The 115,343-nt window shown below is 44.6% G+C and carries 48 protein-coding genes and 1 tRNA gene (1 of these 49 cut by a window edge); 18 read left to right on the top strand and 31 right to left on the bottom strand.

The features are described 5' to 3' along the window. From ICN28_RS01135 to ICN28_RS01105, 7 genes are all read left to right on the top strand, one after another. Positions 1-10,508, top strand: the 3' portion of a protein-coding gene (locus tag ICN28_RS01135) for an S-layer family protein (protein ID WP_216285584.1). The gene continues 505 nt to the left of window position 1, outside the view; only the last 10,508 of its 11,013 coding nucleotides appear in the window; its start codon lies off the left edge, out of view; the stop codon is at positions 10,506-10,508. 146 nt (positions 10,509-10,654) lie between these two features. Beyond that, on the top strand, positions 10,655-12,556 hold the full coding sequence (locus tag ICN28_RS01130; protein WP_216285583.1) for a radical SAM protein: 1,902 nt from the start codon (positions 10,655-10,657) through the stop codon (positions 12,554-12,556). Between the two features lie 28 nt (positions 12,557-12,584). Beyond that, positions 12,585-13,238: a 7-carboxy-7-deazaguanine synthase gene (gene queE, locus ICN28_RS01125; RefSeq protein WP_216285581.1), complete on the top strand. Its 654-nt coding sequence runs from the start codon at positions 12,585-12,587 to the stop codon at positions 13,236-13,238. A gap of 5 nt (positions 13,239-13,243) precedes the next feature. Then, positions 13,244-13,696: a 6-carboxytetrahydropterin synthase QueD gene (gene queD, locus ICN28_RS01120; protein ID WP_216285579.1), complete on the top strand. Its 453-nt coding sequence runs from the start codon at positions 13,244-13,246 to the stop codon at positions 13,694-13,696. Continuing rightward, positions 13,689-14,165 (top strand): tRNA adenosine(34) deaminase TadA, encoded by a 477-nt coding sequence (tadA, locus tag ICN28_RS01115; RefSeq protein ID WP_216285577.1) that lies wholly within the window; start codon positions 13,689-13,691, stop codon positions 14,163-14,165. The genes queD and tadA overlap by 8 nt, the downstream gene beginning before the upstream one ends. Then, positions 14,162-15,079 (top strand): LD-carboxypeptidase, encoded by a 918-nt coding sequence (locus ICN28_RS01110; protein ID WP_216285575.1) that lies wholly within the window; start codon positions 14,162-14,164, stop codon positions 15,077-15,079. Before tadA ends, ICN28_RS01110 begins: the two co-directional genes overlap by 4 nt. Before the next feature lie 83 nt (positions 15,080-15,162). Next, positions 15,163-16,770 carry an ABC-F family ATPase gene (locus ICN28_RS01105; RefSeq protein WP_216285572.1) on the top strand — a complete coding sequence of 536 codons (1,608 nt, stop codon included), beginning with the start codon at positions 15,163-15,165 and terminating at the stop codon, positions 16,768-16,770. Here ICN28_RS01105 and ICN28_RS01100 read toward each other — a convergent pair. Next, positions 16,767-16,964: a DUF1289 domain-containing protein gene (locus tag ICN28_RS01100; protein WP_216286815.1), complete on the bottom strand. Its 198-nt coding sequence runs from the start codon at positions 16,962-16,964 to the stop codon at positions 16,767-16,769. The two genes, ICN28_RS01105 and ICN28_RS01100, sit on opposite strands and share 4 nt — an antisense overlap. Positions 16,965-17,312: 348 nt before the next feature. Here ICN28_RS01100 and ICN28_RS01095 point away from each other — a divergent pair, with 348 nt between their 5' ends. Further along, a complete protein-coding gene (locus tag ICN28_RS01095; RefSeq protein WP_216285570.1) occupies positions 17,313-17,975 on the top strand; it encodes a SprT-like domain-containing protein in 663 nt (220 codons plus the stop codon). 25 nt (positions 17,976-18,000) lie between these two features. Here ICN28_RS01095 and gloA read toward each other — a convergent pair whose 3' ends face one another. The 7 genes from gloA to mltG are packed head-to-tail and all read right to left on the bottom strand — an operon-like array spanning position 18,001 to position 23,238. Next, complete coding sequence (gene gloA, locus ICN28_RS01090; RefSeq protein WP_216285568.1) at positions 18,001-18,387, bottom strand: lactoylglutathione lyase; 387 nt, start codon at positions 18,385-18,387, stop codon at positions 18,001-18,003. Between the two features lie 10 nt (positions 18,388-18,397). After that, on the bottom strand, positions 18,398-18,817 hold the full coding sequence (locus ICN28_RS01085) for a DUF3293 domain-containing protein (protein ID WP_216285566.1): 420 nt from the start codon (positions 18,815-18,817) through the stop codon (positions 18,398-18,400). A gap of 18 nt (positions 18,818-18,835) precedes the next feature. Further along, complete coding sequence (locus ICN28_RS01080) at positions 18,836-19,549, bottom strand: ankyrin repeat domain-containing protein (RefSeq protein ID WP_216285564.1); 714 nt, start codon at positions 19,547-19,549, stop codon at positions 18,836-18,838. Between the two features lie 14 nt (positions 19,550-19,563). Continuing rightward, complete coding sequence (locus ICN28_RS01075) at positions 19,564-20,343, bottom strand: TatD family hydrolase (RefSeq protein WP_216285562.1); 780 nt, start codon at positions 20,341-20,343, stop codon at positions 19,564-19,566. Positions 20,344-20,361: 18 nt separating this feature from the next. Then, positions 20,362-21,480: a DNA polymerase III subunit delta' gene (holB, locus tag ICN28_RS01070; protein ID WP_216285560.1), complete on the bottom strand. Its 1,119-nt coding sequence runs from the start codon at positions 21,478-21,480 to the stop codon at positions 20,362-20,364. A 52-nt stretch (positions 21,481-21,532) separates the two neighbouring features. Beyond that, a complete protein-coding gene (gene tmk, locus ICN28_RS01065) occupies positions 21,533-22,204 on the bottom strand; it encodes a dTMP kinase (protein WP_216285558.1) in 672 nt (223 codons plus the stop codon). 11 nt (positions 22,205-22,215) lie between these two features. Then, a complete protein-coding gene (gene mltG, locus ICN28_RS01060) occupies positions 22,216-23,238 on the bottom strand; it encodes an endolytic transglycosylase MltG (protein WP_255536073.1) in 1,023 nt (340 codons plus the stop codon). 50 nt (positions 23,239-23,288) lie between these two features. Here mltG and ICN28_RS01055 point away from each other — a divergent pair, with 50 nt between their 5' ends. Both ICN28_RS01055 and ICN28_RS01050 read left to right on the top strand, forming a co-directional pair. Next, the gene (locus tag ICN28_RS01055) at positions 23,289-24,296 is read left to right on the top strand and encodes a folate-binding protein YgfZ (protein ID WP_216285556.1); all 1,008 of its coding nucleotides are present in this window, start codon (positions 23,289-23,291) and stop codon (positions 24,294-24,296) included. A 17-nt stretch (positions 24,297-24,313) separates the two neighbouring features. After that, complete coding sequence (locus ICN28_RS01050; RefSeq protein WP_216285554.1) at positions 24,314-25,162, top strand: NRDE family protein; 849 nt, start codon at positions 24,314-24,316, stop codon at positions 25,160-25,162. On the opposite strand, the gene ICN28_RS01045 is transcribed toward ICN28_RS01050, so the two are convergent. Further along, entirely contained in the window at positions 25,159-25,587 is a 429-nt protein-coding gene (locus ICN28_RS01045; protein WP_216285552.1) for a PaaI family thioesterase, read from the bottom strand. The two genes, ICN28_RS01050 and ICN28_RS01045, sit on opposite strands and share 4 nt — an antisense overlap. A gap of 89 nt (positions 25,588-25,676) precedes the next feature. Between ICN28_RS01045 and ICN28_RS01040 the strand changes: the two genes are divergently transcribed. The 5 genes from ICN28_RS01040 to ICN28_RS01020 are packed head-to-tail and all read left to right on the top strand — an operon-like array spanning position 25,677 to position 29,190. Further along, positions 25,677-27,122 carry a YdiU family protein gene (locus ICN28_RS01040; protein ID WP_255536071.1) on the top strand — a complete coding sequence of 482 codons (1,446 nt, stop codon included), beginning with the start codon at positions 25,677-25,679 and terminating at the stop codon, positions 27,120-27,122. Positions 27,123-27,142: 20 nt separating this feature from the next. After that, positions 27,143-27,532, top strand: a complete 390-nt coding sequence (msrB, locus tag ICN28_RS01035) for a peptide-methionine (R)-S-oxide reductase MsrB (RefSeq protein ID WP_216286811.1) — start codon at positions 27,143-27,145, stop codon at positions 27,530-27,532. A 45-nt stretch (positions 27,533-27,577) separates the two neighbouring features. Further along, positions 27,578-28,126: a septation protein A gene (locus tag ICN28_RS01030; RefSeq protein ID WP_216285551.1), complete on the top strand. Its 549-nt coding sequence runs from the start codon at positions 27,578-27,580 to the stop codon at positions 28,124-28,126. Beyond that, positions 28,126-28,392 (top strand): BolA family transcriptional regulator, encoded by a 267-nt coding sequence (locus ICN28_RS01025; protein WP_216285550.1) that lies wholly within the window; start codon positions 28,126-28,128, stop codon positions 28,390-28,392. Before ICN28_RS01030 ends, ICN28_RS01025 begins: the two co-directional genes overlap by 1 nt. A 9-nt stretch (positions 28,393-28,401) precedes the next feature. Continuing rightward, positions 28,402-29,190, top strand: a complete 789-nt coding sequence (locus ICN28_RS01020) for a peptidylprolyl isomerase (protein WP_216285549.1) — start codon at positions 28,402-28,404, stop codon at positions 29,188-29,190. Positions 29,191-29,294: 104 nt separating this feature from the next. On the opposite strand, the gene ICN28_RS01015 is transcribed toward ICN28_RS01020, so the two are convergent. The 15 genes from ICN28_RS01015 to ICN28_RS00945 form a co-directional block, all read right to left on the bottom strand. Further along, a complete protein-coding gene (locus tag ICN28_RS01015) occupies positions 29,295-29,720 on the bottom strand; it encodes a polymer-forming cytoskeletal protein (RefSeq protein ID WP_216285548.1) in 426 nt (141 codons plus the stop codon). Between the two features lie 13 nt (positions 29,721-29,733). Beyond that, complete coding sequence (locus ICN28_RS01010) at positions 29,734-30,084, bottom strand: polymer-forming cytoskeletal protein (RefSeq protein WP_216285547.1); 351 nt, start codon at positions 30,082-30,084, stop codon at positions 29,734-29,736. A gap of 30 nt (positions 30,085-30,114) precedes the next feature. After that, the gene (locus ICN28_RS01005) at positions 30,115-30,477 is read right to left on the bottom strand and encodes a polymer-forming cytoskeletal protein (protein ID WP_216285546.1); all 363 of its coding nucleotides are present in this window, start codon (positions 30,475-30,477) and stop codon (positions 30,115-30,117) included. Positions 30,478-30,660: 183 nt separating this feature from the next. Continuing rightward, on the bottom strand, positions 30,661-31,071 hold the full coding sequence (locus ICN28_RS01000) for a polymer-forming cytoskeletal protein (RefSeq protein ID WP_216285545.1): 411 nt from the start codon (positions 31,069-31,071) through the stop codon (positions 30,661-30,663). Between the two features lie 122 nt (positions 31,072-31,193). Next, complete coding sequence (locus ICN28_RS00995; protein ID WP_216285543.1) at positions 31,194-31,610, bottom strand: biopolymer transporter ExbD; 417 nt, start codon at positions 31,608-31,610, stop codon at positions 31,194-31,196. 10 nt (positions 31,611-31,620) lie between these two features. Beyond that, a complete protein-coding gene (locus ICN28_RS00990) occupies positions 31,621-32,259 on the bottom strand; it encodes a MotA/TolQ/ExbB proton channel family protein (protein WP_216285541.1) in 639 nt (212 codons plus the stop codon). A 1-nt stretch (position 32,260) separates the two neighbouring features. Then, positions 32,261-32,881 (bottom strand): energy transducer TonB, encoded by a 621-nt coding sequence (locus ICN28_RS00985; RefSeq protein WP_216285540.1) that lies wholly within the window; start codon positions 32,879-32,881, stop codon positions 32,261-32,263. An 11-nt stretch (positions 32,882-32,892) separates the two neighbouring features. After that, a complete protein-coding gene (locus ICN28_RS00980) occupies positions 32,893-69,093 on the bottom strand; it encodes an autotransporter-associated beta strand repeat-containing protein (protein WP_216285539.1) in 36,201 nt (12,066 codons plus the stop codon). A gap of 32 nt (positions 69,094-69,125) precedes the next feature. Continuing rightward, positions 69,126-70,859, bottom strand: a complete 1,734-nt coding sequence (locus ICN28_RS00975; RefSeq protein WP_216285538.1) for a ShlB/FhaC/HecB family hemolysin secretion/activation protein — start codon at positions 70,857-70,859, stop codon at positions 69,126-69,128. A gap of 270 nt (positions 70,860-71,129) precedes the next feature. After that, positions 71,130-72,278 carry a LuxR family transcriptional regulator gene (locus ICN28_RS00970; protein ID WP_216285537.1) on the bottom strand — a complete coding sequence of 383 codons (1,149 nt, stop codon included), beginning with the start codon at positions 72,276-72,278 and terminating at the stop codon, positions 71,130-71,132. A gap of 670 nt (positions 72,279-72,948) precedes the next feature. Beyond that, positions 72,949-98,181 carry a YDG domain-containing protein gene (locus ICN28_RS00965; RefSeq protein ID WP_216285536.1) on the bottom strand — a complete coding sequence of 8,411 codons (25,233 nt, stop codon included), beginning with the start codon at positions 98,179-98,181 and terminating at the stop codon, positions 72,949-72,951. 493 nt (positions 98,182-98,674) lie between these two features. Then, positions 98,675-99,577: a spermidine synthase gene (locus ICN28_RS00960; RefSeq protein WP_216285535.1), complete on the bottom strand. Its 903-nt coding sequence runs from the start codon at positions 99,575-99,577 to the stop codon at positions 98,675-98,677. 64 nt (positions 99,578-99,641) lie between these two features. Further along, complete coding sequence (locus ICN28_RS09635; protein WP_216285534.1) at positions 99,642-99,818, bottom strand: CopG family antitoxin; 177 nt, start codon at positions 99,816-99,818, stop codon at positions 99,642-99,644. A 111-nt stretch (positions 99,819-99,929) separates the two neighbouring features. Then, complete coding sequence (purL, locus tag ICN28_RS00950; protein ID WP_216285532.1) at positions 99,930-103,964, bottom strand: phosphoribosylformylglycinamidine synthase; 4,035 nt, start codon at positions 103,962-103,964, stop codon at positions 99,930-99,932. An 88-nt stretch (positions 103,965-104,052) separates the two neighbouring features. Continuing rightward, positions 104,053-104,745, bottom strand: a complete 693-nt coding sequence (locus tag ICN28_RS00945) for an ABC transporter ATP-binding protein (protein ID WP_216285530.1) — start codon at positions 104,743-104,745, stop codon at positions 104,053-104,055. A 70-nt stretch (positions 104,746-104,815) separates the two neighbouring features. Between ICN28_RS00945 and ICN28_RS00940 the strand changes: the two genes are divergently transcribed. Further along, positions 104,816-105,442, top strand: coding sequence for an arylesterase (locus tag ICN28_RS00940; protein ID WP_255536135.1), 627 nt, complete (start codon positions 104,816-104,818; stop codon positions 105,440-105,442). Here the strand turns inward: ICN28_RS00940 and ICN28_RS09615 are convergent. From ICN28_RS09615 to lon, 4 genes are all read right to left on the bottom strand, one after another. After that, on the bottom strand, positions 105,432-106,823 hold the full coding sequence (locus ICN28_RS09615; protein ID WP_216285529.1) for a HAMP domain-containing sensor histidine kinase: 1,392 nt from the start codon (positions 106,821-106,823) through the stop codon (positions 105,432-105,434). The two genes, ICN28_RS00940 and ICN28_RS09615, sit on opposite strands and share 11 nt — an antisense overlap. Positions 106,824-106,967: 144 nt before the next feature. Next, complete coding sequence (locus ICN28_RS00930; protein ID WP_216285528.1) at positions 106,968-108,419, bottom strand: SurA N-terminal domain-containing protein; 1,452 nt, start codon at positions 108,417-108,419, stop codon at positions 106,968-106,970. 41 nt (positions 108,420-108,460) lie between these two features. After that, positions 108,461-108,536 (bottom strand) — tRNA-Val (locus tag ICN28_RS00925). A gap of 122 nt (positions 108,537-108,658) precedes the next feature. Then, positions 108,659-111,085, bottom strand: a complete 2,427-nt coding sequence (gene lon / locus ICN28_RS00920; protein WP_216285527.1) for an endopeptidase La — start codon at positions 111,083-111,085, stop codon at positions 108,659-108,661. A gap of 250 nt (positions 111,086-111,335) precedes the next feature. Between lon and ICN28_RS00915 the strand changes: the two genes are divergently transcribed. Then, complete coding sequence (locus ICN28_RS00915) at positions 111,336-111,626, top strand: type II toxin-antitoxin system RelE/ParE family toxin (RefSeq protein ID WP_216285526.1); 291 nt, start codon at positions 111,336-111,338, stop codon at positions 111,624-111,626. 9 nt (positions 111,627-111,635) lie between these two features. Further along, positions 111,636-111,929: an addiction module antidote protein gene (locus ICN28_RS00910; protein ID WP_216285525.1), complete on the top strand. Its 294-nt coding sequence runs from the start codon at positions 111,636-111,638 to the stop codon at positions 111,927-111,929. A gap of 5 nt (positions 111,930-111,934) precedes the next feature. On the opposite strand, the gene clpX is transcribed toward ICN28_RS00910, so the two are convergent. Genes clpX through tig form a run of 3 tightly spaced genes read right to left on the bottom strand, consistent with a single transcriptional unit; the run spans position 111,935 to position 115,278 of the window. Then, on the bottom strand, positions 111,935-113,224 hold the full coding sequence (clpX, locus tag ICN28_RS00905) for an ATP-dependent Clp protease ATP-binding subunit ClpX (protein WP_216285524.1): 1,290 nt from the start codon (positions 113,222-113,224) through the stop codon (positions 111,935-111,937). A gap of 57 nt (positions 113,225-113,281) precedes the next feature. Then, positions 113,282-113,902 (bottom strand): ATP-dependent Clp endopeptidase proteolytic subunit ClpP, encoded by a 621-nt coding sequence (gene clpP / locus ICN28_RS00900; RefSeq protein ID WP_216285521.1) that lies wholly within the window; start codon positions 113,900-113,902, stop codon positions 113,282-113,284. Positions 113,903-113,943: 41 nt separating this feature from the next. Continuing rightward, a complete protein-coding gene (gene tig, locus ICN28_RS00895; protein WP_216285519.1) occupies positions 113,944-115,278 on the bottom strand; it encodes a trigger factor in 1,335 nt (444 codons plus the stop codon). Positions 115,279-115,343: the final 65 nt, after the last annotated feature.

The raw sequence follows: 115,343 nt of genomic DNA, 5'->3' as shown, positions 1-115,343 counted from the left end.
ATGACGGTAAGATTATTAATAAAGGTAATATTACCGGTAATAATATTAATAGTTATATTGCCTTAATGGCCCCTCAAGTTAAAAACTCAGGTGTTATTACAGCAACAATGAGTGGAAACAATGCTATTGCATTAGTTTCTGGTCAAAAAGTCTCTTTAAAATTCTCCGGAAGCCAATTAGTTAATGTTTCAGTAGATGCATCAGTCATTAATTCCTTGATTTCGAATAAATTACTGATTAATGCCGGTAGCGGGCAAGTGATTATTGCAGCAAATGCCGCTCAAGACCTCATGGGTTCCATTGTAAGGAACACTGGCGTTGTTTCTGCCTCGGATATTAGTACCGCAGGCGGTAAAGTGACTCTGATAGCAGACACAATTGATCAAAAGGGGGTAATTGAAGCCAATTCTGTACAAAATACAGGTGGTAAGGTTAGCCTAAAGGGTAATAACATTGCTCTACGAAGTGGTTCTAAAACAACGGCAACAGGTGCAACAGGTGGTGGCGATATTGAGGTTGGAGTCAACAGCTTCAATCAAGAATCTTTAGAAAATTCAATAAAAAACAATAATTTAGCAAGTTTTGTTACAGTTGAATCTAATGCAATAATTGATACCTCAGCTATACAAAGTGGTAACGGTGGCAGGATCAATATCTGGTCATTAGCCAAAACATCTGTAGCAGGCAATCTCTATGCAAGAGGTGGTGCACAGGGTGGTAACGGTGGCTTCATCGAGACAAGCTCAATTGGTAATGTAGATATAAATCAAGGGCTTAAAGTAGATACTTCATCCCCTAATGGAAGGTCAGGTAGGTGGGTAATAGACCCCACAACCCTCATTATTGACAGCACAGCTGCAGCAGCAATTAGTAATGCTCTCAATACAACAAGCGTAACGCTAGATGCCACTGGAAGTTCCTGCAGCGCATTTGGTGCAAGTTGCACCCAAAGTCAAACCGCTTTAATCAGAATTATGGCTGGAGCAGATATCTACTCCAGCAACTCAGCAACATCCCTTAGCTTAGTCGCTACAGGTGGCCAGATTGATATTGATAGCCATATCACTGCGGGCGCGGTCTATGCTGTTGCCCAGAATATTAATGTAAATGGCTCTATTAATACGAATGGTGGGTCAAGCTCTAATATCTATTTAGCGGGCGCTATTATTAATATTTTAGGTAATATTAATTCAAATGGAAATAGTAGTAATAATTCAAATAACTCAAGCAATACGAATTCAGGCACATTAAATACAGTTAATACCACCACTGCCAATAACCGCAGAAATGGAAATAGCAATAATCAAAATAACTTAAATACTGATGGAAATACTTACACCACTAATGGTGGTTTAATTAATATCATTGCAACAGGCGATATTAATATCGGCAGTACAAATATAGATTCATCAACAAACCCAAATGCCTATATCTCCGCAAACGGAGTTAATGGCGGAACAATTACGATTGTCTCTACAGCCGGTAAAGTAAACATCAATGCAGTAATTGATACTCTGGGTAAATCCGCCAATGCGGGCAAGATTGATATTGCAGGTAAAGCTGAAACCAACTTAACCAACGCATTGATCAGTACAGAAGGATTAAGCCAGGGTGGTTTACTTAACCTTGGCCAGATCAATAACTTGGGTAACGGAACCATCTTGGCGCCACCAGCAACTGCACCTCCTGCACCACAAGCACTCTTAACTTTCGTACAAGATTCAGTATCAGCAACGACACTTAACAGTAACAACAGTATCACCAGCAACAGCGTCATCATCGATAGCCAAACCGGCATCAACGCACCAAACGGCAACATCGTCGTTTTCGGTGACCAAATCCAAGTTAACAATTCCAGCATTACCGCAGCGAATGGCACTATCGCAATCGGACGTGAAGGGTATTCGTCTGGTGCGCTTTCAAGCTACGCCAGCGTAACCAATACCAGCCTAGCGGCAAATAAAGTAGAGACCTCTGGAAAAACCCTGGAAGTGGATTCCAACACCATCCTGGCATCCGAGTGGTTGCTTGATCCAACAAACGTCACTATTGGCGGAACATCAGGTACCTCAACTGGATCCGCTCCACTCATCACTTATACAAACCAAGCCAACGTAAACGCAGCTGACATTGTGGCCGCCATTAATGCGGGTACCAGCGTAACTATCATTGCGGATGGGTCTATTACGTTATCAAGCGCGCTGACTTTTGCCAATGCCTCTGGTGCGGCCGCCACCTTGATTTTGGATAACACCAGCGGCTCAAAACAATCTATTACATTTTCAGCTGGAATTACAGCAACTGGAGCAAATCCAGTAAACGTTATAGCCAAATCCGCAGGCGGACAAATTATTGTCGGCAGCTTAAACAGTGTTAACGGCACAATCAATGTTAACGGCGTTGTTACATTAGACGATACCTATAACGTTGGAGGCACAACAAGCGGATTTATTACTGCATATAACGCCTCAACCTATGCAAATAATGGCAGTGGAACTCAGTCCGCAATTAAAATTAACTCGCCAATTACTGCCACTGAAATCAATATCAAAGGAGCGGTTTATAGTGGCCCCAGTGTTCAGGCTATTTGGGTTGCCGCTGCATTAACTGCATCAGGTGACATTAATGTTCACGGTGCAAACCAGTCCAACGGCGCAGCCCCAAATGGGTCGCAGAGTGGTATTTACACTATTGCAAATACTGCCAAATTTATTAGCACCGGGGGTACGGTGTATCTGAGTGGGGTGGGGCATAGTGCCGCTACTGGAGGGCAAACGATTGGCGTGTTTTTGGCTACGCCAACTACTGCAACAACAGTAACGGTGCAGGCTAATCGAATTATCCTGGATGGCTACTCAGATCAAGTTAACTACACCGGTACCACTGTCAAGCAATATGCTCGTGGCGTTTCATTGGACAGCGCAACACTCACGATTAACTCCACGGCCAATTACGACGCTGGTGGTGTAGCAATTCTCATTAATGGCACCACATCTGAGGCAGTAAAAACAACGAACGGCGTTTATATCAATGGCGGATTCATTAAGAATAATGCCAATGGTGGAGATATCCTCATTACTTCAAACCGAAGTATCTTAAGTAATGCGCCATTTAATATTGCTGCAAACACAACAGCGAACGCTAGTCGAGTGCTCTTTGACTCCACAAGAAGTACAGTCATAACAACACTCATATCTAATAACCCTAGCTATGTAGAATTTGATCCAACAACAAGCGGAACAAGCTTAAGCACCATCACCAACAGTGGAGCAATTACGGTTGCGGCTGGCTCCTCTAAAGCAGTAAATCTGATTCAGAAGTCAAATGGTGCAACTATCTCCGATGGCGCTGGAGCAATCAATGTTTCTGGTTACATCGATATCAACAATAACGCCGTTAGTGGACCATCTGCAACCGCTACAACCCTAAACTCTCTTGGCGCAACTATTACCGGCCCAATGACTGCTGGTGTCCTTGCTGGAAATATTGGCGTAAGAATTAATGCCATTTCTACGGGTACCGGTCTTGGTATTAACGGCACATCAACAATTACCTCACTGGCTGGCCCAGTTACTCTGACCGGCCAGTCTCAAACTGCCAATGCTATTAAGTTGACTGGTGCCGTTTCATCAGCCGCTGGATTTACGGCAGTTGGCACATCAACCACTGCGCCAACTGTAGTTGCTGTTGCCGCCATTACCAATACCGCTGGAAATATTTCAATTACAGGTAATGATGCTGCTGCGGGCGCTAATACAGGTATCAGCGCCACTGGTGCAATCATTCAAAACCAGATTGGCGGCAACGTCACCTTCATTTCTAATAACAAGATTAGCCAAACCGGCACCGTTACGCTTGTTGCCAATACTGGTGGAACAGCAGCTACTGTGTTGTATGACACTAGAACCGGTAACAGTGGCTCCACTATTCAGAATGGCTTACTCTCGATTGGTGCCGGACCAAGTACTTCTGCCATTAATTTCTCGGAACTTACTAATGGCGCCTTGATTTTCAATGGCGGCGTCACGGTGCCTGGTTATATCTTGATCGATAACACCAATGGTTCAAGTTCAACTGCGACTCTCGCAAACGTGAACGGTACAACTATTACTGGCGCATTAAATGCTGGCACATTAGCTGGTACAACCGGCGTGAGGATTAATACTGTTTCATCTGGAACAGGTGTTGCCATTCAAGATGTAGCTGCCATTACGGCGCTGGCCGGACCAGTTACGCTGACCGGTATTGGTGGTACTGCCAATGCGATTAATTTAACCGCTACTAGTTCGATTAGCTCTACGGCTGGCGTAAGCATTATTGGTACATCCTCTCAACCGTATGCCACTGCTGATACAGCTGGTGCATATGGAGCGGTTTCTGCATTAGGTGCAATTAGCAATACGGGTGTCGGTGGGGTGCTAGTTCAATCTACCGCCAATACAGCTACTGGCGCAATTACAGATTCAGGGGTGGGTGGCATTTCTATTACCGGTGGTTACGGCATTGCTGCTGGCACAGTCACTGGTGGAACAATTACAGCGGTTGGTACATTAACTAATACTGGTAGCGGTGTAATTTCCCTATCCATGGCGCAACCGACATCATCAACCGGTGGTGCGATCGAAACAGCTATTGGCATTACAACAGCAAATGCAACAGTTTCTAGCAACGTTTCCTATGGCAATGTTGGTGGGGTAATGGGTTCTGTTGATGCAGCAACTGTTAACACCGTTAACTATCGTTCTATTGGTGGTGGTAATGCCTCGATCAATCTCGCTGTTGACAACTACACTCAAGTGTATGGCACCGCATATAACAGTTCGATTGCTAATGCTTGGTTGGCAGACCCTACCAATACGCACATCAGCTCCATCTCTGGCACAGGCGGATTTGGATCTAGTGTGCCCACACCAGGTGAGGCCTTGGCGTCTTTACGCTTTGCTGGCAATCTTGGTCTTGCAGGAAATTCCAATCTTGTCCAAACTGGCACCGATATATCTATAACTGGTGCAATTGTTTCAGCTTACGGCACTGTCATCGTTACACCCGTTTCTGGCATGAATACCTACACCATTACGCCAAAGGTATTAACCGTAACTGGATCAAATTCCAGCACTGTTTATAACGGCACTTCAAGCTATAACGCCTTAGCGACTTTGGGGACCTCGGTTTCTGGACTGGTTACTAGTATTGGTGGCGTTGCTACTGGGGATGCTGTTACTGGGGCAACGCACGTCATTAGTTCTGGTGGCAGTTCGCTCACAGGCACGAGCATTGCCCAAGTGGGATCTTATGGCGATGCTGTTTCTGCGGCAACGGGCACAGGGTTGTCTAACTATTCAATTAACTATGTGCCAGGCACATTTACAGTAACGCCAGCAACCCTCACTATTGCTGGCGGAAACAGGACGACTACCTATAACGGCACCTCACAAGCTAATGTTACTTATGCCGTTTCTGGTTTACTGGGAACAGTTGATGCTGTGACTAGCGTACAAGGTATTGCAAGTGGTACAAATGCAAGTACATATAACGATGCACTAACTGGTGCATTAGGTACGGGTCTATCTAACTACAACATCAATTACGTCAATGGCGCTTTGATTATTGGCCGGGCTAATTTAACAATTACCTCTGCTGCTACAAACGCAACATACATCGGTAGCGCCCAAACAGGCAGTTTTACAACAAGTGGATTGTTTATCGGTGATTCAGTGTCAAGTGTTGCTGGCGCGGTTACAGGAACAAATGTTGGTACATATACAAGCTCTTTAAGCGGTGCGCTTGGAACAGGCTTATCCAACTACAACATTAGCTATGTCAATGGTGGCATGACGATTACTAAGGCAAATGCAACGCTTGTTGGAGCTCCAAATACGCTAACGTATAACGCCAATACTCAGACCAATTCTGGGGCAGTCTTTACTGGCTTATTGGGTAATGATGTCAATACTGTTAGTGCAACGGGTTACGCAGTTGCAACCCATGTTGCACAAGGAACCATTGCTGACAATTTGAGCGCTACGGGAACAAATTCATCCAACTATAACTTCACTATCACTAATGGAAGTTTGCGAATCACACCGGCGACATTGACTGTTGTTGGGGCTCAAGCTACCTATACGTATGACGCCACAAGCAAAACTAATACCTATACGCCAACAGGCTTGCTGGGTACAGATACGATCTCGGTTTCAGGGAAGGCTACGGCCATTAATGCAGGCACCATCAATGACAACTTGTCAGTTACATTCACGAGCGGTGCCGCGAGTAATTACACAACTGCTGTAACCAATGGTTTCTTAAAAATTACTCCAGCCATCATTACCATTAGCGGCATTACTGCTGATAATAAGCAGTACGACGGCACAACAGCAGCCGCCTTGAATGCTAGCGGCGTTTCTTATACTGGAATCTATTCGATCGACTCTGCGGTTACCGTAAATACAGGGGCGTTAACTGGAGTTTTCTCCGATAAGAATGTGGCAGATGGGAAAACTGTGCTTATTTCAGGTATTAGTATTTCTGGGCCGGGAGCAGGGAACTACCAGTTGTCTGGCGGATCAACAGCGACTACTACGGCCAATATCACTCCAGCGCCATTAACTGTTACTGGTGTATCACTCAATACAACCTATAACGGTGCTGCCCAAGCTTTAGCAGCTCCTACAACATCCGGATTGATTACTGGTGACAATGTGGTGGTTGCAGGAACGCCGAGTGGAACCAATGCTGCAACATATACAGCGAGTTATTCGATCACTGGCGCTGATGCAGTCAATTACACCTTATCGAAGAATGCTCCAGCCCTCAACATTGCCAAGGCAGCTCTTGTTGTAACAGCCGATAACAACGGAAAAATTGCCACACAAAATGATCCTGCTTTAACGGCGCAATTAACTGGTTTGCAGGGTTCAGATACTGCTAGCAGTCTTGGTTTAACTTACTCCGTAACCCGCGCTGCTGGTGAAACGGTTGCCGGCGGGCCTTATGCCATCACTCCAACACAAACAACTTTTACTAATTCAGCCAACTACACAATTAGCTATGTTCCTGGTGTCTTCACCATTACTCCCGCTGGCACGGTTCTAATTAAGATGAACCCAACAACCTCTACTTACGGTACGGTTGTTCAGGGCACTGTTGCATCGGTTGAATATGTGAGTGCCTCAGGTGGTGCTACGTTGTACACACTGGCACCAGTATCTGCAGGTTCGAATATCTATACCGATGGCGTTGGTGGCTCTATTACTATTGACCCAACGACTACAGTAACCAGCACAACAAACGTAGGCACTTACGTTGGTGCGATTAGCAATACCAACAACGGCACGACAACATCGAGCGGTAACTTTAGTGCAGTAAACACGATTGTCAATACTGCGGTTGTAAATCAAGCAAATCTCACGATCACAATTAACCCTGTCACGAAGACATATGACGCTGCCGCATTTACGGCCGCCGGTGCTACAGCAACACCTAATGGGTTAATGAATGGTCAAACCTTGGCAGGTCTCGGCGGAATTACTTATTCCGGAACAGCTATTGGTGCTATCAATGCTAGCGGTAGCGCTTACACTTTATCGGGGTCAGCTGGAACTGGCTTCTCCAACTACAGCGTTACTGTTGTGCCAAGCACTCTAACCGTTAATCAAAAATCTTTGACTATTACTGGCGGTACAGCAACCTATACATTTGACAACACCACACGCACAAATACTTATTCTGTTGTGGGATTGCAGGGCAGTGACAGCGTGACTGGTGTAAGCGGTTTGGGGTCAGGATGGCACGCAAATACATACAACGATGCTTTGGCAAGCCCGACAGGTTCTGGCTTGTTGAACTACAGCATCAGCTATGTAAACGGCGGAATTATTATTAATCCAGCCCAGTTGACCGCTATTGCCACACCAACAAGCGCGCCTGTATATACCGGTGGCACGGCTGTAGCAAATACTACGGTTCTATCCGGAGTGATTGGTGGAACCGTCGTGAATGGAGCAACTAGCTTAGCCCTCTCTGGTGCGGGTGTTGGTAGTGAAACCATTATTAATAACGGAACAACCTTATCTGGACCAAATGCTGGTGACTACATTGTGGTCAGCTCCAATCTAGCAAATACCGCAACAAATCAAGTAACTCCTAATATTGTTAGCAGTGGCAATGGTGGAGGCACTGTTGTGATCACTCCAGCTCCGCTAACAATTACTGGCGGTAATGGTAGCTTTGTATTTGATAACACCACACGCACCAATACCTACTCGGTAATCGGATTATTGGGTGGAGATAGTGTTAGCGGCGTAACAGGATTGGCATCGCAATTACATGCTGGAACTTATGCAGATACGCTCTCAGCGGCTGCTGGGGTTGGTTTGGGTAACTATACGATCGCGTATGTGAATGGTGGAATCGTTATTGCTAAGGCTCCATTAACCGCACTAGCTACGCCGAATGCAATGACTTACACGGGCCTCACAGATGTTCCAAATACAACAGTGCTCAGTGGGGCAATTTCTGGTACATCAGTATCGGGTGCGACAACTCTCACATTGGTTTCGCCTAATGCTGGTACCCAGACTATTACCAATAACGGTACAACACTACTAGGTGATAACGGCGGAGATTATTATGTCGTCAGTTCCAATTTAGTGGGCACAGGCACAGTTCTCTCCGGTGGGAATGGCGTTACCCCAACGCTTGTTACAACTGGCAATGGTGGCGGCACAATCCCGGTGGCAAAGGCGCCATTAAGTATCGTTGGCGCAACAACATCGTCTCCGTATAACGGCAGCACCCAAACCAACACTTACACAGTCAGTGGCGCAGTAAATAATCAATCCATTACAGCAACGGGTAGTGGTCAGGCAACCCATGTATCTGATGGTACAGTTGCGGATTCGCTTGTTGCAGTTGCTGGTTCTGGCGCCAACTTAAGCAATTACACTGTCACGATTACAAACGGCTCTATTGCTGTAACCCCATTAGCGATTACGGGTGAAGCGCAAGTGACAGGAAAAACTTATGACGGTACGACTGCGACTACAGGTTCTATCACGTTAAGTGGTGTTCTTGCTGGGGATCAAGGTTCAACCGCGGCTACTGGTGCATTCACATTTACAGGTGCTAATGCCGGCACCCAAACGGCGACTGTTTCTAATTTATCAATTAATAACAGTGATTACACTCTGACGGTTCCGAATTTAAATAGCTCCGCAACAATTGCAAAAGCGCCGTTAACCGTTACTGGAGATACCACCACTGGAGTGACCTTTACAAATACGTCATATACAAATGGGTATACAAGTACTGGTACTTTGTATGGCTCAGATACACTGACTGGAGTCATTGGATCCGCCACGAGCACCCATGCTGGAACCTCTACCGACAACTTAACTGGGGCAATAGGCTCGGGAATCTCGAACTACGATATTACATTTGTAAACGGCTCGATCACAATTGATAAGGCCTTATTGACCGCATTGGCTACTCCTAGTGCTATGACCTATAACGGCCAAACTGCGGTGCCAAATACCACCGCTTTAAGCGGTCTCATTAACGGCACAACAGTTGCCGGCACAACCAGCCTTACTTTGGGATCTCCGGATGCTGGATTACAAAACATTACTAATAATGGTACGACCTTGTCTGGCCCGAATGCCGGTGACTACTTAGTCGTCAGTTCCAATTTAGTGGGCACAGGCACAGTTCTCTCCGGTGGGAATGGCGTTACCCCAACGCTTGTTACAACTGGCAATGGTGGCGGCACAATCCCGGTGGCAAAGGCATTGGCTACAGTAACAGCCATTGGAGCCGCCGTTCCTGCAACTGGCTTAACTCAAACACAGCAATACACTCAAACAGGCGTTGTCACTGGGGATAATCTTGCTCTGTCAGGTTTAGGTAGCGGGGTAGCGCAGGGCACTTATTGGTCTAATTTGGCCGCCAATAATCCAAATTACATCGTTTCATTTGTGAATGCACCATTTGTTATTGCTGAAGGATTTGCAGCTCCTGCAGTTGCACCGCAGGAAATTAATAACATGGCCGTGATTGCACATCATGATGCAACTCAGACCGTAGTGCAGAGTGCAGCAGTTCCTGAGCAGCCTGTTCGACTCATCAAAGGTGAAATGCTGTTTGTTCGTGAGATGAATGATCCAAAAAGGTATATTCAAGCAGTTCCAGTACCATCAAGTGGAGCACTTAAATTTGCTGTACCAGATCGCGTAATTCAAGATTTAATCGATCTTTCTGGTGAAAATAGCCCTAAAAAGAACGCTAAGGCTCCATCAACATCCTACAATTTGTTGCGCTTACCAAGAGGAACTAAAGTATTTGCAACTTTAAGTGATGGCAAAGAGTTGCCAGAAGGTATTAAATTTAACTCCGAAACTCAGGATTTTGATATTGCCAAGTTAGGTGATGTTAATTTACCAATTTCAGTAAAACTAACACTTAAGCGTGGCAAGAAAGCATTGAGTGAAAAAGTCATGATTGTGACGAAGTAAGTTAACTTATAAATTCCTTTCATATGCGGCATTACTTGCCGCATTTTTCTTTTAGGGCACTCAAATTATCTGCGTACAATGAGGTTTCATTAACTGAACCTTATTATGGACATGTGCCTTTCTTTGACTAAAGTGCTTGATTGATCATGAGGATTCTCAGTCTCATCGCGCCGATGACACAGTTAAATACGCCGTATCCATCAACGGCTTACTTAACAGGCTTTCTTCGTTCTAGAGGCTTTGACGCTGTTCAAGATGACTTAGCCTTATCTCTAGTTCTAAGTTTTTTTACGCCCGAAGGTCTCTCTGAAATTCATGCCAAAGTATTAGAAGTTCCAGAGGAGTATCGAAGCGCTACGCTTAATTACTTCTTAGATTACTTTGAAGATTACAGGGCAACAATTGCGCCCACTATTCGTTACTTGCAGGGCAAAGATAAAACACTGAGTCATCGCATCAATAGCCGTAGTTTTTTACCTGAAGGGCCTCGCTTTTACGTTCTTCATACTTACGAAGATGACGAGGCAGAAGATCCTCTTGCATGGGCTTTTGGTGCGCTGGGTTCTGACGACAAGGCGCGTCACCTAGCAACGCTTTATTTGAATGACCTTTCTGATGTCTTACGTGATGCGGTGGATGATCGTTTTGAGTTTGTTCGATATGCTGAATCTCTCGCAGGTAGCCAAGCATCCTTCGATCCTTTGGCAGATGCTTTGGCTGCAGCGCCAACTTTGATGGATGAACATCTTCGTGTGCTGACATTGGCAACTGTTGCACAACATCAACCCAACTTGGTTCTTTTATCAGTGCCATTTCCTGGAGCTGTTTACGCTGCATTAAGAATTGCTCAGACGATCAAATCATCTAATCCTTCCATCAAGATTGGTTTGGGTGGTGGTTTTGTTAATACAGAACTTCGTGAGCTCAGCGATCCAAGGGTCTTTGATTTTGTTGACTATGTCACATTGGATTCGGGTGAGGCTCCATTATTGGCACTATTGGATCACTTAAATGGCAAGAGATCCTCGAGTCGATTGATTAGAACATTTATTAGAAATACCGATGGTCATGTTGACTACATCAATTGGCCTGAGCCAGATGTACCATTTGAAGAGGTGGGTACAGCGACATGGGATGGTTTGCCACTCGATTCTTATCTATCCTTGTTGGACATGTTGAACCCCATGCATCGCTTATGGAGTGATGGTCGTTGGAATAAGTTAACGGTAGCGCACGGATGCTATTGGAAGAAATGCAGTTTTTGCGATGTGAGCTTAGACTATATTTCTCGTTACGAAACAGCGTCCGCTAGTTTGCTGGTTGATCGGATTGAGCAAATCATCGCTGAAACAGGTCAAACAGGGTTTCATTTTGTTGATGAAGCAGCTCCTCCCAAAATACTAAAAGCTTTAGCTGAAGAATTGATTCGTCGACAGGTCACTATTTCGTGGTGGGGGAACATTCGTTTTGAAAAAACTTTTACACCAGAATTGGCTGAGTTATTAGCACAAAGCGGTTGCATTGCTATGTCTGGTGGCTTGGAGGTTGCATCGGATCGCTTGCTCAATCTGATGCAAAAGGGGGTATCGGTTGAGCAGGTCGCGCATGTCACTAAGAGCTTCTCCGATGTGGGCATTTTGGTTCATGCTTATCTGATGTATGGTTTCCCAACTCAAACGGTTCAAGAAACGGTGGATTCCTTGGAGTATGTGCGACAGTTATTTGAGAATGGTTGTATACAAAGTGGTTTTTTTCATCGGTTTACTTGCACGGTTCACTCACCAGTGGGCAAAGATCCCCAAACTTATGGTATTGAATTGGTGCCATTGCCTCCAGTGACGTTCGCTAAAAATGACATTGCTTTCATCGACCCAACCGGTACAGATCATGACAGCCTAGGGCGTGGCCTTAAAAAAGCCATTTATAACTATATGCACGGCATTGCCTTAGAGCAAGATGTGAAAACTTGGTTCGATCTACCAGGTCAAGTGGTGCCTAGAAGCACGATCTCTCGCCAAGCTATTGCTAAAGCACTGAAGTTACAATAACGGTTATCTCAGAAGATCACGGAATCACATGACTTATAGCGTTAAAGAACTCTTTCTAACCCTTCAGGGTGAGGGTGCGCATGCAGGTCGTGCAGCCGTGTTCTGTCGTTTTTCTGGTTGTAACTTATGGTCTGGTCGTGAAGAAGATCGTGCAACGGCTGTTTGCCAGTTTTGCGATACCGATTTTGTTGGTACAGACGGTGATGGTGGCGGTAAGTTTGAAACCTCTGAATCATTAGCTCAGGCGATTAATTCGGAATGGGGGCAGGGTGATCCGCATCATAAATATGTAGTTTTTACTGGTGGAGAGCCTTTACTCCAACTGGATGAGGCCTTGATCAAAGCACTGAAAGCGCAAGGTTTTGAAATCGGAATTGAAACCAATGGCACGATCAGAGCGCCTCAGGGTATTGATTGGATTTGCGTGAGTCCTAAATTCGGCTCAGAATTGGTTCAAGTTCAAGGTGACGAGATTAAATTGGTCATTCCACAAGCAGGACATCAAGATAACTTGCAACAACTACTGATTCGTTTTGAGAAAATGTCTTTCAAGCACCACTATTTACAAGCTTTAGATGGCCCAGATTTAGAGGTTAATCGAGCTTTAGCGATTAAAATTTGTCAGAAGCGCCCCTTGTGGCGTTTAAGTACGCAAACCCATAAGTTGTTGGGGATTAGATAGGCTTTATGAATAAAAAAACTGAAATTACCCGCCGCTTAGAGTTTGATGCAGGTCACCGTATTCCGCATCATGGGGGGCACTGTCGCCATATTCATGGCCATCGCTATGTCATTGAAGTGACTGTCCTAGGTGATGTTTTAAGCCACCAAGGTCATGGTGATGACGGTATGGTTCTTGACTTTGGTGATATCAAAAAGATCGCAAACGAATTGATTGTTGAGCAATGGGATCATGCTTTTTTAGTGGCTAAAGAAGATGAGATGTTGGTCAATTTCTTGGCTAGCATCCCAGGTCATAAGACAGTGGTGTTGGATTGCATTCCAACCGTTGAGAATCTAGCTCAAACAGCCTTTAAGATTTTAGATCCTGTTTTTAAAGAGCGCTTTAATGGTCGTTTGAATTTGAGTCGTTTACGTATTTACGAAACTCCTAACTGCTGGGCTGATATTCATGCCTAATGTGGGCCATCCACGGGATGCAGAGTTCATGCAATTGGCATTGGCTCAAGCAGAATTGGCTCGTATGGCAGGTGAGGTTCCAGTAGGTGCAGTTTTGGTCATGAATGACGAGGTGATTGCTTCTGGCCATAATCAGCCTATTGGTCAAAATGATCCCAGTAGTCACGCCGAGATGGTGGCTCTCCGCTTAGCAGGGCAGAAGTTAAATAACTACCGCTTGCCTGATACAACCCTTTATGTGACCTTGGAGCCTTGCATGATGTGTTCCGGCGCCATCATGCATGCACGTGTTTCACGTTTGGTTTATGGGGCGAAAGATCCAAAAACAGGCTGCGTGCACAGTGTCTTAAAGCTATTTGACCATCAACAATTAAATCACCATACAATGGTTGAAGGTGGCGTATTAGAAGAGTCCTGCGCCCAGGTATTAAAAGATTTCTTTAAAGAACGACGCACTCAAAATCAATGAACATACACCTCATAGCACCATCAGGATGTTTACCCGATCCAACCGTTGTGGATCAGGGGGTGGTTTGGTTCAATGGTAAGGGTGCAAACGTTCAAAATATGTCATGTAGTCAGCGTCAGTTTCAACGGTTTGCAGGAACAGATCTTGAGCGATTAGACGATATTAATGCCATTGCTCACCTATCTAATACGGTGGTGATGTCGCTACGCGGTGGTTATGGCTTGAGTCGCTTGATGAGTGATATCCAGTGGCAAGCCATTGGGAAGCAAGTGCATAAAGGTCTGCAGATTGTGGGCCATAGCGATTTCACAGCATTCAATCTCGGCTTATTCGCCCAAACGGGCGCACCAAGTTTTGCTGGCCCCATGTTTAGTTATGATTTTTGTGGGCAAGTATCACCATTTACTTGGAAGCATTTTCACCAAGCCATTGAAAAAAGCCGTCTAGAGATAGAGGTTCTATCGCCCCAAAAGATTGAAAAGCCACTTAGTATTGATTTGAATGACCAAGCAGTTTTATGGGGCGGCAATCTCACCATGTTGACAAGTCTTTTAGGCACGGCTTATATGCCGACTCACGAACAAGTGAAGGGCGGCATGTTGTTTATCGAGGATGTGAACGAGCATCCTTATCGAGTCGAGCGCATGCTTCATCAACTAATCGATGCAGGGTATTTGACAGAGCAACGAGCCATTCTTATGGGAGACTTTTCTGCCTATAAATTGAGCGACACAGATCGTGGCTATGATTTGGATCAAGCTCTGACATCGATCCGGCATCGATTGAATGGGCAAGTTCCGATTTTGACAGATCTGCCTTTTGGGCATTGCGCAGACAAGCTAACCCTGCCTATAGGCCGCTTTGCCAGCCTTTCTGCCAGTCAAACGGGCTACATCCTACAATCCAACTGGTAATTTTTAAGCTTTCTGGGTATTAACTAGTTGGTTTGGTTAAAATAGAGAGCTTTGGTTGTCTCACTCTTTTACAGGCAAATAACGTGCTTTCAGCTGCAAATATCACCATGCAATTCGGGGCGAAGCCCTTATTCGAAAATATTTCCGTTAAATTCGGTGGCGGTAACCGCTATGGTTTGATTGGCGCCAACGGTTGCGGCAAATCAACTTTCATGAAAATCTTGGGTTCTGATTTAGAGCCAACCGCTGGTAACGTTTCATTAGAGCCCAACATTCGTTTGGGTAAGTTACGTCAAGATCAGTTTGCTTATGAAGATAAGCGTGTTCTAGATGTGGTGATGATGGGCCATGAAGATATGTGGAATGCAGCTGCTGAACGCGATGCACTCTATGCTAATCCTGAAGCAACGGATGAAGATTACATGCGTGCAGCCGAATTGGAAACAAAGTTTGCTGAATACGGTGGTTATACGGCAGAAGCTAGAGCAGGTGAGTTGTTGTTAGGTATTGGTATTCCAACTGAACAGCATAATGGTTTGATGAGTGAAGTGGCGCCTGGTTGGAAGTTGCGTGTTTTATTGGCTCAAGCACTTTTCTCCGATCCAGATGTTCTATTACTTGATGAGCCAACCAACAACTTGGACATTCACTCCATTCATTGGCTTGAAGATATTCTGAATGCTCGCAATAGCACGATGATTATTATTTCCCATGACCGTCACTTCTTAAATGCTGTTTGCTCACACATGGCCGACATGGACTTTGGAACATTGACGGTTTACCCAGGTAATTATGACTCGTACATGTTGGCTTCTATGCAAGCTCGTACGCAGCAGTTAGCTAACAATACCAAAGCTAAAGAAAAGATTGAAGAGCTTCAAGCTTTCGTGAGACGATTCTCAGCGAATGCGTCAAAGGCACGACAAGCGACTTCTAGACAGCGCCAATTAGAAAAAATTGAAGTGGTTGAAATCAAACCTTCATCACGTCAAAACCCATTCATTCGTTTTGAGTACGATAAGAAGCTCCACAATATTGTGGTGGAGTGCGATGCTCTAACTAAAACATATGATCGCGATATTTTTAAGAACTTTAAGTTGATGATTCGTCCTGGCGAAAAAGTAGCCATCATTGGTGAGAACGGTGCTGGTAAGACCACCTTGCTGAAATCAATTTTGAGTGAAAAGTTTGGCGGTATTGCGGCCGATTCTGGAACAGTAAAATGGTCTGAGAACGCCGATGTGGGTTACATGCCTCAAGATACCAGTGAGTGTTTCCCCGTCGATACAACTTTGTTAGAGTGGATGGGGCAGTGGGGTAAACCGGGCGATGACGATCAGATCATTCGTGGCACCTTGGGACGTCTTCTTTTCTCAGGTAACGATATCGGTAAATCAGTTCGTGTGATCTCTGGTGGTGAAAAAGGCCGCATGATCTGGGGTAAATTGATGCTTCAAAAGCACAACATCCTAGCGATGGATGAGCCAACTAACCACATGGATATGGAGTCAATTGAAAGTTTACAGACCTCATTAGAGAAGTACGATGGCACTGTGATTTTTGTTTCGCATGACCGTGAATTTATTACAGGTTTAGCAACAAGAATTCTAGAAGTACGTAATGACGGTACGGTGACAGACTTTGAAGGCAGTTACGAAGAATATTTAGCTAGCCAATCGCTAGCTGGTTAATTCTTTCGAGTAAAACGCATGGCTGTGGCCTCTTGAGTAATGCGCGTCCAAATGGCGTGTTTTTCCTCAGGGGTCATGAAAACCCAATTACAAACTTCTAAGGCTGTTCTGCCGCAACCTTGGCAGATATCATCAAATAATGTGGAGCAAATTCCGATACATGGTGAATCGGCATTCTCTTCGTTGACGGCCATGTCTGGATTTGATGTTGCGTTAGGCTTACTAGAGTTTGTCATAGGGATACGCAACTTAGAGTTTGGGGACCTTTGGTCCAAATACCGGTTTTAGATGAGAAAGTAATAGCAGAGTTATCTGCTTTACCAGAGCAGTTTAAGTCGAAATAGCTTTGAGGGCCTAAACTACCGCAAAACTTGTAGATGTGTTGATCGATGCTCATGGTGGAGCCCTCTAAAATCATCCGTAGAGGTTTTTCATCATGATTGCTTGGGTCAACTTTACAATGCCAGGTCACGTAATCATTCCTGTCACAGCCCGAAAGGGCCAATGGCAAAAGCATCAATAAAGGTAATTTTTTTAAAAACATGTCCACGAATATAGCTCAATCTCATACAACACGTGAATCTTGGTTGCAGGCAGCCGTTCATTCATTAGAGCCTACCTTTTCCAAGGCCGGATTTGCCATTCCTCCAGTCAAGGTCTCCTGTGGTTGGCCTGCATCCAGTGCGCCTAGAACAACACTTGGTCAATGCTGGCCGCGTGAGCGTTCTGGAGACATGGTCAATGAGATCTTTGTATCTCCTAAATTAGAGGATCCTGTTGAGGTTCTCGATACCTTGGTTCATGAGTTGTGCCATGCGATTGATGATTGCCATAGTGGACACGGCGAAGACTTTAAGGAAATCGCTCAGTGCGTTGGCCTGGAAGGTCCTGCCCGAAGCGCCCATGCGACTGAAGAGCTAAAGGTGCGTTTGATGATGATTGCTGAGAGGTTAGGGCAGTATCCGCATAAAGCGATTATTTTCCCACCTCCAAGAGCTAATAATACGCAGCGCGCCAAAGCCAAATGTGGTCAATGCGGCTATGAAGTTAGTCTATTGAAGAAATGGGCAACGATGGGTGCGCCGATTTGCCCTAAAGACAATATTCGTATGGAGGAGGTTGTCACAGATCTTCTTCAAGAAACGGCTGAAGAGGAAAAAGCTCGCAAGGATAAAGAGAAGGAAATTAAGAGGGCAGTTTGCTAGTTTCTTAATTTCAGCGGATATCTGCTTATTTTTGGATGAGCTCGATCTTGTAACCGTCAGGATCTTGCACAAAAGCGATGAGGGTGTTGCCACCTTTAACCGGGCCAGCTTCTCGGGTAATTTTTCCGCCTGCGATACGAATATCTTCACAGACTTTGTAGATGTCTTTGACGCCAATAGCAATGTGGCCATAAGCTGTTCCCATATCGTATGAAGCCACACCGTGGTTATAGGTGAGTTCTATTTCTGCTTGGCCTGAAATATTGCCTTGTTCGTACCCAACAAACGCTAGTGAATAGTCTTGACCAGGGCGTTCCGTTGTTCTCAATAGGTTCATGCCCATGATTTCGGTATAGAACTTGATGGATTGTTCTAAATTGCCGACTCGAAGCATCGTATGAAGCATTTGCATGGTTTTATCCTTAAATTAGCCAGATCAGCTCTGGTGCTTGCTCTTTAACAATCCAAATAATGGCATTTTGCTCATATTGGCGCCCTAATTGACTAGCATCTTGCTTATCAATACCAATGATCAAGAAGCTTTCTTCTCTCCAAGTACCCTCACTATTACTGCCAAAACCATGGAGATAGGGTAGCTTGGTTTTAATAAGGTCTTTTTCTAACTCAGTCATCTTTTCATGATTGAAGCCCTCAGCTTGAACTTTACCCCAAGGATTGCAAGCAGTAATGAAACAAGCTTTTGATTGCTGGTATTTGGTTAGTAACTGGTCTAAAGGGATTGAGCGTTTCCCGATACTAAGTTCAATAGAAGGTGAGCTCAAAACAACATATTGGGCATTTTGATAGATATCCTTAAACTCAAAATATATCTTATTTAACATAATAATGATTATGCGAATTTAAGGCTTGCTTGGGTATGGCTTGTTATAGAGCTTCAACCACCTTGATCTCAGGCCCTTAGCAATTTCAGATTGGTTATTGTCTTCAGCAAAATCAATGGCTGTTAAGCTCATTTGGTTATGGATAGACAAATCAGCACCACGATCGAGTAATAACTTCACAATTGATATATGACCGCCACGTGCAGCCATCATCAAGGCAGTTGTTCCGTTGGGACTTTCGGGATCTACAAAGGCCCCTTTATCCAGTAGAAACTTAACAATTGATTCATGCCCATTGGTCGTTGCGTAATGTAAGGCAGACCATCCCGGCTGATTAATTTCAACAGATCTAGTGTTGACCAAATAAGAAACCAGTCCCATAGAGCCGGTATATGCTGCCACCATTAATGGTGTTTCACCTTGTAAATTGGGTTTTTCAAGGTTAATAGACGGTGCAAGCAGTAATACTTTGACAACATCTGTTGATTTTTCAGTGATACCAATTAACAAGGCTGGGTTACCTTTGTTGTCTACTGTATTAGGGCTAATGCCAGCTGCTAAAGCTTTTTTAACAGCTTTGACATCATTGAATTTAACGTCTCTGATGAAGTCGTCAATCTTGTATTGCTCAGCTGTGCTTATTTGTGCATGAGTAATCCCTGGAAGTATTGAAAGACTTGTAAATGATAAAAATAGTATTAAAAAACAAGTTTTTAAATGATTTAGTTGCATTGATTTCTAGGTTATTAAATAGGGGCTTTAAACAATGTTTTAAAGTTGTTGGTCGTGTGTTTAGCCACTTCATCAACTGATACGCCTCTTAGATCTGCAATAAATTGAGCGACATGAGCAACCCATGAAGGTTCATTGGTTTTGCCGCGATTCGGAATTGGCGCTAAATAAGGAGAATCGGTTTCAATAAGCATTCTTTCAAGAGGAATGTGTTTGCAGGTTTCTTGAAGGTCTTTGGCGCTTTTAAAGGTCACAATCCCTGAAAAAGATATATAAAACCCTTGCGCCATGGCTGCTTTAGCCACTTCGAGACTTTCTGTAAAGCAATGCATAACCCCTGCTACTTCGCTAGCACCCTCTTCTTTCATGATTCGAATGGTGTCTTCTGAGGCAGACCGGGTATGGATAATCAAGGGTTTTTTAACTCGGATAGCTGCCCGGATATGGGTTCTAAACCGATTCCTTTGCCATGCCATGTCCTCATAGGTTTTTTCACCCATTCGGTAGTAATCCAACCCAGTTTCACCAATAGCTAAAATCTTAGGGTGCTGAGCCAGTTCTACCAACTGATCTTCGGTAGGTTCAGGGGTATCTTCGTAATCGGGATGTGTGCCAACTGTGGCAAATAGATTGGGATGTGCCTCTGCCAAGGCTAATACATTTGGAAAATCAGGCATATCAACTGAGATGCACATGGCGTGGTTAACCTTGGCCTCTTTCATGCGAGCCAAGATCTCTGGGATATGTCCCGCATACTCGGGGAAATCTAAATGACAGTGTGAATCAACGAACATGTATGTGTTTCCTAAGGATTAATCTTTGTAGATGTCTTGGTAACGAATGAGTAAAGATTCAATTTGAACGCGTTGAGCTAAAGCATGCAGTTCAACACGGCGCGCGTCCAGAAGAACCCTCCAGAAGTCCGCCAATTTATTGGGTCGCGCAGATTTGGCGCAACGTTCCAGTTCATTCTTTCTGGCAGGATAGAAGCGTATTTGCCCTGTTTGTTGGATGCTCAATAAATCAGCTATCCAGCGCTCAAAAGTCACCAATAGATCGGGCATGGGGATCTTAAAGGTCGATTCTGCTGCGCCTAGCCAGTTAATTTTCTGACCATCCGCTAATGATTGGAGAAGTAAATCCAAGGCTGGGCCAGTGCCCTCTTCGCTGCCACTTAATAACTCATCTCTTGCATCAAGAACCGCACCTCCCGATTGACTGAGCTTTTGCTCTATGGTCTGTGAGTCCAGTTTGACGCTAGCTATTACGAGCTCTTGCTTTAACCAACTCAAAGCCTCATTTGTTGGGGGTCTTGGTAAGGCTAATAAGCGACAGCGCGAACGAATGGTTGGTAAAACACGATCCAATCGATCAGTCACCAAGATAAATAAGGTGCTTTCTGGGGGTTCTTCAAGTGTTTTCAGTAAGGTGTTAGCTGAAACTGCCTGAAGCGTTTCGATCGGGCTCAGTAGAACAACCCTTTGCCGACCACGATGAGGTGCGGTATTGATACCCTCCAGCGCATCCCTAACTTGGTCTACTTTGATGAAAGAGCTGAGCTTTTTATCGGCTTTTTCAGTGTCATCATCGACCTTTTTCTTACTTTTCCTTGGTTTTTCATCGGAGCCATCGGTGCCCTCCATTGCTAAATGGGGTAACAAAGCAACTTGGTCCTCCGGAACAATACCCAGAAAGTCTGGATGATTACCCGTATCAAACCAATGGCAAGCTTCACATTGGCAGCATGGTTTTGGGGTCTCGTGATTTTTTTCTGGACTTTCACATAAGAGCGCTTTGGCTAATTGGAGAGCAAAGTCGAACTTACCGATGCCGGTTTGACCATGGATGATGGTGGCATGCGGCATATTATTCAGCTGAATCTCAGACCAAGCTTGCTGGAACCAGGGGTACACTCTTTGATCGATAGTCATTAGTTATCTTGGTCGTTATAGTTAAAATTAATGACAAAAATATCAATTTGAATCATATGGATATGATAGTTTCTTCAAGTCTTTTCCAGATAGACTCTTTGCTTTCATTGGCATCAATGACTTTAAATCGAGCTGGATCATCGGTAGCGCGGCGCAAGTACTCTTTGCGAACGTTCTCAAAAAAATCAGTAGTTAAGACTTCAAACTTATCAGGATCTCTCGCAGCACTTCGTCTCGCCTCAGCAGTAGCACTAGGCAAATCAAATAGGAAAGTTAGATCGGGTTGAAGTAGGTAGCGCTGCTCTACCCCATTTGATTTAAAACGCATTTGAACCCAAACCTCAAGTTCGTAGAGCTTGGCCAGGTCCAATCCACGCCCACCACCTTGGTAAGCAAAGCTGGCATCGGTAAATCGATCCGATATAACAATCTTCCCAGCTTGAAGAGCGGGCTCAATGACTGTAGCTAAATGCTCTCGACGCGCTGCAAACATGAGTAAAGCTTCTGTCTCTAAATGCATGGGTTGATGCAGAAGAATCTCCCGGAGCTTTTCACCCAATGCAGTACCACCTGGCTCTCTTGTCAATACAACTGATTTATTAGGAAAGCGTTGAGCTAAGGCATCAGCAAATGCCTGAATGTGGGTACTTTTACCGGCTCCATCAATCCCCTCGAAGGTGATGAAATAGCCAGGTTGATTAGCAGATTGAGTTGATAAAGACATAGGAGTCGTAGTTACTTTCTTAATTGGTACTGGCGAACAGCACGATTATGCTCTACCAAGGTCTCTGAAAAGATACTTCGTCCATCTCCTTTGGCAACAAAGTAAACAGCGCTAGACTGTGCTGGTTGTATCGCCGCTGCCAATGACTCTTTACCTGGCATAGCAATGGGTGTTGGAGGCAAACCGTAGCGGGTATAGGTGTTGTAAGGACCGTCTTTTAGAAGGTCTCTCTTGCGAAGATCTCCATCAAAACGATCGCCTAAGCCATAAATTACTGTTGGATCGGTCTGGAGCTTCATACCTATTTTAAGGCGGTTGTTGAATACGGCTGAAACCAAGGCCCGGTCTTCGTGGTGCCCTGTTTCTTTTTCGATAATGGAAGCTAGCTTTAAAAGATCGTAAGGTGATTTAACAGGGGAATCAGATGAACGCTTAGCCCAGTGCTCCACTAGCTTTTTGTTCATGGCTTGATAGGCTCTTTGATAAATAACCAGATCTGTGTCGCCAGGCTCATATAAGTAGGTGTCTGGGAAAAATAATCCTTCTGGATGACTTTCTTTAGCCTGAATGGCTACCAATATTTGTTTATCCGACCATTTTTGAGCTTCTTTTTTAAGCTCGGGCTGAGCGTCTATCGCGGACTTGAATTGTTTGAAAGTGGCGCCTTCAACTAGGGTAATACTTAAGCGAACACTCTCACCTCGCCCCATTTTTAAAAGAATGGAGCCTAGGCTAGCACCAGGAGCAAGGTCATAGACCCCTGCCTTTAGCTTGCTGCCCTGTAATAAAGCTCGAGCAACCAACTGAACTTTAAGTGTGTTGGTGTCCACGCCTTGGGCCATTAGCTGCCTAGCAACGCTATTGACGTTTGAACCGGGTTTTATTTTGATACGGTATTGACCTTCAGAGGTGACAGGGGTTGCTCCAGAAGGAATGGCGCTGACACCAAAAGACCAATAAGCAAGAGTCAGAGCGGTTAGAAAAACCAGTAAGGTAAAGACCTTAAAAAAATGTCGGGGCAAAATACGCTTCATAGCACTATGATAAAAGCTTATTAGAGAATTGACTGAAAAACTGATACCCCATGCTTCCAACAACGATTAAGCAATTAGAGCAATTACCACAGTGGTCTATGATTACTGTGACAGGTATTGATGCGACTGAGTTTCTTCAAAACCAGCTGACAAATAGTGTGAAATCTTTAAAGGTGCACCCCTCAGGTTCGGTTGTTTTAGAGGAAAGTCATCGTTTTGCAGGTTATTGCTCTGCCAAAGGTCGTTTGATGGGGTCTTTCTGGATTCACCGCACAGAAGTCTTGGCTGAGACAGGTGAGTTGACACCCCAGTACCAATTATTCATTTCCAAAGATATTGCCGGACTGATCGCTAAGCGACTCAGCATGTTTGTTCTGAGGTCCAAGGTCAAAGTTGTTGATCAATCTGATCAGGTTCTGATCTATGGTTTAACTCAGGATCTAGGTTCACCAGCAAAAACCAGCTTGCCCAATGACATTTCGCAAATTGCTGGCTCTAGAGTTATTGAGATTCCTCCGGTTCTGATTGAGTCAAGATCTGTTCAGCGCTTTATAGTGGCGATACCGTTAGATCAAGAAACTCACCTACAAGCCTTGGCAAAAGAACATGAGTTACTGGGTTCTATCCCAATTTGGAGCTGGCTTGAGGTGATAAGCGCTATCCCACGAGTGACACTAAATACCAGTGAGCAGTTCGTACCGCAAATGATCAATATGGAGTCTCTTAGGGGAATCGACTTCCAAAAAGGTTGTTACCCTGGTCAAGAAGTGGTGGCTCGAAGTCAGTACCGTGGGACAATCAAACGTCGCCTTCAGCTAGCCGCTGTTCAAGCTCTAGAATTGCCAGAGCCTGGAACTGAGATATTCCATGATGCTGACCCAGAGCAACCCTGTGGGATGGTGGTTCTTGCTGCGCTAAACCCCTTCGTTTCAGGTCAGTACGATTTACAGGTGGAGTGCAAATTAGAAGCCTTATTAAATGGCACAATTAATTTAGGATCAACCAGTGGATCTAAATTAAGTTTCATGCCGCTTCCCTACCCTTTAATTGAGATTTAAATCGCTTTCTTCGATCCATGTGTTTGATACTAACCTCTTGGCAATCTCACCCTCACTATCCTTTGGTGGTTTTGGCGAATAGAGATGAGTTTTATGAAAGACCGACAGACCCTATGCATTGGTGGGAAGAGCACCCTCATATATTGGCAGGTAGAGATCGTGCCGATGTGAATGGAAGCTCAGGAACCTGGATGGGCATCACCAAGAGTGGCAGATTTGCTGCTCTGACGAATGTTCGTGCACCCACTGAGAAGAATTCAGACTCAAGAACTCGGGGTGAAATTGCTGCCGATTTTCTTAAAGGGCGCCAATCTCCAGAAGACTTTATTAATGACTCTGAAAGAAAATTTCAGCGCTACAACGGGTTTAACTTTCTGAGCGTTGATCTGTCTTTAGAAAATCCTGGCCTGCATTGGTTATCTAATCGTGTACTGATGGGCGATAAGCTCCGTCCCCGAAAGGTCATGAATCCACAATGCCTAACTCCCGGTGTTTACGGCTTATCGAATGCGATGTTGGATACTCCATGGCCTAAAGTTCAACATCGCGTAGGAGCTTTTGCTCAGATGCTAGCGATGGATACTGGGGACTTTAAAAAGTCAGAGCAGTACATGCGAATCATGCAGGATCAAACTCCGGCGCCGGATGAGTATTTGCCTCAAACAGGGCTGTCATACGAATGGGAGAAAGCGCTATCTTCGGCATTCATTAAAACAGAGCACTATGGCACCCGCTCAATCGCATTAATCCGAGTCAGGCACGATGGTCAATTTGAAGTCATTGAAAAGCGCTTCGATGCTGAAAAAGAGTTGGATACCCAAACCTTTGATGGGCAACTAGAAAATTTCCAATCAACTCAACGTTAAGTTGTTCCTTTTTTAGCCGGTAACTCTTTAAAGTACTTAAATGTAGCGCTACCCATACAGCAAACCGCATCTCGCTCGTCATACAATTTGGCCTCAACAAAAGCCAAGGTAGCGGTCACATGAACAGTCTTTGCCGCAACCCGAATAATGCCCTTAGCAGCCTGCATAAAGTTGGTTTTGAGTTCAATCGTCACAACTCCACGCCCGCCAGTATCAGCTGCTCGGGCAGCAATAGCCATGCCGACATCCATCAGAGTTAAAAGAACGCCGCCGTGAGCAACTTCCCAACTATTATTGTGCTCGGGCTTGAGTGAAAGTACCACCTCCCCCTCGCCTAGATCTGCACGTAAACAACGCACGCCCAATAACTTGAGGAATGGTACATCTAGCTCAACGCCTAACTCTTTTAATTGTTTTTTATCCATAACCCTATCTTAATCGCAGTTATTGGGAATATTAAGACTTTTCTGCAAACATTGATGAACGCCCCTAGAATTGAACATTACTAAAAAATATGCCATTTCACTTACCTAAAATCTCCAATCAGTCACATGCGCAATGTGTGCTTCCGCACCCTGTGCCCAATCCTTATTGGGTGGGTTACTCAACAAAGGTGGGTGATCTTTTAGGTATTGAGCAAGATATGAATCGCCCCATTCATTCAGACCATCTTCAATTATTAGCTGGCAACAAAGTGCAAATTGCTGATAAATCTTTTGCCCCCTTTGCAACAGCCTATAGCGGCCATCAATTTGGTCAATGGGCGGGTCAATTAGGTGATGGCAGAGCTATTTACTTGGGTGATATAAACGGTTACGAAATTCAACTTAAAGGTGCAGGTCCTACCGCATACTCCAGGCGTGGCGATGGACGTGCAGTATTGCGCTCTTCCATTAGAGAATTCTTGGCCAGCGAAGCCATGAATGCCCTTGGCATCCCCAGCTCACGAGCTCTGTCTGTTGTTGGCTCTGATCTACAAGTGATCAGAGAGAGTGTGGAAACTGCTGCAATCTGCGCGAGGGTAGCACCTAGCTTTTTAAGGATTGGGCACTTAGAACACTATGGTCATAATGAAATGGATCAAGAGTTAGAGCAAACACTGGATTTCCTCATTGAGCATCACTACCAAGAGTGCCAAAATTCACCGACCCCCTACTTGGAACTTCTAAAATCTATTGCCACTCGAATTGCGCACACTACAGCCCAATGGCAATCTGTGGGATTTTGCCATGGTGTTTTGAATACCGACAATATTAGTTTGCTAGGATTAACATTGGACTATGGTCCATTTGGTTTTTTAGACGTGTTTGATAACACCCATATCTGCAATCACTCGGATCACTCCGGTCGGTATGCTTACCATCGTCAAAGTGAGATCATGCATTGGAATCTTTACTGCATGGCGAGTGCGATGCTCCGACCTTTGCAAAAAGAGTTGGCTCGAGAGCTTAACTTAAGTGAAGAGGATGCCATTCACAAAATTAAAGAAATATTGAATATCTACACTCAAGAGTATGCGAAAAAGTGGCAAAGTATTTTCCGCCAAAAAATTGGCTTAAATAAACAAATGCCAGAAGACATTCAATTACTTGAGAACCTGTTGCAATCCCTGCATCAGCAAAAAATAGACTTCACTCTATTTTTTAGAGGTCTTTCTGAGGGGCATGTCTGTCCAGCAGCAATGAGTGATTGGGATAAACAATATCAAAGTCGCTTGGCGCTGGAGGTAACATCAAATGATCAGAGGCTTGCAGCCATGCAAAACATCAATCCCAAATATATTTTGCGTAATCACCTAGCTCAAAGGGCCATTGAGAAAGCTCAGAAAAAAGACTTTTCTGAGGTTGCAACATTGCTAAAGGTATTAGAAAGACCTTACGAGTCACAAACTGTCTCTGAAGACTATGCCAGTCCACCACCTCCAGAAATGGACCACATCGCTATTAGCTGCTCCTCGTAAAACCAATCAGATTTTAAAAAATTCCCATGAAAAAAACCGATCAAGAGTACCAACAAGAACTGAGTGATATCTCCTACCGCGTTACACGTCAGGCGGCAACAGAACGCCCCTTTACGGGAGAGTATTGGGACTACTGGCAAGTAGGTCAATATAACTGCATTTGCTGCAACACCCCCCTATTCCAATCAGACACAAAATTTGATGCTGGTTGCGGTTGGCCAAGCTACTACCAACCCTTAGATTCTAAGAATATTGATGAGCACCGAGATGTAACCCATGGAATGATCCGTACAGAAGTTCGGTGCTCTAAATGTGATGCTCATTTAGGTCATGTCTTCGAAGACGGTCCTGCACCTACCGGTTTACGGTATTGCATCAATTCTGCTTCTTTAAAATTTAACTCGGACTAAAATTGACTTAATGCACCGCTTATTTGCCTCTTTAAAAAGACCCTTATGAAATTTCTATTTGATTTACTTCCTGTCATTCTCTTCTTTGTCGCTTTCAAGATGGCCGATATCTATGTAGCCACCGCTGTGGCAATTGCTTCTACCATTGCTCAAATTATTTACGTAGCGATTAAATATAAAAAAGTTGAAGCCATGCAATGGGCTAGCCTGGGTTTAATTGTTGTTTTTGGTGGCCTAACAATTGGTCTACAAGATAAAACCTTTATTCAATGGAAGCCCACTATTCTTTACTGGTTATTTGCAGTTGGCTTATTGGCTAGCGCACTTATCTGGAAAAAGAATCTCATTCAGACAGCTATGGGCAAGCAAATCAAGCTTAAGCCGGGGATTGGGAACAAACTATGGACTAAATTGAACTTTGCTTGGGTTATATTTTTTATCAGTATGGGCTTTCTGAATCTCTATGTAGCCTACAAATTTGATGAGGCCACATGGGTTAATTTCAAATTGTTTGGTGGTATGGGTATCTTGTTTACCTTCATCATTGCCCAAGGATTTTGGTTGAATCAGTACATGGAACAAGAGCAAGCCTAATGAATTCGATCAACTCAACTCGAATTTCTAAATTTGAAGAAGCCTTGAATCAAGCCTTACCGATTGATACTCTTCATATTGAAGATGAAAGTCATCTTCATGCAGGCCATGCTGGTGCCGAAGGTGGTGCGGGTCATTTTCGAATACACATTCAGTCCCCTGCTTTTAAAGGATTAAACAGAGTCCAGCAACACCGCCTAGTGTATGATGCTTTATCCGCATGGATACCATATGAGATCCATGCTTTAGCGATTATTACTAACTAAACTACTATTATGAAACTATCCAAAATTGCTCTCTCAATTGCTCTCTCAATGGCCATATCTGGTCCAGTGTTCGCTCAAAATGCTGCAGTGGTGAACGGCAAATCAATTCCCAAAGCCAAGCTCGATAAAATGCTTGAAAGCTCCGGCCAAGCTAATAATCCCGAGCTTAGAGAGCGTGCTCGCGATATGTTGATTACGCGCGAGTTGATCAATCAAGAGGCTATTAAAACAGGCGTTATTGCCAACCCAGTTGTGCAAGAACAATTAGAAGAAGCCCGCTTAAATGTTTTGGTTGGTGCTGTTTTTGAGGATTACATTAAGCGCGATGGTGTGAGCGATGCAGAATTAAAAGCCGCATACGACCAGATTAAGGGGCAATTTGAAGGAAAAGAATACAGAGCTCGCCATATTTTGGTTGAAAAAGAATCCGATGCTAAAGCTCTTATTGCGAAGATCAAAGCGGGTGAAAAGTTTGATGAACTAGCGAAAGCCAACTCTAAGGATCCAGGTTCTGCTGTTAAAGGTGGAGATTTGGATTGGATGAGCCCTCAATCATTAGTGCCAGAGTTTTCAAAAGCCATGGTAGCCCTATCAAAGGGTTCAATGACTGATAAACCTGTAAAAACTCAGTATGGTTTTCATATTATTCAATTAGATGATGTTCGTGAGATCAAGGTACCGACCATGGCTGAGGTAAAGCCACAGTTGATTGAAATGATGAGTCAAGATCAGAACTGGCAACGCTCTAAGTTCAATGAGATGATTGAAAAGCTTAAAGCGAAAGCAAAAGTAAAATAATTAAAAAATTTAATTCTATATAAAAAAACCCACCAAATAACTGGTGGGTTTTTTTATATCTCTCCGATATTAATCACAACAGAAAAGTAAAAGCCATATAAAACTTAGGATTTTTTAAGGTCGCCTTTAATAATGCCGCCACGCTGAATGGTGATAGAAGAGTAAGTTACGTTACCATCCACAATTGATCTACCGCCCACAATGATGTCTGAGCAGCTAACATTACCCGCCAATTTACCTTTAACGTTAATAGATTTTGCAGTAATCGTTCCAGAAACTGATCCAGTAACACCAACGATTAAGCTATCAACAGAAACCTGCCCAACAATCGATCCATCAACAGTTAATGACCCATTTGATTTAATATCGCCATTGAAATCAAAACCTTCACTAATCATCGACGGTTTAAGATTACGGATTTGTGATGAATCGACATCACTTACTTCAGAAGCTTCAGTTTCAGCAGAAACTTGATTAAAACTCTCATCAGACTGAATTTTTGACTCATCTTCATTTTTTCTACTAAACATGATTCAACCTCGATTAGTAGTTGCTGCCTGATGGCGCATCTGTTTTGACCATGGTGCCTTGAATGTCACCACCTTTTTCAATTTCTAACTCAACATAAGTGATATTGCCACTTACTCTGCCGGTTGAGCGAATCAGCAATGATTTCTTAGACGTAATTTCTTGATGAATTTCACCTCTCACATCTATGATATCTGCAGAAACAGTACCTTTAACCACACCTGTAGCACCAATCAAAATTTCTCTAGCGGTCAATTCGCCATTAACAGTTCCAGAAATAAAGGCGATGTCAGGTACCGAAAAGTTACCAGATAAAGAGACACCTTCGCCAACTGTTAAACAACCATTTTGATTCTGATCAGACATAATTCCCCCATTTTATTTAGATATAAAAGACTAAATATTTACCTTTTTAGTAGCTTTTTTCACCATTAATCCAACAATCTCAGCGCCAGGTTCAATGCCGAGCTCCGCATAACTTACATCACCATTTACTACTGCTTTTTCATGAAGCTCCACGCGTTCAGCTCCATAAACGTTACCTTCAACGTAACCGCCAATTAAAATTCTATAGGCTGTGATATCGCCGTAAATTTTAGCCGATTCACCTAACGCAATTGTAATATCAACAACTCCAGGTGGAGTCTCAACATTACCGTAAACAATGCCATCAATACGAATACTTTTATTGGCTACTAAGCGCCCGTGTATTTCTGACCCAGCACCAATCATTGAGTCAAAAGTCTCAATACTTGGCATTAATAACTGCGTTCTTTTCTTTCGACCAAAAATCACTATGTCTTCCAAAAGGTTTTTTAAAATAAGCGAATGATTAGCAAAGTTAATCTTGAAACGAATGTCATTTTACTATTGACGAAATAAAATTAACTTATAAAAATCATATTCTTATGAGGAATTTACAAAAAAGCCTTATAAAAGAACTTATTGGGCATCTGAGGATAAAGAAAAATCAGTGACGGGGTCAGGATCAGGAGACGGTAATAAGGACTTTTTTAACATCTCACCATAGAATTCAGCACCATGCTCAATGCCAATCAAACCGTAATGAATATCTCCCCTAACCCGTGAAGTTTCAAATAAATCACATCGTTCTTTGGCGTAAATATTCCCATCTATTTTTCCATTAACCAAAATACGGTGGGCATGAAGATCACCAATCACAGTGCCATCATGAGCAATATGGACAGTAACTTCAGAATTTGGTTGAGCTTCAATAGAGCCTTGAATTTCACCATCAATTCTAACGCTATCACTAATGACGAGACGGCCGTAAATCTGGGTACTTGATCCTATTAGTGTTTCAAATGACTCCCCAGGGATATCTTGAATCATTTTTTTACTTTTTCCTAACAAGCCCAAAGTTAGCTCCTAAGCAGTCAACATAGTGGATATCTAATTTATGCCTTTAAATAGACCTGAACAATTAGCTCTTCAGGGAACGTATGACCAATAAATTATTTTTTGGCTGTTGATAAAGTAACAAAAGATAGTTTAGTGACGCCATTTGCTTGAGCTATAGCCATAATTTCAGCAATTCGGCCATAAGTTACAGTTTTATCTGCATTGATCTGCAGCTGTACTTTTGGGTCCTTAGATAATAGATTCAACTCTTTTGCGAGTGATAAATCATCAACTAACTGGTTATCTAAAGTTGCCTGCCCATTAGCTGAGATAAATAATTGGATATTCTTGGCTTGCTCTTGTTGAGAAACCGCTTGTGTTTTCGGTAAGTTAACCTTGATTGATTGAGGGACAATTAACGGGGCAGTAACAATAAAGATCACTAACAGAACCAACATCACATCCACTAAAGGTGTGACGTTCAATTCAGCCATTAATCCATCTTCACTTTTTTGAGAGCTTAAAGACATGAATTAATGATCACTTTGAGGTAATTTGTTTACATGCCAAGCGTAAAAATGAATCTGAAAACCCATCAAGTTCAGTAATCCAAATCTTCATCTTACGTAAAAAATAGTTATAAAAAAGCACAGCAGGAAGAGCTGCTGCAATACCAATGGCTGTTGCTATGAGTGCCTCACCAATGGGTCCAGCCACAATATCAATACTGGCTTGGCCACTTGCGCTAATCTCTTGCAGGGCCACCATGATGCCCCATACAGTTCCAAATAGACCTATAAAAGGTGCCGTAGAACCAATGGATGCCAACTCAGCCATCCCTTTTTCTTGAGTGCGAAGAATCTTTTGAATCTCTTGGTGTATTGGACGCTCAAGAATATCATGGGCATCTCCCATGTATTTAAGAGAACTTGGGTTTTTCTCATAATCTTTTAATTCAGCAATTCCAACTTTAGCTAATTTAGCAAATTCACAATTATTTTCTTCAATAATCTGCAGCCCATCATCCCAGTCGACAGCATTCCAAAACCGACTTTGAAATAATTGATTAGATTCAGTTAATCTTTTGAATTGTTTTATTTTCACTACCGCTATCGTCCACGTGAAGACGGATAAAAAAATAAGGATCAGTAATACTGCATTAACAATGAAAGAATTCATCTTATCTATTCTTAAGGTTGAAATTAATTGGGATGCGGACCACTTGAGGCACTACCACGCCATCTTTTTTAGCTGGTATAAATTGCCACTGTTTCACGGCTTGTAAAGCAGACTGATCAAGCATGTCTTGACCGCTTGAGGACTCTATAGTTACCCTTCCAGCTTTACCATTAGGAAGAACCTCTACAATGATACCGACCTTCCCCTCAATGCGCATTTTGACAGCTAATGGTGGGTAAGGTGGCTTAGGATTATTCAAATAGGAGGCTTTGTAATCAGCATCTGAAGTAAGAGCTGCAGCCGGCCCTGATGAGGAACTAATAGAGCCAGCTTGGGATACTTGGGTTAAATCCTTAACTTGAGTACCCTCTTCATCTTTAGGCAAAACTTTTTCTACTCTTTTCTTCTCAATGGCTTGTTGCTGGGAGGTGCTATTTTTATCGCCACCAGAGGAAGGTGCCAATACAGATAGTTCAATAGTAATATCAGGGGTTTTTTTAAAACTAAATTTTGGCAATCCTAAAAGAGCAATCAACCCAATAATAATGTGAACACCTAGAACCCATTTAAAAACTTGAATAAAGTTTTTGGTGTAATTTGAATTGGCAATTAATTTAATCATAATCCTGCCAATTAAAAGCCAAATTGACAGTCAGAAAGATCATTGTTAGTGTCACACTTTAAATTATTACTTGGCTCGATATCGCCAACATTTACCTCAGCATCAACAGAGTCATTTGTTTCATCTTTAAATACAGCCATACGTAATAATTTATTAGAGAGAACACCTGCTGAAATATCATTAGATGGCACGTCGCGAAGCACATCAGCAAGGCGAATCAATCCTGAGCCAGCGCTTAACTCTGGTGGATTTGAGAAAGCATAATCCAAGCTAATACCTACTCGCATGCTATAGGCAGTTGTCAAAATACGAATTACGCCACCATCCGAAGCCATTGTTATAGGCGCATCGCCGGTAACCTCAAACATATTTGTTTGGTATCGCTGATCAGCCACTGTTCTAATGCTGCCTCCGACTTTAATCGTACCCCTATCAGTCGGAGCTAAAGCACCTTCAAGATATTGAATCGTTCTAGCACTAACTGAAAATAACTTGCGTTCAGCGCCAATTGTTGATTCGAAGATGATTTCCGCATCTTGATTTTGTGATCTCGCTATAGCTATCGTCACCAACGAATGTGTGCCATCAATTACATCATTCACAGCACCATTAAAACGAATTGTAGGGTCTACAGATATGAGTGTTCTAATCAAATCAGGGTTACTCTCTTTTACATAGCTAGGATTAAATGCACTGTATCCGTCGGTGCCAGAGAGATTCCAATTCACTTGGTTATGAACCAATGTATTTTGAACACTGCCGATATTAATACTGTTTGCCGTGTAATCTTGAAGGTTTTTAGTGCTCACATCGGCAAATAAATTGATGTCATTGCCAGCGATAACTCGTAATTCATTAATTAAGCCATTATTGTCAATCGTTGCATTGATAGTTCTATTAACGCCAGGCGCAGTACCAATATCATTAGCAATAGTTGCATCTACAACAGCTTCAATAGACAAATTATGATTTCCAGATCCAGGCGCACTAAATGTTTTTCTGGCTAGGATTAAATTATTTCCAAGCAAAGAACTATTGCCTATTAATACAATTTCAGACTGACCCGTCCAAATTTGATCGCCAGTTGTTCTGATGGATCCATGCAACATCAGGTTTCCACCGACGTTAATTGAATTGGCATCCAAAGTTCCGAATAATCTAAGTGCTCCATTATTGGTTAATAAACCAATATAACCAGACACAGTGAGATTGGTATTTCCAACAACAGTAGCATTCTGAATATTAAATGCGCCATCACTCTGCGTGTAATCTCCAGCAACTGTCATCACATTACCAGAAAGTTCACCCACTTGCGTGTAAGAACCACCTACATTAAATGTTCCAAAAATAGCATGACCTGTAAGATTGGCGTTGCCGGATACAGTGATTGATTCTGCTGTCACAGGACCATTTTGAACATAATTTCCAGCAGTATTCAATGTTCCAATAGTTGCCACACCATCAATATTAGTATTGGCACTTACGCTTATAGTGCCTGCTATCAAATTACCAAGTTGTAAATAAGAGCCACGGGTATTTAGTGTCGCAAGTGCAGCATTACCTGTAATACGTATATTTTTATCCCCTCCATTTAATACATCCCTAGAGTCAATTAGCGAACCTATTAAATGAATATCATTTGTAAATGTGAAGGCTTCTCGGTAAAGCTGAATACCGGTTGTATGAATTAAGGCGCTTGAACTAGCTATTGTTCCAACGCCATTATTAGCTGTATCCGTTTGAATACTTGCAGCATAGAAAGTGCTATTGAGCTGAGTTAATCCAGAACTATTTAGCGCAACACTACCTAAGAATGCATTGCTATTGCCAACGCCATTTAAGGTTATTGCTCCACTACCCGTAGACACAGTTAAGTCGTTGTTAGTTCCAACAATTCTATTTGCAAATGTAATATCTGCGTTATTAGTTATGATAGAACTATTACCAGTCAAGGTGATCTGATTGCTAATACTCCAGGGCTGGGTGTTCAAAATACTAATAGCACCATTAAGATTGATATCGCCACCAACAGTTAAAGTTTGAGCGGTCAAGTTACCAACTTGGTTGTAATCACCACTGACTGACCAGTTAGTAATATTCGTGATTGCTCCTAGGGCAATGCTATGGCCATTGATAGCTAGATCATAATCACTACCATTTAGTGTTGAACTTGTAGTGATTGTCGCTCCAGTCAAAGTACGGTTACCACCAGAAATAGTCACAGCGCCAGTGTAGGTCTGAGTACCTGAGCTTGTAATATCAGCGCCTAGGTTGGATGTACCAGAAACCTCGAAGTTAGAAACATTCGTGATTGCTCCATCTACATCGGCATTACCGGTGATCGTCAAGTTAAAGCCGCCACCGTTAATAGTTGATACGTTATTCACTGTTGAACCAGCTAACTCCGTTGCAGAACCTAATGTCATTGCTTCGCGGTAAGTCTGAGTGCCTGTTGTTTTAACTAAGCCGCCGTTGATCACAATCGTACCCGCACCAGTGCCGCTTGAATCCGTCTGAATGCTGGCTGCGTAAACAGGACCACCTAAAGTCGTTGTTCCAGAGCTATTGAGAACAACATCTCCTAAGTAAGCTGCATTAGTACCCACATTAGCTAGGGTAATCGCCCCGCCACCTGTCGATACTGTTAGGTTTTGAGCTGAGCCAGTGATAGCGCCCACCAATGTGATGTTGCTATTGCTTGAAGTTAACACCACATCGGAGCTTAAAGCCACCGCACCAGCATAAGTTTGAGCACCCGTTGTGGTGATGTTATTTGCAAGAATCGAGTCTCCACTAACGGTTAAGCTCGACACACCTGCAGAATTGGTAATGCTATTGCCAGATGACATTGTCAAACTAGCTACTGTTTGAGCAACTTGCAGATCCCATACCGCTGAATTGCTCATCAGAACATCCGCTGTAGTTGCTAAGCTACCTGTTAAAGCCAATGTGCCGCCATGGAGATATGTATCTCCTGAGTATGTATTAGCACCTGAGAAAGTTTGGTGACCTGAACTTAATGTCACATCGCCGTTGCCATCGATAACGCCAGCAAAGTTATCGTTCGCCGCCGTTAAGATCAAGTCTTGGTTGCCAAGGCTCACTAAACCAGTATTTGCACCACTTAAACTCTTAATATTGATAGCGGATGATGCTGCGCTGATATCCAATGTACCGTTGGCAACCAATTTAGAAGATTCAGCTATTGAGCCAGAGCCACTTAAAGATAATGTGCCATTGGTGATGGTGGTCATACCGGAATATGTATTAGCGCCTGATAGAGTCTGAGAACCATCCACCAATGCTAAGGAACCGATCCCGCTAATCACACCGCTAAAGGTATCGTTTGCTGCTGTCAAACTCAATGCTTTAGAACCTAAAACAACTGATCCAGAACCAGATAAGCTCTTGATTGATGCAGAGCTTGTCGCACCACTGATATCCAATAGGCCGTCAGCAATAACTTTGGCAGAATCAGCAATGGCGCCATCGCCTATTAAAGCTAATATACCGCTACTTACAGTTGTCACACCAGTGTAGGTATTAACACCTGAAAGAGCAACCGTACCTAAGCCGGTCTTCGTTAAGTTATAAGCACCGGAGATCACACCTGACAGAGTTAAAGTGTCATCCATGTTGGTGGCAGATACGGTACTGTGAGCCGTTAAGGTGATGTCGCCAGCCAAACTGCTAGTCACATCTTTAATGGTGCCGCCCGCTAAAGTAATCGCTTCTGCACCAACCGCCACATTGTAAAGATCCAGTGTGGCACCGCTAGCGATAGTCGTACCAGTTAATGTTGAACCAAGACCATGGTCATGAGTCACTATGGCTGTACCAGTGTTAATGGTTGTGGCTCCAGTGTAGGTGTTATTACCAGCCAAAATTAAATAACCAGGTTCATTTTTAATCAATGAACCTGAGCCACCAATTGAACCATTCAATGTCATATAGTAGTGGTTCACTAAAATGTTACTGCCTGTTAAGGTGATATGACCATTAAAGATCTCACCATAACCATTGGTACCCTGTAATGTTGCGTTATTCAGAACAATGTCATTTGCTAGGGTGGCATGATCCAACCATAACGTTGTGCCACTGTTAGCCGTAATCAAACCAGTACCGAATGTCGTAGTTAGCTCACTGCCTTCACCACCAAATAAAACCCCCTCATGAATGACCGTGCCACCGCTATAGGTGTTTTGACCTGTCAGAGACAAACGAGCACTGCCCACTTTGATCAAGCTACCTGCGCCAGAAATCACGCCACTGAATGTTGTGTCGGATGTTGAACCAGAGGTCAATGTGTAACTATTAAGATTAATTGCACCAGATCCTTCAATTGAGGCAACTCTATCGCCTGCCCCCAAGCTGTAAATAGCATCGGCAGCAACTATTACCGCTGTACTATCTGACAAGCTTCCGCTAACAAAAAGCGTGCCATCGGTAATGGTTGTTAAACCGGAATAGGTATTGTCACCAGAAAGTGTTAATACGCCAGTGCCTGATTTTTCAAAATCACCCGTTCCTGAAATCACACCACTGAAATTGGTATCTGAAGCTGTATTCGACGTTAATGTGTAACTGTTAAGATCTATCCAGCCAGTACCAGATATTGAAGCAATCGTGTCGCTTGCGCCCAAGGTGTAAATAGCTCCTCCGGCTACTATCATGTCTGTCAGATCTGACAAACTACCAGTCACGGTTAATTTTCCCGCATTAACCGTTGTTGAGCCACTATACGTATTAATGCCTGATAACACCAAATCATTGCTGCCGGTTTTTATCAAGATACCATTGCCTGACAAGACCCCACTGAACTCTTGATCGGCATTCGTATCAACCAAGAAAACACCTTCATTGGCAATACTGTTGGCATAGTTGCCATTACCCAATGTGCCGGTTAATAAAAGTGTGCCGCCTTGAATCGTTGTTGCACCTGAGTAGGTGTTAGAACCAGCTAATCGTAAAGTTCCATTCAGATCACCACCATTAGCTAGCAAGCTTAATGAGCCTGCACCGGTGACACTACCAAGCACGGCAATCGTTCCACCATTATTAACCTGGATAACGTTATTGCCCAAGATTGTGATACCTCGATTAGCGTCAAAGGTGATATTGGCTCCGTTATAGTTAAACAGTGAACCGTTATTGAATGTCAGTTGATCCGCCACAAAAGACCCTGGTGCAGCACCCAGATTGCCATCTGATCCGATGTAGAGATAACCATCAGAAATGCTTGTTTTACCTGTGTAGGTGTTATTGCCCGATAGGATGATAGTCTTAGGCCCTGTTTTAATGAAGCTTCCGCTTCCAGAAATAATTCCGCTGAACTCTTGAATGGCCGAGGTGTTAACGCTCAAGATACCGTCATTAGCTATATCGCCTTGATAGTTCCCACCAGCTAGAGTGCCAGTGATACTTAAGGTTCCGGCACCAATTGCTGTGTCACCACTGAAAGTACTATCGCCTGAAAGAATGAGTGTTCCTGCTCCTAATTTAATTAGATCGCCAGAACCACCTACACTATTAGCAATCGTTAAGTTACTTGGTAAGTTAAAGATAAGTGTGGCGTTATTAGTAACCACACCTGAACCCAAGTACCCAAGCATATTGCCATCACCTATTTGCAATGTGCCTGCTGAAATCGTGGTGACTGTCGAGCCATTTGAGCTACCTATGAGAGTCACTTTATGCACCCCCACCTTGGTTATTGAATAGGCGCCTGTCAATGAGCCACTTAAGATGTAATCACCAGAACCGCCCAAGACAACATCACTAGCTAAAGTAATGGAGCCAATGTATTTGGCAGAACTTATCACACCATTAACAACTGTATTAGCAGCACTGTTAATCAAAGAACCAGATTGACTGATTCCAGAACCATGGAGTGTCAATGGATTGGCTTGGGTCATCACGATATTATTGAGATCGAGTACCGCACCACTAGCCACTGTCACAGTGCTTGATGCATCGCCAAGAGCTGCAGCACTACCAATCTTAATCGTGCCCGCATTAATGCTGGTTCCACCTGTATAGACATTTGTGCCAGATAGTGTCAATGTGGCTGAACCCTCTTTCACCAAGGAACCAGATCCACTCATCTCACCGCTGTAGTTTGTGGATGAGGTCCCGTCAAGAGTGAGCGTGTTGCTATTCAATATGACATTGCCTGCCCCAGCCAAGGATGCAATAGTGTCACTTGCACCTAAGTCGTAAATAGCACCTGAAGCTACCGTTAGGTCAGTGTTGTGATGAAGGGATCCTGTCACACGCAATATGCCAGCACTAATGTTGGTGTCACCAGTATAGGTATTGGTACCTGAAAGAACTAAACCCCCTGCCCCAATCTTAGTAATACCAAAATCAACCCCTGAAATGCCACCTGACAAGGTCAACTGTGTACCTGTGACTTCAATCGTCGCATCATCGCTTAAGGTAATAGGACCCGCTAAAGAACTTGTCCCTGATGACGTCACTAAAGTAGCAGCAGCTAAATCAATTGATTCAGCACCAATCGTCACATTTTGTAAATTTAGGGTTGCGCCATCAGCAATAGATGTGCCAGCTGCGGTTGAGCCTAAACCAGTGCTATTAGTAATAACTAAAGTGCCGCCGTTGATTAGCGTCATACCTGTATAGGTATTAGCACCTGAGAAAGTTTGGTGACCTGAACTTAATGTCACATCGCCGTTGCCATCGATAACGCCAGCAAAGTTATCGTTCGCCGCCGTTAAGATCAAGTCTTGGTTGCCAAGGCTCACTAAACCAGTATTTGCACCACTTAAACTCTTAATATTGATAGCGGATGATGCTGCGCTGATATCCAATGTACCGTTGGCAACCAATTTAGAAGATTCAGCTATTGAGCCAGAGCCACTTAAAGATAATGTGCCATTGGTGATGGTGGTCATACCGGAATATGTATTAGCGCCTGATAGAGTCTGAGAACCATCCACCAATGCTAAGGAACCGATCCCGCTAATCACACCGCTAAAGGTATCGTTTGCTGCTGTCAAACTCAATGCTTTAGAACCTAAAACAACTGATCCAGAACCAGATAAGCTCTTGATTGATGCAGAGCTTGTCGCACCACTGATATCCAATAGGCCGTCAGCAATAACTTTGGCAGAATCAGCAATGGCGCCATCGCCTATTAAAGCTAATATACCGCTACTTACAGTTGTCACACCAGTGTAGGTATTAACACCTGAAAGAGCAACCGTACCTAAGCCGGTCTTCGTTAAGTTATAAGCACCGGAGATCACACCTGACAGAGTTAAAGTGTCATCCATGTTGGTGGCAGATACGGTACTGTGAGCCGTTAAGGTGATGTCGCCAGCCAAACTGCTAGTCACATCTTTAATGGTGCCGCCCGCTAAAGTAATCGCTTCTGCACCAACCGCCACATTGTAAAGATCCAGTGTGGCACCGCTAGCGATAGTCGTACCAGTTAACGTTGAACCAAGACCATGGTCATGAGTAATTATTAAAATGCCAGCTGAAATATTCGTTAAACCTGAATACGTATTATTACCGCTGAATGTAAATGTACCTCCACCAATGAGGGTTAAACCAAAGTTACCTGAAATAACTCCATTGATTCGCACAAACTGATTAGGCGCAGCTTCCAAAATACTATCGGCCGTTAGTACCATCGCGCCATTCAACGTACCATTAATGACTCTGCCACCATTTAATGCAACAGGTTCAGTCATATCAAAACTATTTAAATCTAAGGTAGCATTTGTTTTAACAATCGTGCCAGAAATCGAGGCGTCAGAACCAAGGGCATTCAAATGGCCTAGTTTGAGCATACCTGCACTAACTGTAGTAACGCCACCGTAAGTATTATTGCCATTGAGGATCAATGTGCCATTGCCAGACTTATCAAATGCAATACCTGTGCCTGAGATAAGGCCCTGAATCAAGCTATCACCGTTATTCGTGATACTCAGTATGCCGTTATTAGCAAAGTTCATGGTATTGGCAGTTAGTACATCTGTTGTGATGTCAAGCCCCATTAAACCTGCTGATCCACCAACAGCTCCTGTGAAAGTGATATCACCACCATTACCAGTTACCAATGTTAATGTTTGGGCACCATTCAGAGTACTTGCAAAGTTAATGTTGCCATTGGTTGATATCAAGCTCACATCATCAGAAATCGTTACAGTTCCGCTGAAGGATTGATTACCTGCTGTGGTGATGTCGGAACCTAAGTCTGATGCACCAGAGATAATCAAATTCGCCACATTTGTGATTGCACCATTTACATCAGCATCACCGGTGATCGTCAAGTTGAACCCACCACCATTCAATGTGGAACCATTATTAATTAATGATCCAGTTAATAGGCGATCATCACCTGAGACTATCACCGCTCCAGTGAAAGTCTGTGCCCCACTTGTTGTTACATCAGCACCAAGATTTGAGATACCTGATACAGCCAAGCTAGCTGCATGAGCAATCGCACTGTTCAAGTCCAAATTACCTGTGATCTCGATAGCGCCCAGTGCACCATTGGTGGCTCCGCCTACATCACCGTTGAACTCAACCTCGCTGATGCCAACGCTCAATGTGAGAGCGCGAGCTTCATTCGCTTCGCTATTAATCACATCGCTAAAGGTGATTGGACTATCCGTTGTTGTTAATATGCGATCAGCGCCTGAGATAGTGACTGCGCCGTTGTAAATTTGTGAACCTGATGTTGTGACATCACCTCCAAGATTTGATGTTCTAGATACAGTTAAGCTAGCCGCTTGAACGATGTCGCTGTTCAAATTCAAATTACCTGTGATATCGATTGCACCTAGAGAGCCATTGGTAGCGCCACCCACAGTACCGTTAAACTCCACCCCACTGGTACCAACAATTAATGTCAGACTGCGTGCTTGATTCGCTTCACTATTAACTATGTCACTGAAAGTAATTAGACTGTCCGTCGTTGTTAATGTGCGATCACCACCAGAAATAGTCACGGCTCCCGAGTAGGTCTGAGTACCTGAGCTTGTAATGTCAGCGCCTAAGTTGGATGTACCGGAAACTGACAAATTCGCCACATCGGTGATCGCGCCATCCACATCAGCATTACCGGTGATCGTCAAGTTAAAGCCGCCACCGTTAATAGTTGATACGTTATTCACTGTTGAACCAGCTAACTCCGTTGCAGAACCTAATGTCATTGCTTCGCGGTAAGTCTGAGTGCCTGTTGTTTTAACTAAGCCGCCGTTGATCAGAATCGTACCAGCACCAGTGCCGCTTGAATCCGTCTGAATGCTGGCTGCGTAAACAGGACCACCTAAAGTCGTTGTTCCAGAGCTATTGAGAACAACATCTCCTAGGTAAGCCACATTAGTACCCACATTAGCTAGGGTAATCGCCCCACTACCTGTCGATACTGTTAGATCTTGAGCTGAGCCAGTAATAGCGCCCACCAATGTGATGCCGCTATTGCTTGAAGTTAACACCACATCGGAGCTTAAAGCCACTGCGCCGGTATAAGTCTGAGTACCTGATGTGGTGACATCAGCACCTAGGTTCGATGTACCTGATACGCTTAAGTTAGCCACATTACTGATCGCGCCATCAATATCCGCATTACCTGTGATCGTTAAGCTGTTGCCCTCACCATCCACGGTTGAAATTATATTAATCGTTGTACCATTTAAGACAAGGTCAGCGCCAGCAATAGTCACGGCTCCCGTGTAGGTCTGAGTACCTGAGCTTGTAATGTCAGCGCCTAAGTTGGATATACCAGAAACTGACAAATTCGCCACATCGGTGATCGCGCCATCTACATCGGCATTACCGGTGATCGTCAAGTTAAAGCCGCCACCGTTAATAGTTGATACGTTATTCACTGTTGAACCAGCTAACTCCGTTGTAGCACCTAAGGTCACTGCTTCACGGTAAGTCTGAGTACCTGTTGTTTTAACTAAGCCACCGTTGATCACAATCGTACCCGCACCAGTGCCGCTTGAATCCGTCTGAATGCTGGCTGCGTAAACAGGACCACCTAAAGTCGTTGTTCCAGAGCTATTGAGAACAACATCTCCTAGGTAAGCCACATTAGTACCCACATTAGCTAGGGTAATCGCCCCACTACCTGTCGATACTGTTAGATCTTGAGCTGAGCCAGTAATAGCGCCCACCAATGTGATGCCGCTATTGCTTGAAGTTAACACCACGTCGGAGCTTAAAACCACTGCGCCGGTATAAGTCTGAGAACCTGATGTGGTGACATCAGCACCTAGGTTCGATGTACCTGATACGCTTAAGTTAGCCACATTACTGATCGCACCATCCACGCCGGCATTACCCGTGAGGGTCAAGTTAAAGCCGCCACCGTTCAATGTAGAAACATTGTTAATTGTTGAACCAGCTAATGCAGTATCAGCAGCCAAAGTCACAGCTCCCGTGTAGGTCTGAGTGCCGCTGGTTGTAATACTATTGGCTAAAGTTGATGCGCCAGTCACAGTCAAACTTGATGTACCAGTTGACTTGGTAATGCTGTTATCGCCCGCCATGGTCAAGCTAGCGATGGTTTGAGAAGCTTGTAGATCCCAAACCGCTGCATTCGTCATCACAAAATCAGTAGCAATAGCTAAGCTACCAGTTAAGGTCAATGTTCCATCATTGATAGTGGTATCACCTGTGTAGGTATTAGCACCAGACATTGTGAAATTAGCGGCACCCTCTTTGACTAATGATCCAGTTCCGCTCATCTCACCACTAAATGTCGTATTTGCACTACCAGCCACTGTCAAAGTATTGGCATTTAATGTGACATTACCCGCACCGGATAAGGATGCAATGGTAGAGCTAGCACCTAAGTTATAGGTGGCCCCACTTGCAACAGTCACTGCCGTACTGTCATTAAGAGAACCTGTGACGCTTAATGTTCCTGCTGAAACAGTCGTAGTACCGCTATAAGTGTTGGCGCCAGAAAGAGTTAAAGTTCCAGCGCTGTTATGAACCAAATTCCCAGAGCCACTAATTACGCCAGCAAAGGTTGTAGAAGAACCACTACCATTAGCAGAAATGAGTGATGGTGATGTGAATTGAATACCATAATGACCACCCCAATTTTCAAATTCATTCACCTGATAGAGCTTCACTCTAACCTTGGTGGCTGTTGCAGGAATAGCATTAGCAGCCAACGAGGTGCTTGTCCATCCACCAATAGAACCATTCAAATCAGTTGATGTAACAGTAGATCCAGCAATTAAAGTGTTCTGAGCGTTATAGAACTCCAAAATAACTCTACCCGTATCTATACCAGAAGGTCTGCCGAAGGCTGACTTGTAATCTACAGATAAAGTTAGAGAGCCTAAACTATTTAGAGTGATATCGCGATAGACATAAGAACCATCGACATAAGCGAAAGACAGGACATTAGACTCTAATGCGGGATGATTAGTTGATTGCGCTTGATTGGCTGTCAGTAGTGTCCCAGTGCTTGAAATCCAATTTGAATTAAGACCAAAGCCACTGAAATACTCATACTCACTACCGACTATAGTTAATGTATAGGTATTAAGATTGACAGATCCTGATCCAGCTAAAGACGCAATTGAATCGCTGCTTCCTAAGTTATAGGTTGCGCCTGTTGCGACTGAAACAGCTGTTGAATCAGATAATGAGCCAGTAACGTTTAATTCACCAGCATTAATAACCGTTGAACCGGTATATGTATTGTCACCACTTAGTCTTAAGACACCAGTACCTTCTTTGATTAGATTGCCAACCACAGCATTTGCATCAGCAATAACACCGTTATAAATGAGTGTTTTAGTGTCATCAATATCAAAGGTTCCACCATTAGCGCCCAGACTAATGCCACGATGACTATTCAGAGTTATATCCCCTGTCACCAATAAGGTACCGCCGTTTAAATTCAATGAATTCACCGTAGTGGAACCAGGTGCGACACCTAAGTTGTCATCAGCACTGATTGAAATCACGCCGGCATTGATGTTGGTGGCACCTGAGTATGTATTTTGACCACTTAAGATCAAAGTACCAGGACCATTTGTAGTCAAAGTGCCTGTTCCAGCCAATACGCCAGCCAAAGTATTGCTGATGCCAGATGCAGGAGCAACCGTAACACCCGTACTTGCTGTCAGAGTTGTTCCAGCGGAGGTATTTAAATTGGCAAGATTGATATCTGTGCCAGATAAAGAACCACTTGTTAGATTGAGTGAGCCACCAGTCAAAGTACTAATATTGACTGTGCCAGCCTCTGCCAAACCTGAGATATTTGAAGGGTTGAATGTGACGGTTGTGCCAGAAGGAATAACGACAGCAGATACGTTGCTTAAATCAGGCACTGCACCTCTGATGCTGTTATCACTGGTCAAGGCCCAGTTATTAGGAGTAAACCACTCACCGGTAGCGCCGCCAACCCAAGTCACGGATGATTGACGAGTGATCGTACTAGTTGAATTACCCACCAAGGTTACTTGGTAGTTATTGCCACCATTGCTATCGCTTAATGTAATAGCATCCAATGTCACTACTTTATCGCCAGCACTCACATTCTTATTGGCAAAGGTGATGGTTGCCGCTGTAATGACATCGCTATTTAATAGATGAGCACCCATCGCTGCCAAATCAGCATTGCTAGCGGTATAAGACAAATTGCCATTGTAGGCTTTGGTTACATCTGGCGCGTTGATGGAAATAGCATACTTGTTCACCGTTAATGTATTTGGAACATAAGAAATACTGTAGTTACTCAATCCAGAACCTGTTGCGGCGCTAGCAATGATTTCATCGGTATATGTACCGGCAAATTGAGTCCCTGGAACTGTGGTGTTGGTACCGTGCTTCAAGGTAATGCCACTAATACTATCAACAGATGTATCAAGACCCGACTGAGTAAAGCCGGTTGTACCTAAAACCAGTTCAGTACCATAAGTTGTTGAACGGGCATCGGCTGTAATCGTTAATACCTTTAAGGTGATCGTCACAGGAGCATTAGCGCGATTAAGTATTGGCAATTGGTAGTTTGAAGCCAAGCCACCTGAAGCATCGCTTGCATCGACTAATGTAATAGCATCAATATACTTATTAGCAGTGGCTACATTGGCGTCATTTGCTGTAGCGCCAGAATACGTGAGTGTTTCTGAGCCAACACCGGTCGTGATGGTGACTTTACCCGTTAAAGAGGTTGTACCGTCATACGTCTTAGATGCACTTAGAGCAACTGTTTTAGGATTAATCGTCACCGGCGCATTAGCACGATTCAAGGTTGGCAATTGGTAGTTAGAAGCCAAGCCACCTGAAGCATCGCTTGCATCGACCAAGGTAATGGCATCCACATACTTATTAGCAGTGGCTACATTGGCATCATTCGCTGTTGCACCAGAATAAGTAAGTGTTTCCGAGCCAACACCGGTCGTGATGGTGACTTTACCCGTTAACGAGGTCGTGCCGTCATAGGTCTTCGATGCACTTAGAGCAACTGTTTTAGGATTAATCGTCACCGGCGCATTTGCACGATCAAGAGTCGGCAATTGGTAATTTGAAGCTAAGCCACCTGAAGCATCACTTGCATCAACCAAGGTAATAGCATCTATATACTTATTAGCGGTGGCTACATTGGCGTCATTCGCTGTTGTGCCAGAATATGTGAGTGTTTCTGAGCCAACACCGGTCGTAATCGTCACCTTACCGGTTAACGAGGTTGTGCCGTCATAGGTCTTAGATGCACTTAGAGCAACTGTTTTAGGATTAATCGTCACAGGTGCATTTGCACGATTCAGCGTTGGTAATTGGTAATTTGAAGCTAAGCCACCTGAAGCATCGCTTGCATCAACCAAGGTAATAGCATCAATATACTTATTAGCAGTGGCTACATTGGCATCATTCGCTGTTGCGCCAGAATAAGTAAGTGTTTCTGAGCCAACACCGGTCGTGATGGTGACCTTACCTGTTAACGAGGTTGAACCGTCATACGTCTTATATGCACTTAGAGCAACCGTCTTAGGATTAATTGTCACGGGCGCATTAGCACGATTCAAGGTTGGCAATTGGTAGTTTGAAGCCAAGCCACCTGAAGCATCGCTTGCATCGACTAATGTAATAGCATCAATATACTTATTAGCGGTGGCTACATTGGCATCATTTGCTGTAGCGCCAGAATACGTGAGTGTTTCTGACCCAACACCAGTTGTCACGGTCACATAATTGGTCAATGAAATGTTACTGTCGTATGTTTTTTCAGCGCTTAATGTGACAGTTTTTGCATTGATCGTCACTGGTGCATTACCACGATTCAACGTTGGCAATTGGTAGTTAGTTGCAACACCACCATTGGTACCATCAGCCAAGGTAATAGCATCCACATACTTATTAGCAGTGGCTACATTGGCATCATTTGCTGTAGCGCCAGAATACGTGAGTGTTTCTGAGCCAACACCGGTCGAGATAGTGACCTTACCGGTTAACGAGGTTGTACCGTCATACGTCTTAGATGCACTTAGAGCAACTGTTTTAGGATTAATCGTCACCGGCGCATTAGCACGATTGAAGGTTGGCAATTGGTAGTTTGAAGCCAAGCCACCTGAAGCATCGCTTGCATCGACCAAGGTAATAGCATCAATATACTTATTAGCAGTGGCTACATTGGCATCATTCGCTGTTGCGCCAGAATATGTGAGTGTTTCTGAGCCAACACCGGTCGTGATGGTGACTTTACCCGTTAAAGAGGTTGTACCGTCATACGTCTTAGATGCACTTAGAGCAACTGTTTTAGGATTAATCGTCACCGGCGCATTAGCACGATTCAAGGTTGGCAATTGGTAATTTGAAGCTAAGCCACCTGAAGCATCGCTTGCATCAACCAAGGTAATGGCATCCATATACTTATTAGTAGTGGCTACATTGGCATGATTTGCTGTTGCGCCAGAATATGTGAGCGTTTCTGAGCCAACACCGGTTGTCACAGTCACATAATTGGTCAATGAAGTGTTACTGTCGTATGTTTTTTCAGCACTTAATGTGACAGTTTTTGCATTGATCGTCACGGGTGCATTAGCACGATTCAGCGTTGGCAATTGGTAGTTAGTAGCAGCACCATTGGTACCATCAACCAAGGTAATAGCGCTAATGTATTTATCAGTAGTTGCAACGTTCGCATTATTTGCTGTTGCGCCAGAATATGTGAGTGTTTCCGAGCCAACACCGGTCGTGATGGTGACTTTACCCGTTAACGAGGTCGTGCCGTCATAGGTCTTCGATGCACTTAGAGCAACTGTTTTAGGATTAATCGTCACCGGCGCATTTGCACGATTCAGCGTTGGCAATTGGTAGTTTGAAGCCAAGCCACCTGAAGCATCGCTTGCGTCGACCAATGTAATGGCATTCACATACTTATTAGCAGTGGCTACATTGGCATAATTCGCTGTTGCGCCAGAATATGTAAGTGTTTCTGAGCCAACACCGGTTGTTACAGTCACATAATTGGTCAATGAAGTGTTACTGTCGTATGTTTTTTCAGCGCTTAATGTGACAGTTTTTGCATTGATAGTCACAGGCGCATTAGCACGATTCAACGTTGGCAATTGGTAGTTAGTTGCAGCACCACCATTGGTACCATCAACCAAGGTAATAGCGCTAATGTATTTATCAGTAGTTGTAACGTTCGCATCATTTGCTGTCGCGCCAGAATATGTAAGTGTTTCTGAGCCAACACCGGTTGTCACAGTCACATAATTGGTCAATGAAGTGTTACTGTCGTATGTTTTTTCAGCGCTTAATGTGACAGTTTTTGCATTGATCGTCACAGGGGCGTTAGCGCGATTCAAAGTTGGTAATTGGTAGTTAGTTGCAACACCACCATTGGTACCATCAGCCAAGGTAATAGCATTAATATACTTGTTAGCAGTGGCTACATTGGCATCATTCGCTGTTGCGCCAGAATAAGCAAGTGTTTCTGAGCCAACACCGGTCGTGATCGTCACCTTACCGGTTAACGAGGTCGTGCCGTCATAGGTCTTAGATGCACTTAGAGCAACTGTTTTAGGATTAATCGTCACAGGTGCATTAGCACGATTCAAGCTTGGCAATTGGTAGTTTGAAGCCAAGCCACCTGAAGCATCGCTTGTATCGACCAAGGTAATGGCATCAATATACTTATTAGCAGTGGCTACATTGGCATCATTTGCTGTTGCGCCAGAATAAGTAAGTGTTTCTGAGCCAACACCGGTCGTGATGGTGACCTTACCTGTTAACGAGGTTGAACCGTCATACGTCTTAGATGCACTTAGAGCAACCGTCTTAGGATTAATTGTCACCGGCGCATTTGCACGATCAAGAGTCGGCAATTGGTAGTTAGTTGCAACACCACCATTGGTACCATCAGCCAAGGTAATAGCATTAATATACTTATTAGCAGTGGCTACATTGGCATCATTCGCTGTTGCGCCAGAATAAGTAAGTGTTTCTGAGCCAACACCGGTCGTGATCGTCACCTTACCGGTTAACGAGGTCGTGCCGTCATAGGTCTTAGATGCACTTAGAGCAACTGTTTTAGGATTAATTGTCACAGGTGCGTTAGTACGATTCAGCGCTGGTAATTGGTAGTTAGTTGCAACACCACTATTGGTACCATCAGCCAATGTAATAGCACTGATGTATTTATCAGTAGTTGCAACGTTCGCATCATTTGCAGCAGCATTGGTATAAGTCAATGTCTGTGTACCAACACCTGTTGTCACAGTCACATAATTGGTCAATGAAGTGTTACTGTCGTATGTTTTTTCAGCGCTTAATGTGACAGTTTTTGTATTGATCGTCACTGGTGCATTAGCACGATTCAAGGTTGGCAATTGGTAGTTTGAAGCCAAGCCACCTGAAGCATCGCTTGCGTCGACCAATGTAATGGCATTCACATACTTATTAGCAGTGGCTACATTGGCATCATTCGCTGTTGCGCCAGAATATGTAAGTGTTTCTGAGCCAACACCGGTTGTCACAGTCACATAATTGGTCAATGAAGTGTTACTGTCGTATGTTTTTTCAGCGCTTAATGTGACAGTTTTTGCATTGATCGTCACAGGGGCGTTAGCGCGATTCAAAGTTGGTAATTGGTAGTTAGTTGCAACACCACCATTGGTACCATCAGCCAAGGTAATAGCATTAATATACTTATTAGCAGTGGCTACATTGGCATCATTCGCTGTTGCGCCAGAATAAGTAAGTGTTTCTGAGCCAACACCGGTCGTAATCGTCACCTTACCGGTTAACGAGGTTGTACCGTCATACGTCTTAGATGCACTTAGAGCAACTGTTTTAGGATTAATTGTCACAGGTGCGTTAGTACGATTCAGCGCTGGTAATTGGTAGTTAGTTGCAACACCACTATTGGTACCATCAGCCAATGTAATAGCACTGATGTATTTATCAGTAGTTGCAACGTTCGCATCATTTGCAGCAGCATTGGTATAAGTCAATGTCTGTGTACCAACACCTGTTGTCACAGTCACATAATTGGTCAATGAAGTGTTACTGTCGTATGTTTTTTCAGCGCTTAATGTGACAGTTTTTGCATTGATCGTCACAGGCGCATTAGCACGATTCAACGTTGGTAATTGGTAGTTAGTTGCAGCACCACCATTGGTACCATTAGCTAAGGTAATAGCGCTAATGTATTTATCAGTAGTTGCAACGTTCGCATTATTTGCTGTTGCGCCAGAATAAGTAAGTGTTTCTGAGCCAACACCGGTCGTGATCGTCACCATACCGGTTAACGAGGTCGTGCCGTCATAAGTCTTAGATGCACTTAAAGTGACAGTTTTGGGGTTAACAACAAATGACTTCGCGTCACCCGCAAGGAATGAAACACCAGGCACACCAGTTAGTGCAAGTGTTGGATTTAAGGTCAGATTATATGTAGTGGCATTGAGCGTTGAGCTCAAAGTAGTACTTATATCAATTGTTCCAGTAATGCCTGCCACATTGACATTCATCGTGGTGGCACCAGCCGTAAATGTTTGAGCTGTTGTTAATGTTGATAACAATCCTGGAATATAAGATGAACCGTAGGATGAGGCGCTGGTGGAATACCAGAAGCTCAAACCACTGGCTGTACCATAAGTGCTTGATTGGCCATCAACAATCGTGACATAAATATACGGTGGAGTACCACGATAAACAACGTTATAACCAGCCGTGGTTGGCTGCGTGGTTAGTGTTGAGTAATAAGTAGCCGTGTTGTTATTAGTCTGTGCTTCAGCGTAGGCTTTTAAATCTGCACTTTCTGTCAATCCACCGGTGTAGAAGTTAGCGGCACCACCAGTGCCAACCGTGAATTCTGGTGAGTTGACCAATAAGATATTCTTAGTAATGCTACCCGCAGCCTCACCACTACCTGCTGACAACAGTAAGGCAGGAGCAGTTGCTGACTTAGAGGTGCTGGTTGTTGCAACATCTTGAGAGATGGTTAAATCACCTGTCGTTCTGATGTTGATGGCACCCCATGAAGTGATGCCATTATAAGTGCTGACACCGTCTGTGACAGAACCAATCTCCAAGTCACCTGTGTTAACAACAGTGATGGCGCCGACGGTTGTATTAGAAGCAATCGTTCTAAGAGCGTTGCTAGTGCTGGACAAGCTTATCGCTTTTGTTCCAATGAAGGCTAAGCCGTAGTTATTGGCGCTGGCATTTACAGACCCAGTGACAGAGATAGCACCACCAGTACCGCCAATGGCTGAATCACTGCCTAGAGTGATAGCGCCTATATAAACACCGGTACTTGAGCTACTGTTGGTCAATGCACCAGAAGTGCTAATACCCATACCGTTTAAAGTGAGAGCGTAGGCGTTCGTGAATGTTTGGCCGTTGAGATCCAATACTGCACCATCGGCAACCGTGACAGTACCTGAGGCTGCACCAAATGGTTTAGCGCTACCTGCTTTTAAGATACCTGCATCGATATCTGTGCCGCCTGTGTAGGTATTTAAACCTGACATCGTCCAAGTACCGGCGCCTACTTTAGTGAGTGAACCCGTTGAGATACCGACAATAGATGTGATCGAGCCTCCCTGCGCACCACCCAAAGTCAAATCGTAAGCGCCTGTGATCGTGCCAGCATGGCTTAAGGCAATTGTACCGGTTTCACCAACAATCAAGGTGTCATCTGCTAATGTGATTAATCCACCAAATGTAGCAGCTGTTGAAGAGCTATTGATTAAGGCGCCACCAGAACTGATGCCATCACCACTGATGGTCAAAGCTTCAGCATTGCTGACGTTTTGTCCATTGAGGTCAAGCACAGCACCAGAAGCAACAGTTGTACCAGTTGCTGCAGTACCTAATGCGGTGGCATGACCCAACTTGAGTGTGCCGGCTGAAACAGTGGTTGCACCGGTGTATGAGTTAGCACCATTAAGAACCAAAGTACCTGTACCCTGCTTCGTTAATGTGGTTGCAGAACCTGATGCATCAGAAATAGAGCCTGTAATCGTGCTCGTAGTTGCATTAGAGTTAATAGTTAATGCATTGAGACCACTCACATTACCTGTGACAGAAACAGCACCAGTGCCACCATTGATCGTTAAACCAGGATTGCGTTCATTAACACGAACTTGAAGCTTGAAATCAACTTTGCCGAGACTTGTTGCATTTCCGCCAGTAAAAGTCCAGTCGGTATGGCCATTGGAGTTACCTGCTGTACCAATGTAATTACCCATACCAACGTCAGGCGTTGTCGCTGTGTGGTTATTCCAAGCCAATACTGTCTGCGTAGACCCTGCTGTGATGTTATGAACCTGGAATGAGCCATAAACTCCATTACTGTTATGAGTGTCATTAAAGTCATACTTAGTAATATCACCAGTTGGTACACCTATCGGAGCACTTGCTTCCGTTCCATAGTTCCATGGCCATAATTCTAGGTACCCAGTAAACCCAGAGCCTACATTCACAGCAGTTGCTGTACCTGAAATACCAGATGTTTGGTTGGACTTCACCACCATGTTTTGCACAATCTTCTGGACAACCAAGTTATTGGATAAGTCTGGTATACGTAAATCAGATGCCGTTAGGTTGTTCGCCCATGGGTCAAAACTAACTTCAACCCAGTAAGGTGTGGTGCCAACTTTTACTTCCATTCTGTAGGTGATCCGTGTAATCGCCCCGCTGAATGATCCAGAATTATTAGCGCTGTAGCTTGTTGCATCGATTGCCCTAGTGGCTGAAGTGGTCTCATACAACAAGGTGCTCGGAATTTGAATGCCAGTTACAGTACCGCCTATGGTTACACCACCGCTTGAAGAGTTGAGGCTGATTTCATCATTAACACCTACATTGCTACTGTATGTTTGGGCACCCGTTGTCCAAACATCAGAGCTAAGGTTGACTGGACCGCTGACAGAGATGCTCGCCAATCGTGATGCTGAACTACCCACTCGTGATCTAAATCCAACAGTACCTGTATTAGTCACTGTTAATGCAAATGCACCATCAACTGTGCTGCTTAGAGTCAGATCACCCGTTGATTTGATAGTTGAATCAGCTGCTAGGGTGATAGCACCAAGATAAGTTGAAGCTGTTGCGCTTGAGTTAAACAAGGCGCCACTGGTGCTCACACCTGTACCACTGATGGTTAATGCTTCAGCAGTGACTAAGTTATAGCCATTTAAATCCAATGCTGCACCACTCATTACAACTGTACCGCTAGTGGCCGTACCTAATGGAGTATTTGTACCGCTACCTGCCGATCCTAATTTAATAGTACCTGCAGACACAGTAGTCAGACCCGTATAAGCACTCGCGCCAGATAGTAATAATGTACCCGCACCCGCTTTAGTCAATCCACCAGTTGTAGAAGTCGAAGCACCTGACATAGTCAGTGTAGAAAGAGCGCTAGCAATATCTATTGTGGAGTTAGTTCCAGATATTAGTGTGAAGTTACGATTAGTAGAGGCCGTAGTACCTGTGTACTTAAGCGTTCCGCCATTGAGCACAAGATTTGCTGCTGCATTGGTGGCCTGACCTAGGTTTCCTGCAACACCACCATCACCAATTGTTGCTACGCTCAGAGTACCTGCACTGATGGTAGTTACACCGGCATAAGTATTGGTACCAGATAGAGTTAATGTGCCAGAGCCGTCTTTAGTTAATTTTGCTTGAGATATAGCGCCCGTAATCGAACTTGCTGCTGAGTTATTGATGTATAGAGGTGCGCTACTTCCCCATAGATTAATAGATGTTGCTGTAATCTGCGCCCCAGTGAATGCAGTATTACCAACATTCTTAGTTGCACCCATTGCGCCATTCACGGTGACATTGCCAGCACCCGCATTGACGACTAGACCGCTAGCATTAGCCATGAAAACAGTATTTGCAGCTGAAACCGTAAAGTTCCTGGTACCCCAAGATTCATCATTATTTGCTGAATCAAGTGTTGAACTTAAACTGATTGTTTGATTAATACTTGATGAAGGGGCTGCAATTGTGATGAGGTACTTTGAGTCATTCCAGCTTGCATTCACATTCGGGGATGCAATACCTTGTGAGGTTATCGTTGTGGTGTAACTTCCAACTGTTTGAGATGCGGCCGACAACATATGGGCTGCATCAGTGGTCTGGCAACACAAAAATTGGCCCCTGAAAATTCGGCTTCCAATCGTGATATCAAAGTATTCGCTATCCCAAGAATCCAAGCGATAGAATTCAAACGTAATAGTTCTCCCTGCTCCACCTAAATTAAATGTGCGGGTGAGCGGACCAGTAGTGTATAGCCCTAGTATTGTGCCCCATGCGGTGCTAGTGTTAGTTGAGCTACTACTCCAACCATCTGTGGTTGAGACAATGTCAGTAAATAAATCTGCTTGGCGCAAATAAGATGATGCTGAATCGACCGTTGATGAGAAGTTAATATTGCCACCACCTGTGTTGATTGCGATGTCTGCCGCATCAACTGCGAGCAACACAGGACCCGTAAATGTCACAGCACCACCAGCGCCTGATGGTGCCGTTGTATTAATTGCGAAAGAATTCTGTTGAAGCGCAATAGTTGGAGCGGTGATTGTCACAGCACCACCTCGTGTGGTGATATTGTTTTCAATACCGATATAACCAGTAGAAGCACCCGCAGTTAACTGAACTCCTAAGGCGCCATCAGATGAAGCGATGGTGCTATTGATGAAAATATCATCTCCAGCAGTTAAGGATAATGTGCCAGCAGTAGAACCCGAATAACCTATCGCTGAATTGGCAACAATGTCACCGGTGACATTGATTGTGATGTTGCCAGTGGCACTCAAACCAGTGACTGCACTAGCAGCGCCAATCAGTAAGTTGCTGCTTCTCAAGGTTAACGAACCAACTTGACCTGCAAACGTTGAAATCACATTGCTTGCATTATTCAATGTGTAATTACCGCCACCAGTTAATAGCAAAGTGTTGGTTGAGCTGCCGCCTGTAACTGTGCCAGAAATCGTGATCCCACTTGCCGTGTTAAAGATAGTCGCTGATGAGATTGTGATGTTGCCTGCGTAACTTGCAGCAGTCTCTGAACTATTGATCAATGCACCACCAGAGCTAATACCTGTGCCATTAATCGTTAATGCTTCTAAATTAGTAATGGTTTGACCATTAAGATCAAGCACCGCATTAGATGCTACAGCTGTACCTGCAGCAGCAGTTCCTAGCGCACCAGCATTATCAAGTTTAAGTGTGCCGGCGTTAATGTTGGTTAAACCAGTATAGGTATTTGCCCCACTTATAGTTAATACGCCAGTACCAGTTTTTGTTAGACCACCAGAACCATTACCAATAACACCTGACATTGTCATGGCCTGGCTAGTATCCACAGTTAAGGTATGAGCACCATTGGAAACAGTACCACTCAATGTTGCACCACCAGCATTGCTATTATTAATCGTGCTTGCTGCTGTTAAAGTGAAATTCTTAGCTGAGCTAAATGCTGCTGAACCTGTAATCGATAAAGTACCGCCACCCAAACTAATATTTCCAGAGCCAAGATTAGCGTCTGCGTTGATTGATAAAGTACCCGCTGATATCGTTGTACCGCCAGAGTAGGTATTAGTGCCAGATAGAATTAATGTATAACTGCTAACTTTGGTCAAAGAAGCCGTGCCACTAATTTGACCACTTAATGTAATGTTGCCGTTAGTCGTGCTAATCGATGAATTAGAAGCGAGAGAAATAGCACCCGCATAACTTGCCGCCGTTGCTGAACTATTAATTAATGCACCACCAGAACTAATGCCTGTGCCACGTAGGGTGAGCGCATTGGTGTTTGTCACAGTTTGACCATTTAGATCAAGCGCTGCGCCGCTAGCAACAGAAACCGTGCCAGAAGTGCTACCCAATGCAGCAGCGTTACCTAATTCTAAAATACCTTCTGAAATCGTTGTACCGCCTGTATAGGTATTGGCACCAGAAAGCCACCAAGTACCAGCGCCTGATTTAGTGACACTAGTTAAGCCAGTATTGTCTGCTAACACTGCTGTTAACTTATTATCACCAGCGCTAGCTCCATTGAGGGTAAAGGTGCGTGCAGCTGATCCAATATAGGCAATTGCACCTGAATTAGTAAAGTCCAAGGCACCTGTACCTGATGCATTGAGCGCGCCACCATTATCAGTAATAGTGAACAAACGATTTGTGCTCGCTGCGGCACCAGTGTATCGAAGCGTACCGCCATCAAATACTAGGTTAGTCGCTGCGTTACTTGAGGCACCGATATTACTATTTGAGCCACCATTCGCAAGACTTGAGGCAGATAAGATACCCCCTGAAATTGTGGTTACACCTGTATAAGTATTAGCAGCTGACAGCACCAAGATGCCAGCACCCGTTTTAGTAATACCAAAATTTGTGCCGGAAATAATGCCTGACAGCGTTAATTGCGTACCAGCTACGCTCACGGTGGTGTTTGCACCCAAGGCAACTGTACCGCTTAGGCTTGATGTACCAGTACTAGTCGCAATCGTACCGCCATTAACGGTCAGTGATTCAGCACCCACCGTTACGTTTTGTAAATCTAGTGTTGCGCCATTCGCGACTGTCACACCACCAGCAGTTGAGCCCAAGCCCGTAGCATTAGACACAGCGAGCGTACCTGCGCTGACAGTCACAGCGCCTGTATAAGTATTAGCCGCTGAAAGCACCAAGATGCCAGTACCCGTTTTAGTGATGCCAAAATTTGTGCCAGAAATAATGCCGGAAAGCGTTAATTGGGTACCAGCTACGTTCACGGTGCTATTTGCACCTAAAGCTACAGTACCGCTTAGACTTGATGTACCAGTGCTGGTCGTAATCGTACCGCCATTAACTGTTAACGATTCAGTGCCCACAGTGATATTTTGCAAATCTAAGATTGCGCCACTTGCAACTGTTACACCACCAGCCGTGGTACCTAAACCAGCATCATTTGTCACAGCAAGCGTACCGGCATTGACAGTAATTGCACCAGTATTAGTGTTAGCACCTGATACTATCATCGTACCAGCACCAGCTTTAGTAAAGCCCATCGCAGAGGCTTGAGTAATAGCGGCACTCACTAATAAATCATTGGTGGCAACACCATCAGCAATCGTGAATGTGCTCGTACCTAAATCTGAACGTAGGTTGATTCTGCCTGCGATCTGTGCCTCAGATGAAGGATTAGTCACATTAACAGTAACACCACCCCATTCCCAATAAGAGGTTGTTGAATTAGAGCTTGTACCACTATTAGATCTTAAGGTGCCGCCACCATTAAAGTTAAGAGTCGCATTCCAAATGTGCTGAACAGCACCCACCACCTCAACTAGACCACCATTGATGTTAATGGTTGAAACGCGATTGCCGCTCCATCCAAATGCAGAAGTAGAACCTGTTAATTGAACAATACCATTTGCATTAACGTTTAAAACACCCAGAATGACGCCATTACTATTGTTATAGATGTCATTAAGTATCAAAGTACCAGAATTGACTGTTGTACCCCCACTATAAGTACTTTGCCCAGTGCTTAAAGTTAGTTTGCCACTTCCTTCTTTAGTGACGCTACCTGTACCAGAGATTGTGTTTGAGACTGTGAAGTCATTACTACGATTAAAGATCAAAGCGGCATTATTAGTTACTGCGCCAGTGCCCAGCACCCCTGTGGTTGAACCAGAACCAATTTGCAGCGTACCCGCTGAAATCGTAGTGGTTCCACTGTAAGTATTAGCACCAGTAAAGATCACTGTGCCCGTATTTGTTGTTGGGCTATTGATGGTGAGATTACCAGAGCTACTAATAATTCCACCCAGAGTGAACGTGTGACCCGATGGCGCATTGATTGTCGCAGCGCCACTCATCACAATAGGATTGCTCAAAGTCAAAGTGCTGACATTTGATAGAAGTATTGAATTGGCGCCTAACGTGATTGGAGTTGTAGAAGCACCTAACGCAGCCGCATTACTTACTTTTAACGTTCCACTATTTAATGCAATGCTGGTGCTGATTGTGTTAGCTTGATCAAGATCAAATACGCCACCTGTACCAGCCAAGGTCAAGTTAGAAACACTGATTGGTTTGGTTTGTGTCAACGTTGCCGTGCTAGTAACTGTCAAGCCACTACCAGTAAAACCTTCAACACTTCCATAACTACCAATTTCAAGATTTGAATTTGTTGCAATATTCAAGCTTCCGGTACCAATATCAGCAGCAAATGCTTTGATTGAATTACTTGTGTTGTTGAGGGTATAGCTTTGATTATTAGCAAGCAAAGCAATGCCATAGGCTGTAATGGCGCCTGTAATAGATGGAGCTTTTGCGTTAATTAAAACGTAACCAGTTGATGTATTTGCCGTAACCGCGCCAGTCCAATTCAGACCTTTTGTTGCAGCAAAGGCTGGGGTAGCGGAATCTGCAATAGCAAATAATGGTGCCGGGCTGCCACCTGACAAGTTGCTAACCGCATTTGCAAGCGTTGTGACCGTATCAAGTTTTGCACCTTGGAAAGTAACAGAGCCATTACTTGCGGAAGCATTGATTGCATTTGAGTAAATACCATAATCGGTAGTTGTTGCGCTAGATGTATAGCCAGAAAAAACCACATTACCGTTACTCGATGAAATAGAGCCTATACCTAGGTAAACACCATGGCCAGCAGTAGCATAGCCAATGATATTCACATCAGTTTTAGCAGAAACAGAACCACTCCAATTATCTTGATAGTAACCATAATTTTGACCTGCCGCAGAAATCGTCACAGATCCTAAAGTTGCAGTCACTGGCAGACGAATAAGAACACCACCATATGAGGCGTTATTACTTAAGCCATTCATCACGATATTGCCAGTATCAGAGGTGATACCACCGCCATTGCCATCATAAGCGGTGAGATAAAGACCAATACCTTGAGAGGAAACTCCATTGAGCGTCACGTTACCTTTAGCTTGAATAGTAGCGCCGTCACTGTAAAGAGTGATACCGCCAGAAGCATTCGCCCAGTTAGCGACACCACCAGCACTGCGATTCGCATAGCCCGTCATGCTGATAGCGCCGTTGAAGCTGCGAACTACTTGAGATTCACCCCAAAGAATGATGCCGTGACCTTGTTGATTAACACCATTCAAACCTAATGCTGCTCCATTAGCATAAATACTGATGTCACCGTAAGCAATAATCTTAGTACTTGTGCCATCCAACCTCAGAGCAGCACCCGTGATGTCGTTGTAAGAAGAGCTGGAATTAATAGTGATTGTGCCGCCAGCAGTTGGCGTAGTTGTATTGTTACCAGCCACCAAGCCACCACCACTCATATACACACCGTAGCCAGCAGCCGCAGTTGATGTAATAGAAATATTGCCTATAGTCGACTGAATAAATCGACTTCCAGTCTGATAGAAAGACCACTGCGCTCCAGCAGTACTTGCTGTGATTACGATATTACCGACCGCTTTCAAAGATCCCGTACCAGCAATATAGACGCCATGGTACCCACCCGTAGCACTACCAGTAATCGTTATCGCATTGTTAGCAATCAAAGAACCAGCAACCATCTCAAGACCTTGCTGAGTTCTTCCAGTTGCGCTGATCGTAACTGATCCACCAGTTGCCGGTACTGTTGAAGCAGATGTGTCTGTTGCACTAGTACTTGCAGCAATACTGCCATTCAGATGAACGCCGTAGTTACCTATAGCAGTAAGAGAAACATTACCTTCTGTCGACTGAATAACACGACTATCGTAAAGTGCAAATCCCCAATGCGCTCCGCTGGTAGCAGAGTCAATGGTGATATTTCCTACAGCCCTAAATGAACCGGAACCAGCAATGTAAAAACCTTCATAAGCCCCTGCACCACGAACAGTAATGTTCATCGCACCAAAAGAAACTAAGGAACCAGTAACACCTTGAATACCATATTGACCGTCACCAGTTGCATTTATTGTTAGAGTGCCGCCGGCTGTTGGAACAGCTGTTGGAGTTGAGGTATTACTGCTTGCATAAATACCTCCAGTTGTACCGAAGTACATACCACCCCCAGTTCCATTAGAGGTAATCGCAATATTGCCAGCAGTAGACTGAATCAATGAATTGTTATACATGGTGAGACCCCAACTACCTTGGGTCGCACTAATCGTAATATCTGCTGCTGACTGAACTCTGCCACCAGTACCTTCTAAGCGGTAAGCATGGTTTGCAATAGCTGTTGCTGTAATTGTGACAGCTCCAACAGCTTCGATTGAACTAGCATTTTGACGTAAGCCATAGTAGCCAGATGTATTGCCAGTGGCATTGATTGTGATCGTGCCACCTGAACTAGGATTTGATGTTGCATTACCGGCAACAATCGTTTGCGAAGCGAAATAGATACCGTTACTACCTGTACCGGTAATACTAATGTTGCCAGCAGTTGACCAAAGCGTACCGCTTTCGATATCAACACCCCAACCACTACCACCACTTGCAGTGATACCAGTGATCGTGATATCTCCACCGGCTTTAATCGTGGTGCCGCCGTTATAAACAAGCACGCCGTAGGAAGAGGCATCAGATGTTCGGCCCATCATAGTAATAGAGCCAGCGCCAGCATCAATAGAGCCGTTACTTACAATCACGATACCGCTGACGTTATCTTGGTAACCAGGATTCCAATATGAGCCATTCCAACCAATCCAATCACCACCTGAATTGGATGCATATCCCGCGATACAAGTTTTAGCAGCAGCACAACCTGTTGTAGTGTCACCGGTACCACCTCGTAGAGTAATGTTGCCACCATAGCTGAGAATTCTGGAAGATGAATTGAGGACAATCTGACCGCCACCAGTGTTATCGACATCCGCATAGATATCGACAGTCATAGGCTTGCCAGTTGCACCTGAGATGGATGCATTGGAATAAAAATCTCTACCAGCCATGACTGTGAATCTATTAGCGCCAGTACCAGTCATAGATATTGCGCCGTCGTTATAGACATACTCTGCTGCTTTAAGAGTAATCCAAGCATTGGCACCTGTAACTGTTAATGCCTTGCCAATATAGACATTTGCAGTAGTACCTGACATAGAGGTCATCTCAACGGGCCCCGCAACAGTGATATCGCTCACAGTCATTGAGATATCGTAGGCATTAGTTGCTTTGCCAACATATAGACCAGAAATTCCGCTAAACGTAAACCAACCTGTATCAACAGTGGCTGAAAACGAATCACTTGGTGACATCCAAATAAATTTACCGCTAGTTGTGATGTAGGGCCTGAGACCACTGTGGTAGTGATCTTGGTATGTCATGTACACATCACTTGAGCTTGATGTAATGCTTGTACCCGCCTTAGCACCAATGTATACATTTGCACTAGTCCAAAATGATGCCGTTAAACTGCCTTGTGAGCCAGAAATATTCTGACTACCCAAGAGTTTTATGTCACCACTAGTTGCAAGGATTTGCAGCTCAGAACGAATCACCACATCGTGATTCGCCACTTTCTGCGATGTTGAAAGAGTGATGCCACCACCCGCACCTGCTGCATAAATATTGACCGGTGAACTAGTTTCAATTTCCATACCCCAAGTATCACCACCGGTACCTGTTGCAATACCTAGTAACTTAATCGCATCAGCAGTTGTGTTAGCAGATGTAATAGTTGTTGTGTTTGAATTGTTTAAAGCAAAAAGAAGCCCAGAACCATAAGTCGATGTGTTGGTAGTTTGGCTATAACCTTCAATATAAATAGTACCTGTACCCGAATTAATAACACCAGCACTAATTAAATAGTAAATACCAAATGCTGCACCACCTGTCGTAGAGGCAACGCTTGCAGCATAAGACTTACCTTTAATACTGATATTGCCATTACCAGAGACTAATGAGAGCACCTTATCAATACGGACCCCTTCAGTCCATCCAGTAGCTGAGCTACCTAACGCGTAACTTGATCCACTACCATTACCACCGCCAATCGTGATATCACCACCTCTGGTGTTGACTGTTAAACCCTCACGTAGATTGACATAGCCATTGGTAGTTGTATCAGTATCAGTTGCATCATCAATATTTGAAGCAATAATTAAATCACCACCTTGAGTATTAATCGTCGTTGCACTTGAATTGGTGATATGTGTTTTAGAAAGCAAGCTCAGACCATCAGTTGTTGATGTGATGATGCTCAAGTTACCGTTTAACACGATGACATTGGCTGTTAATGAAATTGTTCCAGCAGAAGAAATGCCAGCAATGCTATTAACTGTTCCGACTGTTAGGGTCGCATTATTAGTCAGTGTTAATGATGCAATGCCTGTTGCTGCGATGGTACTTAAAGTGTTTGAAGTATTGCTAAATGTATAGTTCCCGCCATTCTTAAGAGCTAAACCAAATGTGGCAGAAGTTATTTGACCTGAAATAGTTAAATCACCAGTGCTGCCGATGGTTGTATCAGCAGCCAGAGTGATTGCTCCAGGTAATGTCAAAGCTGTTGATGTCGAGTTGATCAATGCGCCATTACTGCTTAAACCAGTACCACTTAAGTTAAATGCGTTCGCCTGAGCATAGCCATTTAGATCCGCAGTGAATCCTGATTGCACAGTCACCAAGCCCGTACCAAAAGCACCATTGGTGACAGAACCAGCAGAACCAGTTGATGCAATACCAGCTTTAACTAAGCCTCCTGAAACTGTTGTGCCACCCGTATAAGTGCTTGATCCAGATAAAGTAAGAGTAGATGTACTTGTGTTCTTAATTAATGAACCCACTCCACTGATAACCCCAGCAAAAGTTTGATTAGCTGATGATGCGTAGATCAAAGTTCCAGCGTTACTAATTGTTCCAGCATAGTTACCAGAATTTAATGAGCCAGAGCCGCCAATGACCAATGTGCCACCACTAATGCTGGTATTACCACTGTAGGTGTTCGTCCCAGTAAGTGTCACCGTTCCACCTGTGGCATTGACGTTAAGGTTTCCTGTTCCACTAACCACGCCACTAAATGTTTTTGTTGGAATTGGACTTAGACTTAACGTTCCGCTACCAACAGTCGTAAAGGTATGGACATAGTAACCAGCAGCTAATGCAGTACCCGCAGCCCCTGTTGCACCAGCACCAGAAGCAGTAGAAGCAACACCACCAAGGTAGCGGACGATGACAATACCAGAGCCACCATAACCAGCCCAAAGCTCACCGGCATTTTGCGTTCCTTCCGTGAAGCCAGTTGCACCGCCACCGCCACCGGTATTAGCAACACCATATCCAGCATAACTTCGCGATGCAGTTCCGTTACCTCCGCCGAAGCTAGTGGCTCCTGCACCTGCTGTACCCCAGTTAATCCTCACACCGCCGCCACCACCGCCCGCGTACCCTGTAAGAGTGCCAGAAATACTACTGTAAATACCAATACCGCCAGCACCACCTGCGCCACTAGTAGTGCCAATAGCGTTTCCGCCAGCACCACCTGCACCACCACCACCACCACTCTGGTTAGCCTGGCTATTGCCGCCTGGATTTCCGTAGGTATAACTTATTCCATCGGTTGCATAACTACTAGACCCTCCATTGAGGGTATTTGCTCCACCACCACCTGAGCCTCCAGCGAAGCCTGTCTGGTTATTCCCATAACCGCCTCCACCGCCGCCGCCTGCAGCCACTATCGTTCCCAAGCGCGAATCTCCACCGTTCTGACCTTGCTGACTTGAAGAGTTCCAGTAGTAGCCACCCGCGCCACCAGCACCAACAGTGACTGCAAGATCACCAACAAGATTAGCAGTATTCATAACTAAACCGCCGCCGCCACCGCCGCCGCCGATAATTCCTCCACCGCCACCGCCGCCACCAACCAGCAAATATTCAACAGATGAATCAATCGCAGCCGTTACTGAACCAGTAACAGAAATACTGTTTGCAACTTCAGTCACTGCTCGACCCAATAATAGAGTTGTACTATCGGTCATCGATACAGAACCAGATCCCAATGCACTGTTGTGATAGACGCCAATAGTTCCAGCAGATACTGTTGTCCCAAGGCTGTAGGTATTATTTCCAGTGAGATATAAAGTGCCTGAACCCGATTTAGTCAAGCTTCCTGCACCAGAAATAATGCCGTTCAGTATTTGATTTGAACTCGAGTTGATGTTGAGGACACCAGCATTTGATATGGTCCCAGAATAGTTGCCACTACCCAATGTTCCAGTAATCGATAATGTTCCTGCTGAAATGGTGGTGTTGCCAGTGTAGGTATTTGTACCAGATAGTGTTTGAGTGCCCGAACCTGCTTTAGTTAATGCCATCACCGCTGATGAATTTGCAATAACACCACCAAAAGTAGCAGAACCATCGCCATTACCCAAAGATAAACTCAACACACCGCCGCCCGCTGCCTCTACCTTACCGTTACCACTCAGCGCACCAATCTTCATCAATGTATTGGTTAAGTTGTAAATATTTAGATAAGTATTTGCACCATCTAGAAAAATCGGTGAAGTTGAATTAATACCAGTGCTTTCAAGCCAGAAGTTGCCGTAGTTTGTGACTGTCACTTGACCAGAAATGGTCGTATTCCCCTCAAGAACCAGACGATTGTTATATTGACCTCTCCCACTAGTCGTTCCACTCACATTCCATGTTCCAGAACCAGAAGCGCCGTTAATGAAGGTTCCGCCACCAATGATTCCCCCCATAGAACCATCAAAACTAACGTTCGCATTGTTAACCATGCCACCACTCAATCTGATTTCACCAACTCCTGATGGTGCAAGATTGAGAGCTCCAGAACTCACTGTTGTGAGACCCGTGTAAGAGTTGCTGCCAGTTAGCCTTAATGTCCCTGTGCCTTCCTTGGTAAGAGTTGTGCCGGAGCCAGAAATGGCTCCACTAAGTGAACTAGACGCATTGTTCGTGTTGACGGTGAGACTTGCTAAATCAGAGATATTTCCTGAACCAGTGATTTGTCCACCAGTTGATACCAGCGACAAACTTCTACCGCCTGTTGTAAATCCTGAATTGGATGAGAAACCAGTTTCCCTTAGATTTTGAATCTCAAAAGATTCATTACTAACATCTTCATTGAGGTTATTCCACGTTCTTATATAACCATTTTGTGTCGTTTTAAATGTAATGTCGACATACACATCAGTAAAGGAGGAGTGGTGGCCATAATGACCTACAGGGCCAACTGTGTAAAGCGTGCCAGCAGAGGCACCAGTATCGTATAGCTTTGGATCACTATTCGCATTGGCCTTTGTCCAAAAAATAAAATATTCATTTTGTCTTGCAGTGCTATTGGTACTAAAAATAAGCTCGCCTTGTTCGGCGTCCCAAGAGTCCATAATCCAAAGACGCAACGAGTACTCACGTCCAGCAACAATGTTGTTGTAGTAATACCTTTCACCATTATTACTACGGCCACCCCATTCCATCAGCAGAGTAGGTTCTGTAATGCCATATTGTGTGTTTGTAATCGAAACAGAACCAGATCCGAGATTAAGTGATCCAGCGCCCGTGTCAAGAGTGAGCGTACCACCCTGTCTCAGTAGCAAAATATTGGAAGTATTGAAACTTAGATTACCGCCATTGGTTGTTATGGATTGAGCACCACTGGTTTTCTGGAAATGAACATCATTTGCACTAAATGTAACTGCACCACCATTAGTGGTGATGTTGCCGCTCAGATAAACTTGGTCCCCACTGGCATTGAAATTAATGCCCAGCTTTCCAGTCCCAGCAGCAGAAATATTTCCTTGAATGTAAATATCGCCATCCGCGTTGAGAGTTAACACTGAGTTTCTCGAGCCTGTATATGTTAGGTCTAATGTAAAGATGATGTGACCATAACCAAAGTACTCAGTTGTAAAACCAGAAATAATTGTTGAGCTTGCCGTTGTAATTTCTACATCTGTTGTATTTAAGTTTGCCGCAACAGTTGCGATGGAATTGACCATAAAAAAGTTATACGGATCCAAAAGCCATAAGCCAGATCGCCCATTGATAGCCTGTGTATCAACAACAACCCCATCAATATTCAAGGTGCTAGCAGATGTCTCAATCTGGCCGCCATTGCCACCGTTGTTACCACCTCTAGAATAAATCGTTCCATGTACTTCGGTAATTGACCCTGAGTTTGTGATGTCACTCCACAAAACGACCACACCACCATCACCATTGATCTTGGCGCTGGCATCGATGATCACTTCGTCTTTCATGGTGACTGTGGTCGATTGATGGATATCTCGATTTTGGACGACTCTGATGTCTTGGTTGTTGCCACCCTGCCAATCACCACCCACCAATACAGATCCGCCACCAGTGTTACCGGTGACATCGATGAGAGTGTTGCTATCCAAAAGAATGTGATCTGCGGTTAATAGAACTGTTCCGCCAACAGTGGCACCAGTCGCTTGGATGGTGCTATTAATAGTGAGGCTGCCTGAGTTAGAAGAAATCTCAACCGTGCCTCCGCGACCATTGCTGCCATTTGTTTGAATTACTGAATGATCAAAAACAATGTCTTGATAGTGAGAGTTCAAATAGATTTGACCACCTTGCTCACCATTTGCTTTTAATGATGAGTTATTAATGAGTAAGTCATTTTGTGTATCAATCTTGATTTGATTGATATCTTGATTATTTAGATTATTGATTCCAGAAACATCAATATTCGTATTATCTAAGGTCACAGAAATAGAAAACGGCAATGTGCCATTATCTGCATCATTGCCGATTAAGATTCTGCCACCCTGATTAAATCCTTTTGCCTCGATATTAGAATCTGAGATCAACGTATTATTAGTGGCGGATATTCCAATAGAACCACCCCGGCCATTTGAACCGTTAGTTTGGATTAATGCATTTTTGAGAATTAAATCACCAGAGTTGGTGATTATTTGAATACTGCCGCCATTATTTGCGTTGGATTGAATAATAGCGTTATTAATATGAATATCGTCGGCTTGGGAAATAGTAATCTCTCCACCACGACCATTACCACCATTTGTTTGAATAACACCTTCAATAATAATATGACCTGTGCCATTAGCAGTTAATGTAATCGAACCGCCATTAATATCACCATTGGCTTCTAACTTACCAGTTGAAGCCAAGGTTAACTCATCCGCTGCGATACGGATCGTTCCGACTGTGGTGTTGCTAGCTGTGTTACTTCCTGTTGCGTTACTTGTAGATCCATTGGCATTGTTAACCGTAACCTGGTTTCTAGAGTTAACCGTAATCGCACCATGGAAGTTAAAGACGTTCGCTAGGATGTTAACCAATGGGTTCGATCCTGCACCAACGATGCTACCGTAACCTGTCACAGAGTTAACTGCAGTGATAGTTACTTTGTTCACTTCGATGCTGCTGTTTTGAGCCAAGTTAACATCTTGAGCGTGGATTACCACATCAAGGATGGAACCAGCTGCTTGGTTAATCGTGCCATAGTTAAAGAAGGTGCCATCCGCCAAGAAGGTTAAAACAGTTCTGGCACTACCTGTCTTCGTGATGGTTACACCCTGATCGATGGTAAGGTTACCGCTACCGTTTTGGGTGCAGCTACCACCTGAACAAACGTTACCCTGTATCTGAACCGTCACGTTGTTATTTTGCAACGCATCGCTGATTACCTGAGCAAAGCTTGAGGTTATTAAGAGATCCATAGGATCCAATAGCCAAGTACCGGCTTTGCCTAGGATGTTTCTGGCAGATGTATCAACCTTAGTCTGGCTGCTGATCTCGAGTACTTCTTTAGAGCTGGTGTCGATGAAGCCACCGTTACCACGGGTCTTACCGCCCATGGCTTCTAGGATGCCAGATACCTGGGTCTTCTTATTAGATAGAACGATGATTTGTCCGCCATTGCCCTGCTCTTTGGCGTTAGCCTTGATCTTGCTGCTATCGGCTAGAGCAATGGTATTGCCTTTGAGGCTGATCTGGCCGCCGTTACCTGTACTGCCCATGGCGTTAGCCACGATAGAACCTAGGTTTTGAACCGTATCCGCCAAGATCTCAACGATACCGCCATGTCTGACCATGCTGCTAGTACTGATGCGGCCGCTGTTCTTAATCACTGAACCCATCAACTGAGCGGCGGAGTTAGCGGCGATCACCACCAAGCCACCTTCTACCTGTACCAAACGCTTGTTCTCAATTAGAGACTTGAAGGCAGAAGCGTCTACCTTGACGTTCATCAGCTGGTCACCGCGGAAGTCCAAGGTGATCTGAGAACCACTGGCCATAGCGACCGTGTTAGCGGCACCGCCTCTAGCCAAGATGTAGCCTTCGTTACGAACTTCGGGAGCCAATAAAGCCACATAGCCTTTAGCATCATTTGTCTGAATCTTGCCGTAGTTGACCACCGCACCAGTGCCATCGCCCTTGTAGGTGTTCTTGCCGTCCATGAAGTCTTTGTCATTGATGTCCATCGTTGTCGCAACGATGGCACCTACGTCAATCTGAGCTGATGTACCAAAAGTAACGCCTTTAGCGTTCGAGATCACAACCTGACCGTTGGACTTGAGCATGCCGTCGATTTGCGTCGGGCTTGCAGACACCACACGGTTGTGGATCACAGCCTGAGCATTCGGCTGAATGATCTCGACACGGGCGTTAGAGCCGATGTTGAAACTGTTCCAGTTGACCACCGCACGTTGAGACGTTTGAACAACGTTCATGGTGTTAGTAGTTTGAGTGATATTGGCCTGACCTGCCACCACGCGACCCCCCGTCGGCAATGCATCAGCCGATGACTGGGCGTAAGCCCCACCGGCTAAGGACATCAATACGAGGGAGATCCAAGGCGACTTCATGATCAGAAGACGAATTGAACGTTAGCCCAAACATAGGCTGATTTGGATAGACCGTCATTGTTGACGCCGTTGCCACGGTAGTCTTCAAGAGGATTATGGCCAAGTTTCCACGCAATCGCGGTACTCCAGATGATCTGGCTATCAGGGCGCTTGAGGCCAACCCCTAAGCTACGTAGACTGTAGCTGTTGTTAGCACCTAAATCTTCAAAATTACTCTTGTCTCTAGCCTGCTGGACAAAGCCTGCGTCAAAAAAGACCGAGGCAATCATTTTGTCTTCTAGAGCTTGCTGAAGCTCGATATTGATCATGGCACCTTGAGAGCCACCAGCTTGAGAGCCTGGGTAGCCTCTCACACCGTTAGGGCCACCAAGGTAGAACTTCTCTGAGGAGTCTAGATCCACTGAGGCCATTTGGCCCGAAGCGCTGACGTTGAGGATGGTTTTATCCTGAACAACCTGATGCGACCTAGAGAGGCTCGCATTAATTTTGGTGAACGTGGTTGGCGTATTAACACCATAAACACCATTGGTGATAGTTTCTGAACCAAAGCTGATATGACCCTTGGTCAACGTGATGGAGCCTTGGTTAACACCACCGCCCAGCCACTGGTCGTATTGATTGGCGTTATAACCAAACACCATGTTCTCAATACGGTAGTCACTGGAGATTTCTCCATCCACAGCCTTTTTATTCAGGTACATCTTACGATCAAAGCTAGCTGTCACGTTGCTGTTGGCTGCTGGCGAACGCAAGGTTGGGTATGTGAGGTTGGCACCGATGGTCTTAGCACGTCCAAAGCCTGCATTACGGTTGATAGCAGGAGAGAACTTATTGACGTTCTCATAATCGAGGTAGCTACCAGAGAGACCGGCACGAAGGCCGTCAGAGTTGACTGGTAGTGAGTAGCTCGCCAATGAATAATCAGAACCATCTGATTTGATATGACTAGCAGAAAGCTGATCACCATTGCCTGTCAAGCCATCAAACACAAAGTTCACAACGCGTTGACCTGTACCCGTCGCACGGCTACCGTGGTTGTTCCATTCTGCACGGCCACGCACCGGTGCTGTATCAGCCAATGACAGCTTGATATCGACTTCACCCTCGTTCTTACCAGGCTCAAGCTGACTGTTGACAGCAATGCCCGGCATCTCATTGAGGATGTAGATCGAACGTTCAACATTGGTCGTGATGATCAGTTCTGAGGTTGGATTAGAGTCGGTGACAAAGCGGCGGGCCTTGTCTGCACCAAAGCGAGATGGACCATTGGGCATTTCAACATTAACCGCACCGAGCTTGGCTTCCAATACCTTGAGGATCACAATGCCATCGCTGATACGCTGCGGAGGCACAGCTACTTGGGCTAGGCGACCGCTGGACACGTAGAGTCCTGCTAGTGCATCGGCTGCTTTTTGTAGTTCTTCGAACGGTAGAGATTGACCAATCCAAGGCTTTAGAACGTCATTGATGCGAGCTGAATCCAAGCTCTTATTGCCATCAACCTTGAAACCCTGAATGGTCACCTTGACCTCTGAAGGCTTGCCCGGCTTAGGTTTAACCTTTTCAGCAGGTGCTACAGGGGGAGGTAAAGTCGATGGTTTAGGCGCTTGTTTCTGCAGTTCTTGAAGGAGCGGGCCTGCTCCAGGATTAACAAAGTCCCCGGGAGCAGCATGCGCGACTGTAGAAATGGCTGAAACGCCAATAACTACAAGGGGCAATAGGGAATTTAGTCTCATTTATTTTTTTTGATTTAAATCATTAACACGTGTGCACGTATGCGATTATAGGGAAATGCCCTTTTAACGCAAGCGATTATCATAGCTAAGATCATGATTTACCTAGATAAAAGGTTAATTAACCGAAGGTCAATCGGTTTAAAAATTAACGCGTTAAATACATAAAAATTTTGTAAAGTTGAGAACCTCAGAAAGGATCAACTTAACCACACCCAAGGTTAAGTTATAAAAAAAGCCACCCGAAGGTGGCTTTTACTTAACTTTTTTTGGTTAAGATTTTGTAAAGAGGTCAGGATTTTGGTTATCAGAACCTGTGTCTGAAGAAACTTCAGTATCGTTCGCAACTTCTGTAACTTGGTCAATCTCAACATTTTGACTGCTTGTTACGGCCGGTGCTTTTGAAAGCATCTTTTTTAGATCTTCTGGTTTCTTCATGCCCAATTTACCAGTCATACGTGAGCGGTGAACTTTAATGCTGGATTCAGAAGAATTAAGCAATGTAGCAATTTCACCATTCTTCTTACCTTCTGCTGCCAACAAAAATACTTCACGTTCTTTATCTGTTAATTTTTCCAACATGGCTAACTTTTCAGCATCGCTTAACAAATCAGGGTTAACAGAAGTATTATCAATAGTCTCAGTCTTTTCGATTATCTTTTTCTCTTTAATAACCTTTTCAGTTTTATTAGCTACTGGTGTTTCATCTTTAACAGTAACAGGAGTTTTAATAATAACTGGCTGAGTAGTTTGACGGCTAGACAACTTCCCCATCAGATCCTCAGAAATTTGAAGTGACCAGGACATGTTGTTAATTAATGTGGCAAGTAAAAAGACTAAGCTGGTGTAATAAACCACTTGAGATGTCACAATAATATACTGATCCCCAATAGCAGCTAACGCACCTAAGGTTAATGCAGCCATAAAGATACCTTTTAGCCAATAAACACCACTAATTAAATAGATGTATTTACTACCTGTCAGCTTAGCCTGTACCCCAGTAAACCATGCACTATATATAAGTGTCGCTGATACAGGAGCTAAAAGAATCGCCTCCAAGCTTCCCAACGGCGCATTGTACTTACGGCTAAAGTAGAATAAACCAGCTGTAATAGCCACGCCAACCAAGCAAATAATGGTCGATCTTTTAGGTAACTCGTAACCAGCCCACTTGCCTAAACCACTTAAGATGACCAAACTACCAAGTAGTACGGCGATAGGACCAGCAACCCAGAACTGTGGCAACGGGTCTTCTACCAACATAAGGGTCATGATGTAACCAAGCCCCATTAATAGGGTACCGAGACTCCATAACAAGACAGAGCTACCTCTTCTGAGCAATAGCAGCAGTTGTACGATTGAAAAACCAATGGCAATTAAGCCTGTTAAGTAGATGGTGGTAACGTTATCTAGCGCTAACATGTGTAACCTTAACTTTCTGTTGTTTTAAAGAAGCACCGAATTTACCTTAATTGCCAAGAATGGTAAATACACCATAGGGCACTTAACCATCTAAACTTATCGTTTTGCTCCTTCTTACTCTTTGTGTAGATAGTCTTTGATAGCTCTTCATTGAGTTCTAGCCCTTATAGGCTGTTTGCAGTGCTCTGAGGAGGACTGCTTGTAACGTCCTTATTTATTAGCTGTACTGAATCTTGATTTGCTTTACTAGTAAATGGATAACATGATCTACCAGCCTACTAGCTGATTTTTCCGCTTATTTGTTTTTTACTTTATTTAGCTCTTCTGTTTGATGCTGCTTAATTAAGGCACCCTTAGTTAACCCTTGGCTACCCTTCTATTGGATTTAGTGAGTTTTTGTTTCTTTTTGTTAATTTAACGTAATGTATGCCTTTGCGAATGTATTCATTTTAAAAATGGGCTATTCATACTTAAATAGAGATGCTGATTGAATATAGGAGCCCAGTGACATGTTTCACAGGCAAAGTCTGACAATAACGGGGAATATAGAACTGACTATTAATTAATCCATCGTCATTAATACCACCCATAATGATTATGGCTATGGCATTCATTTAAATCTAAAAGGATTAAAACTTGATAGGGATTAAAGCTAATACCGAGTTAGGTACTAGATCGCTGACAAAGCACATTTAGGATCAAGTGCCTGGTTAGGGTCATTTTTGACGCAGTTAGGATCACCCTCTTCCAATTCATCAATGGTGACTTCACCTACAAGAGCATCATCTTCTTTGAGTTCGGCTAGCTTCTTAAGGTCAGCCAAGCGAGGTTGAAGGCTGAGATCACCTTGGAAGATTGGTTTGGCATTAAGAGCTAGGTTATTAGTAAAACCTTGCCCCCAATTGTCTTGACCCGATAAATTAGGGGCACTAATGAAGTTAGTTGCACCATTGATTGTTAATAAATCGACAGAACCAGGATTTAGAAGATTAATCAGGCCACTTCCATCGGATTTCACTGGTAAAGCGAATGTAACGCCAGCAGCTGGATCAAATACAGAGAAAACAACCTCCGAACCAGGAATAACAGCATTGGCTCTCATCACTCCAGCGCGATAGGTTTGATTGAAATATGTCTTGGCATTGCCGATTAAGTTGATTTCACCAACAAAGATCGTCAAATCTGGGGTGTTGGTTCCATCAATAGCCCCAACCGTTTGAGCATTCAAACTATAGAGAGGTGTTATTTCACTAATCGAGTTGTTAAAGTTAATAACTGGTTTGGTGAGTGTGGCTCTTGCAGCAGCCGGATTAGGGGCAATTGCAGCAACTAAAAGCGTATGGGTAAATTCATTGACATCATCCACCGTGCCATTGAATGTGATAACAGGATCCATAGAAATAAGTGTTCTCACATAACGCGGGTCATTATCTTTAAAGTCTACGGGGCTGCTGATGCCACCTTGGTCATATTCAAAATAATGCTTATGTGAGTTGTACAAGAATCCTAAAACTAGCGGTTTGCCAATATAAGTTCCATTGCCAATCAATGCAGCACCGTTGTATTGCTGAATATTGCCGGTCAAGATGTCTGCCAAGATATAGATACGTGAACCGGTCACCATTAATCGATCTGGTCTAGCTATAGAACCTACGCTATCTCCAATCGTCACAATACCCGACCCTGCGTTGATTACAACAGACTGTTGCTTACCAACCGTGCCATCCAAAGTACCTCTGATAAAGATATTGCTATTCGTTGTTGTTAAATTAATAACGTTGCCTGTTGTTGGAGCCAACTTAATGTTGTCATACGTCTGAGCACCCGTTGTGATGATGTCAGTTGTTAATTTGACTGTACCCGTGACATCTAGCTTAGCCAAGGTAATACCTGTAACGATACCTAATGATCCACCATTCGAGTTGACACGGTTACCACTCAAGGCTCCTGTTGACCCGATCATGAGAGAGGCGCCATCCTCAATTGTTGTACCGCCTGATTGGGTATTGGTGCCGGTTAAGGTAATAACACCGGTACCACCAATGACCATGGAACCTGTACCACTCATATTTTTTGTGAATGAACCATCGGTTGCTTGGCTCAAACCAAAGCTACCGTTATTCACCACATCGCCCGGGATGGATTGGATCGATGCAATGAGATTGGCACCTGGGCTAACAACGGTTGGGCCAGTATAGGTATTGATACCCGTTAATGTTTGCGTACCACCCGTGATACTCAATCCGCCTGTGCCACTGATCACACCTGAGAACACATCGCCAGGGATAGCATCTTTGATCACTAAAGAATTCGGTGCAATAGAGCCATTAACAACAGAACCTGCGCCGGCCAAGCTATTAATGTAAACATTGTCGGTAATAGCTGATGTATCAAATACGCCATTAGCACCAACGACTATTTTTTCTGACTCTGCAACAGAGGCCCCTGCTGCCAAGATTAGTCGACCTGCATCAATGCTCGTAGAACCTGTGTAGGTGTTAGCAGACTCGAGTACCAAATTGCCGGCGCCTGTTTTATCAATGCCACCTGGACCAGACATCACACTCGAGATGGTGAGTGATGTGCCATCGACGTCGATGGTACTGTTCCCACTTTGATTATCACTCCTAGCTTCTAAAGTAATCGGACCCGTCACACTGTTATCCCCTGTGCTTGCCGCCAAGGTGCCACCAGCCAACGTGATTGGTTCAGCCACACCGGTTACGCCACGAAGGTCTAAAGTGCCACCCGTGTTAACCGTGGTATTGCCTGCTGTTGAACCTAATGCAGCAGCATCAGTAATGGCAATCGTACCGCCATCTATCACCGTAGCACCGCTGTAGGTATTGGCGGATTCAAGAACTAAAGTTCCTGCACCTGTTTTATCAATGCTACCTGTACCAGAAATAACATCGGTGATGGTAAGCGATGTGCCATCTACATCAATAGTACTGTTACCGTTCACTGTCATGGGGCTAGTCACACTGCTACTACCCGTGCTAGTAGCCAACGTACCACCAGCCAAAGTGATTGGCTCTTCAACATCCGTGACATTGCGTAAATCCAAAGTACCGCCAGTATTAACGGTTGTGCCACCTGCTGTTGTGCCTAAAGCAGCCGCATTGGTGATTACGATCGTTCCGCCATCAATCTCGGTAGTACCCGAGTAGGTGTTAGCTGACTCGAGAACTAAAGTGCCCTCGCCGGTTTTATCAATACTTCCAGTGCCCGAAATAACATTCGTGATGGTGAGTGATGTGCCATCCACATCGATGCTACTGCTACCAGTCACCGTTAATGGGCTGGTCACACTGCTGTTACCCGAGCTGGTAGCCAAGGTGCCACCGTTAATGGTGATTGGCTCAGCCACACCGGTCACATCACGAAGATCCAAGGTGCCACCGGTGTTCACCGTTGTAGCACCCGTTGTAGTTCCTAAAGCGCCCGCGTTGGTAATGGCTAAAGTACCACCATCCACAGTGGTGGCACCACTATAGGTATTAGTCGCACCTAAAATGAGTGTACCGGTACCTGTTTTATCGATATCACCGGTTCCAGATATCACACCGGTCATTGTTTGGGTTGCTGTTGAAGCGTATTCAAAATTGCCGTTATTCGTTAAAGTGCCAGCATAATTACCATCGCCCAAGCTACCTGAACCAGCGATGATGAGGCTGGCATTGGCATCAATGACTGTGTTACCAGTAAAGGTATTGTTACCCGATAGTGTTTGAGTACCTCCAGCAACTGTTAAACCACCAGAACCAGTCATTGATCCAGCAAAGTTACCCGTTGCTGCCGTTAATATGAGATTGTTTGCACCCAAGGCGATGGACCCTGATCCTGAAATACCGCCAAGAGAAACACTTGCGCCTGCACCCGCTAAATTGAGTGCCCCGTTGGCGGCCACTTGGCTTGTGACTGGACCAGCGACCGCTGCATCGTAAGCGACTGACATACCGGTTGGAATCACCACGTTAGCCACGTTCGATAAATCAGGAATCGCCCCACCTGCCCAGTTGCTGGCATCTGACCAATTACCGCCTGCTGGGCCGATGTAAGTCACTGAATTAAGCTGCGTGATAGCGCCAAAAAGTCCAATAGCTTGATTGGATGACAAAATATAGTTGCCTGTATCTGCGCCAGTAAGACCAAAATTGATAGTTATCTCTTTGGCAGTTCCAACATTCTTATCACTATAAAAACCCGTTGAAGATAAGCTAACAGCATCACCCGCCACAATTTGTGCACTGATTGGTGCAACGTTAACTAGATTCCCCTGAATGGCCGTATTGCCATCGTAGACTTTAGAAAATGTTGATGAACCAAGGCTTGGAGTAGCAATAACTTTGGGTTCAACTACCAAAGTACCAATCACCACCAAGTTGGTAAATCCAAGTAAGCTAGGATTGGCTGTGGATGTGATGTTGTATTGACCGGCATTAATATTGCCTGAGGCACTATTTGTCGTACCGGTAGGCATCAAGGCAGTAGTTAGAGATCCGCCAGCGTTATCACTTAATGTAAATGGTGTTGAACCAATGGACGTTAAATTAATAGCGGCTGGACTTGGGGTGTCAGCACTTGTTCCAATATAAGAAATCAGTGAGCCGGCTGAATCAAGGTATTTAGCTGTGAAGTTATAGGTTGGAGTTGTGCCGTAGTTGACGGTAGCAGTCGCTCTAACCAATAAATCTTGTGGTCCAAGAATCGTAAAGCGCCCATTGACATAATTAACTTGGTAGTTGCCGACAATCTCACCTTGTGCACCATGACCACCCGGAATAAGTTCATAAAGACCTTCGGCATTAACCGTTGGATTTGTTCTAGTGATCGATAAGGTTTGGTTGGCAACCGGCAAATTAGAGATGGTTTCACCATTAACAAATCCTCTATACAAAGCGCCGTTAAATCCAATTGGATCAATCTCACTTCTAAACTTAGCATCATTTGCCGCTGTGACTGTTAATGAAGCTGGCGTAATGTTGCCAACTGAGTTCACAGAGGTAATGATGTAGTTTCTACCTTGGTTACCATCAGAAATAGAAATTAATCTTGGATCAATTTCAATAACTTTGTTATTGCCAACGTTTGGATTATTTCCAGAGAATACTGCTTTAATGGTATTGAACGTATCAGACCCAACCAACTGTTGATTCATGATCGCCATATCAGCAACAGTAAAGTCGTAGTTATAACCACCATCGTAAGTTTTATTAATCGCAGGAGCAGCAATGGTTATCGGACGTGCCGTTGTTGAATAACTTGAGCCTATGAAAGTAATTTCATAGTTAGGATTATTTGTACTTGTCAGCGTACCGGCATTGATCGGGTAAACAATACCAACATGATTACCTGGTTCTCGAGCTAATACTCCAATAAGAGTGTCGGTCACATTATTAAATGTAGCCAATGAACCTGAAGTCACTGCGTAAGTTAGTGAACCATCGGCATCGCCATAAACCTTTGTCTGCCCTGCTGTTGCAGTTACTGTAATAGGTCTAGCAGTAATGACATAGTCATTAGGGATCAAAGTCACGGCGTAGTTTGGATTTGCGCTAGCAAGTGTGCCTATCGTAATAGGGTAACTACCCACGTTCTCACCAGCGGTTCTCACAAGAGCTCCAGCTAAGCTGCTACCAGTAATCAACCCCCTGTTGTTGCCCTGAACTTCAACAGAAGTCGCAAAAGAGCTAGGATCGGCATTGCCATAAACTTTAAATTGACCGCTTGTCACTGTCACAGTCACAGGACGAGGTGTCACGGTCATGGTTGCTGGATTGAAAACATCAATGACGTAGTTACTTGAGGCAGTCAAAGTACCTTGGGTAATAGTGTAATTATTGCCAACTGCTGATGTTGCACTCACATTAGTTGCTAACGAACCAGTAAATCCAGCAGAATCATTCCCCAACAGGCCAGATAGTAAGTTGTATGTGAGGGTTGGCACGGGCGAACCATAGGTCATGGTTTGCTCAATCGCTGAAACAACCAAAGGTGCCGGCGTAATATTGGCGGTCAAAGGTGCTGTTAGACCAGTTATCGCGTAGTTCGGGTTAGAAAGTGTGATGTTACTTATGTTCACGCTGACTGCGATACCTGTTCCGGCATCAGAACCAACAAAAGCACCCGTTATTGATCCATTGATCGTCACGTTTTCATTGTTGAGTAGACCTGCCAACGCACGAGTGCCAGTTATAGTCGCAGCTGTAGTTGTGTCATACACCTTATCAACAGCAGTCAAACCGCTGATTGTGACAGGCGCTGGCGTGATATCAGCAGACAGTGCAGCGGAATATCCAGCCACATAGTAGTTAGGATTTGATGAACTTAAACCTGTCAAAGTGGCTGTAATGCTAATACCTGTTCCTACGTCAGAACTTGCAAAGATACCGGCTGCGGCAGAACCATTTAATGTAGCCACATCACTACCCAATAAACCAGATGCGATGATCGCGCTGCCTGACAAAACCGCATCCGTATTGGCGTTGTAAACCTTATTCGATGTTGTTAACCCACCTACTTGGAGAGGTGCAGGTGTAATGTTGGCGGTAATAGTATCTGTCACACCTGAAATGTAATAGTTGCTATTTGAAAGCGTTAGAGCACTTAAATCAGCTGTAATAGTTTTGGCATTACCCACGTTGGCATTGGCAAATTCACCGCTGTAGCTTCCCGACACAGTAGAGTTGGTATTGCTTAATAAGCCACTGATTGTAGGCGTACCGCTCAATGTTGCAGCAAGGGTTGTGTCATAAACCTTGTTGTTAGCTGTCAAACCACTGATCGTGACAGGTGCTGGCGTGATATTCGCTGCCAATACCGTGCTGGTACCAGCAATATAGTAGTTCAGGTTATCTAGAGCTAAAGTACTTAAATCAGGTGTGACAACAATGCCTGTTCCCACATTGAGGTTAGCAAATGTGCCAACTGATGCAGTACCAGTTAGGTTGCTGGTGTCATTGAGCAATAAACCGGATGCAATGGATGGCGTGCCTGTGATCGCTGCGGTCGTCGTGTTGTTGTAGACCTTATCTGAAGCAGTCAAACCACCAACCCATAGAGGTGCTTTTGTGATGGTACTGCTTGTATTGGCTTGATAAGTGATGGTGTAGTTAGAGGTGACGGTTGTTGCGCCGCTAACAACACTAGCGTTGGAGACATTCACTGTCTTATTGCCACTTCCAGCGTTAAGGTCAGAGTAAACAAAAGAACCACCTGATAAGGTATCTAGCAAACCAGTCACTTGGTTAGTAAACAATGAGCCACTACTTAAAACCAAAGCTGGTGCAGCATTGGCAGAAGTTCGAGCTGAAGCCGTACCATTCGTTGCATCATAGACCTTGGTCATACTGTTGGTCGTCACAGTAATGGCAGCAGGAGTAATGGCAACTGTTGAGAATATTGGGTTAACCACAGAATAGTTGGTAGCTAAACCTGTACCAGTGACTAACTCAGCATTAGACAATGATGACAATGATGCAGATCCCACATTCGGGCTTGTTAATGTTCCCAAGCTTCCGGATGCAAATGTCAGCGTTTCCCCCGCAATACCTGCAACAGTCATCTGACCAGCCGTGACAGAGTTGGTGCCATCGTAGGTTTTTGCAGCACTCACTGTGATAGAGGCTGGCGTGATATTGGCTCGTAATACGCTGGTTGAGCCCAAAATCATGTAGTTGGGATTATCAAGACTTAGATCGGTAAAGTCTGCTGTAACTAGTCGGTTATTACCTACATCCTTTTGATCAAACGTTGCCGTGATTGAACCAGATGCATTGGCTGTGTCTGATCCAATCAAGCCTAAAACAACCGGTGTTCCGCTGACAGTTGCTGACCTATTGGCGTCGTAAACCTTATTGGCCACTGATAAACCACTAATCGTCACTTGAGCAGGAGTGATATTAGCTGTCAAGCCAGTTGGTTGAGTAAGGATATAGTTCGATGCAGCGGTACCAGCTAATGAATTGGTTACATTAACTGCAATACCATTCGCAACGTTGACTGAAGAAAAATTACCAGCCTGAGTTAGGTTAATGTCAACAGATGTATCACCTGTCGCAACACCCGCTAATTGACCACCTGAAACTGTTGCGACATTCGTACCGTTATATGCTCGATTAGCAACTGTTGTACCTGTCACAGTTAATACTTTTGGCGTGACGTTTAAATTACCAGCGTTATAAATAATTTCTTTGGCCGGGTCGTAATTGGTTGCATAACCGCTCACTGTTGCTAAGCCGCTTGGAGTAATGGCATAGTTACCCACATTGAGATTCTGACCACCACTATAAGAGTTAGATGGGATGGTTGGCGTGATCACAAATGTGTATTGACCCTGCCCTGTTCCCGCACCAGAACCTAAATTATCCGTGGCAGTCCAGATATTGCCACCAGCAACGGGTGCCGTTAAGGTTAAATTAATAATAGTTGGGTTGGAATTACCTGCAACGCAATCGGTACAGTAACCCGCAACAATGCTATTGGTGCTTGATAAAGCATTACCTAAGAAGGTGACATTGGTCGAGTTCACCACGCCATAAGATGTTGTGTTGCTACCCACATTGACAATCATTTGACGGTTAGCAGCAACCGTTAAGGAACCATTAACAAAAGTTAAAGCGTAATTCGATGATGTGGCACTCGGCACCAAAGCTGCTGTCGGTGTTGTTGGCGGAGATGTTGCAGTATCTAATGCGCCAGCGGTATAGCTGACTGTTGGATTGCTAATTGAATTGCTGGCTGTATCAGCGCCAAGCAAGCCTGATAACTGATATGTCAGAGTTGGAGTGACACCAATATACGTTGAGGCATTGTCCGCTGTCATCGTTAATGGCGCTGGCGTAATACTTGAGCTACCAGATACCGTCACTGGTAAGGTGTAGTTAGTCAGTGCCGTGCCATTCTTTGCAATATACGATGAACCAACTGCTGCTGTAATCGTTGAAGCTGTTGCTACGTTAGCACTGTTATAGCTGCCATTTGTTTGCGTGATGTAAGCACCCTCGCCATTAACAAAGCCTGATAAGACATATGATCCATTGCTTGAATCAGTACCTGCTACTAAAGCAGCGTTAGTCGTCGTGTCATAAACTTTTGGCGGTGTTGAAATAGTGACAGTTACCGCTTTTGGCGTAATGGCTACATCACCAGTTGTGCTTGGCAATACATAGTTACTTGCTAAACCACCGTTACTGCCGTTAACTAAACTTAATCCAGTCGTATCGAGACTGCTAACACCGATTACATTGGCATTATTAGCATTAGCTGATCCAGAAACTGTGAGTGTTTGTGAACCAATGCCTGTTGCTACTGTGAAGGTTGTTCCAGCGGTACCAACAACAAAGCCACTGGATCCGTCATAGATCTTACGTGCAGTTAAGCTAACTGTAGCAGGTGTTACAACATACTGATTCGAGAGTGTGCTGTTGAGTACAACGGTGTAATTGCCATTGGTTGTTGTAGCAGCTAAATCGCCAGCAGCATAACCGTAAGTTCCCGCATTAAGAACTGAAGACGAAGAGCCACCTGCTGTAAATCCTAGTGCACCCGTGAATGCCAATGGCGTATTAGTCGCTGAGTCTGTATTTTTATAGCCAGAAACTGTGTAGTTTGCAGGATTGGTTGAATAAGTAGCTGCATTCAAGGCACTACCGTTATAAACAGCGCTCTTAGTTGTTGGCGTAATAGTTAATGTTGCAGGTGTGACGGTCAAATCACCAGCCACATAGCTGATGGCGTAGTTACTTAAACCAGAACCAGTCGCTGCACTAGCGATGATGCTGCTTGTGTATGAACCGGCATTCACTGTCGCAGCAACTGCATTGCTACCGCTGTATTGCAAGGTGACTCCACTGATAGAGTCTCCAGTTAAAAGACCAGTTTGTCTGAAAGCAGTCGTACCTAAATTGGTGGTATTGCCATAAATAGTACTGATATCGTCTGCAGTGATGGTGACAGCTTTAGCAGTGATATTGGCTGAGACACCTGTTGGTTGAGTCAGCGTGTAGTTACCGATAGCAGAACCACTGATGCTGTGATTAACAGCAACAGCGATGGAGTTGCCTACATTAGCGGATGTGAATATACCTGCTCTAGTTAAAGTGACATTATTGATATCTGCTGTCACCACACCACTTAAGCTTCCGCCTGTGAAAGTAGCCGCCGTTGTTCCGTCATAGGCTTTGTTAGAAACTGTTGTACCAGTGACCGTCAATGCCTTTGGTGTGATATTGGCAGTAACTGTATTGGGCTGAGTCAGAATGTAGTTAGCAGCTTTAGTACCGGAGATGCTAGCAACGGGTGTGACCGTAATCGCTTGACCGACATTAACGGATGCAAAAGTGGCTGTTTGAGCCAGGCTGACATTGGCACCATCAGAACCGACCAAACCAAGCAATGAACCACCAGTGACGGTTGCCGAGTTATCACCATCGTAAACCTTGTTAGCAACAGATACACCACTCACTGTGATTGTTTTAGGTGTGATATTGCCAGTGATGCCTGTTGGTTGTGTCACCGAATAGTTGGCAGCATGCAAGCCGCTTAAGGTACTGGTTGAAGTGACTGCAATACCGTTGGCAACGTCACTTTGAGCAAAAGTCCCCAATTGGTTCAAAGTAACCACATCCGAGCCAACGATACCAACCAGTGCGCCACCACTAATGGTTGCAGCAGTTGATCCGTCATACACCTTGTTATCTGCAACGGATACACCACCTACTGTTAGGGCTTTAGGTGTCAAAGTGGCTGTGTTTTGCGTTGTTCCAGAGCTTGCGTTGTAGGCCTGAGTAATCTTATAGTTATCTAGATTGGCTGTGCCGCCATTGGTCACAATTGAAGCAACATAATTGCTGCCATTGTTAGACACATTCGCAGCACTTAATGTGGCACTTGATAGACCCGTGATGGTTTCGCCATTAACCAATCCAGTTACGGCAAATGAATTAGGATTGACGGTTGTTGTGCCATTGTAAGTTCCTGAAAGAACAATACCTATTGGGGCAGGAGTCACGATGGCTGTAATACCTGTTGGCTGCACCAATATGTAGTTAGCAGCATCCGCACCAGATAATGAATAGTTCACGGCAACTGCTGAGACTAAGCTGACATTTGGATTCACCAATGATGCGCCAAAGACCAAACTCACGTTATCCGAGCCAACCACACCGACCAAAGTACCACCGCTTACAGTAATGGCTGTTGTGCCGTCATAGACTTTGCTACCGGCCACAGTACCCGTCACCGTCACGATTTTCTGATTCTGATTAACGAGAGTGACCGTGTTTTGATTGATTCCGGCAGCAGCGTTATACGATGGCGCAAACGCATAGTTGGTAGCCAATGCTGTACCGCCAGAAATCACGATGCCTGTCACAAAGTTGCTGCCGTTACTACTAATACTAGAGCTCTTCACGTTGACGGTACTCAAACTGGTAATGGTTTGACCATTGATCAAGCCATTGATCGTGAATGAAATCGGTGAAATGTTATTTGTACCATTTGCAAGACCAATCACGGAGATGCCGAGCATCGCCGGTGTGATATTGGCCGTAATACCCGTTGGCTGAACCAAGGTGTAGTTAGAGGCGGCACTACCAGAGATCGAGCCACTCGCAATAATGATGATGCCGTTACTAACGTTCGGGGATGAGAATCTACCGGCTTGCGTGAGAACCACATTGTTAGCATCAGCTGGTAAAACACCTACCAATGATCCACCCGTTAATACTGCATTCGTGGTGCCGTCATAAACCTTATTAGCGACTGTACCGTCACTGATCGTGATGCGCTTCGGTGTAATTGCAGCAGCAATACCCGTTGGCTGAACGAGTGTGTAGTTACCTGATGAAAACCCTGAAATCGTGCTGGTCATGGTCACAGGAACAGCCACTCCAACGTTGCTGCTGTTGAGGATACCTGTTTGCGTTAAGGTGACCGCATCAATACCAATCACACCAACCAATGTTCCACCCCAAACGCTGACTGCAGTCGTACCGTCATACGTTTTGTTATCTGCAATCGTACCCGTCACCGTGAGTGCCTTGGCTGACAAAGTGACTGTATTGAGCGTGCTGCCAGCGGTTGTATTGGTAGCCGTATTGAATGTGTAGTTACTTGGATTGGCTGTGCCAGCGCCAATAGTGATTGATTTAACAAAATTAGCACTATTAGCACTCACATTCATACTATTGATAACCGCACTGCTAATAGTTGTGATGGTCTCACCATTGACCAAGCCATTCACGCTAAAGGTGGTTGGTGTGATGGTGGTTGAGCCACTATAAGTTGCCGCAACCGAGATACCCAATGGTGCTGGAGTAATGTTCGCAACAATACCCGTTGGCTGAACCAAGGTGTAGTTACCACTGGCATCGCCACCGATCGAGTGATTGATCGTTAATGGAATAGCATTGGCAGCATTAGCGGATGTAAAGGTAGCGGATCTTGCCAGAGTGACCAAGGATTCATCACCGGCAATCACACCCACCAACGTACCGCCCGTGACTGTTGCTGCTGTATTGGCGTTATACACTTTATTGGCAACAGTGGTATCGGCAACAGTGAGTGTTTTCGGTGTGATGTTGGCTGATAAATTAGCTGGCTGCGTCACGATATAGTTAGAAGCGGCTGTACCAGCAAGCGAAGCATTCACAGTTACGGCAATACCGTTAGCCACATCGGTTTGAGCAAATGTACCAACTTGCGTCAAACTCACGTTAGGCACATCAGCGGTAATGACCCCCACCAGATTGCCACCATAGATAGTCGCAACGTTAGTTCGATCGTATGTTTTATTTACTGCGGTTGAAGTGCCACCCACGGTAATAGTTTTGCGAGCAATATTGGCTGTAATACCGGTTGGCTGAACAAGTGTGTAGTTCGTCACAGCAGTTCCAGCAAGCTTACCGACTACGTTGATTGATACATCATTGGCGGCATTAGCTGTTACAAAGTTGGCTGTTTGAGTCAAGCTTAAGCTAGCAGATGATTGATCAATTGAAGCTACTCCATCTAACGCACCTGCCGTTACAGTCGCGCTAGTTGTACCGTCATATGTTTTTGCTCCGATAGCAATACCAGTCACCGTAATTGACTTAGGCGTTAAGGTCACCGTATTTTGAGTGTTGCCCAATACCGTGTTGTAAGCCGGCGTGATGGCGTAGTTATCCAAGGATGCCGTGCCACCATTTGACACTAGTGCTGTGACGTAATTGCTATTGTTTGCAGCAACATTCATGTTGTTAATCGTGGCTGCGCTGATACCTGAGATGGTTTCACCATTAACCAAGCCAGTCAGATTGAACGCTGTTGGTGCAATGCTTGTGGTGCCGGTATAAACACCCGATACCGCGACCCCTAGTGGGGCAGGCGTGATGCTCACTCGATTAGTGGCTGAGGCTTGATCAGCATTAACGGCGGCACCACTAACTAAAGTATTGTTGAATGATGAATTAATAACATAGTTCGATGCTGAGAACGTGCCTGCTGTGGAAGTGCCGCCAATTGCTGTCACATAAGTACTTGCTCCATTAACATTCGCAGAGCTGACGGTCACAGAAGTAATCTTATCCCAATCAGCCTTGCCTGTTGCCGTGATCACAGCATTGGTAAAAGTGGTTGTACCGTTATAAACTGCAGATACAGAAATTCCTAAAACCGCAGGGGTAATCGTGTAGGTGCGCGCTGCGCCAGATAAGGTTACCGTAGAGCCATCTGTCGCAGTGAGGCTATTCGTTGTTAGTACTGTAGCTGTTTGCACCGCATTAGCATTAGTGCCATTTAGAGCAGTCGTGCCCCCTACCGTTGGGCTAAATACCAAAACAGATTTAACATATGCGCTCGAAGCACTTGTAATGGCAGGCAAACCAAACGTTGCATTACTAGAACCTGTAAAGGTAACTGTTGCATTGGCTTGCAACCAATCATTGGCGGCATTTGAGTTATAAGCCGTCCCATATGCTGCTGAATAGTCACTATTTAGCGTGACAGTAATAGCAAGCGTACTACCTGAGATCTTTTGACGGTAGTTGATGAAGTTGCCACCAACGTAATTACCGGGCTTCACAGGTGTGCCACCAGCAATTCCGTAGGCAATATTGGTAGTCGCATTAGCATTAGCAGTAGTAATGCCGAGTGCACCAGCAATCGCGTAACTCGTTGCATCAGGCTTAGCCATGGAGATTGAAATAACTCCACCAGAATTTGTGAGAGTGCCAACTGCAGTAATATCACCACCAGTAATTACGCCTGCCTGCTCCCCCCTGCCTGCAACAATGATGATGCCATTGACACCAGAGTTCCATGCGCCAGCAAGACTGACGTTTCCAGTACCGCTAACAGTGACCCCACGAGTAGCGCCTCCGTTTTTAACTAAACCGCCCAATGTAATGTTGCCACTGGTATTCATAGCAAAAATCATGACGCCAGCATTGCCAGTGATGGTTGCTGATGCCACGGTCTTAATTGCGTCAACAGTACCGCTACTTGCAGTAGATGTTCCGTATACTTCAACCAAACCAGCTGCCGTAACCACACCAGCAGCGACACTTCCATAAACACCATAGCCAGTGGCTGCAGTACCAATCGATGTGCCCGTAAGGACAATTCCAGACTCAGATGAATTAATTGCTGCTGAATAGGTAACGCCAGCCGCTGTATTGGAGATGCCGGAGATGGCAATGTATTTGGCCGCATAAATTGCATTGGAAATAGTTACTCCAGCCGATGCAGTAGCCAAAGTAGCGGCATTACCAATTGCAACAAATCCACTGACTTTCGTACAAGGCGCTGTAGCGCATCCATAGGTGTTGTCGATAGTGACATAACCTGGCAAGGGAGCCGTAGATGTACCAATCGCACCTGTTGCAATTGCCGAACCAGCAGATTTAGCAACGTAATTAATTACTGATCCTGTGCCAGTGGTGAACGTAAGTGCCCCACTGGAAATATTTGCTGCCTTAGTGCCTGATGTTGTGTCGTAAATAATATTAGCTGCTGGAGCTCCAGTATTGGCAACCAGACTGATTGCGCCTAACTGATTGATGATGTTGTTGGTGACAAAGCTGATGTTTGATCCGACAGCGTTATTTATAATCGCGCCAGATTGATAAATACCAACATCCGTACCCGTAGTGGCTGTATCAGCCATTGCGTTTACCGTGATATTCCCACCGCCAGCATTAATGGTGATTGCGCCTAATGAAACCAGCGTAGCAGATAAACCCCCGCGAGTAGTGACTGTCAAACTATTGGCAGTGATTAATCCTGTTGCAGCAATATGGACTGATGTGGCGGTTGCTGAGGTTTTGTTGCTGATTAACGTGACCGATCCACCAGTAACGGCACCAGTAAGCCAAATGCCTGTGCCACCAGAAGTTGTTGTACTGGTGATAGCGATCGCCTGACCAGTCGCTGTAATACCGCCAGTACTTGTGTATCCAGTACCAGTTTGGCCGTTCACTGTAATCGTCACACCACCCGCACTAGAGCTAATTGCATTGGCACCCTGAGTAAAGCCGATACCGGTACCGTTAGCTACCGCGTTAATCTTGACACCAGTTGATCCCGCCAGAGATCCTGCAGATAAGGCACCAGTAATGGTAATCGCAGCACCGTTTGCAGCTGCTGTTGAGGTAGTCACTGCAGTGGTGCACCCCAAGCAAGTGTCATCCAGGAGTATGTAGCCAGGCACAGTAATGGCTGGAACAGAAATAATTGCGCCATTGGTCTTGACGATGTAGTTGATTGCGGCAGTTGAAGTGCCTGCACCGATGGTGACGGTACCGGAAGTAATCTTCGAGGTATTGTTACCGCCCGTAGTGTCGTAAACAATATTGGCTGCAGAAACAACAGTGTTTGCCACTAAGGTAATCGCACCAGTCTGATTGATCAGGTTATTAGAGATAAAACTGATACTTGAACCAATTGCGTTATCGATAATTGCACCGGTTTGCTTGATACCCACCTTATCACCAGATGCAAGGTTATTACCCGTGATAGTTATATTCGTGCCACCGGCATTGAGTGTAATAGCCCCAAGATCAACGATTGTGCTTGAGGCACCACCGTTACCGGTTACAGTCAGTGAGTTCGCTGTGATCAAGCCAGTCGCAGTCACAGGAATAGCTGTTGCAGTAGCCGTAGATTGCGTACTGCTTAAAGTCACCGCCCCGCCACTGATCGTGCCGGTGGTATCAATACCAGAACCAGTTGTGCTGTTGGTGGTAATCGTAATTGCCTGGCCTGTTGCCGTAATCGCTCCAGTGCTGTAATAAGCATTACCTGTTTGACTCTGTGACGTGATGGAGACACCACCAGAAGCTGAGGTAATGGTATAGGTGTTTTGGAAGATAGCTCTGCCCGTGCCATTCGATACGATATTGAATGTCACGCCAATTGGGTTGGCCAATGTACCGGCTGATAAATTACCTCTGAGTGTTAAGCCCACACCATTTAAGAATGCGCTAGCTGGGGTAGCTGCTGTATTGCAGCCTAAACAGGTATTGTCTAAACGAATGTAACCAGGAACAGCAATGGCCGGTACTGAAATGATGGCACCATTGGTCTTAATTAAATAATTGATAGCCGCTGTTGATGTGCCAGTGGCCATCGCAACTGTTCCTGTTGTCACGCTAGATGCATTGGTACCTGACGTTGTGTCAAAAAGGATATTAGCTACACGGTTGCCAGAGTTGGCCGCCAGTGTGATCGCCCCACCCTGATCAATTGTGTTGTTACTGATAAAGCTCATATTGGAGCCAACCGCATTATTCGTAATGACACCCGCTTGAGTGATACCGATTGCTGCGCCTGCTGCTCGGTTATTGGCAATCACATTGACATCTCCACCACCCGCATTAATGGTGATCGCACCTAAAGAGACAATGGTGCTTGACGCTCCGCCAGTACCTGTAACGTTCAGTTCATTCGCGGTGATCAAGCCAACAGCATAAATAGGTACTAAGGTTGCCCCTGCTGTTGTTTGATTGCTACTTAAGTTAACCACCCCACCATTGATCGTGCCAGAGGTACTGATACCCGCAGCGGTGGTGGTCGTTGTGTTGATGGTGATTGTTTGACCCGTTGCTAAGATAGCGCCAGAGCTGGTGTAGCCAGTACCTGTTTGACCATTAACAGTAATGGTGACACCACCTGTAGTAGAGGTTATGGCGTGAGCAGCCTGTGTGAAACCAACACCAGAACCATTGGCTACTGCATTGATCGTGATACCCGTTGATCCGGCAAGGCTACCTGATACCAGAGCACCTCTTAAGGTGACTCCTGCACCATTAAGAGCGGCATTTGCTGGAGTTGTTGCTGTGCTGCAACCATTGCACGAGTTATCCAAGAGGATATAACCTGGCACAGTGATAGCCGGTACTGAAATGGTGGCGCCATTAGTTTTAACCAGATAGTTAATGGCAGAAGTAGATCCGCCTGTAATAGTGACAGCACCAGTTGATATTGAAGAAGTTTTGTCACCAGCTGTAGTGTCATAAGTGATATTGACTGCTGAACCACTATTTCCTACTAATGCAATTGCTCCATTTTGATCAATATCATTATTGGAAATGAAACTGATGTTAGATCCCACTGCACCAGTGATAGCACCGGATTGATAAATACCACCGTTGGCTCCTGGAGTGTTGATCACATGACCAGTGACGACTATATTGCCGCCTGCAGCATTAATCTTCATGGCATCCATTTGGATAACCCAAGATGGTGCCGCAGTCGCCGTTCCAAGAATCGTGATGTTATTGGCAGTAATTAAGGATGTGGCGCTATAAAGAGCATGACCTGTCGTTGTGCCGCCATTGAAGTTGGCAGAGCCATTGAGCGAAGTGATATTGACTGAAATAGTGATGGCTTTATTGCCATCACTATTCACACCATTAACGGTAATATTATTTTTAGCAACGATTACGCCATTGATAGTTACACCATTACCAGTGGTGGCCAAGCTTGTGAGATTGGCTGTTGTGGTATTGATGAAGCCGGATACAGGCGTACAAGCTGGAGTCGATGCGGTACAACCGTAGGTGTTATCCAGCAGCACATAACCCGGCAAGCTCACTGTTGTGCTGCCGATAGCGCCGGGATCAATCGTTGAGCCAGCAGATTTAACAATATAGTTAATGTCTGAGCCAAGTGTGTTTGTTGCAATTGTTAAGGCGCCAGCAGAGATCGTTGATGTACTGTTACCGCTTGTCGTGTCATAAGTGACATTTGCTGCAGCTCCACTGGTATTCGCTACCAATGCAATCGCGCCCCCTTGGCTGATGTCATTATTAGAAATGAAGCTGATATTCGAACCATTGGCTGCAGTAATTGCGCCACTCTGATAAATACCACCAGCAGCTCCTGGTAGGTTAATGACATTACCGATCACTGATATATTGCCACCCACAAATGCCGTGTTGATCTTTAAAGCATCAATTTGAACAACCCACGAAGGTGCAGCAGTGGCTAAACCTGTGATCGTGATGTTATTCGCCGTAATTAAAGCGCCTCCGGTATAAACACCATAACCAGATACTGTGCTGCCATTCATCACAACCGAGCCGCTTGTGGATGTTATGGCGACGGAGTACGAAATGGCCTGACCAGTTGTTGAAACACCATAAACACTAATATTGTCTCTTGCGTAAATGGCGCTATTGATCGTGACACCATTAGAGGCTGTTGCAAAAGTACCTAAGTTATTAGTGATAGGATTGATAAAGCCAGTCACGGGAGTGCACCCAGCTCCTGAACAACCATAGGTGTTATCTAATAAAACGTAACCAGGCAAGCTGAGTGAGGCACTACCAATCGTGCCTGGATTGATGGCTGAGCCAGCTGTTTTAATGATGTAGTTAATTGATGAAGTGGATCCCGTCGGAATCGATAACCCACCCGTCAGCAATGTTGAAGTCTTATTACCGGCAGTGATGTCATAAGTGATGTTGGCAGCTGTACCACTGGTATTAGCCGCCAAACCAATCGCACCGTTTTGACTGATATTGTTGTTGGATATGAAGCTGATATTGGAGCCACTTGCACCCGTAATGGCCCCAGTACCCTGATATATACCGCCCGCTGTACCAGGAATACCAATGACAGTTCCCTTAACAAAGATACTGCCACCAATTGATCCACCATTGATCTTTAAAGCATCAATCTGGATCACCCATGTAGGCGCTGCTGATGCTGTACCGTTAATCGTGATGTGATGCGCGGTTAATAAAGTACTAGGCGCATAAACTCCATAACCCGTTGTGGTAACGCCATTTAAAGTGATGGCATTAGCAGTCGATGTCAGATTAACCGTGATATCGATACCTTTTTGACCCGCACCACCAGTCACCCCGTTAACGGTGATGCTGCCAGTAGAAAAGATCAAGTTATTAATGGTGACACCAGTTACTCCTGTTCCCAGTGATGCTAGATTATTCGTTGTTGCATTAATGAAGTCAGTGACCGGTGTGCAATTAGTGCCAGAGCAACCGTACGAGTTATCCAACAAGATATAACCAGGCAATGGGTTGATAGCTGTACCAATTGCAGCTGGATTAATCGAAGCACCCAGTGTTTTGATAATGTAGTTAATCGGAGAAGCATTGGTGCCTGCAGCTACTGTAATCGCTCCAGAAACCACGGAGGACCCTTTTGAGCCAGTGGTGGTGTTGTACGTAATACTCACGGCGGTAGAAGTTGTGTTGGCAACTAGGGCAATGGCGCCGGTTTGGTTAATCTTGCCATTCGTAAAAAAGCTGATATTAGACCCAGTGGCATTATTAGTAATAGCACCAGTTTGATAAATACCTGTATTGGTTGTAACACCAACCGTACCGGTTACGTTCAGATTGGTACCACCCGCAACGATGGTCATGGCATCCAAGAATGTGGCGTAGGTTCCCGTGTCCGTTGCACCAATTACCGTGATGGACTTGGCACTAATTGTGGCCGTTGAACCTAGCTCAATACCATCACCGGAAGTGGTTGCTGTGCCGGTGATATTGACGGCCCCACTATTGGCTGTGATACCCGTAGCAGCCCAAGCTCCACCATAGTTATTGCTCACGCCAAAACCTGATGTGCCTAGACCTGTAATATTGATATTGCCAGTCGTTGCAGTAATAACTGCCCGCAGCATCACTGCTGCCCCGCCACCTGAATTAACGCCATTGATGGTCAATGCTGCACCATTCATGGCAGCGCCAATGTTAATACCCTGACCCGTCACTACTTGGGTGTGCCAAGAAGCCAAATTTTTATTGAAGTACCCAGTAAATGGGGTGCAATCAGCACCTGAACATCCATAGGTGTTATCCAAAGTAATGAGACCTGGAACGGTAACAGCATTGCGAATCACAATTGGAGCACCGGATGTCAGAACGGAATAGTTCACCGTTGAGGTGCTAGTTCCAGCAGCAAAGCTGAGAGGACCCGTGCTAATAGTCGATGCACTGGTGCCTCGACTTGTGTCATAGGTAATATTGCCAGCAGACCCGCTGGTATTAAGCGCTAAAGTAATGGCGCCGTTTTGGTCAATACGGTTATTAGAAATAAAACTGATATCTGAGCCGCTGGCACCACCAATGGCGCCTGTCTGATAAATACCATTACCACCACCAGCAACGCCCATGGCAGTCACCGTGATATCACCACCCTCTGCAGTTGGATTAATCGTGAATGAACCGACTTGGGCCAAGTAGCCATTAACAACTGAAGTCGCTCTTCCAGTAATGCTGATGTTATTACCGTAGATCAAAGATTCAGTGCTATTAAAGACACCGTAATTACCAGTTGTGCCGCCATTTAAAGCTACATCACCAGCAGTTGATTTGATCTGAACACTGTAGTTAACACCCTGAGCATTATTACTTACACCATTTAAAGTGATATCACCCCTTGCAAAGATAGCGTTATCCATTGTCACGCCAGCAGAGGTTGTGGCTAGAGCGACTAAGTTATTGCTAGTCGTGTTGATAAAACCTGTTGCTGGCGTGCAGCCACTTCCAGAACATCCATACGTATTATCAAGAAGGATGTAGCCCGGCAAAGGTATTGTCGAGGTTGCAATCAAGCTAGGATTGATGTTACCGCCAGCCGCTTTCGCAATAAAGTTGATGTCAGACGAACTGCCTGATGCAGCAATCGTTAAAGTGCCTGTTGAAATACTTGATGTTTTTAGACCGCTAGTTGTATCAAAAGTAAGATTGACTGCACTACCGCTGGTATTGGCTGCTATATAAAAAGTGCCGTTTTGATCAATTTTGTTATTTGATGTGAATGAAATATTAGAGCCATTGGCTGCATTAATCGCACCCGATTGATAAATACCTAGACGGCCACCTGTATCAGCACTAAATGCATTGATGGCAATATCGCCCGCATTTACACCTGGATTAATAGTCAATGCACCAGCTTGAACTAACCATCCTGTATGTGCAGCCCCAGCTCTGCCAACAATCGTAATATTGTTAGCATTTATCAATGAATCATTACTGGTGTAGACGCCATAGTAATCGGTCGATGAACCATTTAAGACCACATCCCCCGCCGACGAGCCGATGTTTGTTGAATAGTTAATACCAAAAGAACCTTTGCTCACACCACTGAGCGTGATGTTGCCAGATGCATAGATGGCGTTATCAATCGTAATACCATGAGCAGTGCTTGCTAAAGTCGTTAGATTATTCGTTGTGGTGTTGATGAATTCAGAAGCTGGGGTACAGCTTGCACCAGTACAACCATAGGTGTTATCTAAAAGGATGAAACCAGGTAAACGCAAAGACGTGGTGGCAATCAATCCAGGATTGATATTGCTACCAGCTGACTTCGCAATGTAGTTAATCGCTGAGGTGCTTGTGCCGGTTGAGGATACGGTAAACGTCGTATTTGAAATCGTTGACGCTGAAGTACCGCGAGTGGTGTCGAACGTAATGCTTGCTGCTGAGCCACTGGTATTAGCTGCCGCTGTAATGGAACCATTAATATCAATCTTATTATTGGTTATGAATGTCATATCAGAGCCACTGGCTCCGTTGATAGCTCCAGATTGGTAAATACCGTTACCGCCACCTGAAGTCCCTGCGATTGAAGTAACAGAAATGTCACCGCCGGTAGATGCTGTATTAATAGTGAGAGCACCTATTTGAGCCAACCAGCCTGAAGTGGTTGTGGTTGATGAGGCATTGATGGTGATGTTATTTGCTGTAATTAATGAAGCGTTACTGGTGAAGACACCGTAGTAATTCGTTGTGGCAGCATTGAATGTAACGTTACCAGCCGTTGATTTAATGGCAGAGTCATAACGAATACCTACTCCGCCATTACTGACAGCATTGATCAAAATATTCCCAGTGGTATTCAAAGCAGCACTAGCACCAATAATCACGCCATCTGCTGTTGTGGCTAAAGTGCTTAAATTGGCAGTTATGGCGTTAATAAAACGACTGGTTGGTGTACCGTTCACAATTCCATAGGTATTGTCCAAAGTAATGGAACCCGGCAGTGGCAATGCTGCCGTTCCAATAACACTCGCAGTAATCGTAGATCCTGAGGATTTAGCGGTGACATTAATTGGTGCGTTGTTAGTGCCTGCAGCAACACTGATATCGCCGAGTGTGATGTTGCCAGCTTTGTTGCCGCTGGTTGTGTCATAAAAAATATTGGCAGCAGTACTGCCGGTGTTCGCTACTAAAGCAATGGCACCTGTTTGGTTGATCTTGCCATTGGTTGTGAAGCTAATACTTGAACCTACTGCACTATTGGTGATTGCTCCAGCTTGATAAATACCCGTATTAGTACCAGTAGAGACATCATTGGCTGTGACAATGATATTTCCGCCACCAGCATTAATCTTCATAGCACCAAGAGAGACAGTAGTTGCTGCTGATCCAGAGGCGTTACCGTTAATGGTGATGCCTGTTTTGGCAGTGATTAAGGCGAGCATCTCCACGGAGATGCCAGTGGTTGATGTGCCATTAATCGTCACCGAACCAACTGATGCATTGATCGTGCCCCCTGCCGTACTATGGACAGAATAATTAGTACCCGCCCCAAAAATATTAATAGAACCAAGACTTGAGGCAATCGCTGCTGTGACATCTACCGAGTAGTAACCAGCTATGGAGGCGCCTTTAAGAGTGATGCCTCCATTTGCGTTAATCGCTGCACCCACATCAACACCTCTGATTGCGCTTGCAAATGTTGGGGCGTTACTGCTCGTAATAAAACCAGACGTTGGAGTTCCACCTGCACCAGCAGTACCACCATACGTATTATCTAAAGTAACAGAGCCTTTAAGCGTCAGCACACCGTTAAGAATGATTCCACCACCAGATGACATAGCCTGAAGACTGACACCAGATCCAGCACCCGATGAATTATCAGTCATCGCAATTAAGGTGATGTTCTGTTTGGAGCCGCTGGTGTTATTGAGAGTGAGCGTTGGTGTTAAGCCTGCTCCAGTCACGTTGAATACTAATGCTGTGGTCTGGGTAATAGTACCTGAGGCAATAATGGTAACGCTTGTGCCACTATTAATAGCGGTCTGAATCTGAGTTGTATTGAAGTTAGATGTGGTCGCTTGACCTTGGGCTGACGTTAAGTCACCACCCGATGATGCTGTAGAACTGATTGTGACATTGGTAGGATCCAACAGCCACATACCACCCCTACCCGCATTGATTGTTCCTAAGAGGTTAAGTGTATCGCCTGATGTTTCAATGAAGCCGCCGATAAAGTCTGGATTGAACAGACCTAACTGATCTGTTGATACAACGGTATTGCTATTGATGCCTGTATAAATAGAAAACGGCAATGTGCCATTATCTGCATCATTGCCGATTAAGATTCTGCCACCCTGATTAAATCCTTTTGCCTCGATATTAGAATCTGAGATAAAAGTATTATTAGTGGCGGATATTCCAATAGAACCACCTCGGCCATTTGAACCGTTGGTTTGGATTAATGCATTTTGGAGAATTAAATCACCAGAGTTGGTGATTATTTGAATACTGCCGCCATTATTTGCGTTGGATTGAATAATAGCGTTATTGATTTGAATATCGTCGGCTTGAGAAATAGTAATCTCTCCACCACGACCATTACCACCATTTGTTTGAATAACACCTTCAATAATAATATGACCTGTGCCATTAGCACTTAATGTAATCGTACCGCCATTACTTGGACCGTTTGCTTCTAATCGAGCAATCGAAGACAAAATAATATCTTGAGCAGTAATTCGAATAGAACCAGGATTTTGGGTTTGGCCTTGATTACCAATCAATCCATTTGCCGAGATCACACCGTGGAAGTTAAAGACGTTCGCTAGGATGTTAACTAATGGGTTGGATCCTGCACCAACGATGCTACCGTAACCTGTCACAGAGTTAACTGCCGTGATAGTTACTTTGTTCACTTCGATGCTGCTGTTTTGAGCCAAGTTAACATCTTGAGCGTGGATCACTACATCAAGGATGGAACTAGCTGCTTGGTTAATCGTGCCATAGTTAAAGAAGGTGCCATCCGCCAAGAAGGTTAAAACAGTTCTGGCACTACCTGTCTTCGTGATGGTTACACCCTGATCGATGGTAAGGTTACCGCTACCGTTTTGGGTGCAGTTACCACCTAAACAAACGTTACCCTGTACCTGAACCGTCACGTTGTTATTTTGCAACGCATCGCTGATTACCTGAGCAAAGCTTGAGGTTATTAGGAGATCCATAGGATCCAATAGCCAAGTACCGGCTTTGCCTAGGATGTTTCTAGCTGATGTATCAACCTTAGTCTGGCTGCTGATCTCGAGTACTTCTTTAGAGCTGGTGTCGATGAAGCCACCGTTACCACGGGTCTTACCGCCCATGGCTTCTAGGATGCCAGATACCTGGGTCTTCTTATTAGATAGAACGATGATTTGTCCGCCATTGCCCTGCTCTTTGGCGTTGGCCTTGATCTTGCTGCTATCGGCTAGAGCGATGATATTGCCTTTGAGGCTGATCTGGCCGCCGTTACCTGTACTGCCCATGGCGTTAGCCACGATAGAGCCTAGGTTTTGAACCGTATCCGCCAAGATCTCAACGATACCGCCATGTCTGACCATGCTGCTAGTACTAATGCGGCCGCTGTTCTTAATCACTGAACCCATCAACTGAGCGGCGGAGTTAGCGGCGATCACCACCAAGCCACCTTCTACCTGTACCAAACGCTTGTTCTCAATTAGAGACTTGAAGGCAGAAGCGTCTACCTTGACGTTCATCAGCTGGTCACCGCGGAAGTCCAAGGTGATCTGAGAACCACTGGCCATAGCGACCGTGTTAGCGGCACCGCCTCTAGCCAAGATGTAGCCTTCGTTACGAACTTCGGGAGCCAATAAAGCCACATAGCCTTTAGCATCATTTGTCTGGATCTTGCCGTAGTTGACCACCGCACCAGTGCCATCACCCTTGTAGGTGTTCTTGCCGTCCATGAAGTCTTTGTCGCTCATGTCCATCGTTGTCGCAACGATGGCACCTACGTCAATCTGAGCCGATGTACCAAAAGTAACGCCTTTAGCGTTAGAGATCACAACCTGACCGTTGGACTTGAGCATGCCGTCGATTTGCGTCGGGCTTGCAGACACCACACGGTTGTGGATCACAGCTTGAGCATTCGGCTGAATGATCTCGACACGGGCATTAGCACCGATGTTGAAGCTGTTCCAGTTGACCACTGCACGTTGAGACGTTTGAACAACGTTCAGTGTTGTTCGTGTTGCTGGTACTGTATTGATTTGAACCTGACCCGCAACCACTTGGCCGCCAGTAGGTAGCGCATTGGCAGCAACCTGAGCTTGTGCAAAAGCGAGACTTGGTCCCAAAAGGACAAGCGCTCCAACACTCAGAATTGATCTACGAAATGGCTTCAAATGATTTAATTTTTTTATCGATAAAAAATTAGCAAATCAATCACTTATTTAAAGTGATTTCTTGGCGTGACGAGATTGTAGGAATTCAGAGTGATTTTTAATATTAGCTACAAGGCTAAGATGTCTTTATGCATTGACTTGCAAGCCAACATAACGAACTTAGAACGAAAAATTTATGATGTGTTTTTGAGTGAAAAACAAGATCTAAAAATGACTGTTTCATTGTTTGAAATCAACCTCTTAAAAAGAGGTGTCTTTGTGATTTTTAGACTTATTTTTTTCTAACAAGACTTCATTTTTTCTCAACTTAACCAAGGGTTTTACAAACAATGTATTGCCGATGGTTAAGAGATGGTTAATTTAAGGTCAAATTAACCATCTATCAACCATCATTAAGCAAAAAAAATCCCCATCGCGGTTAATGATCGGGAATGGTCTTGGATCCTTTACCTAGACTTGTACCAAGCTTGGTTACAAGCTCTGAAAGATGGCCTTAGATAGCCAAAAAGGTCTCCTGCCCTACGTTCTCAGACCGGAGGCCTGGCACCCAAGTTTGGGTTGGTAAGCCATAATGCTTTTCAAGATAGTCAGCTCGGGCTTTAACATCCTTCCATTCAACTTCTAAATGCGGTCCCTTAAATGCAATAACCACAACATTGCAATCGTGAACCTGTTGGAATACTAAAACTCTATTATTAAATGCATTACATATATTATTAATATTAGTTTTAAAGCTTTTATGATTACCAAATAAATTGACTGTCATAACACCGGTAGTTTTTAAACTATTAAAACAACCTTCATAAAACTCTGCTGAACTTAAAACAGGCCCTCTTGCTGTGGCGTCATATAAGTCCACTTGTAATAAATCAATGGATTCTTGATTATTCTTACTTGTCACATAGTGAAGAGCATCCGTTTCTAATAACTCCAAGTTCTTATTAGGTGCCGGTAGATTAAACATCACACGAGCTGCAACAATCACCGCTGGGTTTAAATCAATAGCCGTAACCTTTGCCTTAGGGAAATGCTTATGCGCAAACTTGGTTAAAGCCCCTGTACCCAACCCTAACTGAACCATATGGAATGGTTTCGCAGCCTTGGATGAGTCAATTGTTAACGCGCTGGTTTTTGATGACCTATTCTTAACCTGAGTTAAGCGCTTGTCATTTGGATCTAGGAATAGTAATCCTGCCATCATCTGCTGGGCATACTCTAGTTCAATGAAGTCAGGCTTACAAATCCGCATAGCACCCTGCACCCACCAAGTACCAAAATGCAAAAATCTGACACCATGCTCTTCCGAGAAGGTTACGGGAGCAAACTGAGGCTTACTATCCTTTTGATTGACCTTGGTTAACTTAACCTGAGGGGTGGATGATTGTTTTTTAGCCATGGCGGCCTCCGATAAAAGAATAAGGCTCAATGATTGAGCCTCATTTAACTGGTTCAACTTTGTATTAATCTGAATGCCCAGCTACTAATAAAGAAGTTGGCGATAAGTTTGACATAGCTACTTTATCAACCCTAATACTTTTACTGAAGTCAAAGTAATCACATGTGTCATTTTGTTCCCAGAATGCTACTTCCTCCTCATGGTTAAGGAACTCTGGAATAGATTTGATTAATGGATTCATTTCTATATTTTATATCGCTGAAAAACAAAAGAATACTTAATGAAGATTTCAGAAATAGAAGGATGATGTTGAATGGGATCTACCATCGGCAGACCCCACTAGAACGACAAGTTATTTAGTCCAAGCCCTAGCGTTACGGAACATGCGCATCCATGGGCTGGCCCCATCTTGGATATCGTTCCATTGCTTTGGAGCCCAACTCATTTGTGCCGTTCTGAATACACGCTCTGGGTGAGGCATGAGCACCGTAAAGCGACCATCCGGCGTTGTTAACCCCGTAATACCGTCTGGTGAACCGTTTGGATTCAATGGGTAGGTTTGAGTTGGCTGACCTTGGTTATCCACAAATCGTAACGCAACCAAGCCTTTAGCTTGAGTTTGTGCTTGATTGCCCTGCTGGCTAAAGTTAGCGAAACCTTCACCGTGAGCCACAGCAATCGGTAATTGGCTACCGGCCATGCCTTGCAAGAAGATCGATGGTGATTTTGTAACCTCAACCATGACCAAACGAGCCTCATACTGCTCAGACTGGTTACGAGTGAATTTTGACCAAGTGTCCGCACCCGGAATAATGCTGGCCAAGTTAGACATCATTTGGCAACCGTTACAAATACCCAAACCAAAGGTATCTTGACGATTGAAGTAGGTTTGGAACTGATCCTTGATGGCAGCATTAAATAGGATGGACTTGGCCCAACCCTCACCAGCACCTAATACGTCACCATAACTAAAACCACCACAAGCTACCAAGCCTTGGAAATCTTTTAAATTGACTCTACCGGCAATCAGGTCGCTCATGTGAACGTCATAGCTTGAGAAACCTGCCCAGTCCATGGCATAAGCCATCTCGAGATGGGAGTTAACGCCCTGCTCTCTAAGTATCGCGACTTTGGGTTTAATACCTTTAGCAATGTACGGAGCTGCCACGTTCTCACTTGGATCGAAGGTGAGCTTGGGCTGCATACCAGCATCGGCGAGGTTATCAACGAGGTTGTTCTCGCTATCGGCGCAATCCGGGTTGTCACGTAAACGTGCAATCTGCCAGCTGGTGCTCTGCCATAGCTTGTGCAAGACATGGCGAGGCACATCCAAGATTTTCTTAGCATCGCGCCACACTTCAATTTGGCCATTGGTATTCGGCTTCGCCACCACATGGCTGCAAGCGTAGAGGTTGAACTCTTTCAAAATAGCTAAAACAGCATCTCTGTCAGAACGTTTCACTTGAATCAGAGCACCTAACTCTTCATTAAAGAGTGCGCGTAATGTGAGGTCGTTACGTCTTCCAGACACTTGTTGAGCCCAGTTCTTCGCATCCCCAAAGTCGGATTCGTGATCTTTATCAAGCACCAACATGTCGACATTGAGCGATACACCCACATGAGAGGTAAAGGCCATTTCGGTGGCAGCTGCAAACAAACCACCATCCGAACGGTCGTGATACGCCAATAACAAACCTTCTCGGCGCATCTTAATGATCGCTGAAGCCAAGTTCTTCAAATCTTGTGGGTCATCCAGGTCAGGTGTGGATTGACCGGCTTGATCAATGACTTGAGCCAAGATGCTGCCAGCCATACGGCTCTTAGATCGACCCAAATCAATCAAAATGATTTCTGTATCAAGAGCCTGACCCTGCTCATCCTTCGTCTGAAGTAAAGGCGTGGTGGTCTGACGTGTATCAACTACAGGCGCAAAAGCAGAAATAATCAAGGAAACCGGTGATGTCACCGCTTTCTTTTCTGCTGTTGTGTCATCGGACCACTGCGTGCGCATCGATAAAGAGTCTTTACCGACTGGAATTGAAATACCCAATGCTGGGCATAGTTCCATACCCACTGCTTTAACTGAATCAAATAGTTTGGCATCTTCACCTGGGTTGCCACAGGCAGCCATCCAGTTCGCCGACAACTTGATATCTTCAATTTTGTCGATATCAGCAGAAAGAATATTGGTAATTGATTCAGCAACAGCCATGCGTGCAGCCGCCGGTGCGTTCATCACCGCCAATGGCGTTCTCTCACCCATGGACATCGCTTCACCACGATAACCTTTGTAGTCCATCAAAGTCACAGCAGCATCTGCAACCGGTACTTGCCAAGGACCCACAAACTGATCACGGGCATTCAAGCCACCAACGGTTCTGTCACCAATCGTGATTAAGAATGACTTGCTAGCCACTGTCGGGTGTTGCAAAACCAAACTGGCAGCGATATCCAATTGCACATCCGTGAGATCCACTTCTGGCAATTGCTTGTCAATGCGTTTGACATCACGGTGCATGCGCGGCGGTTTGCCGAGCAATACTTCCATCGGCATATCAATCGGTAAACGTTCGTTTTTACCGTCGGCTTCTTTGGTATCCACCAAAAGCAATTGACGCTCGGTAGTTGTTTCACCAACCACCGCAATCGGACAACGCTCACGCTCACACATGGCTTGCAAGATTGGCAAGCTTTCTTTAGTAATCGCTAGTACATAACGCTCTTGAGATTCGTTACACCAAATCTCCGCAGGGCTCATGCCGCTTTCTTCTAGTGGCACTTTTCGCATATCAAAGATCGCACCCAAACCAGCGCCATCAGCCAACTCTGGGAAAGCATTCGATAAACCACCTGCACCCACGTCATGGATCGAGACAATCGGGTTGTTCTCCCCCATGGCGCGACATGCGTTAATCACTTCTTGCGCACGGCGTTCAATCTCAGGATTGCCACGCTGTACGGAGTCAAAATCGAGATCAGCGGTGTTGGCACCGGTGGCCATGGAGCTGGCGGCACCGCCACCCATACCAATGCGCATACCAGGGCCGCCTAGTTGAACTAATAGGTTACCGGCTTTGATTTCTTTTTTATGAGTATGACCATCATCAATCGCGCCAATACCACCGGCAATCATGATGGGCTTGTGATAACCACGACGCTCACCGTCAATGGTTTGCTCAAACACGCGGAAGTAACCACCCAAGTTCGGACGACCGAATTCGTTATTAAACGCCGCACCACCTAAAGGGCCTTCAATCATGATTTGCAAAGCAGAGGCAATGCGCTCTGGCTTACCATAAGGCTGTTGATCCCAAGGCAATTGACTGCCTGGTAAGTTCAAGTTGGATACAGAGAAACCACTCAAGCCTGCTTTAGGTTTGCCACCAATACCGGTTGCACCTTCGTCACGGATCTCACCACCGGAACCTGTCGATGCTCCAGGATATGGGGCAATGGCAGTCGGATGGTTATGCGTTTCCACCTTCATGAGGGTGTGTGTCAAGCGAGTACTTTTGACATACTCTTGCTGTTGATTCGGAGCCCAAACCTCTGCCTCGCAACCCGCCATGATGGCGGAGTTATCAGAATAAGCAACGATGGTGCCGTTTGGTTGCAATTGATGTGTATTACGAATCATCGCAAAAAGTGATTTATCTTGCTCTAGACCATCAATGGTCCAACTAGCATTGAAGATCTTGTGACGGCAATGCTCACTATTGGCCTGAGCAAACATCATGAGTTCCACATCGCTTGGATTACGGTTGAGCTTTTTAAAGTTCTCAACCAAATACTCCACTTCATCTTCAGAAAGCGCTAAACCCATGGTTGTATTGGCTACTTCTAAGGCAGCCTTACCACCCTGAAGGATATCAATACGCGTAAAGTGCTTATCGTTCAATAATTGATAAAGCTCACCGGCTGCCTCGACATTGGGCAGAGTGATTTCGGTCATGCGATCATGGATCACGGCTAAAACGATTTGCTTTTGCGCTTCATTTAAGGCTTTTTTGCTGGTCCAGTAAACCTGAAGACCACGCTCAATTCTTAAAACATCCAAACCACAGTGATGAGCAATATCGGTTGCTTTACTGGCCCATGGTGAAATCGTGCCTAAACGAGGCGCGACCACGGCTTGATCTTGTTTGCCCGCAAAGAGACCTTTAGCTTCTTCAAGAACAAAAGGCTCGCCATAATTGAGCAAGCCTTTGAGAACTGTTAATGCCTCGCCAGCGATAGGCGCTGGTGACCAGACAAAGTGCATAAACTGCGCTTGTATCTGCGTCAATTCGACACCCTGCTCGGCTAAGGAGCTCAACAGGCGCTGTTGGCGAAATTGGGAAAGGGATTTAGACCCAGGAAGGCTTAAAAAACAGTGGTTTGCAGGCATCCCAAGATTATAAAACGAATGGGAATTGCACTCATATTTTTGAGGGTATTTTTAGCGAAAAAGGTCTTAAAAGCCTATCCAATCTGGCTTAATGGGTCACGATTTTCCCGGCATTGATCACCATTTGCCTTTGACAGCGTTGGGCCAAGGCTAAATCATGGGTCACCAAGATCAAAGTGGAGCCCGAGTCTTTATTGAGACTAAAGAGCAAATCAATGACTTTTTGCCCTGTTACCTCATCCAAACTGCCGGTCGGCTCATCCGCAAAAAGAACATCGGGCTGAGTGACAAAGGCTCTCGCTAGAGCAACCCGTTGCTGCTCCCCTCCCGACAGGGTCTTAGGACGATGGTTCAAACGCTCTCCCAAACCGACTTTTTCTAGCCAAACTTGGGCTTTGGCCGCAGCTTCATGGCGTGGCATGCCTTTGAGCTCGAGAGGAAGTTGGACATTCTCCAAGGCACTCAATTGATCAATCAGCTGAAAGGACTGGAAGACAAAACCCACATGCTGAGAGCGGATTTGAGCCCGCTGGTCTTCGTTGGCAGCTGAAATATCCTGATCCATCAAGTGAACGTGACCAGAGGTGGGTGTATCCAAGCCCGCTAACAAACCCAATAAGGTACTTTTTCCAGAACCGCTCGCACCCACAATCGCTAGACTCTCGCCCTCTTCAACAGAGAAGCTGATATCGTGCAAAATAGTCAATGGACCATCCACCGTTTGCACGGATTTAGCTAGGTGAGAAACAGTCAGAACAGAACGAACAGAATCAGTAGGCATTGGAGATAGAGTGAATAGCAGTTTTAAATGGTTAACACATCAGATAGTAATGGTCTTTTTACTTGCTTGCATGAGTTTGGCCGTCAATACGTTGATCGTGGGTCCTGCATGGTCACAAAAGACAACTGTACCGTCAGTCACACCTACTTCAACCCTATTAGTTTTAGGCGATAGCTTGTCTGCTGAATATGGGCTCGCAAGAGGAACTGGCTGGGTCGCTCTTTTGGAAAAACGGCTGGCCACAGATGGCCTACCTTGGCGTGTCGTGAATGCCAGTATCAGCGGTGAGACAACAGCGGGTGGTCAAACGCGTCTCGCCCAGTTACTCAAAGTGCACCAACCTAAAGTCGTCGTGATTGAATTGGGAGCCAACGATGCATTACGTGGTCTGCAACTACAAGCTACCGAGAAAAATCTGAGATCCATGATCCAAGCATCGAAAAACATTGGAGCGAAGGTCTTGGTGCTAGGTATGCGCATACCCCCTAATTATGGGCAGGACTACACCACGCAATTTTTTAACTTATTTGGGAAAGTCGCTAAATCTGAGAATGTGGCACATGTGCCCTTTTTCTTAGATCGGGTGGCATTGAAGATGGAGTTATTCCAGGTAGATCGAATTCACCCGAATGAAAAAGCTCAGCCGATCCTATTGGGTAATGTTTTACCTCAACTTCAACTCTTGCTTAAACCTTAGTTGCCATCGGGTGAATCGGCAGCTTGATCACAAACTGTGCGCCGCCCCACTCAGAGTCTTCGTAATGAATCCGTCCTTGATGACGGTCGATAATGTGTTTACAGAGCCAAAGTCCCAAACCCATACCTTCTTTTTTATGTGACTTCATAAGATCAAAAATCGTGTCTCTTTTCTGGGCAGCGATACCAGGACCATTATCCGCAATACGTAACTCAATATGATCCGCAGTCACTCGCGTTTGGATCATAATTTTTTTATCCATGGAAGCATTGCTTGAGACTGCATCAATAGCGTTATTCACCAAATTTAAGATCACTTGACTGATCTCATTCGTGTTCAAAGGAATCGCTTGCTCCCCCTGAAGGTCAAACTCAACATCCACACGCCGATCCCTTGCTTGCGGCAAGATGATCGACTTCATTTGCTCAATCAACTCATCCAGATTAACAAGGCCGGTTTTAACCTCTTCTTGCCTGAAAATATCTCTTAATGTAGAAACGATTTTGGCAATGCGTTGGTTATCAAACTGAATACCACTGATCACTTCTTGAATGGCCTGTGGATCAGCTATTCCTTCACTCAATTGACGTTTGATGAATTCAGCATTCAAACTAATGGCAGCCACCGGTTGATTTAATTCATGGGCAATCGAGGCTGACAGAGCGCCCGTTGCGGCTGTTTTATTGGCAATCAGTAGGGATGAAATTAAACCCTCTCGCTCTTCCAAGAGAGATTTAATTTGTGCATTTTCTCTAGCCGCTTGATCCAAACTCATCAAAGCATCACGCTCGCGAGTCATCATGCGCTGGTAGAGGTAGCTACTCACTGCAATATAAATCAAGAGGTGCATACTCAAACTACCCCAGAGCATGAATGTCCCGTCAAATTGAATCAACTGGTTACCACCAAGAGATTTATTCAATAATCCAGATACACCAACTGCAGAAGTAATGATTAAGCTGATGAGCACCATGATCATCAAGGTCTTAAGACCTGTACTTTTATCCGTTTTTAAAACAGTTGTTAACTCCCTCATCTCCCACACAGAGAGAATAGAAATGGGAATAGCCATAAAAGCAGCACGAACAGCAAAACCAGCATCAAACTGACGCAAAATTTCAAAGATCAAAATAGAGACTGCCACAAAAGAAGCTGCAAAAATTAAATCAAACTGTGTCAAAGGTTTTCGCCAACTTCTAAATAACAAAACCATCAACATCATGGATGCTAAAAAAGACAAGTTTGCGACTGTTAAAAAAAATCCTGCCAAATAGGGAGCAGTCATCCAACTAATAAAAGAAAATGCTCTCAACAAAATGGAGGATTGCCAATAAATGAGGTTTTCATCTTTCTTAAAGCCTGATGGCGTGATCGTACTCACATACAATCCGATCAACATCAGCGATAAAAGCGAAAAGAAAATTTGATTAGCGGTTTGCATGATCGAAGAGATGGATGAAGTCTGTCGAAGTGTTAGGCATAGTGGGTAAAAAAAACCACTTCAAAAAGAAGTGGTTTTTTAACTTTATTTAATCTGATTAACTTGTTTCAAACCAGAATTGATTCTGACGGCATCAAAATACGTGGCACCCTCAGCCTGAGTTGCTAATTGTGCAATTTGCTGAGCTTGATCGGCTCTTAACTTAGGATCAGCCTTCAGCGGTTGTTGCACTTTAGATACGCGATAAATAGCAGTTCCGCCACCATTGATCGGAGCACTCACTACAGCGGGTAATTGAGCTACATCAACGGACATCACAGCATCTATCGACGGTGCATTTAAGTCAGTAGGCTTGTTACGAGAAACCCATTTCGCTGAAGAGAAACCAGATAAATCATTGGGTGCTTTTTTAGCAGATTCGAGTTTTTCTTGAGCTATCTTATTCGCTAATTCAGCAGCTAAACGCATGCTTACCTGCTTGTTCACTTCCGCTTGAACAGCGCTCAAAGGAACAGCTGCTTGAGCTTGGTGGTTAGCCACGCGTGCCACAACGATCTTACCTGGAGAAACTTCTTGTGCCTCAATGTTGCGGCGATTCTTAATTGCATCATCACTGAACACGCTGGCCAACAATTTAGGATTGGTCAATGGGTGATCAGCAGCTAAACCTCTAGCACCGGCACGAGTCACACCCTTCACGGTTTGAATCGATAATTTCAAGCGCTCTGCAACAGGCTTTAAGCTATCCGGTTGCTCGTACGCCATATTGGCAAATAAATCAGCCTTCTCAGCAAAGTCTTTTGGGTCATCTTTAGCGTTAGCAACTAAGAGCACAAACTCCACATCGACCATCTCTGGCAACTGGAAAGCATTGATATTAGCCTGATAAAAAGCCTCCAACTCTTCTTGAGTCGGCTTAACCTTGGATAAAAAGTCATTAGGAGTTAATTTCAAAACCTGAACTTCTCGCTCAGACTCCAATGCCTGAGAAATTTTCTCAGAAACTTTTCTAGAACCAATTCCTGTAGCCAGCACAGACGTCAAAACTTGTCGGCTTAAGAGTTCATAACGGCGTCCATTTTCAAATTGGTCAATAGTCATTTGATTATTCGCTAATAACTGCTTGTAACGAACTGAATCAAATTTACCGTCTTTATACAAATCACGAATTTCTGGAATCTGCGTAAGGTCTTTTGCCAATGCATCTGGAGTTACTTCTAACTTGAGTGACTTTATTTCGAAGGCCAACAAGCGCTGTTGAACAATTTCACTCAAAACTGCATGCTTAAAAGGCATGCTATTGATGACAGCAGAGTCCAAAGGTTTACCTTGTTGCTGAAGTCTATCTACACGAGCTTTGATAGCGATATCCAACTCTTGGCGAGTAATTTTAATACCATCCATCTTCACTAAAACAGTGTCTTTGCCGATGTCACGCATGTAACTTTCAACCCCCAAAAAGACAAAAGAAGGAAGAATAAGGAGCAACAAAATGCCCATCAGTAGTTTTTGGTACTTACGAATTGATTCAAGCATGGGTTTTGTAGATTTGACGTAGAAAAGTCAGAAGAAATCTGTGGTGGGTGCTGACGGGGTCGAACCGCCGACATTCGCCTTGTAAGGGCGACGCTCTACCAACTGAGCTAAGCACCCACAGAGAAGACGAAAGTATACAGTACCTTCACCTCACCTGCAAATTTTTTCATCCTTTTGATTAATAATATTCCTCATGGTTATGTGGTTCATAACCATGAGGCCTTGTACTTCTGATGCATTTAGTGCTTGAGGATCTCACTGCTTGTGGCCGCAGCTGCCTTACTGGCTTCAGCTGCTTTGGCAATTTCCTCTGGTGTCAGCTCTGGTAATGGCGTTGGCATTTTTTCCAAGGCTAATTCCAAAACTTGATCAATCCAGCGCACCGGTCTGATTTCAATTCCATTTTTGACATTATCTGGAATATCCGTCAAATCTTTGATGTTCTCTTCAGGGATCAAGACCAACTTAATGCCGCCACGATGAGCAGCAAGAAGCTTTTCCTTTAATCCGCCGATCGGAAGTACTTCACCACGCAGTGTGATTTCACCCGTCATCGCCACATCCGCACGAACTGGAATACCTGTAATCACAGACACCAAAGCGGTTGTAATCGCAATACCGGCGGATGGACCATCTTTAGGTGTAGCACCTTCTGGGAAGTGGATATGAAGATCTTTCTTTTCAAATGCTTCTTCAGAAATACCCAATTTACGACCACGTGAACGAACCACAGAACGAGCAGCTTCCACTGATTCTTTCATCACATCACCCAAAGAGCCGGTACGGATGGTGTTGCCTTTACCTGGCATCACAGCAGCTTCAATCGTTAGTAGATCGCCACCGACTTCTGTCCAAGCCAAACCAGTCACCTGCCCCACTTGATTCTCTTTAGCCGCTAAGCCAAAGTCATAACGGCGCACAGACAAGAACTTATCTAGATTAGAGCCATCGACTTTGATCGGTGCAGCCTCTTTTTTCAACAGCAATAGCTTCACGACCTTACGGCAGATTTTACTAATTTCTCGCTCAAGAGCACGCACGCCTGCTTCACGGGTGTAGTAACGAATAATGTCGCGGATCGCAGATTCTTCGATGATGATTTCGCCATCCTTCAAACCGTTGCCCTTGATCTGTTTTGGCATCAAGTAACTCATTGCAATATGGGTTTTTTCATCTTCGGTATAACCCGCTAAACGAATCACTTCCATACGATCCAATAACGGACCTGGAATATTTAATGAATTAGAGGTTGCCACGAACATCACGTCAGATAAGTCGTAATCAACTTCAACGTAGTGATCTTGGAAGGTATGGTTTTGCTCTGGATCTAAAACTTCAAGCATCGCACTCGCAGGATCCCCACGGAAGTCCATCCCCATCTTGTCAATCTCATCCAACAAGAACAATGGGTTACGCACTCCCACCTTGGTCAAGCTCGATAAGATCTTGCCAGGCATGGAACCAATGTAAGTACGGCGGTGACCACGGATCTCTGATTCATCGCGCACACCACCTAAGGCCATGCGCACAAACTTACGATTGGTCGCACGTGCAATCGATTGACCGAGAGATGTTTTACCAACACCTGGAGGGCCAACTAAACAAAGAATTGGTGCCTTCACTTTATCAACACGTTGTTGAACAGCGAGATACTCCAAGATGCGTTCTTTCACCTTATCAAGACCGTAGTGATCCTCATTCAATACTTTTTCAGCATTGGTGAGATCGTTGTTCACTTTGCTCTTTTTTCTCCAAGGTAAGTTGGTCAAGGTCTCAATGTAGTTACGCACCACAGATGCTTCAGCTGACATCGGAGACATCAACTTCAACTTCTTCATTTCGCCATCCACCTTTTTTTGCGCTTCTTTAGGCATCTTGGCAGCTTTGATACGTTTCTCGAGTTCTTCGATATCCGCACCGTCTTCGCCTTCACCTAGTTCTTTTTGAATCGCTTTAACTTGCTCATTCAAATAGTACTCACGCTGACTCTTCTCCATCTGACGCTTAACGCGACCACGGATACGTTTTTCTACTTGCAAGATGTCAATTTCGCTCTCGAGGTGAGCAAGGATCGCTTCTAAACGCTCAACCACCGTTGCTAATTCGAGCAAACGTTGCTTTTGATCGAGCTTGATCGGCAAATGGGAACAAATGGTATCTGCCAAACGAGCTGCATCATCAATGCCCTGCAAAGTAGCTAATACTTCTTGAGGAATTTTCTTGTTGAGTTTGACGTATTGGTCAAATTGAGAAACCACTGCACGACGCAAGGCCTCAATCTCAGGAACCTCAGATGAAACAGAATCATGTGGCGTTGCTTCGCACATGAAATACTCCAAGCTATCCTCAACATGGCTCACATCAGCACGCTGCGTACCTTCAACGAGCACCTTCACGGTACCGTCAGGTAGTTTGAGCATTTGCAGAATCTTTGCAATACAACCAACTGTATACAAGTCCTCTACTTCAGGCTCATCCTTGGCAGCGGTCTTTTGAGCCACTAATAGGACACTTTTGCCACTTTCCATAGCAGCTTCAAGAGCTTTAATCGATTTTGGGCGACCCACGAACAATGGAATGACCATGTGCGGGAACACCACCACATCTCTCAACGGCAACAAAGGCAGTTGGATGGGTTCAGAAGGAAGTAACAAGTCACCAGGCATGGTTAATCTCCAAATTGTGTTTGTAATTTCCTACAAGGTAAGAATACATCTAATTTGGGTCTGTTTTGATCAAAAACAAGGGTAAAAGTGAAGAAATTTACTAAAAAATGGTTTTTTTTGATGAATTTTTATTCTCAATGAACTTTTTGTTTATTGGTTTATTTACTTTGGGTAATGAAATGACCTCAATTTAATTATGTTTTTCATAAATAGATTGTCAAATTGTCAACCATAGTTTACAGTTTGAGGAATGGTGACTATACTAAAGACAAGAAAATTTCATAAATGGCTACTCGATCTAAAAGACTTAAAAGGTAAAGCCAGGATTCAAGTAAGACTAGACAGACTAGAGTTAGGCCACTTCGGAGACTGTTCAACGATTGAGTCTGGTTTGTTTGAATTACGCATTCATTATGGCCCTGGCTACAGAGTTTATTTTATGAAGAGTGGAAAAGAAATCATCGTCCTATTGGCAGGCGGAGATAAAACAACGCAAAGTAAAGATATCAAGCTCGCAATCAAGTTATCAAAAGAAATTTAGGAGCAACTTATGGCAAAAGAAATATTAACTAAGTGGGATAGCGCTGAATTATTAAAAACAGAAATCGATATCAGCAACTATTTGGAAGCATGCTTTGAGGATGGAGATCCTCAATTAATTACACATGCATTGGGTGTTATAGCTAAAGCTAGAGGAATGACACAGCTAGCAAAGGAGACAGGTATCAGTCGTGAGGGTTTGTACAAAGCATTGACCGATAACGGCAACCCAGAATTCTCAACTGTACTAAAAGTATTTAAAGCATTAGGTTTAAGACTAAGTCTTAGACCTATCTCCTCATAATTAGTTTAAGAAGCAAGTTTCTCTGATGCTTCTTGGTAAAGCATCAAAGGTTTACCGTCACCGTTGATGGTGTTCTCATCAATCACTACGCGCTTCACATTTTCAAGACTTGGTAAGTCGTACATCACATCCATCAAGGCATGTTCGATGATAGAACGAAGACCACGGGCACCGGTTTTACGAGCAATCGCCTTTTTAGCAATCGCACCTAAAGCGTTTTCACGAATCTCAAGCTCCACACCTTCCATATCGAGTAAAGCTTGGTATTGCTTCACAAGAGCATTGTTAGGTTCGGTCAAGATTTGGATCAGTGCCGCTTCATCCAATTGAGTCAGTGTGGCTACAACCGGTAAACGACCAATCAATTCTGGAATCAAACCAAACTTGATCAAGTCTTCCGTTTGTACTTCTTTTAGCAACTCTGAAATAGAACGATCGTCTTTGCCACGTACCTGAGCACCAAAACCGATACCAGCAGTCACGGTGCGCTGCTGAATGACTTTTTCTAAACCGTCAAAAGCACCACCGCAAATAAATAAAATATTCGTCGTATCGACTTGTAAGAAGTCTTGGTTAGGATGTTTGCGGCCACCTTGTGGTGGTACAGAAGCCATCGTACCTTCAACGAGTTTGAGTAGAGCTTGCTGAACACCCTCACCGGATACGTCGCGCGTGATCGATGGGTTGTCTGACTTGCGAGAGATCTTATCGATCTCATCGATGTAAACAATGCCGCGCTGTGCTTTATCTTTATCGTAATCACACGCTTGCAATAACTTCTGAATAATCGCCTCAACGTCTTCACCCACGTACCCTGCTTCAGTTAAGGTGGTAGCGTCAGCAATCACAAAGGGCACATCCAATAGTCTGGCTAATGTTTGCGCTAATAATGTTTTACCGGAACCTGTCGGACCGATCAAAAGAATGTTACTTTTAGCTAATTCAACACCGTTGTGAACCGTCTTTTTATTTTTGCCAGCACCCGTTGTTTCAATATGCTTTAAACGCTTGTAGTGGTTGTAAACCGCTACAGCAAGTTGTTTTTTAGCATGATCTTGACCGATCACATACTGATCTAAGCTGGCACGAATTTCATGAGGCGTTGGCAAATCTTCGCGAACACCCTCTTGTACCGCCTTACCAGCTTCCTCCGTGATGATGTCCGTACATAAATCGATGCACTCATCACAGATAAAGACATTCGGTCCAGCAATGAGCTTTTTAACTTCGTGCTGATTTTTTCCACAGAAAGAACAAAAAAGTGGCTTCTCGGTTGACGTCGTTGTTTCACTCATAACTGTTTATTTTTTGTTGTTATTTTCTATTTTGCAATTTTCTAGGTTGCTATTGGATTAACGCTTCTCTATCACTTGGTCAATCAAGCCATATTCTTTTGCTTGCTCGGCTGACATGAAGTTATCACGATCCGTATCTTTGGCAATTGTTTCAATCGTTTGACCAGTGCGATCTGCCAATACTTGATTCAAACGCTCACGCAAATAAAGAATCTCACGCGCTTGAATTTCAATATCAGAAGCCTGACCACGCGCACCACCCAAAGGCTGATGAATCATCACACGTGAATTTGGCAATGAGAAACGCTTGCCTTTAGCACCCGCTGATAACAAGAATGCGCCCATGCTGGCAGCCATGCCCATGCACAAGGTGCTCACATCTGGCTTGATGAATTGCATCGTGTCATAAATCGCTAAGCCAGCTGAAACAGAACCACCAGGAGAGTTGATGTACAAAGAAATGTCTTTCTCTGGGTTTTCACTTTCCAAGAAAAGTAACTGAGCAATCACCACATTAGCGGTTTGATCATTCACCTCACCCACCAAGAAAACAACACGCTCTTTTAATAAGCGTGAATAAATATCATAAGCACGCTCACCACGACCAGATGTTTCTACAACCATCGGAACCATGCCCAAAGCTTGAGTGTCTAGTGCGCTGTTAAAAGTGTTGTTCATATCTTTGTCGTCTCCTGGGATTCTTTGGTTTGATTCAGCAATTACTGAACCTGACTTAATTCCTCAAAGCTTACTGCTTTTTCAGTTACCTTGGCTAAACTGCTCACATAAGCGACTACGTTATTCTCAAGAACCAAGGCTTCGACATCTGCCAAACGCTTTGGATCACTGTAGTACCAACGCATCACTTCTTTAGGATCTTCGTAGCTAGAAGATTGCTCTTCGATTTCTGCTTTGATCTGCTCTGGCTTAGCTTCTAATTTCTGTTGTTTCACCAATTCGTTCAAGATCAAGCCCAACTTCACACGCTGCTCTGCTTGTGCTGTAAACAATTCAGCAGGAATCGGTGCATCTTTAGCATTTGGAATACCGCGAGCTGCCAAGTCCTGACGTGCATTCGCAATCAAACGCTCTTGTTCTTGTGCCGCTAAACCTTTAGGAACATCTAACTCACAAATCTTTGTTAAAGATTCCATCACTTGGCTCTTTAATAAAGTCTGTGTGCGACGCTTCACTTCACGTGTTAAGTTCGTACGAACCTCTTCACGCATTTTGGCAACGCCTTCAGCAACACCAAGTGATTTAGCAAATTCATCATTTACTTCTGGCAAATGTGGCCATTCCACTTTTTTCATTGTGACTGTGAAATCGGCTGTCTTACCAGCCACCTCTTTACCCTGATAATCGGCTGGGAAAGCTAATGGGAACACTTTAGACTCACCTGCTTTAAGACCTAGAGACGCTGTTTCAAACTCAGGCAACATGCGACCTTCACCCAATACAAATGTGAAGTTCTCAGCTTTACCACCAGCAAACTCAACGCCATCGATTTTACCTACGAAATCAACGGTTACCTGGTCACCGGTTTGAGCCGCTGTGTTGGCACCGCCGTTACCGTGAGCACTTTCTTCGCCACGTGTGTGAAAGTGAACACGTTGTTTGCGAAGCACTTCTAATGTCTTATCAATTTCAGCATCATTCACTTCTGTTGCATAACGTGTGATTTCTGCTTTGCTGAGGTCACCCATCTTTACTTCAGGGAACACTTCAAATTTAGCGTCATAAACCACTGGATCAGCAGTCATGTCACTCTTTGGCTCAAGACTTGGTTGACCAGCAATCTTTAATTCTTGTTTTTTAACGATGTCATAGAAAAGGTTCGTGGCGTGATCAAATTGCGCCTCAAAATCCACTTGCATACCGTACTGTGCTTCAACCATCTTCATGGGCACTTTGCCTGGACGGAATCCAGCCATTTTGACGGTCTTAGATAATTTTTGTAAGCGCGCAGTGCGAGCCTGAGCTGTATCGGCTTTTGGAAAGCTGATAGTAATTTTGCGGTCTAAATTGCCGAGGTTTTCAATCGTTACAGACATGCTGGTATCCCGTTTAAGCTTATTAAAATAGGGGCAGAGCCAAAGATCGACCTGCCACCTTGAGT

Source organism: Polynucleobacter sp. 30F-ANTBAC (assembly GCF_018882385.1).
GTDB lineage: Bacteria > Pseudomonadota > Gammaproteobacteria > Burkholderiales > Burkholderiaceae > Polynucleobacter.
This window is presented reverse-complemented; position numbering and strand designations above follow the sequence as displayed.

What these genes read in the sequence shown, in the direction of transcription:
- ICN28_RS01130 (WP_216285583.1), top strand. Translation starts at nt 10,655, where the DNA reads ATGAGGATTCTCAGTCTCATCGCGCCGATGACACAGTTAAATACGCCG.
- queE (WP_216285581.1), top strand. Translation starts at nt 12,585, where the DNA reads ATGACTTATAGCGTTAAAGAACTCTTTCTAACCCTTCAGGGTGAGGGT.
- queD (WP_216285579.1), top strand. Translation starts at nt 13,244, where the DNA reads ATGAATAAAAAAACTGAAATTACCCGCCGCTTAGAGTTTGATGCAGGT.
- tadA (WP_216285577.1), top strand. Translation starts at nt 13,689, where the DNA reads ATGCCTAATGTGGGCCATCCACGGGATGCAGAGTTCATGCAATTGGCA.
- ICN28_RS01110 (WP_216285575.1), top strand. Translation starts at nt 14,162, where the DNA reads ATGAACATACACCTCATAGCACCATCAGGATGTTTACCCGATCCAACC.
- ICN28_RS01100 (WP_216286815.1), bottom strand. Translation starts at nt 16,964, where the DNA reads ATGGCCGTCAACGAAGAGAATGCCGATTCACCATGTATCGGAATTTGC.
- ICN28_RS01095 (WP_216285570.1), top strand. Translation starts at nt 17,313, where the DNA reads ATGTCCACGAATATAGCTCAATCTCATACAACACGTGAATCTTGGTTG.
- gloA (WP_216285568.1), bottom strand. Translation starts at nt 18,387, where the DNA reads ATGCAAATGCTTCATACGATGCTTCGAGTCGGCAATTTAGAACAATCC.
- ICN28_RS01085 (WP_216285566.1), bottom strand. Translation starts at nt 18,817, where the DNA reads ATGTTAAATAAGATATATTTTGAGTTTAAGGATATCTATCAAAATGCC.
- ICN28_RS01080 (WP_216285564.1), bottom strand. Translation starts at nt 19,549, where the DNA reads ATGCAACTAAATCATTTAAAAACTTGTTTTTTAATACTATTTTTATCA.
- ICN28_RS01075 (WP_216285562.1), bottom strand. Translation starts at nt 20,343, where the DNA reads ATGTTCGTTGATTCACACTGTCATTTAGATTTCCCCGAGTATGCGGGA.
- holB (WP_216285560.1), bottom strand. Translation starts at nt 21,480, where the DNA reads ATGACTATCGATCAAAGAGTGTACCCCTGGTTCCAGCAAGCTTGGTCT.
- tmk (WP_216285558.1), bottom strand. Translation starts at nt 22,204, where the DNA reads ATGTCTTTATCAACTCAATCTGCTAATCAACCTGGCTATTTCATCACC.
- mltG (WP_255536073.1), bottom strand. Translation starts at nt 23,238, where the DNA reads ATGAAGCGTATTTTGCCCCGACATTTTTTTAAGGTCTTTACCTTACTG.
- ICN28_RS01055 (WP_216285556.1), top strand. Translation starts at nt 23,289, where the DNA reads ATGCTTCCAACAACGATTAAGCAATTAGAGCAATTACCACAGTGGTCT.
- ICN28_RS01050 (WP_216285554.1), top strand. Translation starts at nt 24,314, where the DNA reads ATGTGTTTGATACTAACCTCTTGGCAATCTCACCCTCACTATCCTTTG.
- ICN28_RS01045 (WP_216285552.1), bottom strand. Translation starts at nt 25,587, where the DNA reads ATGGATAAAAAACAATTAAAAGAGTTAGGCGTTGAGCTAGATGTACCA.
- ICN28_RS01040 (WP_255536071.1), top strand. Translation starts at nt 25,677, where the DNA reads ATGCCATTTCACTTACCTAAAATCTCCAATCAGTCACATGCGCAATGT.
- ICN28_RS01030 (WP_216285551.1), top strand. Translation starts at nt 27,578, where the DNA reads ATGAAATTTCTATTTGATTTACTTCCTGTCATTCTCTTCTTTGTCGCT.
- ICN28_RS01025 (WP_216285550.1), top strand. Translation starts at nt 28,126, where the DNA reads ATGAATTCGATCAACTCAACTCGAATTTCTAAATTTGAAGAAGCCTTG.
- ICN28_RS01020 (WP_216285549.1), top strand. Translation starts at nt 28,402, where the DNA reads ATGAAACTATCCAAAATTGCTCTCTCAATTGCTCTCTCAATGGCCATA.
- ICN28_RS01015 (WP_216285548.1), bottom strand. Translation starts at nt 29,720, where the DNA reads ATGTTTAGTAGAAAAAATGAAGATGAGTCAAAAATTCAGTCTGATGAG.
- ICN28_RS01010 (WP_216285547.1), bottom strand. Translation starts at nt 30,084, where the DNA reads ATGTCTGATCAGAATCAAAATGGTTGTTTAACAGTTGGCGAAGGTGTC.
- ICN28_RS01005 (WP_216285546.1), bottom strand. Translation starts at nt 30,477, where the DNA reads ATGCCAAGTATTGAGACTTTTGACTCAATGATTGGTGCTGGGTCAGAA.
- ICN28_RS01000 (WP_216285545.1), bottom strand. Translation starts at nt 31,071, where the DNA reads ATGATTCAAGATATCCCTGGGGAGTCATTTGAAACACTAATAGGATCA.
- ICN28_RS00995 (WP_216285543.1), bottom strand. Translation starts at nt 31,610, where the DNA reads ATGTCTTTAAGCTCTCAAAAAAGTGAAGATGGATTAATGGCTGAATTG.
- ICN28_RS00990 (WP_216285541.1), bottom strand. Translation starts at nt 32,259, where the DNA reads ATGAATTCTTTCATTGTTAATGCAGTATTACTGATCCTTATTTTTTTA.
- ICN28_RS00985 (WP_216285540.1), bottom strand. Translation starts at nt 32,881, where the DNA reads ATGATTAAATTAATTGCCAATTCAAATTACACCAAAAACTTTATTCAA.
- ICN28_RS00980 (WP_216285539.1), bottom strand. Translation starts at nt 69,093, where the DNA reads ATGTCCTTAGCCGGTGGGGCTTACGCCCAGTCATCGGCTGATGCATTG.
- ICN28_RS00975 (WP_216285538.1), bottom strand. Translation starts at nt 70,859, where the DNA reads ATGAGACTAAATTCCCTATTGCCCCTTGTAGTTATTGGCGTTTCAGCC.
- ICN28_RS00970 (WP_216285537.1), bottom strand. Translation starts at nt 72,278, where the DNA reads ATGTTAGCGCTAGATAACGTTACCACCATCTACTTAACAGGCTTAATT.
- ICN28_RS00960 (WP_216285535.1), bottom strand. Translation starts at nt 99,577, where the DNA reads ATGGCTAAAAAACAATCATCCACCCCTCAGGTTAAGTTAACCAAGGTC.
- ICN28_RS09635 (WP_216285534.1), bottom strand. Translation starts at nt 99,818, where the DNA reads ATGAATCCATTAATCAAATCTATTCCAGAGTTCCTTAACCATGAGGAG.
- purL (WP_216285532.1), bottom strand. Translation starts at nt 103,964, where the DNA reads ATGCCTGCAAACCACTGTTTTTTAAGCCTTCCTGGGTCTAAATCCCTT.
- ICN28_RS00945 (WP_216285530.1), bottom strand. Translation starts at nt 104,745, where the DNA reads ATGCCTACTGATTCTGTTCGTTCTGTTCTGACTGTTTCTCACCTAGCT.
- ICN28_RS00940 (WP_255536135.1), top strand. Translation starts at nt 104,816, where the DNA reads ATGAGTTTGGCCGTCAATACGTTGATCGTGGGTCCTGCATGGTCACAA.
- ICN28_RS00930 (WP_216285528.1), bottom strand. Translation starts at nt 108,419, where the DNA reads ATGCTTGAATCAATTCGTAAGTACCAAAAACTACTGATGGGCATTTTG.
- lon (WP_216285527.1), bottom strand. Translation starts at nt 111,085, where the DNA reads ATGCCTGGTGACTTGTTACTTCCTTCTGAACCCATCCAACTGCCTTTG.
- ICN28_RS00915 (WP_216285526.1), top strand. Translation starts at nt 111,336, where the DNA reads ATGGTGACTATACTAAAGACAAGAAAATTTCATAAATGGCTACTCGAT.
- ICN28_RS00910 (WP_216285525.1), top strand. Translation starts at nt 111,636, where the DNA reads ATGGCAAAAGAAATATTAACTAAGTGGGATAGCGCTGAATTATTAAAA.
- clpX (WP_216285524.1), bottom strand. Translation starts at nt 113,224, where the DNA reads ATGAGTGAAACAACGACGTCAACCGAGAAGCCACTTTTTTGTTCTTTC.
- clpP (WP_216285521.1), bottom strand. Translation starts at nt 113,902, where the DNA reads ATGAACAACACTTTTAACAGCGCACTAGACACTCAAGCTTTGGGCATG.
- tig (WP_216285519.1), bottom strand. Translation starts at nt 115,278, where the DNA reads ATGTCTGTAACGATTGAAAACCTCGGCAATTTAGACCGCAAAATTACT.